The sequence below is a fragment of the Thiohalocapsa sp. ML1 genome (assembly GCF_001469165.1).
Classification (GTDB): Bacteria; Pseudomonadota; Gammaproteobacteria; order Chromatiales; family Chromatiaceae; genus Thiohalocapsa.
This window is the reverse complement of sequence record NZ_JABX01000025.1, coordinates 1-86,156: the sequence shown is the minus strand read 5'-3', so window position 1 is coordinate 86,156 and position 86,156 is coordinate 1. Positions and strand designations below refer to the sequence as shown.

The 86,156-nt window shown below is 68.0% G+C and carries 72 protein-coding genes, 1 tRNA gene and 2 pseudogenes; 43 read left to right on the top strand and 32 right to left on the bottom strand.

Translation table 11 applies throughout. From position 1 onward, the window contains the following. From ML01_RS29660 to ML01_RS16295, 10 genes and pseudogenes are all read left to right on the top strand, one after another. Positions 1–1,188: pseudogene (locus tag ML01_RS29660) on the top strand (restriction endonuclease subunit S); the annotation flags it as partial. Next, complete coding sequence (locus ML01_RS28890; protein ID WP_156427776.1) at positions 1,181–2,554, top strand: hypothetical protein; 1,374 nt, start codon at positions 1,181–1,183, stop codon at positions 2,552–2,554. The pseudogene ML01_RS29660 and the gene ML01_RS28890, both read left to right, overlap by 8 nt. A gap of 12 nt (positions 2,555–2,566) precedes the next feature. Then, a complete protein-coding gene (locus ML01_RS16330) occupies positions 2,567–3,226 on the top strand; it encodes a DUF4433 domain-containing protein (protein ID WP_082674349.1) in 660 nt (219 codons plus the stop codon). Beyond that, positions 3,223–4,290 carry a macro domain-containing protein gene (locus ML01_RS16325; protein WP_058556468.1) on the top strand — a complete coding sequence of 356 codons (1,068 nt, stop codon included), beginning with the start codon at positions 3,223–3,225 and terminating at the stop codon, positions 4,288–4,290. Before ML01_RS16330 ends, ML01_RS16325 begins: the two co-directional genes overlap by 4 nt. A gap of 168 nt (positions 4,291–4,458) precedes the next feature. Further along, the gene (locus ML01_RS16320; protein WP_058556467.1) at positions 4,459–4,749 is read left to right on the top strand and encodes a hypothetical protein; all 291 of its coding nucleotides are present in this window, start codon (positions 4,459–4,461) and stop codon (positions 4,747–4,749) included. Positions 4,750–4,792: 43 nt separating this feature from the next. Next, positions 4,793–5,227, top strand: a complete 435-nt coding sequence (locus tag ML01_RS29995) for a hypothetical protein (RefSeq protein WP_173865186.1) — start codon at positions 4,793–4,795, stop codon at positions 5,225–5,227. A 5-nt stretch (positions 5,228–5,232) separates the two neighbouring features. Continuing rightward, on the top strand, positions 5,233–5,838 hold the full coding sequence (locus ML01_RS16310) for a type II toxin-antitoxin system MqsA family antitoxin (protein WP_058556466.1): 606 nt from the start codon (positions 5,233–5,235) through the stop codon (positions 5,836–5,838). Next, positions 5,831–6,325, top strand: coding sequence for a hypothetical protein (locus tag ML01_RS16305; RefSeq protein WP_058556465.1), 495 nt, complete (start codon positions 5,831–5,833; stop codon positions 6,323–6,325). The genes ML01_RS16310 and ML01_RS16305 overlap by 8 nt, the downstream gene beginning before the upstream one ends. A gap of 36 nt (positions 6,326–6,361) precedes the next feature. Then, positions 6,362–9,676, top strand: coding sequence for a type I restriction endonuclease subunit R (locus tag ML01_RS16300; protein WP_058556464.1), 3,315 nt, complete (start codon positions 6,362–6,364; stop codon positions 9,674–9,676). Then, the gene (locus tag ML01_RS16295; RefSeq protein WP_058556463.1) at positions 9,676–10,383 is read left to right on the top strand and encodes a M48 family metallopeptidase; all 708 of its coding nucleotides are present in this window, start codon (positions 9,676–9,678) and stop codon (positions 10,381–10,383) included. Before ML01_RS16300 ends, ML01_RS16295 begins: the two co-directional genes overlap by 1 nt. A gap of 73 nt (positions 10,384–10,456) precedes the next feature. Here ML01_RS16295 and ML01_RS16290 read toward each other — a convergent pair whose 3' ends face one another. The 4 genes from ML01_RS16290 to ML01_RS16275 all read right to left on the bottom strand — a co-directional run bounded on the left by ML01_RS16290 (position 10,457) and on the right by ML01_RS16275 (position 13,394). Then, entirely contained in the window at positions 10,457–11,242 is a 786-nt protein-coding gene (locus tag ML01_RS16290; RefSeq protein ID WP_156427775.1) for a hypothetical protein, read from the bottom strand. A 6-nt stretch (positions 11,243–11,248) separates the two neighbouring features. Beyond that, on the bottom strand, positions 11,249–11,497 hold the full coding sequence (locus ML01_RS16285; protein WP_058556461.1) for a hypothetical protein: 249 nt from the start codon (positions 11,495–11,497) through the stop codon (positions 11,249–11,251). A gap of 470 nt (positions 11,498–11,967) precedes the next feature. Then, positions 11,968–12,043: transfer RNA gene (locus ML01_RS16280), tRNA-Phe, on the bottom strand. 136 nt (positions 12,044–12,179) lie between these two features. Then, entirely contained in the window at positions 12,180–13,394 is a 1,215-nt protein-coding gene (locus ML01_RS16275) for an exo-beta-N-acetylmuramidase NamZ domain-containing protein (RefSeq protein WP_058556460.1), read from the bottom strand. Between the two features lie 287 nt (positions 13,395–13,681). Between ML01_RS16275 and ML01_RS16270 the strand changes: the two genes are divergently transcribed. From ML01_RS16270 to sdhB, 3 genes are all read left to right on the top strand, one after another. Beyond that, the gene (locus tag ML01_RS16270; RefSeq protein WP_058556459.1) at positions 13,682–14,335 is read left to right on the top strand and encodes a succinate dehydrogenase; all 654 of its coding nucleotides are present in this window, start codon (positions 13,682–13,684) and stop codon (positions 14,333–14,335) included. After that, the gene (gene sdhA / locus ML01_RS16265; protein WP_058556458.1) at positions 14,332–16,242 is read left to right on the top strand and encodes a succinate dehydrogenase (quinone) flavoprotein subunit; all 1,911 of its coding nucleotides are present in this window, start codon (positions 14,332–14,334) and stop codon (positions 16,240–16,242) included. The genes ML01_RS16270 and sdhA overlap by 4 nt, the downstream gene beginning before the upstream one ends. A gap of 253 nt (positions 16,243–16,495) precedes the next feature. After that, on the top strand, positions 16,496–17,380 hold the full coding sequence (gene sdhB, locus ML01_RS16260) for a succinate dehydrogenase iron-sulfur subunit (protein WP_082674348.1): 885 nt from the start codon (positions 16,496–16,498) through the stop codon (positions 17,378–17,380). 9 nt (positions 17,381–17,389) lie between these two features. On the opposite strand, the gene ML01_RS16255 is transcribed toward sdhB, so the two are convergent. Both ML01_RS16255 and ML01_RS16250 read right to left on the bottom strand, forming a co-directional pair. Further along, positions 17,390–18,211, bottom strand: coding sequence for a hypothetical protein (locus tag ML01_RS16255; protein ID WP_058556457.1), 822 nt, complete (start codon positions 18,209–18,211; stop codon positions 17,390–17,392). Positions 18,212–18,386: 175 nt separating this feature from the next. After that, complete coding sequence (locus tag ML01_RS16250) at positions 18,387–18,716, bottom strand: hypothetical protein (protein WP_058556456.1); 330 nt, start codon at positions 18,714–18,716, stop codon at positions 18,387–18,389. Between ML01_RS16250 and ML01_RS16245 the strand changes: the two genes are divergently transcribed. Next, a complete protein-coding gene (locus ML01_RS16245; protein WP_058556455.1) occupies positions 18,715–19,125 on the top strand; it encodes a hypothetical protein in 411 nt (136 codons plus the stop codon). The genes ML01_RS16250 and ML01_RS16245 overlap by 2 nt on opposite strands. Positions 19,126–19,390: 265 nt before the next feature. Here the strand turns inward: ML01_RS16245 and ML01_RS16240 are convergent, their stop codons facing one another. From ML01_RS16240 to ML01_RS16230, 3 genes are read right to left on the bottom strand one after another with little or no spacing between them, the layout of a single operon-like run. Continuing rightward, positions 19,391–24,004 (bottom strand): hypothetical protein, encoded by a 4,614-nt coding sequence (locus ML01_RS16240; protein WP_058556454.1) that lies wholly within the window; start codon positions 24,002–24,004, stop codon positions 19,391–19,393. A gap of 33 nt (positions 24,005–24,037) precedes the next feature. Continuing rightward, on the bottom strand, positions 24,038–25,234 hold the full coding sequence (locus ML01_RS16235) for a serine protease (protein WP_058556453.1): 1,197 nt from the start codon (positions 25,232–25,234) through the stop codon (positions 24,038–24,040). 5 nt (positions 25,235–25,239) lie between these two features. Then, positions 25,240–25,569: a CU044_2847 family protein gene (locus tag ML01_RS16230; protein WP_058556452.1), complete on the bottom strand. Its 330-nt coding sequence runs from the start codon at positions 25,567–25,569 to the stop codon at positions 25,240–25,242. Positions 25,570–25,746: 177 nt separating this feature from the next. Here ML01_RS16230 and ML01_RS16225 point away from each other — a divergent pair, with 177 nt between their 5' ends. After that, complete coding sequence (locus ML01_RS16225; RefSeq protein WP_058556451.1) at positions 25,747–26,016, top strand: UPF0175 family protein; 270 nt, start codon at positions 25,747–25,749, stop codon at positions 26,014–26,016. Next, a complete protein-coding gene (locus tag ML01_RS16220) occupies positions 26,013–26,501 on the top strand; it encodes a hypothetical protein (RefSeq protein ID WP_058556450.1) in 489 nt (162 codons plus the stop codon). Before ML01_RS16225 ends, ML01_RS16220 begins: the two co-directional genes overlap by 4 nt. A gap of 257 nt (positions 26,502–26,758) precedes the next feature. On the opposite strand, the gene ML01_RS16215 is transcribed toward ML01_RS16220, so the two are convergent. After that, entirely contained in the window at positions 26,759–28,036 is a 1,278-nt protein-coding gene (locus tag ML01_RS16215; protein ID WP_058556449.1) for an O-acetylhomoserine aminocarboxypropyltransferase/cysteine synthase family protein, read from the bottom strand. 187 nt (positions 28,037–28,223) lie between these two features. Between ML01_RS16215 and ML01_RS16210 the strand changes: the two genes are divergently transcribed. Beyond that, positions 28,224–29,078, top strand: coding sequence for a pentapeptide repeat-containing protein (locus ML01_RS16210; protein ID WP_058556448.1), 855 nt, complete (start codon positions 28,224–28,226; stop codon positions 29,076–29,078). Between the two features lie 18 nt (positions 29,079–29,096). Here ML01_RS16210 and ML01_RS16205 read toward each other — a convergent pair whose 3' ends face one another. The 7 genes from ML01_RS16205 to mdoH all read right to left on the bottom strand — a co-directional run bounded on the left by ML01_RS16205 (position 29,097) and on the right by mdoH (position 35,669). After that, on the bottom strand, positions 29,097–29,618 hold the full coding sequence (locus ML01_RS16205) for an inorganic diphosphatase (protein ID WP_058556447.1): 522 nt from the start codon (positions 29,616–29,618) through the stop codon (positions 29,097–29,099). Beyond that, entirely contained in the window at positions 29,615–30,550 is a 936-nt protein-coding gene (locus ML01_RS16200) for a class I SAM-dependent methyltransferase (protein ID WP_058556446.1), read from the bottom strand. Before ML01_RS16200 ends, ML01_RS16205 begins: the two co-directional genes overlap by 4 nt. After that, a complete protein-coding gene (locus ML01_RS16195; protein ID WP_058556445.1) occupies positions 30,543–31,589 on the bottom strand; it encodes a glycosyltransferase family 4 protein in 1,047 nt (348 codons plus the stop codon). Before ML01_RS16195 ends, ML01_RS16200 begins: the two co-directional genes overlap by 8 nt. Beyond that, positions 31,586–31,996: a 6-carboxytetrahydropterin synthase gene (locus ML01_RS16190; protein ID WP_058556444.1), complete on the bottom strand. Its 411-nt coding sequence runs from the start codon at positions 31,994–31,996 to the stop codon at positions 31,586–31,588. The genes ML01_RS16195 and ML01_RS16190 overlap by 4 nt, the downstream gene beginning before the upstream one ends. Positions 31,997–32,021: 25 nt before the next feature. Then, positions 32,022–33,017, bottom strand: a complete 996-nt coding sequence (locus ML01_RS16185; protein ID WP_058556443.1) for a zinc-binding alcohol dehydrogenase — start codon at positions 33,015–33,017, stop codon at positions 32,022–32,024. A 62-nt stretch (positions 33,018–33,079) separates the two neighbouring features. Further along, entirely contained in the window at positions 33,080–33,862 is a 783-nt protein-coding gene (locus ML01_RS16180; RefSeq protein WP_058556442.1) for an FkbM family methyltransferase, read from the bottom strand. 4 nt (positions 33,863–33,866) lie between these two features. Continuing rightward, positions 33,867–35,669: a glucans biosynthesis glucosyltransferase MdoH gene (gene mdoH, locus ML01_RS16175; RefSeq protein ID WP_058556441.1), complete on the bottom strand. Its 1,803-nt coding sequence runs from the start codon at positions 35,667–35,669 to the stop codon at positions 33,867–33,869. Positions 35,670–36,242: 573 nt separating this feature from the next. On the opposite strand from mdoH, the gene ML01_RS16170 reads away from it, so the two are divergent. The 8 genes and pseudogenes from ML01_RS16170 (at position 36,243) to ML01_RS16130 (ending at position 43,442) form a co-directional block, all read left to right on the top strand. Continuing rightward, positions 36,243–36,758 (top strand): Na+/H+ antiporter subunit E, encoded by a 516-nt coding sequence (locus tag ML01_RS16170; RefSeq protein WP_162268036.1) that lies wholly within the window; start codon positions 36,243–36,245, stop codon positions 36,756–36,758. Continuing rightward, on the top strand, positions 36,755–37,039 hold the full coding sequence (locus tag ML01_RS16165) for a monovalent cation/H+ antiporter complex subunit F (RefSeq protein WP_058556439.1): 285 nt from the start codon (positions 36,755–36,757) through the stop codon (positions 37,037–37,039). Before ML01_RS16170 ends, ML01_RS16165 begins: the two co-directional genes overlap by 4 nt. Beyond that, entirely contained in the window at positions 37,032–37,334 is a 303-nt protein-coding gene (mnhG, locus tag ML01_RS16160; protein ID WP_058556438.1) for a monovalent cation/H(+) antiporter subunit G, read from the top strand. Before ML01_RS16165 ends, mnhG begins: the two co-directional genes overlap by 8 nt. Continuing rightward, positions 37,331–38,360, top strand: a pseudogene (locus ML01_RS27475) (hydrogenase subunit MbhD domain-containing protein). The gene mnhG and the pseudogene ML01_RS27475 overlap by 4 nt, the downstream one beginning before the upstream one ends. Next, complete coding sequence (locus ML01_RS16145) at positions 38,357–38,683, top strand: sodium:proton antiporter (protein ID WP_058556437.1); 327 nt, start codon at positions 38,357–38,359, stop codon at positions 38,681–38,683. Before ML01_RS27475 ends, ML01_RS16145 begins: the two are co-directional and overlap by 4 nt. 4 nt (positions 38,684–38,687) lie before the next feature. Then, positions 38,688–40,175, top strand: a complete 1,488-nt coding sequence (locus tag ML01_RS16140) for a complex I subunit 5 family protein (protein WP_058556436.1) — start codon at positions 38,688–38,690, stop codon at positions 40,173–40,175. Continuing rightward, positions 40,172–41,761: a complex I subunit 5 family protein gene (locus ML01_RS16135; RefSeq protein ID WP_058556435.1), complete on the top strand. Its 1,590-nt coding sequence runs from the start codon at positions 40,172–40,174 to the stop codon at positions 41,759–41,761. Before ML01_RS16140 ends, ML01_RS16135 begins: the two co-directional genes overlap by 4 nt. Then, complete coding sequence (locus ML01_RS16130) at positions 41,754–43,442, top strand: proton-conducting transporter membrane subunit (protein WP_058556434.1); 1,689 nt, start codon at positions 41,754–41,756, stop codon at positions 43,440–43,442. Before ML01_RS16135 ends, ML01_RS16130 begins: the two co-directional genes overlap by 8 nt. A gap of 76 nt (positions 43,443–43,518) precedes the next feature. Here ML01_RS16130 and ML01_RS16125 read toward each other — a convergent pair whose 3' ends face one another. The 5 genes from ML01_RS16125 to hemB all read right to left on the bottom strand — a co-directional run bounded on the left by ML01_RS16125 (position 43,519) and on the right by hemB (position 47,454). Beyond that, complete coding sequence (locus ML01_RS16125; RefSeq protein WP_058556433.1) at positions 43,519–43,725, bottom strand: hypothetical protein; 207 nt, start codon at positions 43,723–43,725, stop codon at positions 43,519–43,521. A gap of 14 nt (positions 43,726–43,739) precedes the next feature. Continuing rightward, positions 43,740–44,438 carry a hypothetical protein gene (locus ML01_RS16120; RefSeq protein WP_058556432.1) on the bottom strand — a complete coding sequence of 233 codons (699 nt, stop codon included), beginning with the start codon at positions 44,436–44,438 and terminating at the stop codon, positions 43,740–43,742. Next, positions 44,428–45,126 (bottom strand): hypothetical protein, encoded by a 699-nt coding sequence (locus tag ML01_RS16115; protein ID WP_254045283.1) that lies wholly within the window; start codon positions 45,124–45,126, stop codon positions 44,428–44,430. Before ML01_RS16115 ends, ML01_RS16120 begins: the two co-directional genes overlap by 11 nt. 396 nt (positions 45,127–45,522) lie before the next feature. Further along, positions 45,523–46,359, bottom strand: coding sequence for a shikimate dehydrogenase (aroE, locus tag ML01_RS16110; protein WP_058556430.1), 837 nt, complete (start codon positions 46,357–46,359; stop codon positions 45,523–45,525). A gap of 63 nt (positions 46,360–46,422) precedes the next feature. Continuing rightward, positions 46,423–47,454, bottom strand: a complete 1,032-nt coding sequence (gene hemB / locus ML01_RS16105) for a porphobilinogen synthase (RefSeq protein WP_058556429.1) — start codon at positions 47,452–47,454, stop codon at positions 46,423–46,425. A gap of 251 nt (positions 47,455–47,705) precedes the next feature. On the opposite strand from hemB, the gene ML01_RS16100 reads away from it, so the two are divergent. Then, positions 47,706–48,092, top strand: coding sequence for a co-chaperone YbbN (locus ML01_RS16100; RefSeq protein WP_058556428.1), 387 nt, complete (start codon positions 47,706–47,708; stop codon positions 48,090–48,092). A 26-nt stretch (positions 48,093–48,118) separates the two neighbouring features. Further along, positions 48,119–48,886 carry a phospholipid-binding protein MlaC gene (locus ML01_RS16095; protein WP_058556427.1) on the top strand — a complete coding sequence of 256 codons (768 nt, stop codon included), beginning with the start codon at positions 48,119–48,121 and terminating at the stop codon, positions 48,884–48,886. A 45-nt stretch (positions 48,887–48,931) separates the two neighbouring features. Here the strand turns inward: ML01_RS16095 and leuA are convergent, their stop codons facing one another. The 3 genes from leuA to ML01_RS16080 form a co-directional block, all read right to left on the bottom strand. Further along, positions 48,932–50,611 carry a 2-isopropylmalate synthase gene (leuA, locus tag ML01_RS16090; protein WP_058556426.1) on the bottom strand — a complete coding sequence of 560 codons (1,680 nt, stop codon included), beginning with the start codon at positions 50,609–50,611 and terminating at the stop codon, positions 48,932–48,934. A 477-nt stretch (positions 50,612–51,088) separates the two neighbouring features. Then, on the bottom strand, positions 51,089–51,799 hold the full coding sequence (locus ML01_RS16085) for a TIGR02206 family membrane protein (RefSeq protein WP_058556425.1): 711 nt from the start codon (positions 51,797–51,799) through the stop codon (positions 51,089–51,091). Between the two features lie 234 nt (positions 51,800–52,033). Then, positions 52,034–53,584: a 2-isopropylmalate synthase gene (locus ML01_RS16080; protein WP_058556424.1), complete on the bottom strand. Its 1,551-nt coding sequence runs from the start codon at positions 53,582–53,584 to the stop codon at positions 52,034–52,036. A gap of 229 nt (positions 53,585–53,813) precedes the next feature. On the opposite strand from ML01_RS16080, the gene ML01_RS16075 reads away from it, so the two are divergent. Next, positions 53,814–54,137, top strand: a complete 324-nt coding sequence (locus ML01_RS16075) for a nucleotidyltransferase domain-containing protein (RefSeq protein ID WP_058556423.1) — start codon at positions 53,814–53,816, stop codon at positions 54,135–54,137. Continuing rightward, the gene (locus ML01_RS16070; protein ID WP_058556422.1) at positions 54,134–54,601 is read left to right on the top strand and encodes a hypothetical protein; all 468 of its coding nucleotides are present in this window, start codon (positions 54,134–54,136) and stop codon (positions 54,599–54,601) included. The genes ML01_RS16075 and ML01_RS16070 overlap by 4 nt, the downstream gene beginning before the upstream one ends. A gap of 214 nt (positions 54,602–54,815) precedes the next feature. Here ML01_RS16070 and htpG read toward each other — a convergent pair whose 3' ends face one another. After that, a complete protein-coding gene (htpG, locus tag ML01_RS16065) occupies positions 54,816–56,780 on the bottom strand; it encodes a molecular chaperone HtpG (protein WP_058556421.1) in 1,965 nt (654 codons plus the stop codon). Positions 56,781–56,961: 181 nt separating this feature from the next. On the opposite strand from htpG, the gene ML01_RS16060 reads away from it, so the two are divergent. The 4 genes from ML01_RS16060 to gorA all read left to right on the top strand — a co-directional run bounded on the left by ML01_RS16060 (position 56,962) and on the right by gorA (position 61,785). Next, positions 56,962–58,596 carry an alpha-D-glucose phosphate-specific phosphoglucomutase gene (locus tag ML01_RS16060; RefSeq protein WP_058556420.1) on the top strand — a complete coding sequence of 545 codons (1,635 nt, stop codon included), beginning with the start codon at positions 56,962–56,964 and terminating at the stop codon, positions 58,594–58,596. 221 nt (positions 58,597–58,817) lie between these two features. After that, complete coding sequence (locus ML01_RS28880) at positions 58,818–58,973, top strand: hypothetical protein (protein ID WP_156427773.1); 156 nt, start codon at positions 58,818–58,820, stop codon at positions 58,971–58,973. A gap of 463 nt (positions 58,974–59,436) precedes the next feature. Next, a complete protein-coding gene (locus tag ML01_RS16055) occupies positions 59,437–60,177 on the top strand; it encodes a glutathione peroxidase (RefSeq protein WP_058556419.1) in 741 nt (246 codons plus the stop codon). A gap of 246 nt (positions 60,178–60,423) precedes the next feature. After that, a complete protein-coding gene (gorA, locus tag ML01_RS16050) occupies positions 60,424–61,785 on the top strand; it encodes a glutathione-disulfide reductase (RefSeq protein ID WP_058556418.1) in 1,362 nt (453 codons plus the stop codon). 12 nt (positions 61,786–61,797) lie between these two features. Here the strand turns inward: gorA and ML01_RS16045 are convergent, their stop codons facing one another. Next, positions 61,798–62,985, bottom strand: coding sequence for a trypsin-like peptidase domain-containing protein (locus ML01_RS16045; RefSeq protein ID WP_058556417.1), 1,188 nt, complete (start codon positions 62,983–62,985; stop codon positions 61,798–61,800). 519 nt (positions 62,986–63,504) lie between these two features. Here ML01_RS16045 and pilV point away from each other — a divergent pair. The 5 genes from pilV (at position 63,505) to ML01_RS16020 (ending at position 70,901) form a co-directional block, all read left to right on the top strand. Further along, positions 63,505–64,005, top strand: a complete 501-nt coding sequence (gene pilV, locus ML01_RS16040; RefSeq protein WP_058556416.1) for a type IV pilus modification protein PilV — start codon at positions 63,505–63,507, stop codon at positions 64,003–64,005. Then, the gene (locus tag ML01_RS16035) at positions 64,002–65,294 is read left to right on the top strand and encodes a PilW family protein (RefSeq protein WP_162268035.1); all 1,293 of its coding nucleotides are present in this window, start codon (positions 64,002–64,004) and stop codon (positions 65,292–65,294) included. Before pilV ends, ML01_RS16035 begins: the two co-directional genes overlap by 4 nt. Before the next feature lie 13 nt (positions 65,295–65,307). After that, complete coding sequence (locus tag ML01_RS31075; RefSeq protein ID WP_058556414.1) at positions 65,308–65,973, top strand: PilX N-terminal domain-containing pilus assembly protein; 666 nt, start codon at positions 65,308–65,310, stop codon at positions 65,971–65,973. A gap of 2 nt (positions 65,974–65,975) precedes the next feature. Then, the gene (locus ML01_RS16025) at positions 65,976–70,226 is read left to right on the top strand and encodes a pilus assembly protein (RefSeq protein ID WP_058556413.1); all 4,251 of its coding nucleotides are present in this window, start codon (positions 65,976–65,978) and stop codon (positions 70,224–70,226) included. 219 nt (positions 70,227–70,445) lie between these two features. After that, positions 70,446–70,901 carry a type IV pilin protein gene (locus tag ML01_RS16020; protein ID WP_082674347.1) on the top strand — a complete coding sequence of 152 codons (456 nt, stop codon included), beginning with the start codon at positions 70,446–70,448 and terminating at the stop codon, positions 70,899–70,901. A gap of 272 nt (positions 70,902–71,173) precedes the next feature. Here the strand turns inward: ML01_RS16020 and ML01_RS16015 are convergent, their stop codons facing one another. The 5 genes from ML01_RS16015 to ML01_RS16000 all read right to left on the bottom strand — a co-directional run bounded on the left by ML01_RS16015 (position 71,174) and on the right by ML01_RS16000 (position 77,913). After that, positions 71,174–73,090, bottom strand: coding sequence for a hypothetical protein (locus ML01_RS16015; RefSeq protein WP_156427771.1), 1,917 nt, complete (start codon positions 73,088–73,090; stop codon positions 71,174–71,176). Next, complete coding sequence (locus ML01_RS28875; RefSeq protein ID WP_156427770.1) at positions 73,087–73,254, bottom strand: hypothetical protein; 168 nt, start codon at positions 73,252–73,254, stop codon at positions 73,087–73,089. Before ML01_RS28875 ends, ML01_RS16015 begins: the two co-directional genes overlap by 4 nt. A gap of 504 nt (positions 73,255–73,758) precedes the next feature. Beyond that, the gene (locus ML01_RS16010) at positions 73,759–76,983 is read right to left on the bottom strand and encodes an efflux RND transporter permease subunit (protein ID WP_082674346.1); all 3,225 of its coding nucleotides are present in this window, start codon (positions 76,981–76,983) and stop codon (positions 73,759–73,761) included. 168 nt (positions 76,984–77,151) lie between these two features. Beyond that, positions 77,152–77,505 (bottom strand): hypothetical protein, encoded by a 354-nt coding sequence (locus ML01_RS16005; RefSeq protein WP_058556411.1) that lies wholly within the window; start codon positions 77,503–77,505, stop codon positions 77,152–77,154. A gap of 3 nt (positions 77,506–77,508) precedes the next feature. Further along, positions 77,509–77,913: a hypothetical protein gene (locus tag ML01_RS16000; protein WP_058556410.1), complete on the bottom strand. Its 405-nt coding sequence runs from the start codon at positions 77,911–77,913 to the stop codon at positions 77,509–77,511. A 260-nt stretch (positions 77,914–78,173) separates the two neighbouring features. On the opposite strand from ML01_RS16000, the gene ML01_RS15995 reads away from it, so the two are divergent. The 5 genes from ML01_RS15995 to ML01_RS15975 all read left to right on the top strand — a co-directional run. Beyond that, a complete protein-coding gene (locus ML01_RS15995) occupies positions 78,174–78,737 on the top strand; it encodes a peptidylprolyl isomerase (RefSeq protein ID WP_058556409.1) in 564 nt (187 codons plus the stop codon). A gap of 1,619 nt (positions 78,738–80,356) precedes the next feature. Next, on the top strand, positions 80,357–80,803 hold the full coding sequence (locus ML01_RS15990) for a DoxX family protein (RefSeq protein WP_058556408.1): 447 nt from the start codon (positions 80,357–80,359) through the stop codon (positions 80,801–80,803). A gap of 352 nt (positions 80,804–81,155) precedes the next feature. Beyond that, entirely contained in the window at positions 81,156–84,428 is a 3,273-nt protein-coding gene (locus ML01_RS15985; protein ID WP_058556407.1) for a DEAD/DEAH box helicase, read from the top strand. Positions 84,429–84,452: 24 nt separating this feature from the next. Next, the gene (locus ML01_RS15980) at positions 84,453–85,301 is read left to right on the top strand and encodes a glutaminyl-peptide cyclotransferase (protein WP_058556406.1); all 849 of its coding nucleotides are present in this window, start codon (positions 84,453–84,455) and stop codon (positions 85,299–85,301) included. A gap of 101 nt (positions 85,302–85,402) precedes the next feature. Then, positions 85,403–86,156, top strand: a 754-nt coding sequence (locus ML01_RS15975; protein WP_254045282.1) for a 1-deoxy-D-xylulose-5-phosphate synthase N-terminal domain-containing protein, incomplete at its 3' end; no start/stop codon positions are given.

The following is an 86,156-nucleotide window of genomic DNA, read 5'->3' as shown; positions in this document are numbered from 1 at the left end:
AACTACGCCGGCCTGCGCGACGACCTCTTCATCCCCCGCGATGACAACTACCTGGACTTCTCCCCGGCGCTGGCGCACAAGCGCGCCATCGCGGGCTTCATCAGCACCCACCAGGGCGTCACCAGCCGCCACGCCGCCTTCATGGCCGCGCTGGAAGACTGGTGGCGGCAGAACTTGGCCCTAGTCGAGGCCCTGGCCCCGGACGCCGCCAACCAGCAGAGCCGCCCGCGCAACGTCTACGTGATGCGCACCAGCCTGGTGAACAGCATCGAGCGGGCCTTGTCCGGCCAGCACCTGCTCACGTCCTTTCAGGTCCGCGGCGCCCTGGCCAAGTACTTCGACCAGCTCAAGGCCGATTTCAAGTCCATCGCCGCCAGCGGCTGGGGGCCGGAGCTGATCCCGGACGCGGACATCCTGCAGAGCCAGTTCCCGGAGATCCTGGCAGAGCAGGAGCAGGCCCAGGCGCGCCTCGCCGAGCTCCAAGCCCTGTTCGCCGCCGCGGATGAAGAGGACTTCGAGGACACCGACGACACCGGCGTGCTGCCCTCCGACGAGGTCAAGGCCAAGCGGGACGAGCTGAAGGAGCGCACCGCCGAGTGGAAGGCGCAGCTCAAGGCCGTCAAGACGCTCGCCACCGACCTGTTCACGGAGCTCAAGACCGCCGGCAAGCTGCCCGCGGCCACCAAGAAGGCCGACTACTGCACCGACGGCCTCAACGCCAAGGAGGCCCGCTTCGAGAACGGCCGGCGCATCATCGACCTGGCGGCGAGCGTCAGGCTCGACAGCGACCTTGCCGAGCCGTTGCGCCAGGCCATGGCCGACGGCCGCACCGCCTTCGAGCGCGCCGCGGCCATCAGCACCGGCCTCACGCGCCACAAGGCCTTGGAGGACGAGGCCAAGGCGCTGAAGGCGACGCTGAAGGCCATCGAGAGCAAGCGCGACGAGTTGGTGCAAAGCGCCCGCGAAAAGATCAGCCGCGACGAGGCCCGCACCGTCATCGTCGAGCGCCTGCACGACCTGCTGATGGACACCTACCGCGCCTATCTGCGCGCCGACCAGCGCGCCTGCGTCAAGGCGATTGAAAACCTCTGGGACAAGTACGCGGTGACGGCGAAGCAGATCGAGGCGGAGCGGGATGCGGCGTCGCGGCAATTGGCGGCGTTTTTGGGGGAGTTGGGGTATGAGTAAGCAGGCGCTTGCTCGACTTGATAACCTTGCGGCGCTAGTCAATGAGAAGACTACGTCCAAGAAGAACGCAGGCAAACGGTACATAGGTTTGGAGCATATTCCATCTGCAAGCTCCAGACTCAACGGGTTCGCTGAATCAACCGACTCCATCAGCACGAATAATGTTTTCCGCCGGGGCGACATTCTGTTCGGAAAACTCCGGCCTCAGCTCCGAAAAAGTGTGCGCGCTCCGTTCGGCGGTTATTGCTCAACAGACATCCTAGTTCTTCGTCCGCGAGACGACGTCGATCCCGTATTCGTGGCCTTTGTTCTTCAGTCGGATGTAGTTTTCTCTGAAGCGATCCGGACGGAAGAAGGAACTAAAATGCCGCGCTGCTCATGGAGCACGCTGAAGGATTCGCGAGTGTATTGTCCAGAGCCGGCTCGACAGGTAAAAATCGGCCTTATCCTCTCCGTCATCGACCAAGCCATCGAAAGAACCGAAGCGCTCATTGAAAAGTACCAGCGGATCAAAGCGGGGCTGATGCACGACCTCTTCACCCGCGGCATCGGCCCCGACGGCAAGCTCCGCCCACCCCGCGAACAAGCCCCGGAGCTGTATCAGCAAACTCCGATTGGGTGGATTCCGAAGGAGTGGGCAGCTTGTAGGACATTGGACCTTTGCTACCCGGTTACGAAAGGAACGACACCGCCAACGCTAGAACAAGAACAACACGAAAGCTCCATTCCTTTTCTTAGAGTGGAAAACCTATCTTTTGATGGGAGTCTTCGGTTCGAGGGAACCGAAACATTCGTGGAACGCAAGTTCCACGAGCGAGAGCTTGCGCGATCACGAGTACTGCCCGGCGATCTCGTAATGAATATTGTAGGGCCGCCTCTCGGGAAAGTATCGCTTGTGGATGACTCATATCCAGAGTGGAATGCGAATCAGGCGATAGCGATATTCCGCCTGCGCGACATCGCACACCGCAGTTATCTGCTGAACTTCTTGCTATCGGAAAAGGCCCACCGATGGTTCCTCGCGCGAGCAAAGCAAACATCAGGACAAGTCAATCTTACGCTGGAAATGTGCAACGGGCTGGAAATCCCATTTCCACAGTCTCCCTATGAGGTCTCGCTGATAAGCGGAAGACTCGAGTGCCGAGCGGAAAGCGAGCGGCGTCTGTGGAAGGAACTGCGGAAGCTTAAAGCTTTCAAAAACGGCCTCATGCACGACCTCCTAACCGGCAAGGTCCAGGTCAACCCCGACTCACCCATGGGGGCCGATGCGCAACCGCACAGAGTCGATTACCTGCGAGGGAGTCACCAGCCGCGCGGGCGAGATGAAGAAGCGGTTGGCGAAACGCTATCCGTTGATCCGACCTGAGAACGGGCCTAGATGCCGATGCCAAGCCACTACCCCAGCCTGAACCCCGACAAGGCTCTGATCTGGCGCATCGTCCACCGGGACAACCTGCCCTGGATCTGGCGGAACGGCTTGCATTGTGGCAATAGCCAGACCCGATCGCCGACGTGGATCAACATCGGCAGCGCCGATCTGATCGGCAAGCGCGCGACGCATCCGGTACCTGTTCCGCCGGGCGGCGCGTTGAACGACTATGTGCCGTTCTACTTCACGCCGTTTTCGGCGATGATGTTCAACATCCGCACGGGGCGAGGCGGCGTTCCGCAGCGGGGGAACGACGAAATCGTCATCCTGGTCTCGTCCCTGCCACGCCTGCAAGCTCAGGGGATACCGTACCTGTTCACGGACATGCATGCGTATTACGCGTGGGCGAGCTTCTACTCGGACCTGAGCGACCTGGACAAGATCGACTGGGGGATTCTGCAACGCCGGGACTTCAAGCGCGACCCGGACGACCCCCGGAAGTTCGAGCGCTACCAAGCGGAGGCCTTGGTACACCAACACTGCCCGGTCACTGGATTGCTCGGCGTGGTCTGCTACACCGAGGTCATGAAGCAGCAAATCGAACAGCAATTGGCCGCAAACGGGCTTGCACTTAAGGTGCTCGCACGCACTGACTGGTACTTCCGATGATTCGCTACACCCAAGGCAACCTGCTCGAAGCCGACGCCGAGGCCCTGGTCAATACGGTCAATACCGTCGGCGTCATGGGCAAGGGCATCGCGCTGATGTTCAAGGAGCGCTTTCCGAAGAACATGGAGGAGTATGCGCGCGCCTGTAAGGCCGAGCAGGTGCAGACCGGCAAGATGTTCGTCACCGAGACGGGCGAGCTGATGGGGCCGAGGTGGATCGTCAATTTCCCCACCAAGCGCCATTGGCGGCATCCGTCCAAGATGGAGTGGATTTCGGAGGGGCTGGAGGACCTGAAGGCATTCATCCAGCGGACAGGCGTGCAATCCATCGCGCTGCCACCGCTAGGCTCGGGCAATGGTGGGCTCGATTGGGCGCAGGTGAAGCGCGAGATCGAGGCTCGGCTGAGCGAGTTGTCCGACGTGCACATCGTCGTGTATGAGCCGACGCACAAGTACCAGAACGTCGCCAAGGCCAAAGGCGTCCAGAAGCTGACCCCGGCCCGCGCCCTGATCGCCGAGCTGATCCGCCGCTATTGGGTGCTCGGCATGGAATGCAGCCTGCTGGAGATCCAGAAACTCGCTTGGTTTCTGGAGCGGGCCATCGAGGCGCAGGGTGGGGACAACCCGCTGGATCTTCGCTTTACGGCCAACAATTACGGTCCCTATGCCAACCGGCTGGATCATCTGCTCAATGGCCTGGATGGCAGCTACCTCAAGAGCGACAAGCGCATCCCCGATGCCACGCCGCTCGACGTGATCTGGTTTGACGAAGCCAAGCGTGAGCGCGTCGACACCTATCTCAATTCAGAGGCCAAGCCTTACCTGCCGGCACTGGAGCAGGCCACGGCCGTCATCGACGGGTTTGAGTCGCCCTTCGGCATGGAACTGCTGGCAACGGTTGACTGGCTGCTGGTGCGCGAGGGCTGCGCGCCGGACCTGGATGCCGTGATGGAGGGCATCGCGCACTGGCCGGCCGGGGAGAAGTGGGCCGCGCGCAAGGTGAAGCTGTTCGATCGCCGCTCCGTCGGCATCGCGCTGCAACGGCTGACGACAGCGGGAGCTTGAGCCGCCGCGCCAGTCCGCGGATTCGGCACGATGCTCAGACGGCTGGGCGGTCGTCGGCGAAGGCTCCGGCCCTGCTCCGAGCGCCTGCGCGCACCAGGGCCACGGCGCCCATCGGGACTAGCACTGCTATCCTGCCGCCGGTGCAATGACTGCAAGCGGAGAGCATCCATGGCCAATGTGTTGGTGCGCGATGTCGATGAAGACGTCAGCCAGGAGCCGAAGGAGCAGGCGCGCGCCCGAGGGGTCAGCGCCGAGCCGGAGCATCGCCGCATCCTGGAAGCGGCCCGGCTGCGGCCGAGCCGGCGGAGCTTTCTGCAGGCGCTCGCGGACATGCCGGACGTTGGGCGCGACGAGGACTTCGTGCGCCGGCACGACGAGACCGCGCCGCCGGTCTTCGACTGTCCCGGTGCGGCGATGTACCTGTTCGACACCCATGTGGCCAGCGACTGCGAATCCTGAGCGTGGCACTGCGCCCTTGGAATTCTCCGCTTGACTTACCATTATGGTAAATCGCACCATCGTCAGCCGCTTCGCGGGAGACCTGCCCCTGGCCGAGGGGGCGCCGCGCAAGATTCCGGGCGGTCCGCTCTACCCCGCCGCCGAGGTGCTGGCGTTGCTGGAACGGGAGCGCGAGCAGGGCATCCAGCCTTGGACCAGGAAGTGCAAGTCAGACGCCCAAAGGTTTGGCCTCGATCTTCACGATCTTTGTGTCCTGCTGGAGCAAGCCTTGCGGAGCGGACGCTTCAGGGACTCAGAGTGGTGCCAACAAGGGTCCGACGGCCCGTGGGCGGCCTGCGATGCCTACCAGTTATTGCGCCAAGAGTGGATCGAGAACGCCCACAAACACATGACGGTGGAGTATTACCTCAAGTTCGCGCTGGCCCGGACGGGGCGCGTGCTGTTGTTGGTGTCCTGCCACTTGTCCGAAAACTGGTGATTGAAATGGCGAACAACGGTGATCCGTGCCGGATTTGCGGCGAGGGTCGTCTGACGGTGGAAGTCGAGAAGAACCTCGTCGAGTACCGCGGCGTCAGTGAATCGCTGGACTCCCATTACGCCGTCTGCGACGCCTGCGGCAGCGAACAGGCCGACGCTGCACAAGCGCGCGCCAACAAGCGGCTCATGGTCGCGTTCAAGAAGCGCGTCGATGGTCTATTGACCGGCACAGAGGTCCGTGAGCGGCGCAAACGCCTGAACCTGACCCAGGAGGAAGCGGCCCGGGTTTTCGGCGGCGGGCCGGTGGCGTTTTCCAAGTACGAAGCGGACGACGTGGCTCAGTCCGTCGCCATGGACAAGCTGTTGCGTGTCGCCTCGGAGGTTCCGGGGGCTGGTGTCTGGCTGATTCGAGAGGCCGGGCTCAAACCCGCGGTGGTGCCGGCGGATTGGCAGAATGCCAGCGACTGGGGCGTGGAGCCCGAGCGCGTCCCGGGCGAGGCGTCGCGAACGCTGAGGATCGTGTCGAGCTCCGCCGTGCCGACTCGAATGGATCAGGTCTACGAGGCGCCGAACCCCGGCACAGCGTCTGGTGAGGAGCGGGCCTATGGCTGACGCGGACCTGCGGCGGGCCATCGAGAGCCTGAAGATTCAAGACGTCTATGTTCGCGAATTGACCGCGAAGTGTCTCGCGGACTTTGACCCCAAGCACGCGGAAGAACTAGAGAGCTTGATCGTTCAGCGGATGCATGTGGTTCGCGAGTCCCAGGTCGCCGAGCTGTCCGACGGAAACCATCTGCTTCGGGTGTTCGTGCGGCTCGGCGCGCGCTGGGTGACGCCGGAGGAGGACGAGGCGCCCTCAGCAGTTCGGGCCGTGATCGAGGCGGAATTCGTCGCCGAGTACCGCATTGACAAGATGCTCGATGAAGCAGCAATCAACGCGTTCGCCCTGCGCAATGCCAGTTTCCACGTTTGGCCGTATTGGCGGGAGCTCCTGAGCAATCAATGCACCCGGATGCACTTGCCAAGGCTGACCCTGCCGATGTCTCAGGTTGCCGACAATCACGACCCAGGAGAGGCTGACGCCGAGGTCGACGGCTAGCGGTCGCAACCCCACTCCGGCATACCGGCGAGCCCAATGAGCGAATACACGGAAGTCGAGCGCCCCTTCCTGCACCAGTTGCAAGACCTCGGCTGGGAGATCATCGACCAGGGGCCGAGCATCCCCGCCGACCCGGCCCACAGCCTGCGGCAGGGCTTCCGACAATGGATTCTGCCGCAGGTCTTCGCACACTCCATCAGCGCCATCAACCGCACCGCCGACGGCGAGCCCTGGCTCACCGTGCGCCAGATCCAGGATCTGCAAGACCAGATCCTGCGCCAGCCCAACCGCACCCTGCTGGAGGCCAACGAGGCCGTGCAGAAGCTGCTGCTCAAGGCCCAGGTGGATGTCAACGAGGTCACCGGCGAGCAGGATCCGGTGGTGAAGCTGATCGACTTCGGCAATCCCGGCAACAATCACTTCCTGGCCATCAATCAGTTCCGCATCGACACGCCGGGCTGCGTGAAGGGCTTCATCATCCTGGACATCGTGCTGTTCGTGAACGGCATCCCGCTGATTGTCGTGGAGTGCAAGAAGGGCGGGCCGACCTGCGCCAACCCCATGGCGGAGGCCTTCGAGCAGTTGCAGCGCTACATGAACCGGCGCCAGGAGACCAAGCAGCAGGGGCTCAAGGAAGGCGAGCCGCGGCTGTTCCACTGCAATCTGCTGGTGATCCGCACCAGCCGCGTGGAGGCGAGCTACGGCACCATCACCTCCGGCGAAGAGCACTTCTATCCGTGGAAGACGCAATGGCCCCAGCCCGAGGAGTCCGCCGCGGGCATGGATCAGCAGGGACAGTTGATCGGCGGCATGCTGAACAAGCCGAATCTGCTCTCGATCCTGCGCACCTCGTCGGTCTTCATGGACACCGACGGCGGGCCGCGCATCAAGGTGGTCTGCCGCTATCAGCAGTTCCGGGCCGCCAACCGGATCGTGCAGCGGCTGCGCGACGGCATGACGCCAGAGGAGCGCAGCGGCGTGGTCTGGCACACCCAGGGCTCGGGCAAGAGTCTGACCATGGTCTTCGTCGCGCGGATGCTGCGGGCTTCGTCTGATCTGAGCGACTTCAAGCTCATCCTGATCAATGACCGCGCGGACTTGGAGGAGCAGCTCGCCGAGACGGCGACCCTGATCGGCGGGCGGGTGAACGTCATCGAGAGCACCACGGACTTGCGGCTGCGGCTCGCGAGCGACAGCTCCGACATCAACATGGTGATGGCGCACAAGTTCATGGAGCGAGATCAGGCGCTGCCGGTGAAGGTCGCGGAGGCGCTCGGCACCTACGAGGCCATGCCCGCAGGCCAGACCTTCGGCGTGGTCAACACCTCGGAGCGCATCGTGCTGATGATCGACGAGGCCCATCGCACCCAGAGCTCGGACCTCGGCGACAACATCTTCGAGGCCTTCCCCAACGCGGCACGCATCGCCTTCACCGGCACCCCGCTGATCACGGAGCGCCACGGCGAGCGGCGCACGGTGAAGCGATTCGGCGAGTACATCGACACCTACCGGCTGATGGACGCGGTGGCGGATGGCACCACGCTCCAGATCCTTTACGAGGGCCGCACGGCCGATGCGGCGCTGAACGACAAGCACGGCTTCGAGACCCGGTTCGAGAATCTGTTCAAGGACCGAAGCGACGCCGAGTTGCTGGCCATCAAGAAGAAGTACGGCGCCATCGGTGACCTGCTCGAAGCCGAGCAGCGCATCGCGGCGATCGCCCGCGACCTGGTCCGGCACTACCTGGCCAATATCTTCCCCAATGGCTTCAAGGCGCAGGTGGTGTGCCACTCGAAGCTGGCCGCGGTGCGCTACCAGGCGGCTATCCACAACGCCCTGGAACAGGTGGCCGCCGCGGAGGCAGACAAGCCGGAGCCCGATGCGGACTACATCGGCAAGCTCAGAGCACTGAAGGCCGCGGTGGTGATCTCCGGCGACGGCACCAATGAGGCGGCCTATGTCTCGCAGGCGCGCAAGCAGGCCCGCGCCTGGAACGCGAAAGCCAACTTCTGCAAGCCCTTTGCGTTCGATGATCCGGAACAACCTTATGCCGGCATCGCGTTCCTGGTGGTTTGCGACATGCTGCTGACCGGCTTCGATGCGCCCATCGAGCAGGTGATGTACATCGACAAGAAGCTTAGGGAGCATGGGCTGCTCCAGGCCATTGCCCGGACCAATCGGGTCAAGAAGGGCAAGCATCGCGGCTACATCGTGGACTACATCGGCCTGACGGAGAACCTGACCGAGGCACTGACCCTGTACGCGGCGACCGAGGAGCAGCAGGAGCTGGCCCAAGGGCTGCGGGGGATCGAATCCGAGGTCCCCGTGCTGGAAGAGCGCTACCGGCGGCTGCTCCAGCTCTTTGTTCAGAAGGGGGCCGGCCGCGGGGTGCAGGGCGTTCGGGATTTCGCCGAGGGACGCCTCGGGTCTGTGCAGGACGATGCCGCGGTTGTGCACGCGGCAGTGCGGCTGCTGAAAGACGAGAGAATCCGGGCGGACTTCGATGTCTACCTGAAGAAGTTCCTGACCAGCCTGGATATCGTGCTGCCCAACCAGGCGGCGCAGGCTTACCGCGTGCCGGCCAAGCGCCTGGGCTACATCCAGCGCGTGGCGCGCGAGCGCTACAAGGACGACACGCTGAACCTCGGCGACGCCGGACAGAAGGTGCGGGACCTGATCAATGAGCACCTGATCAGCTTAGGCATCAATCCCAAGGTGCCGCCCATCGAGCTGCTGGCGGAGGACTTCCTCGACCAGCTCAACGAGCACGCCAAGGGCAACCCCGAGGCGAAGGCCAGCGAGATGGAGCACGCCATCCGCAAGCACTGCACCGTGCACCACGACGAGGACCCCGCCTTCTACGACAGCCTGTCCGAGAAGGTGGAGCACCTGATCGACAGCTATCAGGACAACTGGGAGAAGCTGGCCGAGGCATTGGAGAAGCTGCGCGTCGTCGCAATGGCAGGGCGTCAGGCGGGCGAGGCCGGCATGAGCCAGGAGGCGACGACCTTCTTCGAGCACATCGCCAACCAGGCCTTCGACGACGGCCAGGTGCCCGATGCGGCCAGACCCAGGATGCAGGCGCTGATGGAGGCCATCGTCGAGACGCTCCAGGCCAGCATCGGCAGCATCGACTACTGGCACAACAGCGACAAGCAGAAGCGTACCCGCAGCGAGATCAAACAGGCCTTGACGCTGACCGGCATACCGGAGATGAAGGCCAAGCGCGAGCGCATCGCCGTGGAGATCATGAAGCTGGCCAAGAACCGACATCACGAGTTGCTGAGCGGCCTGTCCGGGGAGCAACAGAGTCAAGGCCCGGCAGGCGCGCCGGCGGGAGCGGGCTCCTGATGGCCGCGCGCCGTGTCGAGGGCATCGAGTACGACTTGTTGTCCGGTGGCTCCCGCAAGACCACCGACATCGTCATCGAGCGCAGCGGTCGGGTCACCGTGCGCGCGCCCGCCGGCCATACCCCGGAACAGGTCGATGCCGTGGTGCGCAGCAAGCGCATGTGGATCTACCGCAACTTGGCGGAATGGAAGGATCTCAATGCCAGCGCCGTGGTGCGGGAATGGGTCAACGGCGAGACCTTTCTCTACCTGGGCCGTTCCTACCGGCTGGCACTGGTCTCGGATGACGGACCAGGCCTGCAACTGAAGGAAGGACGATTCCGCCTGCAAAGAGCCCTGATCGAGGGCGGCGGCGTCGCAGCGGCGCGCCAAGCCTTCGAGACCTACTACACGGACAAGGCACTGGAGCGCTTGCGGCAACGCGTCGGCTACTACGCGCCGAAGGTCGGCGTCGGGGTCAGGGCACTGAAGGTCAAGGACCTGGGCTACCGCTGGGCCAGTTGCGGCAGGACCGGCGTCTTGAGCTTCCACTGGAAGGCCATGATGGCCCCACCGCGCGTCATCGACTACATCGCCGTCCATGAGCTCTGCCACCTGCACCACCGCGACCACAGCGAGGCCTACTGGAACGAGGTGGACAAGGTGATGCCGGATTACCGCGAGCGCAAAGAGTGGCTCCGGCGCCACGGGGCGAGCTTGGACTTGTGAGGCTGGCGAGAGCGGCCCCCGCCAGCATCGTATCGCCTCGTCGAGGGACGTGCTCGGCGTGCCTTTTCGCGCATCAGTTGCGTCGAGCGCCTGACTCGTGCGCGTCTTCTGGGCTGTTCTGCTCTAACGGCAACCTGGACTGCGGGGGCGCCAGGATCTCTGACCAGCTTACTTGTTGAGCAGCGAGGACGATGAGACCGCCGACCACGGCAGCCAAGATCGCACCAATGACTTGGCGCCACCATGAGCCGCGCTTCTCGTGATCGTAGGCTTGCTGCTGTACGTCCAGTTCGTTGCCCGCATGCAGCAAACGATCGTGGAACGTCTTCAGCTTCTCAATATCCTCGACGTACTTATCGAGGGTCGCCCCAACATCTCTGCCGACGTCTTTCCGACCACGATGATCCGCTACAGCGTCGGTGAGCCTGTTAAGCTCGATCTTGATGTCCCAGTACTCCGGGATGACGGTTTTGATTACGTCCGTGTGGTATCCCCCGAGGGCAGCGGAGATACGCTCACGTAGCGACAGAACAGTCCCATCGAGCGCGTCGAAAGCGGCCCGGTAGACGTGGCCGATCGCTTTCTGAACGTTCTTGTGGCAGTACTCGTCGTACGCTGTCGCAGCTACCTCATCGGGCGCGAGATGAAACGAGACGACCCGCATCAGGTGGTCGAACGCGTCTCTCAGCTCTTTGATGGTCTGGAGATTGGAGCGGGAGTCGGGATCGATCTCCTCGGAGTACAGGATCAGCGCCTTGGCGTCTCGATACAGTATCGCGAGCTTGCGCAAGTGATCGGCTTCTTGGGGGAAGAAGCCACTGTCAGACATCCCTGCTCCACCATCATCATTGGCGCTCATGCAACACTAGCCGGGCAGGTCCTGCTGCTTTGCCCGGCGGATTCTCGCTGCGTGCTCTTGAGCGGTGTAGAACTTGCCAGCGTTGAGCCGAACCGACCCGCGATTCCTGTGCGCGTACCGCGCCACCTTACTACGATCGACATCGTGATCCGTGTCGAAAGCCTCGAAGTCCTGCTCTTGAATCTGAGCAAAACTTTCCACGCCAAGTACGCGGCAAACAATCTTTCGAACCTTGTCCGACACTTGGATTGCCATCAGTCGATGAGTCTCCACTGAAAACGGCACTCCCCATACCTGTTGCAAGATGGCGAACCGCCAGCCATCATTTGCTTACACGTAATGGAAGGAATCCACCAGCGACAGCGCTTTCTCGCTAAGGAGATGCTCGTTGATTGGGCATCCTGCGTAAAAATCGGGCGAAACGCGGTTTGACGGCCCCTTCACTTTCAGAGGCTTGCGCCGCCGGACATGCCGACGAACTCTGCGCTTCGGAAAACGCCGGATACTGTTGCGTTTCCCTGGCCCTAGACTTTAGCTTTCATGCTGCTTCAAAAGGTTAGCACAAAAATCGAAGAACGCACCTCCGCTCCAACGCCTAGCGGCACGCCCTGGTTGAGTGCGCAGCCGCGTAACGCAAAAGCGCCGACGCGAAACGATCGAAGCGAATGCGTGGTCCTACGCCTGACCTGTTCATCCAACGGAAGCAGCGTCAAACTTTGCGAAAATGGTGCCCAGGGACAGAATCGAACTGCCGACACGGGGATTTTCAATCCCCTGCTCTACCAACTGAGCTACCTGGGCAGGTATGCGAGGTGTTGGCGGGGTGTCGCGCTGCGGGCGCGACGAAGCCGCGTATTAAAGCGTCGAGCCGGCCTGCGGTCAAGCGCCTCGCGCGGGTGCCGCGGGGGCGGGCTCGCGCGAGGCTGCGTCGGCGGGGTCAGTAGAGCAGGAAGGGCGCGCGCTCCTCGGCCCAGCGTGCCTCGTCGGGCTGGAGCCTGTCGTCTAGGTCGGCGGGCTCGGCGGTGGCGTCGTCCACCCATTCGCGCAGGCTGGTGCCGCCGGTGAGCAAGTCGATGGCGAGGCGCTCGGTCTCGTATTCGTAGGGGAAGTCGCGCCAGAGAGGGTAGTCCGGGTATTCGAGCCGGATGGCCTTCAGGAACAGCGTCGTGAGTCGGTAGGGGCGGAACACGTCGTGCTGGTAGTGCACGCTGTCGGTGTGGATCTGGAAGCCGTGACAGAGCCGGCCCTGGTGCTTGTGGAAGGTGGGCTCGAAGCCGCAGCAGCGCACCTGGCAGCCGCCGAGCCAGTCGGCCCGCAGGCTCTCCATGCGCTTAAGCAGGCGGCAGATGTCCAGATCCGGCGCGCCCATGACCTCCAGCGGGACGGTGGTGCCGCGGCCCTCCGACAGCGTCGTGCCCTCCAGCAGCACGGTGCCTGGAAAGCAGCGGGCCATGTTGAGGCTGGACGCGTTGGGGCTTGGGTTGACCCAGGCGATCTCATCCCGCGGCCAGCCGTAGCCGGGCGCCCGGGCCGGGTCGTAGCCCTGCATGGGGATGACCTCGCACTCCAGGTCTAGCCGCTTGGCGGCGACAAGCCAGCGCGCCAGCTCGCCGAAGGTCAGGCCATGGCGCATCATCAGCGGCGCGGCGCCGACGAAGCTCTCCCAGCCCGGCTCCAGGATGCTGCCCTCGATGGGCCGGCCGGCGGGGTTCGGGCGGTCCAGCACCCAGACGGCCTTGTTGTGCTGCGCACAGGCTTCGAGCACGTAGGCCAGCGTCGTGACATAGGTGTAGATGCGGGTGCCGATGTCCTGCAGGTCCACCAGCAGCACGTCGAAGGTGTCGAGCATCGCGTCGGTGGGGTAGCGGACCGCGCCGTAGAGGCTGAATACCGGAATCCGGTGCAGCGGGTCGAGGTAGTCCGCGGACTCGACCATGTTGTCCTGCTTGTCGCCGCGCATGCCGTGCTGCGGGCCGAAGGCGGCGGTGATGTGGAGCCCGCCGTCGCCGCTGACCAGCGCCATCAGCGCGTCCAGGCTGTGCCGGCCGATGTGGTTAACGGACGCGGGATGGCCGAGCAGGGCGATGCGCCGGCCGATGAGCGGCTTGCGCAGTTCGGGCTCAATGAGCAGGCGGTCGATGCCGAGACGCATGCGGATCTCCACAGGACTTGTCGGGGTTGGATCGTGCCATAGTCCCCGCGGGGAGGCGAGCCGGCGCGACAGGGCGGCTCGGCAGCAGATGCCGTGCGCACCTGTATCAGTGTTCGGGAATATGCCGATGCACTGCGCGGGGTCAGGGCGGCCCGACCCGTCCCGAGTATCCTTGCCACCTGACCTTTCGGCAGTCAGGGCTGTGCGGGGGAGATCGGCACCGCAGCGTCGCCGCCGATCGGTCCCATCCCGAGCCAACCGAAACCCCAGCCGGCAGCGATCAGCCCGTGTCCAGCTCCATCAGCAACCGTCATTTCCTCTTGCGCCGGCTGCACTCGCTGCTCGGCGTGGTGCCGGTGGGCGCTTTTCTGGCCTTCCACCTGTGGGAGAACAGCCAATCGCGCTTCGGCGCCGCGCACTTCAACGAGGAGGTCGTCGGCGCGCTGGCGGGGCTTAACTACCTGCCCTTCATCGAGATCGGGCTCATCGCGCTGCCGCTGGCGTTCCACGCCTTCTATGGGCTTGCGATCATCCGCGACGGGCGCGCGGAGCCGATGCGCTACGGCTACCTCCGTAACTGGCTGTACTGGATGCAGCGCCTGTCCGGTATCGGGCTCGTGGTGTTCATCCTGCTGCATGTGGGCATGACGCGCATCGCCGGGCTCCTGGACCCGGCCATCCATGCGGACCTGTTCGGGCACATGCGCTCGGCGCTGTCCAATTCCTTGGTCTTCGATCTGTATCTGATCGGCCTCTGGCTCGCGGTGGCGCACTTCGCGAACGGGCTCGCGACGGCGGCCATCAGTTGGGGGCTCACCACCAGCGCGGCAGCGCAGGCGCGCTTCGGCTGGTTCTGCTTGGGGCTGGGGCTCTTGCTCGGCGTCATCGGCACGCACGGGCTCCTGGGCTATCTGAGCGCACCCGTGGGGACGGGCGCATGAGCGGGCGGCAGGTCATCGTCGTCGGCGGCGGGCTCGGCGGGCTCTGGGCGACGCTCGTCATCGCGGGCGGGGGGCATCGGGTGATGCTGTTCTCGCTGTTCGAGATGATGCGCTCGCACTCGGTCTGCGCCCAGGGCGGCATCAACGCGGTGCTGGACATGCAGGGCCAGCACGACAGCGTCGAGCAGCACATCCTGGACACGCTGAAGGGCGGCGGCTGGCTCGCGAACCAGCCGCCGGTCAAGTCCATGTGCGAGTCGGCGCCGGGGCTGATCCGCACCTTCGAGCGCATGGGCGTGACCTTTTCGCGCACGCCGGAAGGGCTTTTGGATCAGCGGCTCTTCGGTGGCGTCAAGAAGAAGCGCACCTGCTTCGCCGGCGCCAGCACCGGCCAGCAGCTCATGCACGGCGTGGACCAGCAGGTGCGTCGGCTCGAGGCCGAGGGCCGCGTCGACAAGCACGAGTGGTGGGAGCTGTTGTCGCTGGTGAAGGACGCGGACGGCGTCTGCCGCGGCATCGTCGCGATGGACCTGCGCTCGCTTGAGGTGCGCGCCTTCCGCGCCGATGCCGTGGTGCTCGCCACCGGCGGGTTGGGCCAGCTCTACACGCCGCAGACTACCTGCTCCACCAATTCCACCGGCGCCGCCGCGAGCCGCGCCTATCAGCAGGGCGCGCGCTTTGCGAACGCCGAGCTGTTCCAGTTTCACCCCACCGCCATGATCGGCGAGGACAAGACGCGGCTCATGTCCGAGGCCGCCCGCGGCGAGGGCGGGCGCGTCTGGGTGCCGAAGGACCCAACCGACCGCCGCGAGCCGAACCGCATCCCCGAGGCCGAGCGCTGGCACTTCCTGGAGGAGTGGTATCCCGCCTACGGCAACACCGTACCGCGGGACATCGCCTCGCGCGCCATCTGGAAGATCTGCCGGGAGCTGGGCCACGGCGTCGGCGGCGGCGATCGGGTGTATCTGGACCTGACCCATCTGGATCGCGCCTTCGTCGAGACCCGGCTCGGCGCCATCCTGTCGATCTATCGCAAGTTTGCAGGCACCGACCCGCTCGGCGCGCCGATGGAGATCTTCCCGGCCGCCCACTACGCCATGGGCGGGCTCTGGGTAGACTTCGAGCACGACCCGGCCACAGGCGGCGTCAAGCCCGACAGCCCGCGCAACCACGCCACCAGCCTCCCCGGCCTCTACGCCTGCGGCGAGTGCGACTACGCCTACCACGGTGCGAACCGGCTCGGCGCCAACTCGCTGTTGTCCGCGTCCTACTCCGGTCGCGTCGCCGGCGAGGCGGTGCTGAGTCACCTGGCCGGCATCGAGCGTGGCGCCGAGGCGCTGGCCGACGCGCCCTTTGCCGCCGAGGTCGCGCGCCAGCAGTCCATCAACGACGAGTTGATGGCCAACCGCGGCGGCGAGAACCCCTACCGGCTGCACGCGGCGCTCGGCGCCCTGATGACGAGCCGCGTCGGCGTTGTGCGCGACAACGCGGAGCTGGACGCGGCGCTCGCGGAGATCGCGGAGCTGGAGCAGCGCGCCGCGCACATGGACCTCACGGAGTCCACGCCCTGGGCCAACCAGACCCTGGCCTATGCGCGGCAGGTGCAGGACATGATCCGCCTCGCCCGCGTCATGACCGCCAGCGCCCGCGCCCGCGACGAGTGCCGCGGCGCCCATTACAAGCCCGCCTTCGAGCTGCCCTTACCGGCGAGCAAGGCGGCGAGCAGCGCAACCGCCGGCGGCAACGCCGACCCGGCCTGGGAGGCCTACATGGCGCGCTGGCAGGCGAACAACGAGCGCTGGCTCAAGACCACGGTGGCGGAGCACACGCCGGACGGCCCGCGCATCGACTTCGAGCCCGTGGACCTGAGCGTGCTGGCGCCGGACCAGCCGCGGGATTATCGCTAGGCCGGCAGAGCCTCAGACCGACCAGGGTACGGCGCCTCGTCTTGCGCAGCCCGCTCGCCGGCGCATTGAACCGAGGGCCAAGGGCCGAGGCGGGCTCCCTCGGCCCTCGGCCCTTTGCCTGCAAGCGCCTTGTCGTCGTGAAACTTGACTCATCTGCAAGCATTCGGCGCCGTCAAGCAATCTAGGCCGGAGTGTCGCCCTCCCAGGCGACATGGACGCGGAACAAAACAGCAAATCAGGAGAAACGCAAGCAATGACCAGCATCGCAGGCGCTGACCGGCCGGCGCTGCGCGGCGACGGCAGCGCAGACGGAGCGCGGGACACGGACCCGTCCAGCGGCAGCGCCGCCGACACGCAGCGCGCGCACAGCCGCTCGGTGGAGCTCCAGATCCGCCGGCAGGACGCCCCGGACGCCGCGCCCTACTGGCAGCGCTTCCGCATCGCGACCCGCCCCGGCGACAACGTCGTGTCCGTGCTGCGCGCGCTGCGAGCCGACCCCATCACCGCCGACGGCGAGCGCGTGGACCCCGTCGCCTTCGAGCACAACTGCATGGAGGAGGTCTGCGGCGCCTGCGCCATGCTCATCGACGGCAGCCCCCGGCCCGCCTGCTCGGCGTTGCTGAAGGACTTAGGTGCGGTGATCCGTCTGGAGCCGCTGCCCAAGTTCCCGGTGGTGCGGGACCTGATGGTGGATCGCGCCCGGCTCTTCGCCGCGCTCAAGCGCACCCGCGCCTGGGTGCGCCTGGACGGCCACTGGGACAACCACGAGCGCGCCCCGCGCATCTCCCAGCGCCAATGGGCCGCGGACTACCTCTACAGCCGTTGCATGAGCTGCGGCATCTGCCTCGCGGCCTGCCCGCAGTTCCCGGACGCCGCCGGGCGGCCTGCCGACGACAGCGCAGGCTTCGTCGGCCCCGCCGCGCTCGGCCAGGTGCGGCTCCTGAACGCGCACCCGCTCGGCCGCTACGACAAGGCCGAGCGCCTGCACGCCATCATGGCCGACGGCGGCCTCACGGACTGCGGCAACGCACAGAACTGCGTGCGCGTCTGCCCGAAGGAGATCCCGCTCACCACCGCCATCGGCGAGCTCGGGCGGCAGACGACGGTGCAGGCGGTGAAGGACTTCTTCGGCGTTTGAGTGCTCGCGTCAGCGCGCCTGCCGGCCGCGGGCGAGCAGCAGGATCTGGCCCAGCAGCAGCAGGGCCGCGGGCGCCGGCGTCGGCACCGTCATGGGCGTGACCGACGCGAAGCTCGCGCCGATGCGGATCTCATCCGTGGTCCAGTTGCCTTCGTTGTTGATGGCGATGAAGGTCAAGTTGCCGAGATCGAGACCCATCGCGGTATCGAAGCTGGCCGCGACGAGGTTGTCCGCCTCGCTTGTGCCGGGCAGCGGATTGACGAAGAGCTCAAACAGGTCCGGGCCGACGCCGAGCGTGGCCTTCAGCACCAGCAGCGCCGTCTCGCCCGGGCTCGCCATGACGCTCGACGAGGCGATGATGGCGCTCGTTACGTTTGCCTCCAGCCCGTAGGCGTGGGAGCCGCCGGCGGCAGCGCCGGACTCCCCGATGAAGATGCTGCCGGCGCTGCCCCAGATGCTCAAGCCCCCGTAATCGCTGATGGCGATCTCGGGCCGAAGCAGGAACGACAGGTAGAACGTGGTGCCGTCGCCGATGCCCGGCTGCACATCCCGCCAGTACCAGGCGACGGTGTTGACGACGGGTGCCGACGAGGTTGCCGCGCCCGGAGATGTGTCGAGCCCCGGAAACGCGAGTCCGGGGGCGGCCACGGTCACATCGAGGCCACCGCCGCCCCAGGCGCCGTTCCAGCCGTAGCCGCCGCCGGGCTGAGACGGCAGCGTGGCCCCGGTCGTATAGTCGCCGAAGCCGTCGTAGGTCGGCATGGCCGATGCCGGGCCCCCTGACAGCGCGGCACCCGCGAGCAGGGCGAGGGCCAGTACAGAGCGTTGCATCCGCCGCATCGCAAAACCTCCAAGCCGAAACCTCAGTTTTTTTGTGAGATTACGCGCGGCGGCCAGCGGCACACAATGGGCAGTCGAGGGGCTTGCTGCGTTCTGTGACTTGTCTCGCAGTTTTTCTGCGGCGCGGCTGTTCGTCGGGCGCCTCGCATTGCGCCTCAATGCCCGCTCAGTACCGGCGTCTGTCCCGGCAGCAGCAGCGACTGCATGAGACCATCGCGTGCACGATGCCGACGGTGTCGATGGCATGGAGCCCGAAGCGCATCAAGAAGCCGATGGCCGGGTGCTGAATCGCTTCATGGTGGCTGGCAAAGCAGTTGCCGCCCTGGGGCAGCCGGTGGAGCTGGCCTTCGTAGATGGGCTCCAGGAACGCGGTGATGGTGCCCGGCTGCGCGAACTGCTGCATATCCACCAGCACGTCGGTCGGCTTGATCTGGCCGGGGGTGATACAAGGGTCTGGTTTCAGCATCCACCGCGGAATCAAGACGAGGTCGAGCATGCAAGACCAAGAGCGCTTTGAGCAACTCGAGAACAACCTCCGCGAGGCCGCGGAGACCGAGGCGCAGTATGACGTCATCCGGCAGCGCCTGGAGGCGCTCGATCGGGATTCGGCACGGCTGTTGATGGAGCACGTCCTGCCCATCTACCAGGCGTGGCAACCGCAGGTCGGCGATGTGGCGTTCTTCGTTGACGCCTTGGAAGGGGTTTACTTCCCGGTCGTCGTGCGCGAGGTCCTGGGCCGATTCGTTCGCGCCCAGGCCACCTCCGCCCACCATACGGCCTTCTATTCAGTGACCCTGGACAAGCCCATCGACTACTACGAGCGCGCCAACTGCATGCTGCCGGCCGCGGCCTTCGAGCACTTGAGGGATCACCTGCCGCTGCGGCTCGCGCCCTATGCGCAGTGAGGCCCGGCCCGTGTCGCCGGAATTGACGACGCGCTCCGGCGGTGCTCGAGCGCAGGCACCTGGCCGACTGGAGGCGGCGCTGAGGGGACGCCATCGAGTCGATCCGTCGCCCGATCGCGGTCGCGCGAGCCGGCCGCGAGCGTCAGGCCGACCGCCACCGTGGGAGCGCCGTCCTCAGCGCGACGGGCAGCGAGCAGGGCGAGCACACCGCCTCCCGGCAGGAACCCTCGCGCCGAAGTTCCGATCAATGCCCGTAAGCCCAGCGTCACCTGGCGCTGTCGAGCATCTCTTCCATGCCCGTCAACCCCAGTGCAAGGAAACGATCCTGCAACGCGATGGCCCGCGCAATCATCGCCGGATCATCGCTGTCGTCGGCCTCGCGAAGGATTTCGAGCAGCGCGGCGATCAGCGGCTCTCCATCAAGAACGTTCACCGCAGACGGCGGCGCTTCGAGCTTGGCCGCCACTCTTTCCAGCAACGGGAGGGCCGCCTTGGGGTCGCGGCGCGCGACGGCTGCCAGCCACTTCGGTAGCTCGAATAGGTGGTGAAGGTCGTCGCTCGGCCCGATGCCATCGATGAATCGCTCCGAGACCCGCAAATCTGCAGGCTGAAAGCCGAGATGGCTCATCAGGTCCAGGTCCAAGGCGCCGATGATTTCGGTGGTCGCGGCGCAATCCAAGATCCGCAGCAGTCCGCAGCGACAGGTCTCGGCTAGGCTGGCGTTGCCGACATTTGCGGCGAAGACGGACGCTGCGCCCTTCCACGACTCGCTCCTGTCGGCAGCAATCAAGCCCGCGAAGAGGGCATCCTCGCCGAGATGTCCCTCAAGCAGTGCGAGCGTACTTAACCGAGACCAGGTCTCGCCGGCCTGCTCCGGGGCCTCGGCGAGCATTCGGTCAAGATAGGGTGACACGCGCTCGTACTGGTCACGAAGTTGATAGTAGAGCGTGTCAGCAGCCAATACCCACAGTCCCGATTGAGGTGCCGTGAGGCAGCGCGCCAGCAGGTCCCAGCCCAGGTCCGGTTTCTTGTGGAGCAGAAAGGGCAGATGTCGTAGCACACCCGCTCGGACCGAGGCCACGGGGTCAGAGGCCAAGCTGCGCAGCAGCGGTGCCAACAGCTCCGGCCAAGCTTCGTTGCGCTCCGCCAAGCCGCTGGCCAGCTCCATCGAAGAGACGGCCGCGATCCCCCGGGGTTCGTTGATCGCATCCTGAACAAGATCCTGAGCTTCTACTTCCGTGCGCCTCCCGGGATCGAATCTCACTTGCTCCGCCTCGGGCTGGTTCGCCCGCCCTAACCGAAACAACTGCCAAACCAATCGGTCGACGGCCTCTGGGCCTTCAACAGCGCTCGCGCACCCCTCCAAGACCTGAGCCGTGGACCACTCGTCCTGCCAGATCGAGGGCAAACGCTCGACCGCCCCCACCAGACGCTCGGCCAAGACCGATCCGCGGGGCATCGGCTGTTCCGGTTCCCACTTCCCCGAGCCCGGTTGCAGGTTTTCGAATCGATAGCGCAGGTGGCTCGCCGCCCCTCTCAGAATCGAGCGCACGAATCCAACATGATAGGCATCGCCGGTCAACTCGGGAATCAAAACCAGAAAACGATCCGGGGCACAGGACGCGGCCTCCGCCAATTCCGTCGCGAGGGGCTCCCGCCCTCCAACCAGATCCGCCCCTTGCATCTCCGCTCGTTCGATCTCGTGATCGCTATACCAGCGCAGCAGCTTCGTCAGCGATCCAGCGGATAGATCCAGCAGGGCCTTAAAAGACAGCGGCGGCTGGACAGTGCCACCCCAAGACCAGATGCGCGGAGGATCTGGAATGTCGCCGAGACAAGGCCGCCAGCGATCGAGATAAGCCTGTGTCGCGACGCTGCGGTACGGTGCAGGGATCTGAAGCAATGACTGATAGACTTCCCTTACACGCCAGAGCGAAATTTGGTCCTGCGCCCCGTACAAGCCAAGCAACATCTCCTGGTGGCGGTCTTGAACCTCCGGCTCAAGCAGCGGGTACGCAGCATTGGCGAGTAGGCCCAGCTCGAACCGAAGGCCCCCGTCTGTTTGGAGTGTTCGATCGAGAAGCTGCGATGAAATGCCCTCAACATTCCCGCCAAGGGCTTGCCAGTACGCCTGGCAGAGCAGATAGCGGATGCCAAGGTCCAAGCTGTTGCGGAGCTTGGGCTCGTTCGTTCGCCACCATTGGCTGGCGTCTCGGCAACGTTTGCGAAGGGCAACGGAGGCAGCCGAGACCAATGCGTTGATGGATTCGACATGGCGCAGCGTATGCCGGGAGTGGTCCTTTTCCCAATCGGTATACGGCAGCAAATCGTGATGCAGCTCCCGCCAAGGGCGGCTGGCAGAGCGACTCTCGCTACGGGCCTCGAAAAGGGCCATCGCGAGGTCCAGTAGCCGATCCGAGCGGAGGAGCTGATCGTCCAGAAAATCCGTCCGGTGGAAGTCGTGAGGCGCGCAACGCAGGCCCTTCCAAGGGTGAAAACCGCCCTGAAAGTCCACCCGACAGGATATCCTGCTCCAGAGCAGATCAAGCCCTCGCCCGGTCGCGTCGACGAATCGGGACAACGGCTTGAGCAACAGATCACCCCCTTGACCAAAAGCCGGCTCCTCGGTCGAGCGGGCGAGTACCCCAAGCAGTCTTTCGATACCGGGGGCGTCCCAGCGGGTGAAGCCCGGGAGCTGTAGTTGGATCCGCACCGAGAGCCTCAGTCGTGCCCCCCATGGGGCCTCGGCCGCCTGCTGCCAAAGCGCGATTACTTCGACCGGGCTGCGATTCATCCAGCGGTCCAGGCGCAGGATGAAGTCGCCGCGCACGGGATCATCGGCCGGCTCGTCGCCCAGCAGCGGCCACCAGTGCTCGATGAGCACCCGAAACCAGGCGTCGTCGCGCGCCTGCCAGAGCAGCCGGCGGAACAGGTCGGTGTGGGTCTGCCACAGGTGGCGAAGCAGCGGCCAGTCGTCGTCGCTTGGAACCATCTCCGCCAGGGACTCGATCAGGACGCGCTTCAGGTGATAGGCGATCCCCGGCTCGCCGATGGCGGCCCGGAACTGACGGCGAAAGCGCGGTGGATCGATCGCCCGCAGGTGCATCGCAAAGCCACGCACGGCGGGTCGCAGGAACGGAAACGGCGGGTGGGCGAGGATGAAGGCCCTAAGGTCCTGCCCCTCAGCGAGGGCCGAGCGCACCGTCAACGCATCGAGCAGGGCCTGGTGTCCGAGACCGATCATCTGACCCGAGGCGGGCGTCGCCGGTTCGGTGAGCACGTCCTGGCTGATCAGGCGCCGAAGGCGGCCCTCATCGATGGCAACCGCCGCCCGCGGCAGGCGCAGACTGCGCTCGCGCATCATCCGGCCCGCGATGCCTTGGAGCGCCGTCAGCGCGGCCTCGCCGAGCAGCGGGTCGCGGCGGACCACCTCCTCCAGGTAGAGGGTCTGTAGCTGAAACGTCGAGGTCACGGCCGCGATCTCCGCCGGTGTCGCACCGCCGACGGCCGAGCCCACCAGCAGCCTGAGGTTCTCCGGCACCGCCAGCAGACCTCTCAGCTTCGGTGAAAGGGCGTCGCCCGCAATCCCGTGTCTCCCCAGCAGCGGCAGCACGACCGTCTCGTAATCCAATGGTGCCAAGGTCAGGGTCGCGCCCCATTTGCGCTCGCGAAGCAAGGGGTCGTAGTGCAGATCGAAGTTGCGGCAGGCGGTGACCAGGCACAGGTTCGGCAGCCGTTCGAGCCGGTCGAGCAGGCCCAGAAACAGCCGCAACGACCGGTGCTCGCGGTGCAGCGACAGCACGTCCAGCGAATCGAGGATGACGACCACGCGCCGATGCCGGGCCAACCGTGCGGCCCTTGGCACCAAATCGGCGGGCAGCCCAGCCGCAGTCAGATCGGCCTCGGTGGCGCAGTGTGAAAACAGGTCGCCCTTGATGAACAGCAGACAGCAATCGGCGCGCTGCTCCACATGGTCGGCAAAGTCCAGCAGCAGGCAGGTCTTGCCGGTGCCGGGGCCGTCCGTCAGCAGGATACTCACCGACTCCGAGCCCCCCGCCCAGTCGATGAGCCGTTGCAGCTCCGGGCGCGGGATGGGCTCGCCGCCGATGGTCCGCTGCCACCCGCGGCCGATCCGGGAGGCGTCGGCGAAAGCGGCGATATCCTCCGCCTCGGACCCCGCGGGGAGTGGCAGGACACCCCGCGCCTCCAGCGCCGCGAGCAGGTCGGCGCGTTGCAGCGCATCGCCGCGGGCCTTGAGACCCGACTGCTGGGCACGGACCAGCCGGTTGATCACGTCCAGCGCGACATCGACATCCGTCACACGCGATACAAGCTCAGCGCGGGTCAGGGACTCCCAGCCGTCGTAGTCGAGGTGCGGGCCGATCTTGATCCGTCGCAGCAGGGCGAGGACGGTCGCCTCGTCACGATCGAGGATCACCGCCAGCCGCGAGAGCGGCTGCTTGAGGCTTGCCGGCGCGTTCGCCGCGAGGGCAGCATGGTCAGGGTAGTCGGCGCCGTCCTCGATCAGCTTGGCCAGATCGCCGAACGGCGTCCGCGAGCAGAATTCGACCCGCCCGGCCGGGGTGGACTCAAGCTGGTCCCTTGCCTTGATCAGCTCCGCCTGGAGCACCGCATCGGTCAGCCGCCAGACCTCGTGGTTGGTCTGGTTCTTCTTGGCCTGGATGAAGCGCCAGGTTCCGTCGCGGTAGCCGACCACGATGTCGTCGACTTGCATCAGCGCGCCTTCGCCAGGTAGCGCAACAGCGTCCACCAGGACGGAATCGATCGCGTCTTCCGTCAGCAGGCGTGCCACCCAATAGGTGGCGACGGCGACTTGGTACTCGTCACCGCGGTGGGAGCGTCTTGCGGCTTGACTCATGAGCCTTACTCTGGATGGACGCCCGAACTGACGTCAGGGCCACCAGCGGCTGACATCACGGATAGCTTGGGCGGTTTCACGTATCGCCGCCTGGAAGCGCTCGCCCGGCCGCTCGGCGATGGCCTGCCAGCCGGCGGCGATGCGGTCGCGGTAGTCCTCCTGGTCGGGCTTCATGCCCTCGGGGAAGGCGACCTCGGCGAACAGGCCGGCGAGCTGGGCGTGCAGGAGCCGCAGGCCGGTGCGCTCTTCGGCGGTGTCGAAGCGGATGCTGATGGGGAGGAACAGCAGGCGCAGGTCCGCGTCCTCGCGCAGGCGGCGGGCGGTCCAGTGCAGCAGCAGCGCGGACTTGCCGAGGCCGGCGGCGCCGCTGATCAATTGGAAGACGCCACCGCCGTCGGCAAGCCGCCGGTCCAGCTCGGCGAGGGCGTCGTCGCGCCCGGCGAAGGGCATCGGCCGGTCCGGTGCGCCTGCGTAGTAGTCCACGAAGCGGCGCACCGGATCGGCGAGGACGGGCAGGATACGGCCCAGGTGGCCATCGAGCCAGTCGCGCAGGGGTTGGAGGCCGGGGATGGCGGGGCGTGAGAGCCCGGCCGCGGCCAGCAGCGCGCGCAGGTGGGCGGCCGGGATCAGGAAGCCGGCCCGGATGGCGGGGTCCCGCTCGTCCTGGGCGATGAGGCCGATGACGAGGCCGGTGCGGGTGTCGATGGCCGGGGCACCGCTGCAGCCGGGCTCGATGGGATAGTCGGAATCGCGCACGGAGAGCTGCCAGCGGCCGGAGCCCACCAGGGCGCGGACACGGCCCTCCAGTAGGATCAGGTGGCGCTGGTGCCCATCCGGGCCGCCATAGGCGGCGAAGGGCTTGCCGGTGTGGGAGATGCCGGGGTCGAGGCCCGCCGGCGTGCCGGGCAGCGGGAAACCGGTGCCTGCAACGCGCAGCAGGGCCAGGTCTGCGGGCGCGCCGTTAGCCGCGACCGGGAGCCAGCCGCCCGGCACCGGGGCGGCCGATATCTGCACATCGGTCCCGGCGCCTGAGGCCAAGGGCGTGTCGAGGCGCACCTCGCCCGCGGGTGGGCTCGGATCCTGTGGGTCGGTCCCCAGGGCCGCCGCGACGACATGGGCACAGGTGATGACCAGATCCGGGGCGACGCGATAGCCGAGGCCCGCATAGGCGCCGTCCGCCGCCAGGACGCGGACGACGCTATGGCCCAGGGCGGCGAGCCCGGTGGCCATGGCGGTCAGTCGGCCGGCTCGGCCCGGTCCGCCGGCTTGCTCCAGGTGAGGGTGACCTTGAGGGTGGCCTCGGTCTCGCCGGAGACCAGGACCAGGGTGGACTTGCCCTTGAGGGCGGCGCCGAGCTCCACCTTGATCTCGTCCGGAGACTTGACCGCGGAGCGGAGCTGATCCAGCACGAGCTGTGCGACCTCGCCCAGGGGTGCGAGCACTTGCGCGAGGGGCGGCCGCTCGTTGCCTGCCGCGACCTCGCGGGCGCCGCGGGCCGGGAGGGTCTGGATCTCGATCTCGGCCCCGCTGGGGAGCCGGTAGGTTTCGGTGTCGGTCGTTTGCATGGGCCGCCTCCTTGATCGTGATTGCGGTGCACAGCGTACAACGGATTGGGTGGGCCAGCCTGGGGTGATCACCTATCGCGGTCCAACCGGCGCTGCCGGCTCGCCTGCCTGAGTGAGCCGAACCAACAGCGTGCTATCCTCACCTGCAACCGATCTCGACACGCTCACCTCGGATCGATGTACTGTCTGCCGATACCCGACGACGCCTTCAACGCCCTCAAGCTCCCGCCGGCACGCGCGGAAGAGGAACTGCGTCGCGAGTTTGCGGTATTCCTGGTCAAGGAGGGATTGCTTGAGCCTGCCCAGGCGCGGGCCGTCGCCGGCATGGATCGCGTCCCGTTCCAGGCGTTGCTGGCGCAGCGACAAGTTGCATGGGGTGGCTCGCCTGAAGACGCCTTGGAGGATATGCGGGCGGCCACCGCGGCGATACCGCCTGACCGACCTTGATCGTCAGCAACACCTCGCCTCTGACCTGCCTGTTGAAGGTCGGCAGGGTCGATCTCTTGCAACGGCTGTACGGCAGCATCGCGATCCCAACCGAGGTTGCCATGGAGTTGGATCAGGCCGGCGCGGTCCATGGGGACTGGCGCGATCGGTTGGCCTTCGTCCATGTCGTCGAGCCCGTCGACAATGACCCCGTCGTGGTGCTGCTCCGTAACCAAGTCGATGCGGGAGAGGCAGCGGCCATCGCCTTGGCACGACGCGCCAGGGGCGAGTTGCTGATCATCGACGACATGGCCGGGCGCCGACAAGCCCGCCAGCTTGGCTTGTCGATTACCGGCACCGTCGGCGTCGTGCTGGCTGCCGCGCAGGCGGGCCTGGTCGATGAGCCCCTCGATGTACTTGAAGAACTGCGCGAGCAGGGTGGCCTTTGCCTGTCGACCGGCTTCTTGGCCAAGCTGCGCCGATTGTTGCGGTCATCCCCCGCTTAGGCGGCGCGATCAGCGCGTCGCCTGGTCGCCGCGCTTTTCGGCAGGCGCGGGTGCCTTTCGACTTGTCGCTCAGCACTGCCCGAGATCGGCGATCCAGCGGCGATGCGCCGCTGAAAGATCGCGACGGCCCGGCGCGGCAAGTGCGCCGGTTCGTCGCGACAGCGCCGGCAGAGCCCGACATGTCGGCCACCCGGCTTCGCTGGGAAAACGGCCGACTCCGCCGCAGACGCGAACCCGGCGTCACCCGAGGCGCCCGCTCAGCCCGCCGCGGCCAGCGCCTGCTCCAGATCCTCGATGATGTCGTCGATGTGCTCGATGCCGATGGACAGCCGCACCAGGTCCTCGGACACGCCAGCGCTGGCCAGTTCGTCGGGGCCGAGCTGGCGGTGGGTGGTCGTCGCCGGATGGCAGGCCAGCGTCTTGGCGTCGCCGATGTTCACCAGCCGCACCGCGAGCTTCAGCGCGTCGATGAACTTGGCGCCAGCGTCCCGGCCCCCTTTGATGCCGAAGGACAGGATCGCGCTCGCCTTGGCGCCGTCCATGTACTTGGCAACCAGCGGATAGTCCGGGCTGTCCGGCAGGCCCGCGTAGCGCACCCACTCCACGTTGGCGTGGCCCTTCAGGTACTCGGCCACCTTGATGGCGTTCTCGCAGTGGCGGTCCATGCGCACGGGCAGCGTCTCGATGCCCTGCAGGATCAGGAAGCTGTTGAAGGGCGAAATGGCGCTGCCCATGTTTCTGAGCGGCACGACCCGCGCACGGCCGATGTAGGCCGCCGGCCCGAGCGCCTCGGTGTAGACGACGCCGTGGTAGGAGACGTCCGGCTGGTTCAGCATCGGGAAGCGCTCGGCGTGCTCGGCCCAAGGGAACTTGCCGGAGTCCACCAGCACGCCGCCGATGCTGGTGCCATGGCCGCCCATGTACTTGGTCAGCGCGTGCACGACGATGTCGCAGCCGTGCTCGAAGGGCCGGCACAGGTACGGGCTCGGCACCGTGTTGTCCACGATCACGGGTACGCCGTGGCTGTGCGCCATGTCCGAGATCGCCTTCAGATCCGCCACGTTGCCAGCCGGGTTGCCGATGGACTCGCAGAACACGGCGCGGGTCTTGGCGTCGATCTTCGCCTCCATGGCCGCGATGTCGTTCGGCGGCACCAGGCGCACGTCGATGCCGAGCCGCGGCAGCGTGTGCGCAAACAGGTTGTAGGTGCCGCCGTAGAGCGTGGTGGTGGCGACGATGTTGTCGCCCGCCTGCGCGATGGTGAAGATCGAGTAGGTCACCGCCGCCATGCCCGACGCCAGCGCCAGCCCGGCGACGCCGCCCTCCATCGCCGCGACGCGCTGCTCGAGCACGTCGCTGGTGGGGTTCATGATGCGGGTGTAGATGTTGCCCGCGACCTTGAGGTCGAACAGGTCCGCGCCGTGCTGCGTGTCGTCGAAGGCGTAGCTGGTGGTCTGGTAGATGGGCGTCGCCACCGCCTTGGTGGTCGGGTCCGGCTGGAAGCCGGCGTGGATCGCCTTGGTTTCAATTTTCATGGTGCACTCCTCTGCGCGTGAGATGGCGTGGTGTTCGCTTTGGGGGCCAAGGGCCAAGGGCCAAGGAAGGCGCGCCTTGGCCCGCGGCCCGCGGCCCTCGGCAAAGCATACCCCAGCGCCAAGCTCCAACCCCGCGCCGCTGTGCTAGATTCAGTCGCGGGAGGACAACCATAATGAGGAGTCGGCCATGATCGAAATCAAGCACAAAGAGACGGGCGAGGTACTCGCCAGCATCGATGCAGACAACCTGGTCGGCGCGGATCTGCGCGACATGCGCCTCGACGGCGCCGACCTCGCGGGGGCCGACTTGAGCGGCGCCAATCTGGAGTTCAGTGACTTGGTGGGCGCGGATTTGGGCGGCGCCACGCTCGTCGGCGCCAAGCTGCTGAGCGCGCATCTCAACGACGCCAACCTGGCGGGTGCGGACCTGACCCGAGTGCGCGGCGGCTCCGACCGCCCGGCGCAGGCCGTCGTGCTCTCGGGCGCGAACCTGAACGGTGCCACGCTTACCGGCGCCGACCTACGTAACGCCGAGATCCGCGACGCGCGCCTGCAACAGGCGGACCTGAGCGCCGCCGACCTGCGCGGCACGGACTTCTCGAACAGCAATCTCTGCCACGTGTCCGCCGGCCGGGCGCTATTCATCAAGGCCAACCTGCGCGAGGCCAACCTGTGCGGCGCGGACCTGCGCGACTGCCACCTGAACGATGCCAACCTGGTGCGCGCCAGCCTGCACGACGCGGACCTGACCACCGCGCAGCCGGGCGGCCTGACGGTGGCGAACCTTGCCAACTTCGAGGGCGCGGATCTGCGCAACGCCCGCCTCACGAACGCCGCGGTGCAGGACGCCAACTTCCGCAACGCCAACCTGAGCGGCGTGGACTTCAGCGGTGCCGTGCTCGGCGGTGCGATCCTGCGCGGTGCGAACGTCGCCGGGGCGGACTTCAAGGGCGTGGAGCTGGCGAGCGTGACCATGGAGTTCGCGAACTTCTCGAAGGCGCTGAACGCGAAGATCCCGAGCTACAAGAAGAACCTGCGCTGACGGGGCCGGAGCCGCCGGTCAGAACGGCACCGGCGGCCCGCTCCAATCCATTTCCGCCAGGGGGCGCGAGCAGCGCCAGGCCTGCTCGGCGCTGACCCAGCCGGTGAGCCCGGTGCGGCCGGGTCGGCCGCGCCAGAGGTTCAGCAGCCCCTTGGCCCAGCCGTAGACGCGAAAGAACGCGAGCGTCCGCCGCCGCGCGCGGACGGCGCCCGCCGTGTCGAGCGGCCGTAGCGTGCAGATGAGCTTGTCGTCGTGGAGCCCGCGGTCGGCCAGGCGCACGGCGCCGCAGGCGAAGGCGTCGATCTCGGTGCCCGCCGCGAGCCGTGGGCCGAGCACCAGGGCGTCGAGCAGATCGCCCTCCAGGCCGATGCGCGTGCCGATGCTGCCGTAGTTGAACGGGCAGGGCAGCGGCGACAGGAAGTCGAGCCGCCCGGTGGAGCCGACCTTGCGGAAGCTGCCCCGCGGGATCTCGATGCGCACGCGCACCGGCAGCGCCTCGGGGGCGTCGGGCGCGCGGGCGATGCGCGCATCGTCGCTCATCCGGCAGGGTGCTCGGCTGCGGCCGGGGAGAGCGCGAGCAGATCGACATGCCCGATCAAGAGCCGCGACGCCCCGGCCGCGACCGCCGCGAGCCGTGCGTCGAGCCAGGCGTCGAGGCGCGCCGCCGGCAGGTCGGGCCCCGCGATGGCCGCCGCCGCGTCGCGCCAGCCGCGGAGCAGCGCGCGCTGCAGCTCGGGCGCCTCGGCGCCGATGTCCCAGTCGCTCGGCGCTGTCTCGACTTGGTAGCCCAGCGTCCGGCAACGCGCCGCGGCCGTCGCCGCCGCCGTCGGCCCGAGCGCCGGGCCGAAGCCCTTGTCGGTGCGCTGGTGGCGGTTCACCAGGTCGATGACCTGGGCGTCGTCCGCAAGGTCGGGCTCCAGCTCGCAGCGCCCGTCGTAGCTCAGCACGAACAGCAGCGCCGAGCCTGTGGCCCAAGCGCGCGCCAGCAGTGCATCCAGCCAGGGTGCCGAGACCAGATCCAGCAGCGCGGAGGCGGTGACGAGGCCGCCGGCCGGCAGCCGAAGCCCGTTGAGATCGCCGAGGTCGCGCCGCGCGGTGCGCACGTCCGCCGACCAGCCGGCGCCGGCCGGAGCGCCGAGCTCCAGCTCGGCGCCGGGGCGCAGCCCGGCGCGGACCTCCGCGCAGCCGAGCCCGCGGCCCCGCGCCCACTCGGCGGTGCGCGCCGGCAGCCGCGCCAGCAATGCCGGGTCGTGATCGAGGCAGGTCCAGCGCTGTCGCGCGAAGCCCTGCGCTGCCAACAGCGGTGCCAAATGCCGCAGGTTGGCGCCGGTGCCACAGCCGAGGTCGGTCACGGCGAGCACGCCGTCCGCCGGCAACGCGAGCCCGGCCAAGCCCGCCACCAGCGCATCGGCCCGCGCCGCGCTGTCCGCCGGCGCGCGCAGCGCGAGCCAGTCGTCGCTGAAGTCAGACATCGGCCAGGGCCTCCGCGAAGCGCGCGGCGGCGGCTGGCCAGTCCGGCAAGCCCGCTCGTGCGCGGGCGGCACCGGCGGCGAGGTCGCGGCGCAGCGCGGCGTCGGTCAGGAGCCGCACCAGCGCGTCGTGCAGCGCCTCGACGTCACCCGGCGGCACCAGCAGTCCGGCATCCGCCGGCACCGTGTCGGCGATGGCCCCGCCGGTGGTGCCGAGCACCGGCAGGCCGCGCGCCAGGGCCTCCGCGTAGGCCATGCCGTAGCCCTCGAACAGGCTCGCGAGCACGAACAGGTCCGCCCGCGCGTAGTGGGGCTCCAGCGCCGCCGGCGGCAGCTCGCCCAAGAGCCGCACGCGCTCACCGAGCCCGAGCGCCTCGATGCGCGCCCGCAGCGCCGCCGCCGTGGTCGGGTCGCGGTCCAGACTGCCCGCACAGTCGAGCCGCCAGTCGAGGTGCCGGAGCCGGCCGAGCGCTTCAATCAACAGCAGATGCCCCTTGCGCGGCGTAACGGTGCCGACGGCGACGAGTCGCAGCGGCCCGTCGCCGCCGCTGCCCATGGCGAGCGGCGCCGGCTCCGTGCCCGGCTCGACGACGCGGATGCGCGCGGCGGGCACGTCGAAGTCCGCGAGGAGCCGTGCCGTCTGCCGGCTCGTGACGATGACGCGCCGGGCATGGCGGAGCGCGGCCGATTCGCTCGCGCGCAGGCGTTCGGCAAGCGCAGCGTCGAGCCCCGTCTCCAGCGCGAGCGGATGGTGCACGAGGGCGACGAGCCGCAGTCGCGCGGCGTGGCGCGCCGCGACCTCCGGCATGGCGCCGAAGGCGAGCCCGTCGATGATCGTGGGCGCGTCGTCCGCCAGCCCCGCGAGGGCCGCGTCGGCGCTGGCCAGCGCCGCCGCGCTGGGCTGCGGAAAGCCCCCATCCAGCTCATGCACGCCGACGGCGCGGCCCTGCGCACGCAGGCCAGCTACGATGCGCCGGTCGTAGAGCGTGCCGCCGGTGAGCTGATCGAGACTGCCCGGCAGCAGCAGGTGCAACGTGGTCACGCCGCGGCGCCGAGCGGCCCCTCGTAGGCGGCCCAGGCCACGTGCGACTCGGCGAGCTGCACGCGCATGGCCGTGAGCCCGGCGGCGCCGGGGCCGAGATCGCCGGCGGCGATGCGCTCGGCCATGCGCACAAAGATGGCTTGGGCCAAGAACTCCGTGGTCGTGTTCTGCCCCGAGAAGGCGGGCTCGTCGTCGAGGTTGCGGTAGTTGAGCTTGCCGAGCTCCTCGCCCAACACCTTCGACAACAGCCCGATATCGACCACCAGCCCGTCGGCATCGAGCGCCGGGCGGCGCACCTCGCAGTCCACCACGAAGGTCGCGCCGTGCAGGCGCTGCGCGGGCCCGAAGACCTCCCCGCGGAAGCTGTGGGCGATCATGATGTGGTCGCGGACACTCAAGCTGAACATGCGGGGCTCCCGGTGCGGTGGGTGATCAATCGTAGCGGATGCGATGGGTCAGGGTGTCGCCGGGGTCGCGGGCGAGCCGCGCCTGCACGGCGGGCAGCGCGTCGAAGGCGTCCTCGCCCGTGATCAGCGCATCGAGCACCTCGGCGGCGGGCTCCGCGAGCAGCCGCAGCGCCAGCGCGAAGCGCCGGCGATGATCCCAGCGCGGGCGCTGCGCGGTCGCGACGCTGCCCACCTGAGAGGAGCGAATGGTCAGCCGGCGCTGATGGAAGGCCTCGCCGAGCGGCAGGCTCACGGGCTTGGCGCCGAACCAGCTCAGCTCCAGCACCGTCGCCTCGAAGCCCGCGAGGCCGAGCGCCGTGGTGAGCCCTGCCGGGTTGCCGCTGGCGTGGATGACCAGATCCGCATCCGGGGTCGCGGCAGTCGGCGTGCGGAAGCCGATGCCCAGCGTCGCCGCGATCGCCGCGCGGCTTGGATTGGTGTCGATCAGCTCGACCAGGGTGCCCGGCACGCGCGCCGCGAGCCAGGCGACGAGGCAGCCCAGCGTGCCGGCGCCGACCACGGCGATGCGCTCCCCGAGCCGCGGCGGCGCGTCCCAGAGGCCGTTGATGGCCGTCTCCAGGTTCGCCGCGAGCACGGCGCGGCCCGGCGGCAGCCCCCCCGGCAGCGGCGTCACCGCAGCCGCCGGCACCTGGTAGCGGTCCTGGTGCGGATACAGGCAGTAGACGAGGCGGCCGGCGAGCGCGGGCGGCCCGGCGATGACCTCGCCGATGCTGATGTAGCCGTACTTCACGGGCGCCGGGAAGTCGCCGGCCTGGAAGGGCGCACGCATGCGGGCGTACTCGCTCGGCGGCACCTCGGCGCGGAACACCAGCGACTCGGTGCCGCGGCTGATGCCGCTGTACCGGGTCGCGATGCGCACGCAGCCGTCCGGCAGCGCCGGGAGCGTCTCGGCGCGGAGCTCGCCTTGCTCCGGGCCGGTGATCCAGAAGGCGCGGGCGGTGGTGGCTTGTGTCGCGCTCATCGCATCAGAACCGTGATAAAGAACGTGCTTCGACGATTCGCTCCGAACGTTAGGGTAAAGCACTAATCCCGCAGCGCGTAGATATCCCCCGAGTTCGCACTCTGCGGCAGGGCGTCGAGCCAGGCGCGGATGCCGGCGGCGTCGAGCCAGGTCGGATGCAGCAGGTGTTGACTCTCGCCAAGCGCCGCGTTGAAGCGGCGGTATCCGAGCCGCGCAGACTCGCCGAGCGCCGCGCGCGCCACCGGCCGCTGGATGGTCGTGAGCTCGAACGACAACGCCGCCGGCGCCCGGCTCAGGCCCTGGAGCACCTGATCCTCGAAGCCCTCGACATCGATCTTGACGAAGCGCGGCTCGCCGAAGCGTGCCATCAGCGCGTCGAGCGTTGTCACCGGCACCGTCACCTGCCGTTCCCAGCGCTGACCCCGCCAGTTGCGGTCGTGGGCCGCGGCCTGGATGAAATCGGCCGACGCGGTACTGACCGTGGGGTTGTCCAGGTTCAGATGCATGCGGAGCTTGCCGGGCGTCGCGCCGACCGCGGCCTGGACTACCGTCACCTGCCGGTCCAGGCCGTACATCAGCCGCAGAAGGTGCGCCAGCACCGGCTGCGGCTCCACGGCGACGACGCGCAGGCCGAGCCGCCGAAAGCTCGCGATGCGGTCGCCGACGTGGCTGCCGATGTCGAACGCCAAGTCGCCGCGCCCGGCGAAGCGGGCATGCATACGATCCAGCGCCTCGCCGCGGTCCGGACGGTAGTAGATGCCGACGGAGCGCAGCACGCCGATCAGGCCGCGCAGCGGCGCGGGCAGCCGCGCGCGCAGCGCCGAGGCGAGGCGTGCGCGGGGCATGGCCCTACTCCACGGCTTCCTGGGCGGCCTCACCGACCCGCGCCGGCAGGCAAGGCTGCACGGCCACCGCCGGCAGGTGCAGCGCGGCCACGGCCGGCGCCGGTGCCGTCTCTTCCGGGATGCGCCAGAGGCCGATCTGCGCGAGCAGGCGGCCGAGGATCGGGATGGAGGTCAACGACGCGATGGGTACGGCGAGGAGCGCGATGGCGAAGAACGGCGAGAAGAACAGCGCCCCCGGCGGGCTGAAATAGGCGAACCAGCCGACGCCGATGGCGCCGAACAGCGTCTGCGGCCAGAGCCGGCGCAGCGCCGTGAGCGGGCTCACCCAGTGCACGGCGCGGCGCTGCGCGCCCCACACTGCCGCCCTGCCGAAGACCAGCCGGGTGATGAATACCGCGTGGCCGACGGCGAGGATCGGCGCCATCAGCATCGAGAACAGCATGTCCCCGAGCGCGCCGACCGTTAGCCTGAGGCCGCCGCCGAAGCGCGCCCGCGCATCGGCGTGCAGCGCTACCTCCGCCAGCGCCGCGAGCTTCGGCGCGAAGGCCATGCCCATGCTGAGCGCGAACACTGCAAGCCCAGGTCCAGGATGAAAGACCGTGCCCGTGTCGAAGGCCAGCGGCACCGCAAACAGCAGCATCAAGAGCACCCAGGCGGTGGAGCCGATGAAGCCGCCGGTGGCCAGGCCTAAGTTCACGCGGCTCAGCGGATGCAGCCCGGGCAGGCCGAACAGCCGGAAGTACTGCATGTTGCCGTGGCACCAGCGCAGATCCCGGCGCAGGTATTCCGTCAGCGTGGTCGGCATCTCCTCCCAGCTCCCGCTCTCCAGCAGCATCACGCGCACCTCAAAGCCGGCGCGGCGCATCAGTGCGGCCTCGACTTGGTCGTGGCTCAGGACCCAGCCGGACAGCGGGCCGCGGCCCGGCAGCTTCGGCAGGTCGCAGTGCTCGATGAAGGGCCGCAGGCGGACCAGCGCGTTGTGGCCCCAGTACGGGCCCACGTCTTGTTGCCACCAGGCGTTGCCGGCGGTGAAGCCGTTCATCAGCATCCGCATGCCGAACTGCAGCGGCCGCGCAAAGGCGCTGGTGGTGGGCAGCCCGGCCATCAGCGTCTGCAAGATGCCGAGCTCAGGGGCCTGCTGCAGGGTGCGGATCATGCGCAGGATCACGTCCGCGTCCATGAGGCTATCGGCATCGAGCACGAGCATGAAGTCGTGGCGATGACCCCAGCGCTCGCAGAAGTCCCGGATGTTGCCGGCCTTGAAGCCCGGGTTGTCGTCGCGGCGCCGGTAGGTAACCCCCATGCGGCCGTGCCAGTGCTCGGCGAGCGCCGCGATGCGGGCCTCCTCGGCGGCGATGACCTCGGGCCAGTCGGAGTCGCTCAGCACGTAGACGTGGATATGCTCGGCGGCGCCGGCCGCCACCAGCGCCTCGATCATGATGTCCAGATTGCGCCCGACGGTCGTCGGGTCCTCGTTGCGGATACAGCTCAGCAGCGCCGTGCTAGTGCTGATGGGGCTCCTGTCGTTCACATCCGCCAGCGCCGGACAGATGGCGCGGGCGAGGTCCGGACTCTGGCGGGCGAGCGTAAAGCCGATGACGCCGTTCCAGAAGCCGATGGCGTTGAACGGCACGGTGAGCGCAAACAGCACGGTGATCAGCATATCCAGGCCGTCGAAACCGCCGGCGGACAGGGTCCAGACCATCAGTGCCGTGGCGATGAGGACCGTGGCCGACACCAGCGCCGCGAAGAGCCGCCGACGCAGGTCAACGGGGATGACGGGCACCGGCGGCTTCGGCCCAGCCATGACGGGGACCGCGGGGGACGTAAACATGCAACTACTACCTAGATTGACGGCGCCAAGGGTTTGCGGATAACTACTTTCGACACGGCGGCGGGCGCGTCCAAATCGAAATCGAAATCGGGGTCGAGATCGGGATCGAAATCGGGACCGGTCACCACTCGGTTCGATTTCGATAGCGATTTCGATAGCGATTTCGATACCGATGGGCACGACTCGTCGATCTGACGCTCTGCCTCGCCAGCGCTTGGGAAACCAGCGCGGGAGCACCGGGCGCCGGCGGCTCGCGCACAGCTTACGGGAACCCCTGCTCGGCGGCACCGGGCGGCCGGCGCGGCACAACGCCCGTTGCTGTGCAGTGTAATAAGGAACATCCCCGACATTGCAAGTGCCGCGTTGGCCGGGCGCGGACGCGCCGTTGCGCGCGACGGGTTTAGGCTGAGGCCAACACGCGGTAAGCTCCGCGCCTGGAACGATCGCCGCATCCCAGCACGCACCGGAAACAAATCGAATATGCCGCCGGACGCCGCAGCCCAGACGCACACCGAGACCGGACCCCCGCCCGCTGGCCCGCCCGCCATGCACTGGTCGGCGCCGCTGCTGGCCGTGGCGGGGCGCTTTGTCGTGTTCCTGTTCCTCTGGTGGCTGCTCACCGGCGGGCGCACCGACGCCTGGCTGTTCGGTGCCGGTTCGGCGGCGGCGGCGGCGGTGCTGCCGCTGCTGGTGGAGGGTCCGGCGGCCACGCCCGCGCGGTCCGCGCTGCTGCCGACGCTGCTGCGGCTGCCGCTGCTCGTGCCGCTGTTCCTGTGGGAGTCGCTAAAGGGCGGCGTCGACGTGTCGCTGCTGGCGCTACGGCCGCGCATGCCGCTGGCGCCGGCGCTGCTGGACTATCCGCTGCGGCTCTCGCCGGGGCCGGCGCCGGTGCTGCTCGCGAGCCTGGTGAGCCTGATGCCGGGCACGCTCGCGGTGATCGACGGCGACCGGCTGCGGGTGCATGTGCTCGACGCCACGCGCAGCTACGATGATGACCTCGCGCGGCTGGAGCGGCGCGTCGCCCAGGTGTTCGGCATCAAGCTCAACGGGGCGCCGTCGTGACAACGCTGCAGCTTGCGCTCGCGCTGTTCCTGCTGCTGTTGCTGGCCGCCGGGCTTTGGCGGCTGCGCCGCGGCCCCACCGCGGCGGACCGCATGCTGTCCGCGCAGCTCTTCGGCACCACCGCGGCGGCGATCCTGCTCTTGCTCGCCGAGGCGCTGGCGCTGCCGGCGCTGCGCGACGTGGCGCTGGTGCTGGCGCTGCTCGCGGTCATCGCCGTGGTCGCCTTCATCGCGAGCGTCAAATCCGCCCGACCGGAGCTGGGGGAAACCGATGATGGATAGCCTGATCGATGGCCTGTCCGCCGCGCTGCTCATCGCCGGCGGCGCCTTTTTCTTTGCCGGCACCCTGGGGCTGTTGCGCTTCCCGGACGTCTACACGCGCCTGCATGCGCTGACCAAGGCGGACAACCTGGGCTTGGGGCTGGTGGTGATCGGGCTGGTGCTGCGCGCCGAGTCCGCGGCCGACGTCGGCAAGCTCATCGTCATCTGGCTCTTGGTGCTGACGGCGTCCGGCGCCGCGAGCCAGCTCGTTGCGAATTGGTCCCTGGCTCGGCGGATCAGGCCATGGACGCGATGAGCCTGCTCGACTGGGCGCTGGACGGCGTGCTGGCATTCGTCGTGCTCTGGCTCGCCTGGCGGGCGCTGGCCACGCCGACGCTATTCCTCGCGGTGGTGCTCTTTATTGCCTTCGGCGTCGTGCTCGCGCTGGTGTGGGCGCGGCTCGCCGCGGTGGACGTGGCGCTGGCGGAGGTCGCCATCGGCGCCGGCGTAACGGGCGCGCTCTTGCTCGCGGCGCTGGTGCGGCTGGAGCCGACGATGGCCCGCGGCCAGGCCCCTGCGGCGGAGGCGTCGGAGGTCCGGCATGACGACTGACCCTGCTGCGGCCGAGCGCCCGCCCGAGCCGCTGGCCGGCGGCGTGCCGCCGGCCGACGACGCGCGCACCGCCGAGGATCTGCCAGGCCTCGCGCGGGTGCTGTTCGGGCTCCTGCTGCTCGCGCTCTTTGCCGTGCTGGCCCTGGCCGTGCTGGTGTTGCCGCCGGCGGCGCCGGGCCTGTCCGCGGCGGTGGCGGCGCGCATCGGCGAGAGTGGCGTCAGCCATCCGGTGACCGCGGTGCTGCTCAACTTCCGCGGCTACGACACGCTGTTGGAGGTCGCGGTGCTGCTGCTCGCGCTCATCGGCACCTGGTCGGTGGGCACCGCCCGCGGCTGCGGCGGCACCGCGCCGGGGCCCTTGCTGCTGCATCTGCCGCGGCTGCTGATGCCGCTGATGGTGCTGGTGGCGGGCTACCTGCTCTGGGTTGGCGCGCATGCGCCGGGCGGCGCCTTCCAGGCCGGCGCGCTGCTCGGCGCGGTGGCCATCCTCGGCTGCCTCAGCGGGCGCCGGCTGCCTGCCCTGGTGCTGGGCTGGCCGTTGCGCCTGGCGCTGATTCTCGGTGTCGGCGTGTTTGCGGCGCTCGGCGTCGGTGTCGCGGCGCTGCCGGGCGGGGCGCCGCTGGAGTGGCCGCCCGCGATCGCGAAGCACATCATCGTCGGCATCGAGCTGGCCGCGATGCTCTCCATCGGCGCCGTGCTGGCGGCGCTGTTCGTCGGGGGGCGTCCATGAGCCAGCCCGTGTTTTGGGCGTTGGTGGGCATGGCGCTGGTGACCCTGGGGCTCTACGCGCTCATCGTGCACGCGCACCTGCTGCGCAAGGTGCTGGCACTCAATATCATCAGCAGCGGCGTCTTCCTGGTCTTCATCGGGCTCGCCCGGCGCGCGCCCGAGGCCGGCGCCGCGCTGCCCATGGAGCCGGACCCGGTGCCGCAGGCGATGGTGCTGACGGGCATCGTCGTGGCGGTGGCGGCCACGGGGCTCGCGCTCGCGCTCATCGTGCGGCTGCGCGCCGTCACGGGCCGGACCACCCTCGGCGACGATACGGACGACTAACCGGATGCCGAGCTTCCCAGGCGGGATGGAGTGGACCCTCGCGAGCGTCTTCGTGCCGCTCACGGGCGCGCTGCTGTGCTTTTTGCTGCCGCGGCGGGCGCCGCTGCTCGGCCGGCTGACGGCGCTGTTGACGGTGGCGGCGGTGCTCGGGCTGCTCCTCACGGTGCTGGCCGAGGGCACGCAGCAGACGGCCCTCGGCGGCTGGCCGGCGCCGCTCGGCATCCTCTGGCGGGCGGACGGGCTCAGCGTTGCGCTGATGGCGATGACGGCACTGGTGGGGCTCGGTGTCAGCGTCTACGCGCATGCCTATTTCCGTGACAAGCACACCGAGGGCGCCTTCTTCTGGCCGCTGTGGCTCATGCTGTGGACGGCGCTCGATGCGCTGTTCCTGTCGCGTGATCTGTTCAACCTGTACGTGACGCTGGAGCTGGTGGGCTTCGCTGCGGCGAGCCTGACGGCGCTCGACGGCAGCGCCGCGGCGCTGCGCGGGGCGATCCGCTATCTGCTGATCAGCATGCTCGGGTCGCTGTCGTACCTGCTCGGCGTCGCGCTCATCTACCACGCCTGCGGCAGCGTGGACATCGTGCTGGTGGCCGAGCGCATCGGCACGGCGCCGGACCTGGTGGTGGCGGTGGCGCTCGGCACCATGACGGCGGGTCTGGTGCTCAAGACCGCGCTGTTCCCGCTGCACTTCTGGCTGCCGCCCGCGCACGGCAGCGCCCCGGCGCCGGTGAGCGCGGTGCTCTCGGCGCTGGTGGTCAAGGCATCGTTTTATCTCTTGCTGCGGCTGTGGCTGGAGGTCTTCGACGGCGGTGGGCCCTGGCTCGCGGAATTCCTGGGCGTGCTCGGCGCCGTGGCCGTGGTCTGGGGCTCGGTGGCGGCGCTGCGCCAGGCGCGGCTCAAGCTCCTGATGGCCTACTCCACCGTGGCCCAGATCGGCTATTTCTTCATGGCCTTTCCGCTCGCGGCGGTGGGCGGCGGCGCCGTCTGGGCCGGCGCGCTGTATCTGGTGCTGGCGCACGGGCTCGCGAAGGCGGCGATGTTCCTGAGTGTCGGCAGCGTGCTGCGCTTCGCCCGGCACGACCGCATCGACGAGCTCGACCGCATCGTGCATCGGCTGCCGCTGACCCTGACCGCCTTCGCGCTGGCCGGCGTCAGCATCATGGGCCTGCCGCCGAGCGGCGGCTTCATCGGCAAATGGCTGATGCTGGAGGCCGCGTTCCGGCAGGGGCGCTACGGCTTCGTCGCGGTGATCCTGCTCGGCGGCGTGCTGGCGGCGGCCTACGTGTTCCGCGTCGTCGGCCACGCCTTCACGCCGACGGCACGCGCGCAGCGGGCGCGGGAGGTCCCGGCGGCGATGGAATGGAGTGCGCTGCTGCTAGCGCTCGCGGCCATCCTGCTCGGCCTGCTGCCGCCGCTGGTGCTGCCGCTGCTCGAGATTGGCCAGGTCGCGGTGGTGTCGGGCGTCGCTGCGCCGGCGGGGTCGGGATGACGCCGCTCTTCGACCCGCAACTGCCGGCGAATGCGCTGCTCCCGCTCTTGGTGCTGGCGAGCTCGCTGGTGCCGGGGATGATCATCTTCTTTCTCGCCGAGGAGCGCGTGCGCCTGCGCACCGTCCTGAACCTGGGCGGCGCGCTGATGAAGCTCGCGCTGGTCGGCTTCATGCTCTGGGGCTCGTACCAAGGGCAGCGCTTCGAGGCACGGCTGCCGCTGTTGGAGGGGCTCGACCTGGTGCTGCGCGTGGGGGCGCTGTCGCTGCTGTTCCTGGCCCTGTCCGCCGGGCTTTGGTTCCTGACCACGATCTACGCCATCGGCTACCTGGAGGGCGCCCCGCACCGCAGCCGCTTCTTCGGCTTCTTCAGCCTCTGCGTGACGGCCACCGTCGGCGTGGCGATGTCCGGCAACCTGCTGACCTTCGTGCTGTTTTTCGAGCTGCTGACGCTCACCACCTATCCGCTGGTGGTGCACCGCGGCACCGAGGCGGCGCGTCAGGCGGGGCAGGTCTATCTGGCGCACACGGTGCTGGCGGGCTCGCTCTTGCTCGCCGGCACGGTCTGGCTGTATACGCTGACGGGCACGCTCGGCTTCGTGCCGCGGGGCTTCGTCGCCGAGGTGGCCGAGACCCATCCGGGCGCGCTGCGGGCGATCTTCGCGCTGCTCATCGCCGGGGTGGGCGTCAAGGCGGCGCTGGTGCCGCTGCATAGCTGGCTGCCGCGGGCGATGGTGGCGCCGGCACCGGTGAGCGCGCTGCTGCATGCCGTGGCGGTGGTGAAGGCCGGCGCCTTTGGCATCGTGCTCATCGTCTACGACGTGTTCGGCGTCGAGCAGGCGGCGGAGCTCGGCGTCACCGGCCCGCTCGCCGCGGTGGCGGCGGTGACTATCATCTACGGCTCGCTGCGGGCGCTGTTCCAGGATGACCTCAAGCGCCGCCTGGCCTTCTCCACGGTCAGCCAGGTGTCGTACATCGTGCTCGGCGTGGCCATCGTCGGCCCGCTCGCGAGCGTCGGCGGCATCGTGCACCTGGTGCACCAGGGCCTGATGAAGATCACGCTGTTCTTCTGCGCCGGCAACCTGGCGGAGACGCTCGGCATCCACAAGGTGAGCGAGATGCGCGGCGTCGGCCGACGCATGCCCTGGACCATGGCGGCGTTTACCATCGGGGCGCTCGGCATGATCGGCGTGCCGCCGCTCGCGGGCTTCATCACCAAGTGGTATCTCAGCCTGGGCGCGCTGGAGGCGGGGGTGCACTGGCCGCTGTACGTGCTGATGGCGAGCAGCCTGCTGAACGCGGCGTACTTCCTGCCCATCTTGCATGCGGCCTGGTTTGCCGAGCCGGACCCGGCGCCGACGCATGCGGCAGCGGCCGACGGCCATGCGGCGCCGTCGCGGGCGCACGCGGGCTGGCTCTTGCTGCTGCCGCCGCTCACCACCGCGGCGCTGTCGGTGCTGATCGGGCTGTTCGCGTCGTTGCCGTTCTCGCCGCTCGAGTGGTCGCTCTTGATCGCCGAGCGCGAGTTCGAGTACCCGGAGGCGCGCGCGGACGTCCCCCTGCGCCCTGGAGCCGGCAGCGATGACTGACTGGTGGGCCGGGACCGGCACCGGCGTCGGCCTGCCGGCCTGGCTGCTGGTGCTCGCGCCCGGCTGGCCGCTGCTGCTGGCGCTGCCGCTGGTGCTGCCGGGGCTGCGCGCGCCGCTGGCGCGGCTCGCGCCCTGGGCCGCGCTGCCGGCACTGCTCATCGCCGTCGCCGCGCCCGAGGCGACGCTGCCGCTGCCCGGCGTGCTGCTCGGCGCGTCGCTGGCGCTCGATGCCGCGGGGCGCTGGGTGCTCGGTGGCGTCGCGCTGCTGTGGCTCATCGGCGGCTGGCTCGCGGCGGAGCGGGGCTGCACGTCTCGCACGCTGCTGGCCCTGTTGTTGGCCATGGCCGGGGCGTTCTGGCTCCCGCTGGCGGGGGATCTGCCCTCGCTGCTCGCGGCGTCGGTGCTCGCGGCCTATCCGCTCTACGGCCTGCTGGCCGGGCGGCCTGCCGGGCCCGTGCTCATCGCCTCCCTGGTCGTCGCCGATCTGCTGCTCCTGGAGGCCGTGCTGCTGCTGCTGCATGGGTCGGCCGTGCTCGACTTCGCCGCGCTGCGGGCGGCCTGGGCGCAGGCGTACGAGCGCGATCTGCTCCTGTTGCTGGTGCTGCTCGGCTTCGGTGTCAAGGCTGGCGTCATGGGCGTGCACTACTGGCTCGCGCCCGCGTTGGCGCAGGCGCGAGACTGGCTCCTGGCACCCATGGTCGGCTTCATGCTCGTCGCCGGGCTGCTGCCGGGGCTGCGTGTGCTGCCGCTGGGCCTGGTGGACTGGCCGGCCGTGGCCGCGCTGGTACAACTGCTGGCGCTCGCCGGCAGCGGCTGGGCCGTGCTGGCGGGCTTGCTGCAGGGCTCGCCGCGGGCCGTCGCGGCCTATGCGGCGGCGGCGCTAAGCATGCTGTGGCTCGCGTTGGCGGGGCTGCAATTGCAGCCGGCCACCGCGGCGGCGGATGCGGCCATGGTCCTGCCCGTGCTCGCGGTGCTGGCGGGGCTCGGCGTGGCCGCGCTGCTGCTCGCGTCGGTGGCGGTGCCCGGCTCCGGGGCGGGCATGCGCCCGGTGCTGCTCGCGGTGTCGCTGCTCTTGGTCGGCGTCGCGATGCTCGGTACCGCGCCGCTGACGGCGCAAGCGGGCGGCGGCCTGCCTTGGCTGGCTTGGCCGGCACTCGCCTGCGTCGGCTGTGTCGGGCTGTTGCTGGGTGCCGCGCTGGGGGCGCTGGCGCGAGGCCAGGTCCCGACAGGTCTGCCCGAGGACGCCCGCATCGCGGCGGCGCTGGCCGCTGGCGGTGCGCTGCTGGCCGCGCTGGCGCTGGCGACGCTGCTCGCCAAGCTGCCCTGGCTGCAACAGGGCGCCGGCGGCGCGGCGCTCGGGGTGCTGGCCGTGCTGATCGCGGCACTCGGCGTCGGCCGCGTCGCGTATCCCGCGCTGGCGCGGCTGCCGCGGGTGCCGCCGGGGGATCTGCTGGTGCTCGCGCAAGGCGCGGTCGCCGCCGCGCTGGCGGCACGGGCACGCGGCGGGCTGCTGACCGGGCGGTTGCGCGATGACTTCCACCGCGGCATCGGGCGCGTCGGCGCCGCGCTGCATCGCGCGCAGGTCACCCAGGCGGGCGAGCTGCTGCTGCGGCGCTGGGCGGTGGCGATGCTCTGCTTCCTCGCCATCGGTGCCGCCGCAGCGCTGCTTGCGGGGCATTAGCGACGTTGGACCATCGAAATCGAAATCGCTATCGAAATCGCTATCGAAATCGCTATCGAAATCGACCCTGCACGACTCAGAATCGCGATCCCGATCCCGACGAGCCATCTTCACGGGCACACACGGCGCCGACCAGATCGTCGAACGATGAGGCATCCAGAGACTCGCTGGCCGTCTCAAACTCCTCGACCACGGTCACGATGACCTTTGCACGCTGCACCCCGGGAATGTCTTCGAGCAGCCTGATGCTGCCGTTCTCGTAGATTGCGTTGACCGACAACATGCTGTTCTCCGGACTCAATACTGGGATGCGGATACCTCACCGATGGGGATGAAGCGCGCCGGCATGTCCTCGGCGACGCCGTCCACCCACATGCGGCCGGCCCGATAGTCGCGCCGCACCCGGCTCCGCCCGCCGCGGGGGCGCAAGAGCTGCACCTCGTCCACGTAGAGGCCGAGGGCGCGGAAGGTGCGGTCCCAGCCGATGGTGAGCCTGACGGCCTTGGTGCCGCGGTCGCGCGCCACCCAACCCAGCTCCAGCACGCCGTCCGGGGTGATGCGAAGGTCGAACAGGGCGGCGCCGATGGTGCCGCTGAGCGCGCTGCTGCACTCGCCGCAGGGGAGCAGGCCCGGCACCAGCTCGCCGCGCCGCCAGCGCCCGTCGGCGGTCCCGTACAGCACGAAGAGCGCCCGCGAGCCGCGCGGGAACTTCGGGTCTTCGGGGGCCTCGATGCGCCGCTGCACCACCACGGCGAGGTCGTCGTAGTCGTCGTCATTGAGCCGGCCGCTCACGACCTGCTCTGGCGTCCACCAGTCGTTCGGCAGCCACTTGTCCACGAGCGGCGGACGCACGACGGGCGCCGGCTCCTTCGCCTGGTCCGGGGCGGCGGCTGCCCCGGATAAAGCGCCGACGGCGAGCAGCCCGGCCAGCAGGCCCGCGCGTGCCGGCGGCCAAACGCGGTGCCGTGGCGGGGCGCCGCGGCGATCAATGCCCATACGCCGCCCCGGCGGCCTGGCGCAGTTGGTCGATGCGGCCGGCGAGATGGCTGATGTCTACGCCAAGCCCGGCAAGGCGCGCCGTCAGTGCGTCGGCCTCATCGACGATGACCACGAGCTGCGGGCCGGCGAAGAGCCCGCAGGCGGCGGCAAACTCGGCATCGCTTGCGGCCAGCAGCGACGGCGTCAGTGCCTGCGGCGCAATGGGGCTGTCCGGGTGCAGCAAGTCCGCCACCAGGGGCTGCGCCAGCAGGCGGAAGTGGATGTCCCGGGCGGTGGCTTCGTCGGCCAGCTCCTGCTGCGCGAGGCTGTCTTCGCCGGTGTGGCGACGCAGCGTGCGCATGATGACATCGATGAGCTTGGCCAGCGCCGCCTTGGGCTCGGACTGGTCCTCCGGCAGGCCGCAAGCCTGCTCGTAGTGCCGCTCCAGATCGGCCTTGAGGGCCAGCAGCGGCTCGCTGCCCGCGTCCGGCGGCAGGTCGATGGCGCGCTGCACGAGGTCGCGGAAGGACTCGCGGAAGGCCTCCATCTCCTCGTGATCCAGGCGCTGCGCCTCCAGCAGCCGCTCGGGGGCGACGTCCTCCGGCGGCCAGGCGAAGAGCGGATTCCCGTGCCGGCGGCGCAGATGGCGCTCGCGCCGGCCAGGCTTGTGGGTGAAAGGGAGCTCGACGGGGGCTGGCATTTGCATGTGAGGGGCTAGGGGCTAGGGGCTAGGGGCTAGGGGCTAGGGGCTAGGAGCTAGGAGCTAGGAGCTAGGAGCTAGGAGCTAGGAGCTAGGAGCTAGGGGCTAGGGGCTAGGAGCTAGGAGCTAGGGGCTAGGAGCTGGGGGCTAGCGAGGCAGAGCCTCAGACCGACCAGGGCACGGCGCCTCGTCTTGCGCAGCCCGCTCGTCGGCGCATGGAACCACGGGTCAAGGGCCGAGGCGGGCTCCCTTGGCCCTCGGCCCTTTTGCCTGCGGGACTTGCAGTCCGGCATCGCTTCGCTCCCGATGCGCTTAGAAAGATTGCGATACCGACCCCGATTTCGATCCCGACTTCAAACTTCAAACTTCACCCTTCAAACTTCACCCTTCACCCTTCACCCTTCACCCTTCAAACTTCGTCTCGATCCCGCCCGCGCGCAGCATCGCGATGACCGGCGCCGTGTCGGGTGCGACGCCGCGCCAGAGCCGGAAGGACTCTGCGGCCTGCTCCACCAGCATGCCGAGCCCATCCAGCGTGCGCGCGGCGCCCTGGGCCTCGCCCCAGTTGCAGAAGGGCGTCGGGGCGTCGCCGTAGAGCATGTCGTAGGTCCAGCCGCCGGCGGCGAGGAGCCCGTCCGGCAGCGCCGGCACGTCGCCGTCCAGGCCGCTTGAGGTGGCGTTAATAATGAGATCGAAGCTTTGCCCCGCAAGGGCATCGAGCCCGCTGCCCGACACGCGTGCGTCCGCCGCCGCCGCGGCCAACGCCACGGCGCGGGATGCGGTGCGATTGGCGACGACGAGCCGGCCCGGGCCGGCCTCCAGCAACGCGCCGAGCACACCGCGGGCGGCGCCGCCGGCGCCGAGCAGCAGCACGCGCTGGCCGGTGAAGTCGAAGCCTTGGTTGCCGGCGAGGTCCCGCACCAGCCCGACGCCGTCGGTGTTGTCGCCGCGCAGCAGCCCGCCATCCAGCACGATGATGGTGTTGACGGCGCCGGCGGCCTCGGCGCGCGGGCTGCGGTCGCCGAGCAGCGCCCAGGCCTCCTGCTTGAACGGTACGGTGACGTTGAGCCCGCGACCGCCGTCGGCGACGAAGGCGCGCACATCACCCGCGAAGTCCTCGCGGCTGCCTAGGATGCGCCGGTAGTCCAACCGCTGCCCGGTCTGGCGCGCAAAGGCGGCGTGGATCAGCGGCGACTTGCTGTGGGCGATGGGGTTGCCGATGACGGCGTAATGGTCCATGGTCAGGGGCTAGGGGCTAGGGGCTAGGTGCTAGGTGCTAGGTGCTGGCGCTCGTCCTAGCCCCTAGCCACTAGCTCCTAGCCCCTGGTGGAGCCATTGCGCTGCTTGCTTAGCGTAGTACGTCAAGACGCCGTCGGCGCCGGCGCGCTTGCAGCCCATGAGCGCCTCGAGCACGACGGCGCGCTCGTCGAGCCAGCCGTTTTGGCTCGCGGCCTTGAGCATCGCGTACTCGCCGCTGACGTGGTAGACGAAGGTCGGCGCGCCGAAGCGGTCCTTCACGCGGCGGACGATGTCGAGATAGGGCATGCCGGGCTTGACCATCACCATGTCGGCACCCTCGGCGAGGTCGAGCGCCACCTCGTGCAGGGCCTCGTCGGAGTTGGCCGGGTCCATCTGGTAGGTGTACTTGTTGCCGCCGCCCAGGTTGGCCGCCGAGCCGACGGCGTCGCGGAAGGGGCCGTAGAAGCTGGAGGCGTACTTGGCCGAGTAGGCCATGATGCGGGTGTTGATGTGGCCGGCGGACTCCAGCGCCGCGCGCACGGCGCCGATGCGCCCGTCCATCATGTCCGACGGCGCGACGATGTCGGCGCCGGCCTCGGCATGGGACACGGCCTGCTGCACCAGCACGTCAACGGTCGCGTCGTTCAGCACGTAGCCGGCGGCGTCGATGAGCCCGTCTTGGCCGTGGGTCGTGAAGGGGTCCAGCGCGACGTCGGTCATGATGCCGAGCGCGGGCACCGCGTCCTTCAGCGCCTTGACCGCGCGCTGGGCGAGGCCGTCCGGGTTGAAGGCCTCGCGGGCGTCCTCGGACTTGGCCGACAGCGGCGTCACCGGGAACAGCGCCATGGCCGGCACGCCGAGCCGGGCGATGCTCTGCGCCTCCTCGACAAGCAGGTCGATGCTCATGCGCTCGACGCCCGGCATGGACGGCACCGGCTCGCGCTGGCCCGAGCCCTCCAGCACGAACACCGGATAGATGAAGTCGTCCGGCGTCAGCGTGGTCTCGCGCATCAGCCGGCGCGAGAAGTCGTCGCGACGCATGCGGCGCATGCGGGTGGTGGGATAGGCGGCGCGTTGCGTCAGCACGTCGGTCATGGCCTGGTTCCGCGGTGTCTTGCGTGGGTGAGCCGGGAAAGATAGCGCATCGTGCGCAGTTGCCTCCAGCACCGCGTCCGTATCAGCGGGTGGTCCGGTTATGGAAAGTCTGCAATGTTCCAGTCAACTATTCAGGGCAAAATGGTGCGCTATGACCAGCGCTACGCCTGTGGCGCGCACTACAATCTCACAACCCAGCCAACCAACCCCAACCCCCAACCGATAACCCACAGCCCACGGATCTTCAGGCCATGTTGTTTCATACCCTCGTTGAGAGTCCGTACGCCTTCGATGTCGATGTCGAGCGATTCGAGCCGGACGTGCTCGCCGCGTCGCACCAACAGCCCGTCCTCGTGGACTTCTGGGCGGAATGGTGTGCGCCCTGCCATCAGCTCAGTCCGCATCTGAACCGGGTCGTCGACGAGTACCGGGGTGCGCTGCGCCTCGCCAAGGTCGAGGTGGACGAGGGCGAGAACATGAAGCTCGCGGGCCAGTTCCGGCTGCGGGGCTTTCCGACCGTGATCCTGTTCCAGGACGGCGAGGAGCGTGGACGCTTCAGCGGCTCGCGCTCGACGCACCAGGTGCGCGAGTGGCTCGCAGCCCACCTGGCCGACATGGCAGGGGACGCGGCGGCCTGATCCGCGACCCGTTGCTTGTGCGACGGATGGCGCATCGGACTGACCTGGACACTGCCGACCATGGGCAGGTCTGCTGCTCTCAGCAGCGGCCTCCGCGCGGCCTGCTGCCGCGCTCCTGGGAGCGTCTGCGTCGGCGGCCGGCGCTGCATTGGGCGCTGCTGCTGGCCGGGACTGCGCTCGTGGCCGCGGCGGCGGGGATGACCCCGCGCAACGAGGCGCCGCCCGGCGCCGGTTCCCCGGCGATCACCACCGCCTCGGTCGCCGGCGCCGCGGCGGCCGCGGCCGCCGTGGAGCAGGCAGGGCGGGACCTGGCGGGCGCAGTCGCGGCCGCGCGGGCGCTGCCCGAGCCCGATGCGGCTGAGCTCCTGCGCATCGCGGCACCGCTCACGACGCACCTCGACCTGCCCGAGATCAGCCGGCGCCTGCTCGGCGGGCATTGGCATGCGGCCACGGTGGGGCAGCGCGCCGCGCTGCAGCAGGCGCTGGCGCGGCACCTGGTGAGTCGGCACGGGGTACGGCTGCGGGCGCTCGACGACTGGCAGCTCCGCCCGCTCGCCGGGCGCGTGCGGGCCGGCGCCGATGGCGCCGAGCGCGCCGTCGTGCCGGTGCTGGTGAGTGCCCGCGGCTGGCCGGCGCTGCGGCTCCACCTGCACCTGCGCCACAGCACCGCGGGTTGGCGGCTCTTTGATGCGAGCCTCGACGGCGTCGGACTCATCGGGCTGCAGCGCCCGGCGTTCGCGGCGCTGGCGGCAGGACGGGGCGTGGACGGGCTCATCGCTGCACTCGGGCGCTGAGTGTCCGCCCGCCTTGGGCGGTGGTCGCACGCGGCGCTGCCGCTCTCAGGGATCGACTGCCGGCTGCAAGCCGGCGCCACCACCGGCACGGTTCAGCGCCGACAGCACGGCCTTCAGCGACGCCCCGAGGGTGTCCGTGTCCAGCGCGGCCCCCGGCACCTGCCGGCCGTCCACGTCCAGCAGCACATAGGCCGCAGCCTCGGCATCGGTGCCGGCGCCGATGGCGTGCTCCTGGTAGTCCAGCACGTTGACGGGGGTGCCGAAAGCACGCTTCCAGGCATCGGCAAAGGCGGCGATGGTGCCGTCGCCGCTGCCGGTGATGCGCTGCTCGGCGCCGTCGATGCGGATGCGCGCCTCGATGCCGTCGTGGCCGTTCCTGTTCAGCCGGTAGCCGGTGAGCCGGGCCGGCGCCTGGTCGCGGACGAAGTGCTCGCGAAACAGCGCATGGATGCGCGCCGCGTCGATGACGCCGCCGCGCCGCTCGCTCTCCTGCTGCACGATGGGTGCGAGCGCCTGCTGCATCCAGCGCGGCAGGTTGAGCCCGAAGTCGCGCTCCAGCACGAAGGCGATGCCGCCCTTGCCGGACTGGCTGTTGACGCGGATCACGGCCTCGTAGCTGCGGCCCAAGTCCGCCGGATCGATGGGCAGATAGGCCACCTGCCAGGGCTGCTCGGCATCGGCGCGCTGGTGGCGGAGCGACTTGCCGATGGCGTCCTGGTGGCTGCCGGAGAAGGCCGTGTAGACCAGCTCCCCCACCCACGGATGGCGCGGATGGCAGGCGATGCCGGTGCACTGCTCCGTCACGTCGATGATGCGATCCGGGTTGCTGAGGTCGAGCCGCGGATCCACGCCCTGGCTGTAGAGGTTCATCGCCACGGTAATGAGGTCCATGTTGCCGGTGCGCTCGCCGTTGCCGAGCAGCGTGCCCTCCAGCCGATCCGCGCCGGCCAGCAGGCCCAGCTCCGCCGCCGCCGCCGCGCCGCCGCGGTCGTTGTGCGTGTGCAAAGACACGACCACGGCGTCGCGCCGCGCCACGTGGCGGCAGAACCATTCCACCTGGTCCGCGAACAGGTTCGGGCTCGTGGACTCCACCGTCGCCGGCAGGTTGATGATGCAGGGGCGCTCCGGCGTCGGCTGCCAGACGTCGATGACGGCGTTCACGACCTCCACCGCGTAGTCCGGCTCCGTCTGCGAGAAGCTCTCCGGCGAGTACTGGAAGGTCCAGTCCGTGCCCGGGTACTTGGCCGCCTCCTGCTGCACCAGCTCCGCGCCCTGCGCGGCGATGGCCTTGACGCCGGCGCGGTCGGTGCCGAACACCCATTCCCGCTGCACCGGCGACGTGGAGTTGTAGACGTGCACGATGGCGCGCGGCACGCCGTCGAGGGCGGCGAAGGTGCGTTGGATCAGCTCCTCGCGGGCCTGCGTCAGCACCTGGATGGTGACGTCGTCCGGGATCTGGCGCTCCTCGATGAGCCAGCGCACGAAGTCGTGGTCCGGCTGGCTCGCGGATGGGAAGCCCACCTCGATCTCCTTTAGCCCGATCTCCAGCAGCAGCCGCCACAGCGCCTGCTTCTGCGCGACGTTCATCGGCGCCAAGAGCGCCTGATTGCCGTCGCGAAGGTCCACGCTGGCCCAGCGCGGGGCATGGGTTATGGTGCGGTCCGGCCAGGTGCGGTCCGGGAGCCGGATGGTCGGGGCGGGGCGATATTTGCGATGGTCAAACATGGGTCAGGGGCTAGGGGCTAGGGGCTAGGGGCTAGGGGCTAGGGGCTAGGGGCTAGGGGCTAGGGGCTAGGGGCTAGGGGCTAGCGGCTAGGGGCTAGGGGCTAGGGCCAAGGGCGAAGGGAGGGCTCCCTCGGCCCTCGGCCCTTCGCTCCGGTCTCGCCGAAAACGCGCTTCATCTACACGTCTCGCCTTGTCAACGAACGTCAGATTCGCCGTTGGTGCGGTCCGCGCCGGGTTGCGATGCGGGGCCGCGAGGCCACTGAACGCTGGGTCTTGCCTGGTGGGCTGGCCCGCGGGTCGGCTTGTGGCCGACGGGGAAAGTTTGCGCTTCCGCAGGCGGCAGAGGATTGCGAATATGCCTGCGTGATGGCCGGAGTGGGCAATAATCTGCCAAGTATTGGCCAAAATAAGCAACAGCGGAGCCGCGCCTGACGCCGGTCAAGCAGCAGACGCCAGGTTGAGCGGGTCCCGTCCGGGTCAGCGCTGGCCGTGCCGTGGTCGCCGCGCGAGGTCGAGCAGTAGGAAGGGCAGGTAGAGCAGGCCGAAGGACACCAACCCAACCAGCAGCAGCCCGATCCAGTACCACGGCCAGGGTCCGAACCAGTCCAGCAGCGAGGGCCCCGGCGGCTTGGCCATCAGGTACAGAAAATTCGTGCCGAGCCAGGCGTTGATGCCGAAGATGACCGCGGCCAGCGCGAGCGTGATGAGCGTCACCCGCCAGATGGAGCGCGGCACCGGCCGCAAGCCGAGCGCAATCACGCCGTAGAGCACGCCGATGACCACGAGCCCGTGCCCGGCGAAGAAGAAGAGGTAGCCAGGCGCCGGAAAGCCCGCGGCGAGGTCCGGCGTCAGCAGCGCCTGGGTCGTGCCGGCAAAGGCCCAGAAGTAGGCCACCTCAAAGACCCGCGGGCGCCGCGACACCAGCGCCCAGGCGGTAATGAACAGCGCGAGCGAGCACAGATGCAGCGGCAACAGGTGCACCGACGGCCCCCGGTGTCGGAACTGCACCGTCAGGTCCGCCACCTCCTGCCCGAGCATCAGCAGCGCAAGCGCCACCGCCACCGCGCCGGCCGCCGACGGGCGCAGGCGCCGCACCGCAAGCGGCAGCAAGATGCCGATGGCGGCGATCAGCCCAAGCGTCCACAGGTGCGAGGCTCCGAACAGCTCAAACGGCGGGCCATCTGGCATCTTTCACACTTCCAACTTCAAACTTCACACTTCAAACTTCACACTTCAAACTTCCAACTTCACACTTCTAACTTCTAACTTCAAACTTCAAACTTCAAACTTCAAACTTTCCCCTTTCCCTTTCCCCGCCGGCATCCCTTTCAAACTTCACCCTTCAAACTTCAAACTTCACCCTTCAAACTTCAAACTTCACCCTTCAAACTTCACCCTTCAAACTTCAAACTTTCCCCATCTTCAAACTTTCCCAATCTGCGGATGCGCCCGCTCCCGCGGCTGCATGATCTTGTTGACGGCGTTCAGGTAGGCCTTGGCGGAGGCGATGACGATGTCCGTGTCGGCACCGGCGCCGTTGACGATGTGCCCGGCTCGCTCCAGGCGCACCGTGACCTCGCCCTGGGCGTCGGTGCCGCTGGTGATGGCATTGACCGAGTAGAGCTTGAGCGTCGTGCCGCTGTCGACGATGGACTCGATGGCGCGGAAGGTCGCGTCCACCGGGCCGCCGCCGCTGGCGCTGCCGCGGCGCTCCTCGCCGTCGACGTTGAGCACGACCTGCGCCGCGGGCGTCTCGCCGGTCTCGGAGCAGACCCGCATGGACAAGAGCCGCACGCGCTCGTTGGCGGCGTCGAGCGTGGCGATGGTGACCAGCGCCTGCAAGTCCTCATCGAAGATCTCGTGCTTCTTGTCGGCCAGGTCTTTGAAACGGCTGAAGGCGGCGTTCAGCTCCTCCTCGCTGTCGAAGGCGATGCCGAGCTCCTGCAGCCGAACCCGAAAGGCGTTCCGGCCCGAGTGCTTGCCGAGCACCATGCGGTTGTGGGTCCAGCCCACGTCTTGGGCGCGCATGATCTCGTAGGTCTCGCGGTGCTTGAGCACGCCGTCCTGGTGGATGCCGGACTCGTGCGCGAAGGCGTTGGCACCGACGATGGCCTTGTTCGGCTGCACCGGAAAGCCGGTGATGCCGGACACCAGCCGCGAGCAGTTCACGATCTGCGTGGTGTCGAGGCGCGTGGTGCAGCCGAACAGATCCGCTCGCGTGCGCACGGCCATGACGACTTCTTCCAGCGCGGCGTTGCCGGCGCGCTCGCCCAAGCCGTTGATGGTGCACTCCACTTGCCGGGCGCCATTGCGCACCGCGGCGAGCGAATTGGCCACGGCCAGGCCCAGGTCGTTGTGGCAGTGTACGGAGAACACGGCCTTGTCGGCATTCGGGATGCGCTCGCGCAACTGTGCGATGAGGCTGCCGAACTGGTGCGGCATCGCATAACCGACGGTGTCCGGGATGTTCAGGGTGCGGGCGCCGGCGTCGATGACGGCCTCCAGCACCCGGCACAGAAAATCGATCTCCGAGCGGCCCGCGTCCTCCGGCGAGAACTCCACGTCGTCGCAGTAGTTGCGCGCCTTGCGCACGGCGCGCACGGCCTGCTCCACCACCTGGTCCGGCGTCATCCGGAGCTTCTTCTCCATGTGGATCGGGCTGGTGGCGATGAAGGTGTGGATGCGCCCGGCGTTGGCGCCGGCCAGCGCCTCGCCGGCACAGGCGATGTCCTTGTCCAGCGCGCGGGCAAGGCCGCAGACGGTGCAGTCCTTGATGGTCTCGGCGACGGCCTTCACGCCCTCGAAGTCGCCATGGCTCGCAATCGGGAAGCCCGCCTCGATGACATCGACGCGGAGCTTCTCCAGCGCACGCGCGATGCGGACCTTTTCGTCTTTGGTCATGGACGCGCCGGGGCTCTGCTCGCCGTCGCGCAGCGTGGTGTCGAAGATGATGAGATGGTCGGTTGCGCTCATGCGTGTCCTGCCCTCGGCGTTGACCCTGACGGGCAGTCGCCCGCCGTGCATAGACCGCCGGCATTCTGGCATGTTTAACCGCCCGTGCCACCCGTCGCGCCGACGTGGCGAACCCCGCGTTGCGGCCGCATGTCATCGTTGTTGTTGTCGAGATCGAGGTCCAAAGCCGACTACGCTTACGGCAACGACATCGTAACGCACCCAGCCGCCCGCGGAGGCCGATCATCCTATGCGCCTGAACGACCACGAGCGCCGAGCCATTGCCGAGGCCGCCGCCGAAGCGCTGCCGCCGGGCACGCGCGTGCGGCTGTTCGGCTCTCGGCTCGATGACACCCGCCGCGGCGGCGACATCGATCTGCTCGTCGAGACAGCGACAGGCCTCGATGCCGACGAGGAGGTTGCACGGCGCACCCGCTTCATCGCGCGCCTCTACCGCCTGCTCGGCGAGCGGCGCATCGACGTGCTGATGGTGCCCGCGCACGCACCCGACACGCGGCCCGTCGTCCGCGCCGCGCGCCGCGACGGGCAATTGCTGGCCGAGATCCCGCGATGAGCGCCGCAGAGCCGCTCGCCACGGCGCTGTGGGAAGCGGATCGGCACCTGCGCGTGCTGGAGCAGGCGCTGCGTGACTGGCACGCGGCCCCGTCCGCGACGCTGGCCGAGCTGGATGCCGATGCGGATCAGCTCAGGTTGCTGGACCAACTGCTGTTTCGCTTCACGAAGCTGCAAGACGCGCTGGGCGCTCGCCTGATCCCGGCCACGCTCGGTGCGTTGTCCGAGCCCGCCGAGGACTGGCCGATGATCGACCGGCTGAATCGCCTCGAAAGGTTGGGGTACCTCAATGTCGACGCCTGGCTGCGCTGGCGCCAGATTCGCAACCAGCTCGCGCACGAGTATCCGGAGCGCCCGGAGCTTCGCTTTGCGGCACTGACGGCGGCGGTGGCGGCCGCCGGCGAGCTCGCGGCGGCCTATGGGCGCTGGCGGCGGCGCCTCGCCGAGCACGCGAGGACGCCGTGAGGCGTGAGGCGGGAGCTGCGTCATCCACATCACCCCGGACGGGTCGGCGCGGGGCACGCGGGTGCTGCCGTGCGGCATGCCACGCCGCCGCCGGCGTCGGCCTTGGAGTCCGCTGTCGCGCAGGTCGGATGGGGATACGCGAAGACGGCGGCATCGAGCCGCCGTCTTCGCGGGCCGGCGGGAAAGCCGGCGGTCCCGAGGCCGGCGATCCCAGTCAGCCGCCGCTCATGAACATCTGCAGCATCAGCTTGTTGAGGCGGCCAACAAAAGCCGCCGGGTCGTCGAGCTGGCCGCCCTCGGCGAGCTGGGCTTGGTCGAAGAGGATCATGCCGAGATCGTCGAACTTGGCCTGATTGCCCTCGGCCTCCAGGCGCTTCACCAGCGGGTGGTCCAGGTTGACCTCCAGCGTCGGCTTCATGTCCGGGGCCTCCTGGCCGACGGCCTTGAGCACGCGGGCGAGGTTGGCGCTCATGTCGTGCTCGCCGACGACGATGCAGGCGGGTGAGTCCACCAGCCGCGTCGAGACCCGCACCTCGCTCACGCGCTCGCCGAGCGAGTCCTTGAGGCGCTTGAGCAGGCCCTCGTGCTCCTTCTCGGCCTGCTCGGCCTTCTGCTGATCTTCCTTGTCCGCCAGGTCGCCCAGATCGAGCTTGCCCTTGGTGACGGATTGCAGGTGCTTGCCCTTGTACTCGTGCAGGTGGCTCACCAGCCACTCGTCCACGCGGTCGGACAACAGCAGCACCTCGACGCCCTTCTTGCGGAACACCTCCAGATGCGGGCTGTGGCGCGCGGCGGCGGGGCTGTCCGCGGTGATGTAGTAGATGTCCTTCTGGCCCTCTTTCATGCGCTCGATGTAGGCGTCGAGCGCGACGTTCTGCGTGTCGTCGTCGTTGTGGGTGCTCGCAAACCGCAACAGCCCGCCGATGCGCTCGCGGTTCTGGAAGTCCTCCGCCGGGCCTTCCTTCAGCACGCGGCCGAGCTCGTTCCAGAAGGTCTGGTACTTCTCGGGCTCGTCCTTGGCGAGCGACTCCAAGAGCCCCAGCACGCGCTTGACGTTGGCGCCGCGGATGGTGTCGATCTTGCGGTTGTGCTGCAGGATCTCGCGGGAGACGTTGAGCGGCAGGTCGTCGGAGTCCACCACGCCCTTCACGAACCGCAGCCAGTGCGGCAGCAGCTTGTCGGCCTCGTCCATGATGAAGACGCGCTTCACGTAGAGCTTCACGCCGTGCTTGTGGTCGCGGTCAAAGAGGTCCCAGGGCGCGCGCTTCGGCAGGTACAGGAGCGCGGTGTACTCGTTGCTGCCCTCAACGCGGTTGTGCACCCAGGCGAGCGGCTCCTCGAAGTCGTGGGAGATGTGCTTGTAGAACCCCTGGTAGTCCTCGTCGGACAGGTCCGACTTGTTGCGCATCCAGAGCGCGGTGCCCTTGTTGACCTGCTCGAACTCCGGCGCCTTGTCCTTCTTGGCCTCGCCTTCCTCGTCTGTCTCGTCTTCGTCGTCGCCGTAGGTCTCCTTGGCCATCTCCACCGGGATCGCGATGTGGTCGGAGAACTTGCCGATGATGGTGCGCAGCCGCCAGGGCTCCGCGAGCTCCTGCTCGTCGTCTTTCAGGTGCAGGATCACGTCGGTGCCGCGGCCGGGCTTCTCGACGGTTTCGAGCGTGTAGGCGCCGCGGCCGTCGGACTCCCAGCGCACGCCGTGCTCGGCCGTGAGGCCGGCGCGGCGGGAGATGAGCGTCACCTTGTCGGCGACGATGTACGCCGAGTAGAAACCGACGCCGAACTGGCCGATCAGCGCGTCACCCGCGGGCTTGTCAGCCTCGCCGGCCTCGCCGCGGCTGGCCTGCAGGGCCTCCGCGAAGCGCCGCGTGCCGGAGCTGGCGATGCTGCCGATGGTCTCGATGACCTCCTGGCGGCTCAGCCCAATGCCGTTGTCGGACACGGTGATGGTGCCGGCGTCCTTGTCCACGAGCACGCGGACGCGCAGGTTGGGGTCGTCTTCGAGCAGTTGCTCGTCGGTGAGCGCCTCGAAGCGCAGCTTCTCGGCCGCGTCCGAGGCGTTGGAGATCAGCTCCCGCAGGAAGATCTCCTTGTTCGAGTACAGCGAGCGGATGACCAGGTCCAGGACCTGGCTCACCTCTGCCTTGAATTCGAGGGTTTCCTTATGGGCTTCTACGGTCATGGTCTTCTGCTGATGCTTCGTGCTGATGGCTTGGTGTGGATTCGGGTCGATTCGGGTCGATTCGGAACTAGGGTACGCCCGTGGCCGCGACCGGATGGCTTAGAATGGCGGTTTTCGGCGCAGGTCCCGCTGGGCGCGCCTTCGATGTAGGCATACGTCTGCAAAATCAAGGGGAATCAGGATGGCAGCCACAGAAGTCCGCACGACGCCGTTCGCAGGGCAGAAGCCGGGCACCTCCGGCCTGCGCAAGAAGGTCAAGACCTTCCAGCAGCCGCACTACCTGGAGAACTTCGTCCAGGCCATCTTCGACACCCAGCCCAAGCTCACCGGCGGCACGCTGGTGGTGGGCGGCGACGGGCGCTTCTACAACCGCGAGGCCATCCAGATCATCCTGCGCATGGCCGCCGCCAATGGCGTCGCCCGGGTGCTGGTGGGTCAGGGCGGCATCCTGTCCACGCCGGCGGCCTCCTGCATCATCCGCAAGTACAAGGCCCAGGGCGGCATCGTGCTGTCCGCGAGTCACAACCCCGGCGGGCCGGACGAGGACTTCGGCATCAAGTTCAACATCGACGCCGGTGGGCCGGCGCCGGAGTCCGTCACCAACGCGATGTTCGAGCGCACCCGCAGCATCGACCGCTACCTCATCAGCGATGCCGGCGCGGTGGACCTGGACCACATCGGCACGCAGCAGCTCGACGGCATGACGGTGCAGGTGCTTGACCCGGTGGCCGACTACGCGGCGCTCATGGAGAGCCTGTTCGACTTCCGCGCCATCTACAGCCTGTTCAACGCCGGCGGTTTCCGCATGCGCTTCGATGCCATGCACGCGGTGACCGGGCCTTACGCGGTGGAGATCCTCGAGAACCGCCTGGGCGCCGAGCCCGGCACGGTGCTGAACGGCAAGCCGCTGCCCGACTTCGGCGGCGGCCATCCGGACCCGAACCTGGTGCACGCGCACGAGCTGGTGGCGTTGACCCGGGGCGCCGCGGGCGTGGACTTCGGCGCGGCATCGGACGGCGACGGCGACCGCAACATGATCCTCGGCAAGGACTTCTTCGTGACGCCGAGCGACAGCCTGGCCGTGCTCGCGGCCAACGCGCACCTGGCACCGGGCTACAAGCACGGCATCACCGGGGTCGCCCGCTCCATGCCCACCAGCCAGGCGGCGGACCGCGTCGCCGCGGAGCTCGGCGTGGATTGCTACGAGACGCCGACCGGCTGGAAGTTCTTCGGCAACCTGCTCGACGCGGGCCGCATCACGCTGTGCGGCGAGGAGAGCTTCGGCACCGGCTCCGACCACGTGCGCGAGAAGGACGGGCTCTGGGCCGTGCTGTTCTGGCTCAACCTGCTCGCCGTGCGCAAGCAGTCCGTTGCCGAGATCGTGCGCGAGCACTGGCGGCGCTTCGGGCGCAACTATTACACCCGCCACGACTACGAGGCCGTGGATGCCGCCGCCGCCGGGCAGCTCATGGATCATCTGCGCATCCTACTGCCGGATCTGCCCGGCAAGCGCTTAGGCGATCTCACCGTGGAGTACGCCGACGACTTCAGCTACACGGACCCCGTGGACGGCAGCGTCGCGAGCGGGCAGGGCATCCGCATCGGCTTCGAGGGCGGCTCGCGCATCGTCATGCGCCTGTCCGGCACCGGCACCGAGGGGGCGACGCTGCGCGTCTACATCGAGCGCTACGAGCCGGACCCGGCCCTGCATGAGCAGGACGTGCAGGAGGCGCTGGCGCCGCTGATCGTGACGGCCCGAGAGCTCGCGCAGATCGAGGCGCGCACCGGGCGTGCCGAGCCGGATGTGGTGACCTGAGCCGCCGGAAGCACTGGCGCCCGTGCCTGGGGCGCCCTCGGTCGCGCCGACGGCATCGGCACGGCCATTGACACGGGCATTGAATCGAGCGCGGGGGTAAAACCGAGCAAAGACGTACGCTTTCTGGAGTTGTAATCGCCAGCGCAAGATGCAACTGTTCCGTCGTCGGCGTTAGGCTCTGTCCAACGCTTGTCCAACCTCAAACCCAAAGGTACTTCGTCATGTCCAAGGCTACCCTCGCCCTCGTCTCTGCACTCTTTTTTGGCCTGATGCTCAGCGTCGGCGGCGCCGTTGCCGGTGACGGCAAGTCCTGCGGCGGCAAGAAGAAGGACGGCGACTCCGCCGCCGTCATCGTGCCGGCACAGCCGCTCGCCTGACGCCCCGAAGCCCGGCCGCTGCCCGCCCCGCAGCGGTGCCCGCAAGCCCCACGGCCCCTGGCCGATGGGGCTTTTTTTTGGAAGGGGCTAGGGGCTAGGGGCTAGGGGCTAGGAGCTAGGGGCTAGGAGCTAGGGGCTAGGAGCTAGGAGCTAGGAGCTAGGAGCTAGGAGCTAGGAGCTAGGTGCCAGCCAGGCTTCGCCTCAGGTCGACGAGTCGTGCACATCGCTATCGAAATCGAACCGAGTGACGACCGATCCCGATCCTCGGCCCTGAAGCCCCATAATCGCCAAAAACGATTGCCCAAAACACAGCGATCGTTAAGAATAATCGCCGCCATCCAGATATCCCATTTTGCAGTCGCCGCCGAAGGCCGCATCATGGTCACGTCGCTGCGGTGCCTGCCGTAGGGCAATCCCGAAAGCTCATTTTCACGCAACCTCATCGTCACCAGGAGTAGTCAACATGCTGCAAGATCGCACCGGTCAACCCGTCCCGCAGGTCACCTTCCGCACCCGTCAGGGCTCCGAGTGGGTGGACGTCACCACCGACGAGCTGTTCAAGGGCAAGACGGTCATCGTCTTCTCGCTGCCGGGTGCCTTCACGCCCACCTGCTCGTCCACCCACGTGCCGCGCTTCAACCAGCTCGCGCCGGCCTTCAAGGCGCAGGGCGTGGACGACATCATCTGCATGTCGGTCAACGACACCTTTGTCATGAACGCCTGGCAGGTGGACGAGAACGCGCACAACCTGACCTTCATCCCGGACGGCAACGGCGAGTTCACCGAGGGCATGGGCCTGCTCGTGGACAAGGACGACCTGGGCTTCGGCAAGCGCTCCTGGCGCTACTCGATGCTGGTGAAGGACGGCGTCATCGACAAGATGTTCATCGAGCCGGAAGAGCCGGGCGACCCCTTCAAGGTCTCCGACGCCGACACGATGTTCGCCTACGTGGCGCCGCAGGCCGCGAAGCCCGCCGACGTGACGGTGTTCACGCGCCCGGGCTGCCCCTTCTGCGCCAAGGCCAAGACCATGCTGCACGAGGCCGGCATGCAGTTCGAGGAGCTGGTGCTGAACAAGGACTACACCGAGGAGACGCTGCGCGCCGTCGCCGGTGCCAGCAGCGTGCCGCAGGTGTTCGTGAACGGCCAGAAGATCGGCGGCTCCGACGATCTGGAAGGCTGGCTCGCGAGCCGCAAGGGCTAAGCGCCAAGCGCCAAGCGCTAAGGACCGGCTTGCCGCCGTCGCTAGGCGGCGGCTGGCCGGCCCGCCCCCATGCGGGGCGGGCGCCCACGGCTTTCTGCCGAGAATTGCCGCAACGCATTGCCCGGTCTGCGCCCGGCCGGCTTCAATAGCCGCCGCTCGCGCACGCAACCGAGCTCACTTTTCAGTTTCAAGGGCGCCTGGCCAAGCCCGGGCGCCCGCTCAGCTTCACGCGGAGGCCTGCCCATCATGGACACCCACTTCGACCTCATCGCCGTCGGCGGCGGCAGCGGCGGCCTCGCGGTGGCCGAGAAGGCAGCCGCGCACGGCAAGCGCGCCGCCGTTATTGAGCGGCACAAGCTCGGCGGCACCTGTGTCAACGTCGGCTGCGTGCCGAAGAAGATCATGTGGTTTGCCGCCAACGTGGCCCAGGACGCCCGCCATGCCGCGGAGATGGGCATCAAGGCGTCGCTGGACGGCGTCGACTGGCGCGCGTTGGTGGAGGGTCGCGAAGGCGTTATCGCCGGCATCCTCGACTACTGGAACGGCTACGTCGCCGGTGAGGGCATCACGCAGATCCAGGGTGATGCGCGCTTCGTCGACGCCCGTACTGTCGAGGTAGACGGTACCCGCTACACCGCGGACCACATCGTCATCGCCACCGGCGGGCGGCCCATCGTGCCGCCCGTGCCCGGGGCCGAGCTCGGCATCACGTCCGACGGCTTCTTCGCGCTGACGGAGCAGCCGCGGCGCATCTGCGTCATCGGCGGCGGCTACATCGGTGTCGAGCTTGCCGGCGTGCTGCGCGCGCTGGGCTCGGAGGTCACCGTGGTCGCGCTGGAGAGCCGGGTGCTCGAGACCTTCGACCCCCTGGTCAGCGAGACCGTGACCTACAACATGGCCCTGGACGGCATCGAGATGCACCTGCCCTTTGCCGTCGGCTCGCTGGAGCGCCGCGATGACGGCATCGCCGTGCTGTCCCGCGAGGGCGCCGCGCTGACGGGCTTCGATACCGTGCTCTGGGCGGTCGGCCGGCGGCCGAACACCGACGGGCTGAATCTCGATGCCGCCGGCGTCGAGCTGCTGCCGAACGGCGTGATCCCCACCGATGCCTTCCAGAACACCAGCGTTGCCGGCGTCTATGCCATCGGCGACGTCACCGGCCGGGCGCCGCTGACGCCGGTGGCCATCGCCGCGGGCCGGCGGCTCGCGGACCGGCTGTTCAACGATCAGCCGAACCGCCGGCTCGACTACGAGAACATCCCCACCGTGGTGTTCGCGCATCCGCCGGTCGGCAGCGTCGGCCTCACCGAGGCGCAGGCGCGCGCCACCGGCGAGCCGGTGACGGTCTACCAGACCCAGTTCCAGCCCATGCGCTACGCGCTGAACCGCAAGGGGCCGCGCACGGCCATGAAGCTCGTCTGCGTGGGCGACAACGAGCGCGTGGTCGGCATCCACATGGTCGGCGACGGCGTGGATGAGATGCTGCAGGGCTTCGCGGTGGCCGTGAAGCTCGGCGCCACCAAGGCGGACTTCGACAACACCGTCGCCATCCATCCGGTCAGCGCCGAGGAGCTCGTCACGCTGAAGGAGCCGCACCCGGACGAGTGAGCGGGGCCTGGCTTAAGGCGCGGGCGCATCGCCGCCGGCGCGCCCGAGCCGCGCTTGGAGGTCCGGAAACTCGCGAAAGGCGATGTCGATGGGGATGCTGATGCCGAAGCCGCGCTCCTGCGGGTCCGGCCCCGGCGTCGCCTTCCAGGTGTTCACGCCCACCACGGCGCCCAGCTCCGTCACCAGCGGCCCGCCGCTGTTGCCGGGCATGATGCGGGCGTCGGTCACCAGCATGTCCTCGCGCTTGCCGGTGTAGGTGCCGGCGGTCACGGTATCGGTAATGCCGAGCGGGCTGCCGATGGCATAGACCCGCTGCGTCTGGCGCAGGCGCGCGTCGAACAGCGGGCGGATGAAGGGCGTGCGATAGCCGGATACCCGCAGCAGCGCCAGGTCGTGCAGGGGGCTCAGGTCCACCAGCTCCGCCGTGAGCCGCTTCCCGTCCTTGAGCTGGATCTCAAATGCGCGCTGCAACAGCGCCGCGTTGCGCTTCATTTCCAGCTCACGCTTGCCTTGGCGATACTCACGGCCGCGCTCGCGCAGCAGGCGCTGCCCACGGTCGTAGTTCTGCGGGTCGGAGTAGCGGTCCCGCGGCAGCGACAGGCGCTGCTCCAGCGCGTCGAGCTGCGCCTTGAGCTCGGCCAGCGCCGCCTCCTGGTCGGCCGCCCAGTCCGGCGGCGGGCGCACCACGTGGCGATTGGTCAGCAGCAGCCCGTCGTCGCTGACGAAGAACCCCGATCCCGCACCCAGCTCCGAGGTCACGGTGACCACGGCGAGGCTGCTCGCCTCCACCGGCGACACCGGGCTGAACTGCGCGTTGAGCCTGGCCTCCAGGTCCCGGCGCAGGTCCGGCGGCGGTGCCTCCGGTTCGGGCTCAGGCTCGGGCGGCGCTGCCAGCGGCGGGGCGGTCGCCGCGGTGGGTGGCGCGGGTGCGGCGGGCTGTGCCGCCCGGGGTGGCGGAGCCGGCGGCGCGATGCCGGGCATGATCGGCGGGCGGCGACGCGGCGCCGCCGCGCCTGTGGTCGGGCCGTCGTCGGGCAGGCGCTGGATGCGCACGCGCGGCGCCGCGGCGGGCGCGGGGGCCGCGGTGCCGAGCTGCTCCGGGGGCGGGCGATCCGTGAACACCCAGTTGCCTTGCTCGTCCTGGTAGCGATAGATCTCGGCCAGCGCCGGCGGTGCGGCGACACAAAGCTGCCACAGCAAGGCCGCGAGTGCCGCCGCGGTCCGGCTCGTGCCCGCGCTGCAACACCCAAACGGGCACGCGACAGCACGCGTGGGGGGCGGCCATCGAGTGCTGTCGCGGTGGCGCCCTGCCAGCCGCGCCGGCGGATGCGATGCCCCGCGCCCGGCGGCGCCCGCGGGCGCCGTTGCAAGGACATGTCGCAAAACGGTTGTTCCGGCGCCGAAAAACGCACGTAAACCCCTTGCAGCGTAGAAAAAACCGCCAACGGTCACGGATGTCGCGTCCCGCTTGTCGCGCGGACGTGGATGCCTGTCGGTGTCAACGCTGTAATTCCTCCAATCTCAGATTAAGCTTCGGTTATCCCCTGAGCCGGCGTGGGGATAAACGCCTGAGGACGCGTCGAGGGCCGCCTGACCAACGTCACCGGTCCACGCCGCCGTTGATCGGACTCGCGCCCCGGGGTGGGTCGCCATAAGCCGTAGGACCCTGCAGCTCCGTGTTGCAGTGCCAAGATAAACCAGACTGAAAGGACGCCTGGCATGTTCTTTCCTCGCAAGACTGCGGCCTGCCACGGCTTCACGCTGGTGGAGGTCATGGTGACGCTCTTCATCGTCGCCGTCGGCGCGCTCGGTGTCGCCGGTTTGCAGCTCGCCGGCATGCGCAGCAACCACAGCGCCTTCCTGCGCTCCAACGCGACCCTAGCGGCGGCCGGTCTTATCGACCAGATTCGCGCCGACCCCGAGACCTTCCGCGGCATCAAGATCAACACCGGCAGCCCGGGCGCCAATGCGACCTTCAAGGCCTGGGCCGACGAACTGGCGCGCCTGCCCATGAATCCGCCCTCCGATGGGTCCGCGCTCGGCTCCCTGGACTGCTCCAACGGCAACGACTGCAACACCGGGCACTGCGCCATCACCATCCGCTGGGACGACTCCCGCGCCGTTGCCGTCGACGACGACGAGGAAGAGGGCGTCATGGCGGATGCGGCAACGAAGGCCAAAACCCTGCAGTTTCAGATCTGCACACGGGTGCCGCTATGAAACCCTCGGCGATGCCCCGTGCCCAGGCCCCATCCGCGCCTCGTGAACAGTCGGGCCTCTCCCTGGTGGAGGTGATGGTCGGGCTGGCGATCGGCGTCATCGTCGTGTTCGGTCTGGTCGAGCTGCTCGCCAACACCAGCGCGACCTACCAGCGTGAGGAGGCCTTCGGACGGTTGCAGGAGAACGGCCGCGTCGCCGCGCTGATCGCGGCCAGGCAGATGCGCCAGAGCCGCACGACTGAGTGCAAGAGCCTCCCCCGCCATGAATTGTCGGGCACGCTCACGGTCAAGTCTTGCCACTTGCTCGAGAACGACGAGGACTGTAGCGGCGACCATGTGCTGAGTACGGACCGGGCCATGGGCTATGACAATAGCCAGGACCTGGACACATCGGGCGCCCTAGCCGACCTACCGAAAACCATCGCGGACAACGTCAGTGCCCGCTGGCTGCTGGGCGACATTCTGGTCACCTGGGGGGCGGATGCCAAGTCGGTCGCGGTGGCCGACCCCGTCGGGGCCAACGGCACTGGACAAATCAATGTTCCGAGCATGGGTAAGGGATTACTGGGGAAAGAGGACGTCGCGATGATCTCGAATTGTCGCCACGCGCATGTCTTCACCGTGAGTGGCCCAGAACATCCTTCGGACGCCGGCTTTGTCGACCATGCCGCGGGTGTCAACACCAACGATCACCTGAGGGGCTCCGACCTCTATGCGGGCAGCTCGCTCTACAACCGCGACCCAAACGACCCCCGGGCCTTGCTGAACCGCCTCAACTATCGCGTGTTCTATGTCTGCTGCACCAAAGATGGCTCACTGCAGTCGGGCGATGACGTGGACTACTGCCGCCCCGGCAGCGGCTCCTACGACCCCGACCAGTACCGCCCGGCCCTCTGCGCCTTCGACCTCAATAACGGCGCAAAGAGCGATGTCCTGGTGCCCGACATCGCGGACATGCGTGTCACCTACACCGGCGACAGCACCGGCGATGGCCAGACGGACTTCCGTGCCGACGATCACGACACCCTGCGCACTGCCGCCTGGGTCAGCGCCAACAACGCCTGGGCCGGCGTGCGCTCCGCCTCGGTCGAATTGCTCCTGACCACCGACGCCGACAACACGGCCATGGAGCCGAGTAAACCCGCCGAGTGGATACCCGAAGACTGGGCGAAGGACGTCGGAGACGACGCCTTGGGCGACGACTACGACGAGGAGGACAACCGCCTCTATCAGCGCATCCGCTTCGACGTCGCGCTGCGCCCGTCCACGCCCTGGGCCATCTGGGACTAAGGGGAACAGGACCATGGCAACCGCCGAAAGTCGCATCCACAAGCCTCATGCCCACGAGCCATCCGTGCCCGCGCAGCGCGGTGCCGTCCTGATTGTCGGCCTCGTCATCCTGCTCGTGATCACCCTGCTCGGCATCACCGGCCAGCAGCACACCGTGCTCCAAGAGCGTATGGCCGGCAACATGCGTCAGGACAACATCGCCCTGCAGGCGGCCGAGGCCGCCCTGACCGCCGGGCTCGCCTACGTAGACGAACAGGATGCGCCCATCGTCGGCACCAACTCGGGCACGGCATTCGTCTGGACCGGCTGTACGGTCGCCGATAGCTCGGCCGAATCCACCGGTACCCCGGCCGCATCCGAGAGCACGAACGACCCCTGTGCGCGCCTGGGGGCGGTGCTGACGGATTGGGAGAGCGCGGCCCCCGACAAGGTCTCGCAGGGCGTCAGCTACGAGGAGGTGGCCGCAAAAACCGATGCGAAATTCAGCAAAGGAATCCCTGATGTCGTGGCCCAGCCTCAGGTCTATATCGAGGTCCGTTCCGTCGCGGAATCACCCGACGGCCAACAGAACTCCTTCGGGCAGGGCATCATCTACTACTACACGGTCAGTGCGGTCGGGTTCGGTGCCAACGAAAAGGCCCGTGTGATCCTGCAATCCACCGTCGCCCGGGAGTACTGACCATGAAAGCGACGCGACCCTACGGCAAGGATAGCCGCATCATGCAACCAAGCGGCATCGGCGCCCGCTGCCCGCGGCTGCTGGTCGCCGGACTGCTGTCGATGACGACGCTCATGGCCGTGGCCCCGCTCAGCCTCATGGCGAGCGACGCCGCCGGCGATTGGCCCGATGGCCTGCCCGACGCCATTCCCCCGTTCCTGTCCGAGGGCGTCGCGCCGAACCTGGTGCTGACCATCGACACGTCGACCTCGATGCGAAACGGCTATACGCCGGATGGTCTGCCCAGCCCCCCAGGCGCACCCTCCCAGGCGGGGAGAAGAGACTGGTCCACGAGCTCAACAGTCAACAAACTGTATTTCGACCCTGACCTGGCGGCTAAAGGCGGTTACCAACCGGCGAAAAGGTACGACGGCAGCGAGATGGACCCGCCACCGTTTGGCGAAGCCCCTCTCGATCCCTTTGCTGATCCTCTTGACCCGGACAGTTGCACGGAGACGGTCGACCTCGATGAAGACTATGAGCCAGTCTGGACGGCAGCCGAATCGGGCTGCGCTATCGCCGACAAGGGGCCGAAGCCTCCAGAATACACCGGGCGTGCCTTCTATCACGAGTACAACGCGGACAAAGGCTATAAGCTCATCCCCACTGCTGGCCCTAACGACGACCCCTATGAGGCGTGCATCCTCGGGACGGAAGGCTGCAGGCGTTGCGGAGACAAGTACGGCGAGGCCGGCGAAAAAGCCGATGGGACCACGCCCGATGAATGCTTTCAGTACGAACCGGTGGATTCTAGCCAAGAGCAGCAATTCGCGAATTGGTACTCCTATTACCGAACGCGCCTGCTGGCCATGAAGACCGTGTTGAGTCGGGTCATGCAAACCCTCGACGGCGGCGTCCGTCTGACGTATCAAGGGCTTGACAGAGACGAGGGCGGGGGCAGCGCAGACCTGGGGCTGGAACCGACCGACCCACGGTTTCAGGAGCTCGTCGCGGCATTCGATAAGTTCGAGTCGAATAAGGAAGGCTTCTACGATTGGCTCTTTGACCTTGCCGCAAGAGATAAGACCTATTTGGTGCGTGCGCAAATCCGCGCGGGAGAATTTGTCAGCCAGGGCGTTTCCTTGGCGGATGAGATCGCCGAGCACAAATCAGCCTTTGGTGGGAACCTCTCCGGCGCCTCCGCCCCGTCCGCGGGCAATGCGTGCGGCGTCCGCTGTCGGAACAACTTTCATCTGGTGTTGAGCGATGGCTTTTGGGAAGACGTCTGGGGCAAACGCGTAGAACCCAATCTGTACGACCCCTCTTTGCCCCCGTTAGCTGATTATACTGTGCTACCGAAAACGAACATCGACGATGGTACTTGGATCGAGGACAACCAGGATGGGAGCACTCATATCTTGCCCTCAGGGCCGTTCGGCGACATCGAATACTCGCCGCTAGACCCTAAGGCCCGACTCTATGCCGATGAGAACATAGGAACGCTTGCGGACGCGGTGTTCTACTATTGGCGCCGCGATTTGGATGGAGACCCCGACAACAACGAGGTGCCGGTCATCCTGACGGAGCGGGAAGAAGACGCCGATAAGTACGATGAGGCGAACTTCTGGAATCCGAAGAATGACCCGGCGACCTGGCAACACCTGACCTTCTTCGCCGTGGGCCTCGGGCTCGACGGCGCTGTGACCGAGGCCGATCCGGCTGACGGTTACGGCACCTACCAGCAGAACGGAAAGAAAACCCTCAGTGAGCACGGCTTCCCGAGCTGCCTCTCTGATCCGCCCTATGCCCAAGACGCAGAGTATCCGGCCCTTAATGCGTGTACGGCGGTCAATAACGGTGAGTCTGACTGGATCGCCAAGTGGATGCCAATCGCGTTCAAGCTCGACGACCTCTACCACGCCGGCCTCAACGGGCGCGGCGGCTATTTCGACGCGTCGGACCCGGAGCAGTTGTATCAGTCATTCGCGGCCATCCTGGACACCATCTCGGCGACGGATCAAAACGTGGCCTCCAACGCGCCGGTGGCGGTCAGTTCCGGTCAGTTGAGTAACCATACCCGCATCTATCAGGTGGTCACGCATCTCGACGACTGGAGCGGCACCCTGCGGGCGTTCCGCGTCTCGAGGGGCTATGGCATTGCCGATAGCGATGACGACGAAGACGACTGCGCGGATAAACCCAGGGGCGTGATCTGCGAGGACACGGACGCCCCCTACCAGACCACCGACAACGAAGGCTCCTTCGCCGCTCCGGAGCTTCGTTTGATTTTCACAATGGCGGGTAGCAGCCCAAAGCATCTCGATGGCGACACCTTCAAGGATCTTTCCGCGGTGCAGCGCCGGGGACTGATTGAAGGCGAAACGACCCAGGACGGCGGCTGCAGTGATCTTCCGGATGCCGACGATGTCCAGGCCTGCGAAGAGGCGCTCGCCAAGGCCCGCATCGACTGGCTGCGCGGCGACGACACGCCGACCATCGAGGCGGGTGTGGTGCCGCACCCGCCCACCTTCCGGGACCGGGGGGAGGGCACCGAACGGCGCGTGCTGGGCGACATCCTCGGCAGTGCGCCGGTGGTGGTGGGTCCGCCGCGGCAACGGTTCCCCGACGACGACGGCGAAAAGTATTCCGCCTTCAAGACGAATAAGGCCGACCGCAAGACCATGGTCTATGTCGGCGCAAACGACGGCATGCTGCACGGCTTCGATGCCAAATCGCTCGTGGAAAAGTTTGCCTATGTGCCCGGCGCGGTCTACCACGGCCTCGCCGACCTCACGGACCCCGCCTATGGCGACGGCGTTCCGTCCAAGCGCGCCTTCGTCGACGGCGGCATCAGCTACTCCGATGCCAAGTTGGCGGACGGAAAATGGCACTCCGTGCTCGTCGGGGCCCTCGGTCTGGGTGCGCAGGGCGTCTATGCCCTGGACGTAACCAACCCGGAGTCTGAAAAGCCCGAGGACATCGTGCTCTGGGAGTTCACCGATGCCTCGGGGAGCGACGACGACAACGGTAAACTGGACGGGCGGGACATGGGGTTCAATGCCGCTCCGCCTGCCATCGTTCGGATCGATACCGACCCCGACGACGACAACAAAGACGCCCTGGTCTGGGTGGCGCTGGTCAGCAACGGCTATGAGAACACCAATACCAGCGAGCTCGACGAAGACAACGGCGCCTGCACCGATGATGAAGACGCCGAAACCAATTGCACCGTGAGCCAGACCGGTAACGCGGTGCTCTATGTGCTGAACCTCGCCGGCCCCGACGACAAACGGATCCTTGCCCGCATGGATACGGGGCACGGCATGGCGCAGGACCCGACCGGGAACGGACGCACCAATGGGCTGGCGGAGGTGGCCACGCTGGACGAAGACGGCGACCTGATCGCGGACCGCGCCTACGCGGGCGACCTGTTCGGCAACCTCTGGCGCTTCGACCTCCGGAACATCGGTACCAAACCCATCCTGATGTTCCAGGCGAGGGACGCAAACGGAGATCCGCAGCCCATCACCACGCGCATCGCCTTTGCGCGGCACCCCAATGGCGGCCACATGCTGCTGTTCGGCACCGGGCGCCTCATGGACACGGACGACAAGATCGATGTCCAGACCCAGACCTTCTACGGCATTTGGGACGACAATGGCCGGGTCTACGAATGGACGGGCGGCAGTTTCCCCGTGCCGACCCGCCTGAACCTGATGCAACATGCCTTTATCGAAGAGGTGCCCGTCAACGAGGGCGACGGGGGGCAAAGCCTGAGTCTGGGGCGCACGAGCACGAGCAGCAAGGACGCGATCATGCCCGATGGCGACGTGCGCGGATGGATGATCGATCTCGAAATCCCCGGCGAATTCGTCGCCGACTGTGGGGGATCGGAGCGGGTGGTCTCAAACCCGGAGTTGCGCACGGGCCGGATCAGGTTCGTCTCGGTGATCCCCGAGGGCGCCTGCGGGGCGGGCGGGTCCAGTTGGATCAATGCCCTCGATGCGATTTCCGGCTCACGATTGGACTATTCGCCCTTCGATTTCGATTTGAGCGGCACTATCGACAAGCATGACCTCCTGCCCACTTCTGATGGAGACCAGGTCGGCAGCAGCATCCGTCTGATGGCGGACGATGGGACCGGCATCTACTCCATGCCGTCGGACATCAGCCTCGGAGGCGGTCGAGTGATGAGCATCATCTCGGACTCCAAGGGCGACCTGAGCCAGACCATGGGATCGGGCAGCATGGGGCGCACCTGGCTGCAGCGCTGACGCGGTGCGTGACGGATCAAAAGCGACGCGACCATGACCGCGGACCGAAACAAACGACGAAACACCCGACATACGGGCAACTAATCCGGATCTCGCTTGACTGTCGGGGACTTTTCCCTGGGCGTGTTTTCGTCGTCGAGAGAAGATGAAGGGCCCGTCGTTGAACCGATACCGACCATCGACTGCAACGGACGCCACGGCGTCCGGGAACGGGAAACCATGTCCAAACACCCCAAAGCGCACAACACCGGCTTCAGCCTGATCGAGCTGCTGGTCGTGGTCGCCGTCGTCGCCATCCTCGCGGCGGTGGCCTACCCCACGTACCGGGAGCAGGTCGCCTCCGCCCGGCGCGCGGACATGAAAGCGGAGCTGATGCGCCTCGCGCAATACATGGAGCGTGTCTATACCGAGACGGGCTGCTACAACCCGGACGCCGATAACAAGTGCACCGGCTCGGGTAAGCCGGACATCGGCACCACCAGCGACTACTACGACGTCGCCTTCTCGGTGGGGCCGACGGCCAACACCTTCACGCTGGAGGCGACCCCCAAAACCGGCACGCCCCAGGCCGGGGACGGCAAGATGGGCATCGACCATCTGGGCCAGCGCTACTGGGACGAAGACGGCAGTGGAAAGATCGACAGTCCGACTGAGGACGACTGGGACCGGGGCTGACGCGGGAGCATGTCGGGTGGCACAAGCGCAGCGGTTCCACCCCTTGCAACAACAGTCTGTTCGGATTGATCTTGAACCCGGCGTTAGGACTTATACCCGTCACACATGGATGTTCGGCCGCGATGCGCGACCCTCGCGCCCGAGCGCTGCATTACGCCTCCTCGCCATAGGGCGGCTATGACTCGTCGGTGTGCCTTGCGGCCAATTAGAGCTTGGGGCGGGAGGGTCGCACCTCGTTTTTCCGAGAACCGATGCGCGACGGGTATCGTTGCCTAATGACTCCCGCGTCGGGCGCCGACCAGCGACCCCGGACCGGCGCCACGCCGACGCACCGCGCCGAAGACACGCAGGCCAAGCAAGCCGGTGGCGATCAGCAGCAGGGAGCCGGGCAGGGGGGTGGACCCTTGCCCGGAATCGATCGCGGTGCCGAGGAGGTTGAAGACCAGAACGTTTGTCGGCGCGGCAGTGGTCGCCAACTCCTGATTCATGTCGGTCGTGAAGAATAGGGTGCCGGTGAAGAAGCCGACGCTGCCGGGCGAGAACAGCAGCTCCAGGTTACTGAATGACACCAAGCTGTCGGCTTTCCTGTTCAGATCCTCGCCGAAGTTGCCGCTATTCTGGATGCTGAACGCGCTGCCGATGATGTTGGTGATGCCCGCGTTGTAGAGCGTCAGGTCGTCCAGGGTGCCAAAGTCTTCCAGCCCGGCGTCGAAGATATTCGACAGCAGCAGGGTCATCAGGTCGGTCTGCGCGCTTGCGAGGTCGACGCCGAGGTTGATCGTACTGTTGTATTCAAGGTAACTGGCAGGTGCGTCCTCGTCCGCAACGCCGAGCACCGGCCCAACAACGGTGCCGGTCACGTTGCCCGCTGCGGTGACATCCTGCGCGCCTGCCCCGAAATCGACCTTCGCGTCCAGCGTCTGCTCGGCGCTAAACGAGGCGGCGCTCGTGTCGTCCAGCTCAAGGTCCGGGGCGGTGTAAGAGTACTCCCGCTGGCTTGTCGCGCCGCTTGCCACAGTCGACGGGGAGCCCGCGGTGGTCGGCGTGAGTCCCTCGGGCGCGGAGCTGATGTCTTGGAACTGGACGTCCGTCATCGCTTGGAATGATCGGTTTGTCGCCGTCATGGTCCGCGCTGCCGCCGCCAGAGTGGATGTCGTGCCGGCACGCACATTCCCGAAGTCGACCTCGTCCATCTCCAACAGCTCGCCCTCGTTGAGGGTCACCGTGAAATCGCCGTAGTAGGCGTCGGGCAGGCCATCTTCCCCTGGCGCTGGGTTCTGGTTATTCCAATCGGACTCGTAGAACAAGAACTCCACGATGTCGCCGGTATTAATCGGCAGGGCGCGGAGTTGTGCGTCATCGTCGGAGGCGTTACGGGACCCGGTGAAGGAATAGGTCTGATCGATCGGGTATTGCGCCATTCCCCAGTTGCCGAAGGTGCCGTCGGTGTAGTCCTTGGACGTGGGGTCAATACCTGGGCCGATCTGGTCCAGGTCGTCGGCGACGAGCCAGCCCCTCACTATTTCGATTTGGGAACCAGATCGGGTTACGCGGATATCCATCCGTTGATCAGTGATCAGGTGCGCGTTTGTCTGCACAGCCGCGTCGAGCAGTCGCCAACTCTGTAGCGTATCATTTTCATAAGCGACCATGGTCCCGAAGCCCTGATAATTATTACTATAGTCAAGGGGGAAGGGGGTCGCGCCTGGAATCTGCGGGATTCCCGGATTGGGATTAGGTAAGGGGCCAAGCTTCTCGCCCGTCGGATCACTGTTGAAGGTGATACTTCCGAGTGTCATTCCAGGCCCCGTGTACGTGACCTCCAGCACGGAATTCAAACCGGGGGTGTCGAAGGAGCCCTGGGTGCCCCAGCTAAACAGCAGGTCTGAGTTAGCGGAGTCCGGACGGCCAGTCAGAGTGCATCCCGTCCCTCCTGCCGTGACACAAGTGGACGAGTAATTTGTCCATTCACTCGGATCCATAGGGACGCTGGCCACACCACTCGCATCGGTGGAGACGGTCACAACCGCCCGCGCGGGCGCCGTCGCGACAAGCGCGAGCGCGGCGGCGAGGACAAGAAGCCGCGGCACCGATGCCGCGTCGGCGGCCTGATGTCGAGAGGTGTCGACCATGGGCGCGGCGCCCGGCGTGGTCGCCATGCGCTGGCGGAAGCGGATGTTGCTGCTCATGCGCCCTCCCCGACGATGCCGGCTGCTTCGTTCGACGAGAGGTCGCTGGCGTTCTCGAGGTCATTGATGTTGACCTCGATGGGCGTCGTGGCGGCCGCGTGCTGAACGACGCCTAGCGCCAAAGCGGTGGCGATGGAGGCGACAAGGGGATTCAGTCTGGGCATCTAAGACTCCAAGGGGCGCAACGGATGAGCCACGCCGGGCCAGCCGCGCTGCACGAAACTTTACACCAGCCGACAAGGCGTCGGGCGTTAACGAAAGAGCCAGCAAAAATCAGGCCACAAACAAAAATCGAAGATAGATCAGTTGTATACTCCCGGAGCGGGACATGGCGCCGCGAGTTGCGCCGAGAAACTGTAAAAAACCCTGACACTCTGAACAGGTTTTCACTGACGCCGAGCTTGGTTGGCGACGGCTCGGAAGCGACTCGCATGGGCGACCTGTGGACTAGACGAGGGGCGCCCGCCCTTGCATCCACGCGGGCGCGCCGCAGCAAGGGCAAGACGCCCGAGTAGGATGGCCAACGCACAGCATGCCGATGTTTCAGAGGCTTGGGCGCGACCTTGGTGGCCACGCCGGCGCTTTGCCTGGCCTACAACCTGGGCAGCGGGGCCAACGCCGGGGGTCCGTGGGGTGGAACAAGCGCGGCGGTTTCACCCAGCCCGTTGCTACGACATCCCCGCGGGCCTCGGCTCGGCCCCCGGCGCCCGGCCCGCCACCTCGGCCCCGCCGCCCCCCTGCTGCTTGGCCCCGCGCCGCACGAACCGCAGCGTGAGCGCCAGCAGCGCCGGCATAAAGGTCAGCGTCACCAGCGTGCTGAACAGCAACCCAAATAGCACGATGGCGCCGAGCCCGCGATAGAGCTCCGTCCCCGCACCCGGGTTGAACACCAGCGGCGCCAGGCCCGCGACCGTCGTGACCGTCGACATCATGATCGGCCGCAGCCGCACCCGCACCGCCTCGCTCACGGCGTCCGCGATGGCCATGCCCTGCTCGCGCAGGTTCGACACGGCGCGCTCGACGATGAGGATCGGGTTGTTCACCACGGTGCCGATCAGCACCAGAAAGCCCAGCATCGTGATCATGTCGAAGGGCTGCTGGATCGGATAGAGCCCGATCTTGTCCAGGTGCGCGCCGGCCCAGTTCAGCGCCGCGAGGCCGACGATGCCGCCGCTGACGCCGATGGGCACGCTGGTCATGATGAGCAGCGGCCAGCCCCAGTGGTTGAACACGGCCACCATCAACAGATACGCAATCAACAACGCCACCGCGAAGTTGCCCGCCAGCGCCCGCATGGTCGCCTGCAGCCGGTCGCTGGCGCCGCTCAGCTCCAGCCGGATCTCCTCCGGCAGCTCACCGGCGGCAGGCATCCCGGCGATGATCTCCGCTTCCACCCGGCGCACGCCCTCCTCCAGCGCCACGTCGTCCGGCGGGATGATGCTGAGCGTGATGGTGCGGTCGCCGTCCACGCGGCGGATGGTCTCGGTGTTGACGCTCTCCTGGAGCCGCGCCACCGCGGACAGCGGCACCATGCCGCCGGTGGGCGAGTAGAGCATCAGCCGCTCCAGGTCCTGCGGCTGCTCGATGTTGCCGGCGGTGCTGTACAGAAAGATATCGATCTCGTCGTCGTCCAGGAAGAAATCGTCCACATAGGCGCCGTCAGAATAGGCCCAGACCGTGTAGCCCAAGTCCGCCGGCGCGATGCCGAGCTCCGCCGCGCGCTCCCAGTCCGGGCGCACCTCCAGCATCGGTTGGCCGAGCGTCAGCGCGGACGGCTCGGCCTTTACGCGCGGGCCGTCGAAGATGACCTTCGCCTTGTCCTGCACCTTGCCCGCCGCGGCGAACAGCGTGGCCAGCTCAGGTCCGCTGATCTCCACGTTGATGGCCCGGGTGCCGCCGAAGTTGCCGGCGAAGATCGACCCGCGGCTGGAAAAGCTTCTGAGCCCCGGCAGTTGGCCGGTCTTCTCGGTGGCGATCCGCATCAGCTCGCCGGTCTGGCGGCGATCCGTGGCCTCGCGCACCGCAAACACCCGGCTCTGCGTCGCGAAGCCGATGGTGAAGTTGAGCGCCGGCACGTCCGTCTCGCCGCGAGCGAACAGCGCCGGGTCCTGGCCCACGGCCGGGAAGAAGGCCTGGTCCACCTCCTGGAAGGCGCTGCGCATCATGTCGATGTTGTAGCCGGGCGGGGCGAACATCAGCGTGAAGATCTTCGACTCCTCGCCCTCCGGCAGGTACTCCGCATCCGGCGTCAGCGCCCAGATGATGGCGCCGGCACCCGCCAGCACCGCGACGATGACCGCGAGCGGCCGCACCACGCCGCGCGCGAGCCAGTGCACGAGCCCGAGCACGACGCGCGAAAAGGCGCCGCCGAGCCGGTCCAGCAGCGGCCTGCGGCGGTGCGGCGCGGGTGCGCGGAGCCAGCGCCCGGCGGCGGCCGGCACCACGGTGACGGCGAGGACCATGGACATCAGAATCGACGCCGAGATGGCCACGGCGATGTCCGAATAGAGCTGACCGGCCTCTTCTTCCACGAAGATCACCGGCAGGAACACGGCCACCGTCGTCAGCGTGGAGGCCAGCACCGCCGGCCAGACCTCGCGCACGCCGTCCAGCGCGGCCTGCAAGCGCGCCTTGCCGAGCCCCAGGTGCCGGTAGATGTTCTCCAGCACGACGATGTTGTTGTCCAGCGTCATGCCGATGGCGAAGGCGACGCCGGCCAGCGACATCACGTTGATGGTCCGGCCCGTCAGCAGGAGCCCCAGGAAGGCCGCGACGGTGCAGATCGGGATGCCGACGGCGCCGATCAGCGTCGCCGGCACCGAGCGCAGGAACAGAAACAGCACCAGCACAGCCAGCAGCGCGCCGATGACGAGGTTGCGCTGCACCACCTGCACGGCGTCCGTCACGTAGACAACATCGTCGGCGGTGCGGATGAGCTTCAATCCCTTGGGATTCAGCAGCCGCTCGTTCAGCTCCGCGACGCGCTCCAGCATGTCGCGCTTGATCTGAATCACGTTGGTGCCGATCTGCCGGCTCACCGCGAAGCCGAGGATCGGCTTGCCCTCGGAGTAGGCGTAGCTTCTGACTTCCGCGTAGCCCAGCTCGGCGTGGCCCACGTCTCGCAGCCGAATGAAGGCGCCGTCGCGCTCGGCGATGACCAGGTCTTCCAGCTCCTCCGGGCTGTCGAAGCGGCCGATGGTGCGCAGCAGATAGCGGCGCTTGCCGCTGTCGAGATCGCCACCGGAGACGTCCTGGTTGCGCGCGCGAATGGCGTCGCGCAGCTCCGTGAGTCGGATGCCGCGCTCGGCGAGCCGCACCGGGTCCACGAACACCTGGAGCTGGCGCTCCGCCCCGCCGCGCAGCTCGACGCTGGAGACGCCGGGCACCCGCTCCATGGGCTGCACCACGTACTCCTCCACCCAGTCCCTGAGCGCCACGATGTCCTGCTCGGTGAAGGCGCCGGACTCCGGCATCAGCCGGAAGTACATGAAGGCGTTGCTGGAGAAGGCCTCGGCCCGGATGCTGGGCTGGTCCACGTTCTCCGGGTAGCCCGGCACCTGCGACAGCGCGTTGTTGACGTTGAGCAGCGCCTCCGCCATCGGCACCGAGAACGGAAACTCCAGCTCAATGTCTGCGCTGCCGGTGCCGGCGGCGGACACCATCCGCTCCAGCCCCGGGATGCGGCCCAGATACTTCTCCTGCTCGACCAGGATCTCCTTCTCCACGTCCTGCGGCGAGGCGCCCGGCCACTGGGTGCTGACGGTGACGACCCGGGCATCGAGGTCCGGAATCATCTGCACCGGCACGTTGAAGATGGCCAGGATGCCGAACAGGGTCAGGATCAGCACCGCCACGGTGAGGATCACCGGGCGCTCGATGGCGAGCTTGAACATGGGCGGCAGCCCTCAGCCGGGCCGGAGCGTGAAGCGCGGCAGCGCGCCGGGTGTGCCTACAGGTGGCGCCGGTTTCGGCCCAGGCAACGCACGGGAGCGGCCAACCATCGGCTGCTTTCCGACAGGCGCGATGGCGGCAGCGGCGGCCCGCCGCGGGGCCGGCTGCCGTCAGCGCTTGCTCGGGTCGATGCTGATGCCGCGTGAGCGCAGGGCATCCACGATGAGCCGCGCGTTGGTGTTGCCCTTCTTGGCGAGCAGGGCCGTGTCCGCCGCCATGCCTTCCAGTTGATCCTGCAGCCGCCGCGCCTCATCGAAGGCGGGCTTTTGCGTGGTCCGGAGCATGGCGAGCTGGCTGCGGTCCTGGTAGAGCTGCGAGGCCTGAAACAGCAGCAGACCGGTGATGGCGCAGGTGACGAGCAGGATGGGCAGAAAGGCGCTGGTGGGCTTGTCGCCGATGAGGCGCTCGCGCAGCGGCGGGCGCTTGTTAGGCCCGCCGCGGGCGGGCGACGCGGTGGTTGCCATCCGTCAGTCCTCCTGTTTCGGCGCGGTTGGCTCGCGCAATTTCGCGCCGGCCGTGGAGCCCGGCGTCAGCGCCGCCTTGTTGGTGCCGGCGGGCGCGTCGGTGCTGAAGGTGATGCCGTTGTTCCACAGCACCTGCTTGAGCTCGTCGTCACTGGTGGCGACGGCCAGGTTCGCGAGCACCTGCGCGAGCTGCACGTTGAGCTTGCTCAGCACGATGCTCTCGTTGATGAACTGCTGGCGCTCATCGAGCTGGCCGCGCATGCCGCTGATGCGGGCCGACAGCGTGGTGGTGACGAACACCAGCCCCAGCGCGACGGCGCTGATGCCGGTGAGCAGGTAGAACTGCCACTGTTTCAGCGCGAAGGATGAAACCGAGCTGTCGGTACCGGTATCGGTATCGGTTGCCATGCGATGGACCCTGGCATGCAACGCCTGTTGGATGGGCAGCCTGACCCTGAGGGGGCTCCCCGATGTGTGCCCTGCCGCCGCGCATGAGCTCGCGCCAGCGCTGGGGCGAAATCCCAAAACGCACGCGATTCTAACCCGATCCGGCGCGACCCGTCGAAGTCAGCCCCGGCACCGCTACAATGCGCGCCCGCCGGTGTCGCATGGCCCATGCGCTCCCGCGGCACCCGCACCTGCACCGTCCAACACCCGAGGAGCCAACCATGCGTCATCTGCATACCCTGTCGCTGCTTGTCGCGACCAGCCTGTTCGCCGCCACCGCCACCGCCGACAACCCCCGCGTCGCGCTCGATGTGAGCATCGGCGGCGAGCCCGCCGGCACCCTGGAGCTGGAGCTGTTCCAGGACGTGACGCCCAAGACGGCCGAAAATTTCCGTGTGCTCTGCACCGGGGAGCAGGGCACCGACCTGGCCTACGCCGGCAGCCCGTTCCACCGGATCATTCCGGGCTTCATGATCCAGGGCGGCGATTTCACCAACGGCAACGGCACCGGTGGCAAGTCGATTTATGGCGAGAAGTTTGCCGATGAGAACTTCGAGCTCAAGCACACCGAGGCCGGTCTGCTGTCCATGGCGAACGCGGGGCCGAACACCAACGGCTCACAGTTCTTCATCACCGTGGCGCCGACGCCCTGGCTCGACGGCAAGCACGTCGTCTTCGGCAAGGTGGTCGGCGGCATGGACGTCGTTCGGACCATGGAGGCCCAGGGCAGCCGCGGCGGCAGCACCAAGGCCCCGGTGGTGCTGGAGTCCTGCAAGGCGCTGTGACGCCAAGGAGCCACCACTGAGGTTCCGCCAGCCGTCCGTCGAAATCGGGATCGGGATCGGGACCGGGATCGAAATCGAGATTTCGATCCCGATCCCGACGCGCCTCGCCAGTCCGACGCCCCGTCCAAACTTGACTCAGCAGCGAGCATTCGGCGCCGTCAAGCAATTTAGCGAGGCAGAGCCTCAGACCGACCAGGGCACGGCGCCTAGTCTTGCGCCGTCCCCTCGTCGGGGCATGGAAACAAGGGCCAAGGGCCAAGGGCCGAGGCGGGCTCCCTTGGCCCTTGGCCCTCGGCCCTCTCGCCTGCAAGCGCCGTGTCGTCGTGAAACTTGACGCATCTGCAAACATTCGCCGCCGTCAAGCAATCTAGCGAGGCAGCGCCTCAAACCGACCAGGGCACTGCGCCTAGTCTTGCGCCGCCCGCTCGTCGAGGCATGGAAACAAGGGCCAAGGGCCAAGGGCCGAGGCGGGCTCCCTTGGCCCTCGGCCCTCTCGCCTGCAAGCGCCGTGTCGTCGTGAAACTTGACGCATCTGCAAATATTCGCCGCCGTCTAGCAATCTAGCGAGGCAGCGCCTCAAACCGACCAGGGCACTGCGCCTCGTCTTGCGCAGCCGGCGCGTTGGCCCTTGGTCCTTTGAGGCCGGCAGACAGTAGCGAGCGGATCAATAGCTCGTAGCTTTGCGGATGGGCAGGCAACGTTCGGGGTCGGATCACCGCAAGTTCTGATGGACCGCGAAAAGTGGTCTCCCACAGAGGTATGCCCGACAAGCGGGCTCGACACCGCGCCGGCACGGACTGGGAGCGCCGGCTTTCAGCCGGCTTCGCGTGCCGGGGGCTCGATGCCCCCGGCACGCGATCTGCGGCGCGGGAGCCGGGCGGTTGCCCATGCCGCGTCGCCAGGCGGACGACCGCGCATGTGCCCTCTTAGGTCAGCTCGGACGCCGCCGACGCGGCATCGAGCCGCGTCGGCGGCGAGCCGGCTGGAAAGCCGGCGATCCCGGTCAGCGATCCCGATGCGCATTTCGATTTTGGCGCGCCTGGCCGGTCCAACGCTCCGTCGAAACTTGACTCATCTGCAAGCATTTGGCGGCCCCAAGCAAACTAGGGAGGCAGCGCCTCAGACCGACCAGGGCACGGCGCCTCGTCTTGCGCAGCCCGCTCGTCGGCGTATTGGGCCAAGGGCTGAGGGCCGAGGGCCGAGGGCTGAGGGCTGAGGGCTGAGGGCCGAGGCGGGCTCCCTTGGCCCTCGGCCCTCGGCCCTTTTGCCTGCAAGCGCCTTGTTGTCATGAAACTTGACTCATCTGCAAGCATTTGGCGGCCCCAAGCAAACTAGGGAGGCAGCGCCTCAGACCGACCAGGGCACGGCGCCTCGTCTTGCGTAGCCCGCTCGTCGGCGTATTGGGCCAAGGGCTGAGGGCCGAGGCGGGCTCCCTTGGCCCTCGGCCCTCGGCCCTTTTGCCTGCAAGCGCCTTGTTGTCATGAAACTTGACTCATCTGCAAGCATTTGGTGCCGTCGAGCAATGCATTTGGTGCCGTCAAGCAATCTAGTCTGAAAGATCACGCCGGCCCGACGGGTCTCTACCGGTGTTACTGACAACACCCACGCGGAGATCCGGCATGAGCACCACGACCCTCGACGTCCGTCACAACAGCTTCACCCGCCCGCGGGAAGGCCTGGGCGTGCTGGCCGCGCGCCACGCGCATTGGCTGCCGCGCATCGCCTTTGCATCCGTCTTTCTCTTTCACGGCGTCGGCAAGCTCGTCGATGTTGCCGGTTTTGCCCAAATGATGAGCCTGCCACTGGCCGCGGCCTGGTTGGTCACCTTCGCGGAGCTCGCCGCCGGGCTCGGTGTGCTCATCGGCCCGCTGCTGCGCCGCGACTGGATCACGCGCCTCGCGGGTCTCGCCGCGGTGCCGGTCATGCTCGGCGCCATCGCGCTGGTGCACTGGCCGCAGTGGACCTTCGTGCCCACGGACAGCCATCCGATGGGCGGCATGGAATTCCAGGTGGTCCTGCTGCTGCTGGCCCTGTGGTTCGCCGCCGTCGGCAATCGCGGCGCCTGACCCGCCCGCCCCCGGGTACGCCGGATTCATCCGGCTCTTGCGAACGGGGCGACGTCAGTCGCCCCGGTCGCTACCGAAATCGAAATCGAAATCGGGATCGGGATCGGGATCGATGATGAAGGGGTGTCGCACCTCGACACAAGTGCCTCGGACCTCGGACTCCAGCGTCGCTTACACCTGATGCGATCGGGCACGTCGATCCCGATCCCCCGCCTCGGCGCAGAGCCAACACCGCCCGTCCGCTGCGACGCGGCTCCGACCCATCGCCCGAGGAATCTTCGACACGCGGGTTTCGATACCCGCGCCGTTTGCGTAAGCTTCCGAGGTTGTTCCCGCCGGACGCCCCCGCCGCATGGCCGATCAGCCTCGCCTGTCCCGTGCCGACATCCGCGCCTATGTCGGTTCGACCTATTTCATGCGCGGACTCGGCTACTTCGAGCAGGGCCGCGTGCTCGCCGTGGAGGCCGCCCGCGTCGACGCCCAGGGCGTTCGCCTGCGCGCGCAGGTGCTCGGCAGTGGCGGCCATGTGTATCGGCAGACCATCTCCATCCGCTGGGAGAGCTACGGCGCCTCGCTGGACGGCGACTGCGACTGCCCCGTCGGCTACAACTGCAAGCACGTGGCCGCGGCGCTGCTGGAGTTTGCGGCGGCGCCGGAGCGCATCCTGCACGGCGGTGACGCGGACTTGGCGAAGGGCTGGCTCGCGCGCGTTGCCGCCGCCGGCCGCGCCACTGAGCCCTCCGGGCAGGAGCGGCTCTACTACCTGCTCAAGCCCGCCACCCGCGGCATGGAGGTGGAGCTGCGCGTCGCCCGCCCGCTGAAGACCACCGGGCGGCTGTCCAAGGGCCGGCCGCTGCTGTTGGGCAACCTGGCCGAGAGCCACCAGGAGCCCGCCTACATGCAGCCCGGCGACGCCGAGATCCTGAAGCTGCTGCGCAGCATCAGCAGCGGCAGTTGGCCCATGGTGCCGGTACTAACCGGGGTGCTCGGTCACCTGGCGCTGTTCCGCATGCTGGACACCGGCCGCTGCCACTTGCAGCAGCCGGATTCGCCGCCGCTCGGCCGCGGCGAGCCGCGCCTGCTTGCGATGGCCTGGCGCGAGGACGCGGACGGCTTCTTGAACCTGACCTTTGCCGCCGCCGACGATGCCGCCGCCGAGATCCTGCTGACGGACCCGCCGACGTACCTCGACCCGGCCCGGCACAGCGTCGGCGAGCTGGACAGCCGGGGGCTCTGCACCGCGCAACTGAAGGAGCTGAAACGCGCACCGCGGCTGCCGCAGGACCGCGCGGAGGACGTCTCGCGGCTGCTGCTGAAGGAGTTCCCGGAGCTGCCGCTGCCGACGCCGACCCGCCTTGAGCTCGCCCGGATCACCGACACCCGCCCGACGCCCTGCCTTCGCCTGCACGGCGGCCGCGGCGGCGCCGATGCGCACCGGCTCAGCCTGGACTTCGACTACGCCGGGCACCGGGTGCCGGCCTGCCCGGCGGAGACGCACAGCATCATCGACAGCAACGGCGCCCTCGTGGACGTGGCGCGCGACCCCGCCAGCGAGTCGGCCGCGGTGGCGACGCTGGAGCAGCACGGCTTTGCGCCCACCCCGGAGCAGCCCATGCGCGGCCCGCTCGCGCTCGCCGCCGGCGGCGGCGACGCCCTGACCCGCGCCGGCTGCTGGTCGGCGCTGCTGCGCGACGGCTTGGATGCGCTACGCGCAGCCGGCTGGCGCGTGGACTTCGACGAGAGCTTTCGGCTGCGCTTCGAGACCGGCGACTGGGAGGCCGCGGTCGATGAGGCCCTCGACGGCGAAGGCGCAGGCAACGACTGGTTCGGGCTCCGGTTCGACCTGCAGTTGGACGGCCGGCGCCTGCCCCTGGTGCCCATCATCGCGCCGCTCTTGGCGCTCGGGCCGGATGCGGAGCTGCCGGCGCTGGTGAGTGTGCCCCTGCCCGGCGACGGCGCGGACGGCGAGACGCGCTACGTGGACCTGCCCGGCGAGCGCATCCGCCCGGTGCTAGAGACGCTGCGGGAGCTGTTCGGCGACGCACCGCCGGCGGGCGATGGGCAGCTCAAGCTCTCGCGCTACGACGCGCCGCTGCTGGACGATCTTGCCGCCCGCGGCATCGCGCTCGCCGGCGGCCGGCGGCTGCGGGACCTCGCGCAGCAGCTCAAGGACGTCTCGCAGATCCCGGAGGTGGCGCCGCCCGCGGGGCTCACCATTGAGCTGCGGGCCTATCAGCGCCGCGGGCTCGACTGGCTGCAGTTCCTGCGCGGCTTCGACCTGGGCGGCATCCTGGCCGACGACATGGGCCTCGGCAAGACCGTCCAGACCCTGGCCCACGTGCTGCTCGAGAAAGAGGCCGGCCGGCTCGACCGCCCGGCGCTGGTGGTCGCGCCGACGAGTCTGGTCGGCAACTGGCGCCGCGAGGCGCAGCGCTTCGCCCCGAGCCTCTCGGTGCTGGTGCTGCACGGCAATGACCGTTTCGGGCGCTTTGCGGCCATCGCCGAGCACGACCTCGTCGTCACCACCTATCCGCTGTTGCCGCGGGATCGCAAGCGCCTCGGCGAGGAGCAATTCCATTTGTTGATCCTGGACGAGGCGCAGACCATCAAGAACCCGCGCGCGCAGGCCGCGCAGGTGGTGCGCGAGCTCAGGGCCCGCCACCGGCTCTGCCTCACCGGCACGCCGATGGAGAACCACTTGGGCGAGCTGTGGGCGCTGTTCGACTTTTTGCTGCCCGGCTTCCTCGGCGACCAGCAGCGCTTCAAGCGCCACTGGCGCACGCCCATCGAGCAGCACGGCGACACCGAGCGGCGCGAGCGCCTGGCCCGGCGCGTCGCGCCCTTTCTGCTGCGCCGGCGCAAGCAGGACGTGCTCACGGAGCTGCCGCCGAAGACCGAGATCATCCGCAGCGTCGCCCTGGGCGAGGCGCAGGCGGCGCTGTACGAGGGCATCCGGCTGTCCATGGAGCAGCGGGTGCGCGACGCCATCGCCGAGCACGGCCTGGCCCGCAGCCACATCACCATCCTGGATGCGCTGCTGAAGCTGCGCCAAACCTGCTGCGACCCGCGGCTGCTCGACCTACCCGCCGCGCGGCGGGTGAAGCACTCGGCCAAGCTGGAGCTGCTGATGGACCTGCTGCCGGAGCAGCTCGACGAGGGGCGGCGCATCCTGTTGTTCAGCCAGTTCACCAGCATGCTGGCGCTGATTGAGCAGGAGCTCGACGCCCGCGACATCCGCTACGCCAAGCTCACCGGGCGCACGCGCAAGCGCGACGAGGTCATCGAGCGCTTCCGCGGCGGCGAGGTGGACCTGTTCCTGATCAGCCTAAAGGCCGGCGGGCTCGGCCTGAACCTCACCGAGGCGGACACCGTGATCCTCTACGACCCCTGGTGGAACCCCGCGGTGGAGGCGCAGGCCGCCGACCGCGCCCATCGCCTGGGGCAGGAGAAGCCCGTGTTCGTCTACAAGCTCCTGACCGAGGAGACCGTGGAGGAGAAGATGCTGGCGATGCAGCACAAGAAGCAGGCGCTCGCCGACGGCATCTACCGCGCCGGCGCGGGCGAGGCCGGCGCCGCCTTCAGCGCCGATGACATCAACGAACTGTTTGCGCCCATTGCCGAGTGAGCCCCTGTGCGCCGGCGTCTGCACATGACACGACATCTGCGGCTCGGCGGCTGCCTGGTGCTGTTGCTGCTGGCGTTGGCGGGCGTCGGCGCGGCCGCGCCGCCGGTGCACGGCTTCAAGGTCGTTGCGAGCTGGCCGCACGATACCGGGGCGTTCACGCAGGGGCTGGTCTTTGCCGACGGGGAGCTGTACGAGTCCACCGGCGGCTATGGGCAATCGAGCCTGCGGCGGGTGGAGCTGGCGACCGGGCGCGTGCTCCAGCGGCGCGCGCTGCCGGCGACGCTGTTCGGCGAGGGGCTGACGGCGTGGCGCGGCGAGCTGGTGCAGCTCACCTGGCGGGAAGGGAAGGTGCTGCGCTACGAGCGGGCGACCTTTGGCTCGCTCGGTGAGCTTGCGCTCTCCGGCGAGGGCTGGGGCCTGACCCACGACGAGCGCGCCTGGATCGTCAGTGACGGCAGCGCGACCCTGCGCTTCTTGGATGCCGGCACGGGCGCGGAGCGTCGGCGCGTCGTGGTGCGCGACGCGGGCAGGCCGGTAACGCGTTTGAACGAGTTGGAGCTGGTGCCGGTGCCCGACCGGGCAACGGGCGGCTCGGGCGAGGGCGTCCGCGGCGAGGTCTGGGCGAACATCTGGCACAGCGACCGGCTGGTGCGCGTCGATCCCGCCGACGGGCGCGTGCTCGGTTACGTGGACCTCACCGGGCTCTGGCCCCAGCGGGAGCGCCCGCACCGGGATGCGGTGCTGAACGGCATCGCCTACGATGCAGACGGCGAAAGGCTCCTGGTGACGGGCAAGCACTGGCCGCGGCTGTACTGGATCGAGGTGCCTGGGCTGTTGCCGGCGCCGGCGGACGATAACTCCGCAAAGCCCTGAACCGCGTCGGGCGGGCGAAAGCGCCTCCGGCAACTCACGGACCCCACGGCGGGCGGCTTCCGCTAAACTCCTACGGTTTAGCCGCAGCCAGCAGAACGATCATGCCCGACGACAGCCGCCGCGCCGCCCCCGAGACCGTCTCTGTCGAGACGAGCACCGTGCTCCAGCACGCCCGTAGTCCGACGGCCGGGAATGACCCGCCAAGCGTCGCGGCTCAGGGCAAGGTGCAACCCTTACCGGGCGCACCGGCGGGCGAGTCGGGCGCGCAGGGCGTGGACGCCGCGTCTTACCCCCTGCTGGCCACCATCGACACCCCTGCCGACCTGCGTCGGCTGGAGCCGGCCGGACTCAAGCAACTGGCCGCGGAGCTGCGGGCGTATCTCATCGACAGCGTCTCGCGCACCGGCGGGCACCTCGCCGCCGGCTTGGGCGTGGTCGAGCTCACCATTGCGCTGCACTACGTCTTCGACACCCCCGAAGACCGCCTGGTGTGGGACGTCGGCCACCAGGCCTACCCGCACAAGATCCTCACCGGGCGGCGCGCGCGCATGGACGGCATGCGCCAGAAGGGCGGCCTGTCCGGCTTTCCCAAGCGCAGCGAAAGCGTCTACGACAGCTTCGGCGTCGGCCACTCCAGCACCAGCATCAGCGCCGCGCTGGGCATGGCCATCGCCGCCCGGGCCAAGGGCGAGAGCCGCCAGGTCATCGCCGTCATCGGCGACGGCGCCCTCGGTGCCGGCATGGCCTTCGAGGCCCTCAACCACGGCGGCCCGCTCGACCCCAACCTGCTGGTGATTCTCAACGACAACGAGATGTCCATCAGCCCCCCGGTCGGCGCCATCAGCAGCCACCTCG

Coding starts and splice junctions, on each gene's coding strand:
- ML01_RS15990 (WP_058556408.1), top strand. CDS start 80,357: ATGAGCACCACGACCCTCGACGTCCGTCACAACAGCTTCACCCGCCCG.
- ML01_RS29995 (WP_173865186.1), top strand. CDS start 4,793: ATGGTAAATCGCACCATCGTCAGCCGCTTCGCGGGAGACCTGCCCCTG.
- hemB (WP_058556429.1), bottom strand. CDS start 47,454: ATGACCGACGTGCTGACGCAACGCGCCGCCTATCCCACCACCCGCATG.
- ML01_RS16135 (WP_058556435.1), top strand. CDS start 40,172: ATGACGCCGCTCTTCGACCCGCAACTGCCGGCGAATGCGCTGCTCCCG.
- aroE (WP_058556430.1), bottom strand. CDS start 46,359: ATGGACCATTACGCCGTCATCGGCAACCCCATCGCCCACAGCAAGTCG.
- ML01_RS16180 (WP_058556442.1), bottom strand. CDS start 33,862: ATGCCCCGCGCACGCCTCGCCTCGGCGCTGCGCGCGCGGCTGCCCGCG.
- ML01_RS16100 (WP_058556428.1), top strand. CDS start 47,706: ATGTTGTTTCATACCCTCGTTGAGAGTCCGTACGCCTTCGATGTCGAT.
- ML01_RS16170 (WP_162268036.1), top strand. CDS start 36,243: ATGCACTGGTCGGCGCCGCTGCTGGCCGTGGCGGGGCGCTTTGTCGTG.
- ML01_RS16070 (WP_058556422.1), top strand. CDS start 54,134: ATGAGCGCCGCAGAGCCGCTCGCCACGGCGCTGTGGGAAGCGGATCGG.
- ML01_RS16225 (WP_058556451.1), top strand. CDS start 25,747: ATGTACTGTCTGCCGATACCCGACGACGCCTTCAACGCCCTCAAGCTC.
- ML01_RS16210 (WP_058556448.1), top strand. CDS start 28,224: ATGATCGAAATCAAGCACAAAGAGACGGGCGAGGTACTCGCCAGCATC.
- ML01_RS16240 (WP_058556454.1), bottom strand. CDS start 24,004: ATGAGTCAAGCCGCAAGACGCTCCCACCGCGGTGACGAGTACCAAGTC.
- ML01_RS16075 (WP_058556423.1), top strand. CDS start 53,814: ATGCGCCTGAACGACCACGAGCGCCGAGCCATTGCCGAGGCCGCCGCC.
- sdhA (WP_058556458.1), top strand. CDS start 14,332: ATGAGCGGGCGGCAGGTCATCGTCGTCGGCGGCGGGCTCGGCGGGCTC.
- ML01_RS16120 (WP_058556432.1), bottom strand. CDS start 44,438: ATGGGCATTGATCGCCGCGGCGCCCCGCCACGGCACCGCGTTTGGCCG.
- ML01_RS15980 (WP_058556406.1), top strand. CDS start 84,453: ATGACACGACATCTGCGGCTCGGCGGCTGCCTGGTGCTGTTGCTGCTG.
- ML01_RS16015 (WP_156427771.1), bottom strand. CDS start 73,090: ATGAGCAGCAACATCCGCTTCCGCCAGCGCATGGCGACCACGCCGGGC.
- ML01_RS16005 (WP_058556411.1), bottom strand. CDS start 77,505: ATGGCAACCACCGCGTCGCCCGCCCGCGGCGGGCCTAACAAGCGCCCG.
- ML01_RS16080 (WP_058556424.1), bottom strand. CDS start 53,584: ATGAGCGCAACCGACCATCTCATCATCTTCGACACCACGCTGCGCGAC.
- ML01_RS16300 (WP_058556464.1), top strand. CDS start 6,362: ATGAGCGAATACACGGAAGTCGAGCGCCCCTTCCTGCACCAGTTGCAA.
- ML01_RS16310 (WP_058556466.1), top strand. CDS start 5,233: ATGGCGAACAACGGTGATCCGTGCCGGATTTGCGGCGAGGGTCGTCTG.
- ML01_RS16275 (WP_058556460.1), bottom strand. CDS start 13,394: ATGCGTCTCGGCATCGACCGCCTGCTCATTGAGCCCGAACTGCGCAAG.
- ML01_RS16095 (WP_058556427.1), top strand. CDS start 48,119: ATGGCGCATCGGACTGACCTGGACACTGCCGACCATGGGCAGGTCTGC.
- ML01_RS16285 (WP_058556461.1), bottom strand. CDS start 11,497: ATGGCAATCCAAGTGTCGGACAAGGTTCGAAAGATTGTTTGCCGCGTA.
- ML01_RS16010 (WP_082674346.1), bottom strand. CDS start 76,983: ATGTTCAAGCTCGCCATCGAGCGCCCGGTGATCCTCACCGTGGCGGTG.
- mnhG (WP_058556438.1), top strand. CDS start 37,032: ATGGATAGCCTGATCGATGGCCTGTCCGCCGCGCTGCTCATCGCCGGC.
- ML01_RS16325 (WP_058556468.1), top strand. CDS start 3,223: ATGATTCGCTACACCCAAGGCAACCTGCTCGAAGCCGACGCCGAGGCC.
- ML01_RS31075 (WP_058556414.1), top strand. CDS start 65,308: ATGGCAACCGCCGAAAGTCGCATCCACAAGCCTCATGCCCACGAGCCA.
- ML01_RS16295 (WP_058556463.1), top strand. CDS start 9,676: ATGGCCGCGCGCCGTGTCGAGGGCATCGAGTACGACTTGTTGTCCGGT.
- ML01_RS16085 (WP_058556425.1), bottom strand. CDS start 51,799: ATGCCAGATGGCCCGCCGTTTGAGCTGTTCGGAGCCTCGCACCTGTGG.
- leuA (WP_058556426.1), bottom strand. CDS start 50,611: ATGTTTGACCATCGCAAATATCGCCCCGCCCCGACCATCCGGCTCCCG.
- ML01_RS16250 (WP_058556456.1), bottom strand. CDS start 18,716: ATGCTCGACCTCGTCTTGATTCCGCGGTGGATGCTGAAACCAGACCCT.
- ML01_RS16115 (WP_254045283.1), bottom strand. CDS start 45,126: ATGCAAATGCCAGCCCCCGTCGAGCTCCCTTTCACCCACAAGCCTGGC.
- ML01_RS16190 (WP_058556444.1), bottom strand. CDS start 31,996: ATGTTCAGCTTGAGTGTCCGCGACCACATCATGATCGCCCACAGCTTC.
- ML01_RS16255 (WP_058556457.1), bottom strand. CDS start 18,211: ATGCAACGCTCTGTACTGGCCCTCGCCCTGCTCGCGGGTGCCGCGCTG.
- ML01_RS28880 (WP_156427773.1), top strand. CDS start 58,818: ATGTCCAAGGCTACCCTCGCCCTCGTCTCTGCACTCTTTTTTGGCCTG.
- ML01_RS16200 (WP_058556446.1), bottom strand. CDS start 30,550: ATGTCTGACTTCAGCGACGACTGGCTCGCGCTGCGCGCGCCGGCGGAC.
- ML01_RS16000 (WP_058556410.1), bottom strand. CDS start 77,913: ATGGCAACCGATACCGATACCGGTACCGACAGCTCGGTTTCATCCTTC.
- ML01_RS16130 (WP_058556434.1), top strand. CDS start 41,754: ATGACTGACTGGTGGGCCGGGACCGGCACCGGCGTCGGCCTGCCGGCC.
- sdhB (WP_082674348.1), top strand. CDS start 16,496: ATGACCAGCATCGCAGGCGCTGACCGGCCGGCGCTGCGCGGCGACGGC.
- ML01_RS28890 (WP_156427776.1), top strand. CDS start 1,181: ATGAGTAAGCAGGCGCTTGCTCGACTTGATAACCTTGCGGCGCTAGTC.
- pilV (WP_058556416.1), top strand. CDS start 63,505: ATGTTCTTTCCTCGCAAGACTGCGGCCTGCCACGGCTTCACGCTGGTG.
- mdoH (WP_058556441.1), bottom strand. CDS start 35,669: ATGGCTGGGCCGAAGCCGCCGGTGCCCGTCATCCCCGTTGACCTGCGT.
- ML01_RS16145 (WP_058556437.1), top strand. CDS start 38,357: ATGAGCCAGCCCGTGTTTTGGGCGTTGGTGGGCATGGCGCTGGTGACC.
- ML01_RS16205 (WP_058556447.1), bottom strand. CDS start 29,618: ATGAGCGACGATGCGCGCATCGCCCGCGCGCCCGACGCCCCCGAGGCG.
- ML01_RS16215 (WP_058556449.1), bottom strand. CDS start 28,036: ATGAAAATTGAAACCAAGGCGATCCACGCCGGCTTCCAGCCGGACCCG.
- ML01_RS16330 (WP_082674349.1), top strand. CDS start 2,567: ATGCCGATGCCAAGCCACTACCCCAGCCTGAACCCCGACAAGGCTCTG.
- ML01_RS16245 (WP_058556455.1), top strand. CDS start 18,715: ATGCAAGACCAAGAGCGCTTTGAGCAACTCGAGAACAACCTCCGCGAG.
- ML01_RS16185 (WP_058556443.1), bottom strand. CDS start 33,017: ATGAGCGCGACACAAGCCACCACCGCCCGCGCCTTCTGGATCACCGGC.
- ML01_RS15985 (WP_058556407.1), top strand. CDS start 81,156: ATGGCCGATCAGCCTCGCCTGTCCCGTGCCGACATCCGCGCCTATGTC.
- ML01_RS16055 (WP_058556419.1), top strand. CDS start 59,437: ATGCTGCAAGATCGCACCGGTCAACCCGTCCCGCAGGTCACCTTCCGC.
- ML01_RS16235 (WP_058556453.1), bottom strand. CDS start 25,234: ATGGCCACCGGGCTCGCCGCCCTGGGCCATAGCGTCGTCCGCGTCCTG.
- ML01_RS16025 (WP_058556413.1), top strand. CDS start 65,976: ATGAAAGCGACGCGACCCTACGGCAAGGATAGCCGCATCATGCAACCA.
- ML01_RS16140 (WP_058556436.1), top strand. CDS start 38,688: ATGCCGAGCTTCCCAGGCGGGATGGAGTGGACCCTCGCGAGCGTCTTC.
- ML01_RS16035 (WP_162268035.1), top strand. CDS start 64,002: ATGAAACCCTCGGCGATGCCCCGTGCCCAGGCCCCATCCGCGCCTCGT.
- ML01_RS16020 (WP_082674347.1), top strand. CDS start 70,446: ATGTCCAAACACCCCAAAGCGCACAACACCGGCTTCAGCCTGATCGAG.
- ML01_RS28875 (WP_156427770.1), bottom strand. CDS start 73,254: ATGCCCAGACTGAATCCCCTTGTCGCCTCCATCGCCACCGCTTTGGCG.
- ML01_RS16230 (WP_058556452.1), bottom strand. CDS start 25,569: ATGCAAACGACCGACACCGAAACCTACCGGCTCCCCAGCGGGGCCGAG.
- ML01_RS16125 (WP_058556433.1), bottom strand. CDS start 43,725: ATGTTGTCGGTCAACGCAATCTACGAGAACGGCAGCATCAGGCTGCTC.
- htpG (WP_058556421.1), bottom strand. CDS start 56,780: ATGACCGTAGAAGCCCATAAGGAAACCCTCGAATTCAAGGCAGAGGTG.
- ML01_RS16320 (WP_058556467.1), top strand. CDS start 4,459: ATGGCCAATGTGTTGGTGCGCGATGTCGATGAAGACGTCAGCCAGGAG.
- ML01_RS16060 (WP_058556420.1), top strand. CDS start 56,962: ATGGCAGCCACAGAAGTCCGCACGACGCCGTTCGCAGGGCAGAAGCCG.
- gorA (WP_058556418.1), top strand. CDS start 60,424: ATGGACACCCACTTCGACCTCATCGCCGTCGGCGGCGGCAGCGGCGGC.
- ML01_RS15995 (WP_058556409.1), top strand. CDS start 78,174: ATGCGTCATCTGCATACCCTGTCGCTGCTTGTCGCGACCAGCCTGTTC.
- ML01_RS16305 (WP_058556465.1), top strand. CDS start 5,831: ATGGCTGACGCGGACCTGCGGCGGGCCATCGAGAGCCTGAAGATTCAA.
- ML01_RS16290 (WP_156427775.1), bottom strand. CDS start 11,242: ATGAGCGCCAATGATGATGGTGGAGCAGGGATGTCTGACAGTGGCTTC.